The sequence below is a fragment of the Pedobacter riviphilus genome (assembly GCF_014692875.1).
In the GTDB taxonomy this organism is placed as follows: Bacteria; Bacteroidota; Bacteroidia; order Sphingobacteriales; family Sphingobacteriaceae; genus Pedobacter; species Pedobacter riviphilus.
In genome coordinates, this window is the sequence record NZ_CP061171.1 from 2,708,908 (window position 1) to 2,824,250 (window position 115,343).

Genomic DNA, 115,343 nt, shown 5'->3' on the forward strand with positions numbered 1-115,343 from the left:
TGTTTAGACAAAGAATTTTATTCGGGCAGTTTTATCTTTTCATCCCGCTGTTTATCCATTGTAGCCATCTTTTCTGTATCTTCGGTAAATTCAGTTTAGCATATGGCAAAGAAAAAATCGGCAAATATAAAATTGGTTCTGAATCAATTGGTTAGTGATGTTTTTGAAAAAAACAATAATCAGTTGCTTAATTACAAGCAGGTTTCGGCCAAATTAAATTTGAACGATCAAGAATCAAGAGAAACCATTCTCGAGATCTTAAAAGAAGGAAAAAGTGCAGGAATTTTCTTAGAACCAGAAAAAGGTAAATTTAAACTTAAAGAACTGCAGAACTTTATTATCGGTACGGTTGATATGACTGCCGATGGATCTGCATATATCGTTCCGGAAGATGAATTTGAGAAGGATATTTTTGTAGCTCCTCGAAAACTCAAAAATGCATTACACGGCGATACTGTAAAAGCTTATGTTTTCGCAAAAAAAAGCGGTCGTAAAAACGATGGTGAAGTTGTCGAAATCATTAAAAGAGCAAAATCAGATTTTACAGGTGTAATCAAGATATCAGATCGTTTTGCATTCGTTATTGCAGATGATAAAAAAATGATGCACGATATTTTTGTACCGCTGGCCGATACCCACGAGGCCAAAAACGGTCAGCGTGTATTGGTAACCCTATCAGATTGGCCGGAAAGTGCCAAAAATCCGATCGGTATTGTTAAACATGTGCTCGGCAATCAAGGTGAAAATAACACCGAAATGAATGCTATTTTAGCACAATATGGTTTTCCATTAGAATTTCCACCTCAGGTAGAGCGCGAAGCCAATGCCATTCCTGAAGAAATCTCCGCAGCAGAAATTGCCAAAAGAAAAGATTTTAGAAACGTATTAACCTTTACCATAGATCCGGCAGATGCGAAAGATTTCGATGATGCCATTTCTTATCAAAAACTCCCAAATGGAAACCACGAAATTGGTGTCCACATTGCCGATGTTTCACATTATGTAATCCAGGGAACTGAGCTCGATAAAGAAGCTTATAGCCGTGCAACTTCGGTTTATTTGGTAGACCGCGTAATTCCGATGTTACCAGAGCGTTTGAGTAATGGTGTATGTTCATTACGTCCTCATGAAGATAAATTGTGTTTTGCGGCAGTTTTTGAATTAGATGAACAAGCCAATATCCAATCTGAATGGTACGGCAGAACAGTAATCCACTCAGATAGAAGATTCAGCTATGAAGAAGCACAGGAAGTAATCGAGAATAAAGCCGGCGATTACGCTCAAGAAATATTGAAATTGAATGAGCTGGCCTATATCCTTCGCGACCGTAAATTTAAAAACGGTGCCATCAGTTTCGAAAGTACCGAAGTTAAATTCAAATTAGATGAAGCGGGCAAACCAATTGGTGTTTATGTAAAAGAGCGTAAAGACGCCCATAAACTGATTGAAGATTACATGCTTTTGGCTAATCGGAAAGTGGCAGAATTTGTGGCAAAGAAAAGCAAAGGCAAAAACAAACTCACCTTTGTTTACCGCGTGCACGATTCGCCAAATATGGAAACCTTAAATACCTTTGCTACATTCGCTTCCCGTTTTGGTTATAAAATCAACACCAAATCGGATAAAGAAATTGCGAAATCGCTAAATAACTTAATGAATGATGTAGAAGGCAAGAAAGAACAGAATATTTTAACCTCATTGGCCATCAGATCAATGGCGAAGGCCATTTATTCTACCAAGAAAACCAGTCATTATGGTCTGGCTTTCGAATACTATACCCACTTTACCTCTCCCATCCGCCGTTATCCTGATGTAATGGCGCACAGGCTTTTACAAAGCTACTTAGATGGTGGTAAATCAGCAGATATGGAAGCCTATGAAGTAGCCTGCGTACATTCTTCAGCCATGGAGAAAAGAGCAGCTGATGCCGAACGTGCCTCTATTAAGTACAAACAGGCCGAATACTTGGAAAATAATATCGGTACAGCGTACAAAGGTATTATTTCTGGTGTTACAGAATGGGGCATGTACGTAGAAATTGAAGAGAACAAATGCGAAGGCATGATTCGTTTAAGAGACATATCAGATGATTTTTATGTACTTGATGAGAAAAACTACTGCATTGTAGGCCAACGTAAAAAGAAAAAATATCAGCTTGGTGATGAAGTAATGATCAGGGTGAAAAAAGTAGATCTTTCTAAACGTCAGATCGATTTCACCTTAATTCCAGATTAAAAATTTAAAATTGTGCCTTAAACACAGTGTTTACGCAATAATTAGAATGCATACTACAGAAGAATTACAACAAATTTTAGATACTGCAATACAAAATTTAAAGTTTCCGGATCATCCTAAACAGCTCTACGATCCGATTACTTATATCATTAATCTGGGTGGAAAACGGGTAAGACCCCTATTGGTTTTAATGGCTACCGAATTATTTGGTGAAAATGCTAATGAATCGATCCATGCAGCTATGGCTATTGAGATTTTTCATAATTTCACGCTCGTTCATGATGATATTATGGACAATGCACCGCTCCGCAGAGGGAAAGCCACTGTACACGAAAAATGGAGTACCAATATTGCCATTTTAAGTGGCGATGTAATGATGGTAGAAGCAAATAAAAGCCTTGCAAAAGTTAACCCAGCCTTTCTCGACCCTGTATTAAATACCTTTAATGCAACAGCTCAAGGCGTTTGCGAAGGTCAGCAGTTAGATATGGAATTTGAAGGTCGTGATGATGTGAGTATTGAAGAATACATCAACATGATCAGATTAAAAACTGCCGTACTTTTGGGTGGCGCGCTAAAGCTCGGAGCCATTATTGCCGGTGCCTCAGAAAAAGATGCCGACTTAATCTATCAGTTTGGTGAAAATATAGGCATTGCCTTTCAATTGCATGATGATATATTAGATGTTTATGCTGATCCTGAAAAATTCGGAAAACAGGTTGGTGGCGACATTATAGCCAATAAAAAAACCTTTCTGCTGTTAAAAGCTTTTGAATTAGCTGAAGGTGAAATCCGTACTTCACTAACCACATGGACCTCATACAAAGAATTTAATGCGCAGGAAAAAATAGATACCGTACGCCAGGTATATGATACTTTGGATGTACAGGATATTGCTAAAGAGAGCATGAATTACTACCGTAACAAAGCTTTAGCTGTATTTGATCAGATTAATGTGAGCGATGAAAAGAAAGCAAATCTTTTAACCCTTACAGAGCAATTGATGGCAAGGGAGTATTAATTAAAAAGAGTTGTCAACTTTTTTAGCCAAACGGGCCTGAAAGTTAACAACTTTATATTTCTTTGCTGGTCAGTCTGAGTCTGTCGAAGCTCTTTTATCGTTAAATCAAAAAGATTGTCCTTCGACAAGCTATCAATTACAGCTTCCAAAAAAAGATCGTCATTGAGAGGAGGAACGACGAAGCAATCTTTCATGCTGGTGTTCTTTGCCATAAAGATTGCTTCCTCGGCTGAAAAAACCTTCTCGCAATGACGATTTCTTGCAGTCTATCAATGCAAAAACGCCTCCGTCATTTATAATGATTTTATATAATAAATTACCCTTCAGGATGAAATGTTTTCATTTAAACACTCAAAATTCCTGTATGTTAAGCTTTTACTAATTTATACTTGATCCAAAAATCAGAAGACTTAGCTGCCGATTCGCCGCTTTCTGATGGTCGTTGGCCTCCACCTCCCATTCTTCCACCACCTATACCGCCACGGCCGCCACCACCCATTCCTCCGCCTCCCATTCCACCTCTACCGCCCGATCTGCCTTTACCACCACTTGCACCTTCAGGTCTGGCTTCTCTTTTAAAACCAGATTTATTAGGCTCATTAATTTTAATATTGTAAACCAATGGTTTTTTAAGGTCTAATCCTACCTGTAATTGCGCTAATGGAATGCTTAATTCGTAAATAAGATCTCTATTGGGATGAATGCTCATTCCGGTTTCAATGCCATCCTGGTTTATTGCTGGTAACTCACCATCTGCAATATTTTTAAAGCCAGAAACCCGAATGCCTTTGTTCATCGCTACAGGACCTTGTGTTGCTCCATCTGGCAATAAAGGAGTACGATTATGGTACTCTTCTCCCTCTTTCGGCATTGGAGGTCGCTCCATTAAGGGAAAAGTTAGTTTCATACCATCTTTCTTCTTCCCTTCTGTATTGATATTTAAGGTAATGCCACCTCTTAATACACTAAATGTGGTTTGAGGATCTAACGATTCGATAATGATGTACAGGTTTTTATCATCATTGGCCAGGGCAAAGGCCAACTTGGTGGCATCGTTGTATTGGTTAAGTGGCTCATTCCATTCGTTCGATATACCATCGGCCTTAAATGGCTTTACCATGCGGATATTTTCTTCCACATCCTGTGCTTTTACCGAAAAGCTACCAAACATAACAGAAAAAACAGATAAGCTAAGTATTTTAAAATTCATCGTAAATAATTAAATAATGATTTACGAATGTATCGCGATGAATTGTTAAATTTTGTTATTTAACAGGCTTTAACATTAGCTGAGTTTGGAGTTAAGCGTTTTGCGGTTGGGGTTAATTAACCCATCCCCTCAATAGGTTCACCCTGAGCGGAGTCGAAGGGCTGGTAGATGTTCTAAAGTTGAATGCAATGCGTTTGGCGTCAATTAACCGATTAACCAATTTAAACAGTTAACCCATTTACAAATGACAAATGAACCAGTGAACGAATGAACCATATAAAAACAAAAAAAGTCCCGATTTACATCGGGACTTTCCTTTTATAACTTGTTACCAATTATTCTGCAGATGCAGCTTCTTCAGTAGTTTCGTCTTTTTTAGCTGCTTTTTTAGCTGGAGCTTTTTTTACAGGAGCAGCTTCTTCAGCTACAACTTCTTTTTTAGCAACCGCTTTTTTAGCAACTGGTGCTTTAGCTACTGCTGCTTCGATCTCTGCATCAGTGATAGGAAGAATAGAAACGTATGATTTGTTATCTTGTTTCTTTTTGAAAACAACCGTACCATCAACTAAAGCGAATAAAGTATGGTCTTTACCAATACCTACGCCTTTATCAGGATGGTGTTTTGTACCACGTTGACGTACTAAAATGTTTCCTGCGATAGCTAACTGACCACCGAAAACTTTAATACCTAAACGCTTACTATGCGATTCACGTCCGTTTTTCGAACTACCGGCTCCTTTTTTGTGTGCCATGATTTTATATTTTGTAACCCGCTAAAAAGCGGATTATTGGGTTAACAATTAATTATAACGTGATGTCAGAGATCTGAATCTTAGTGAAAAACTGGCGGTGACCGTTTTTCTTTTTGTAACCTTTTCTACGTTTTTTGTGGAAAACGATTACTTTATCACCTTTTAAATGAGATACGATCTTAGCTGAAACTTTAGCACCTTTAACTGCAGGAGCACCTACAGTAATTGCACCACCGTTATCAACCAACAATACATTATCAAATTCAATACTAGCGCCTTCATCTCCTTGTAATCTGTGTACAAAAAGGTGCTGGTCTTTAGCAACTTTAAATTGCTGCCCTGCTATATTTACTATTGCGTACATTGTTTAAATATTAGTTTTTTAATTTTTATTTAACGAGGTGCAAATATAGAACAAATTCAATTAACACACAAACACATATCGAAAATATTTTTAACTAAAATCGCACAAGATTAGGATTTGGAAGATTTTGGGATTTCAAGATCGATTTTAAATTATACTTTTCAGAAATTTCTTAAACTGACCTGCTGCTTAAATGCAGCTAAAACACTAACATTATTTGGAGCGCAATGCCAGTGCAAAACATTCAGTTCCGCTTCCCTTTTCCGCTTATACGCTCCGCTACCTCGTTGCTGCAGGGGGTAACAATTCAACCGCCTGCCTGCAGCGGGCAGAGGGCTAATTGGCCAAATCAGCTTTCCATTTTTAAGGTTGCAGGGCGCAAAAACCGCTGTTCCTAAACCCGATTGCAGCGAACATCCCGATTTTTTCATCGGGATAAAGCGCAAAGCGGGACTGAAGCCTGCCAAGAACCACTACCCGCTCCTTTCCAATAATAATTAAGTATTATAAGAACATACCACTGGGATCTGGTTAGTGAGACACCAACCGATAGATTTATCGCCATTCATTTCCAAATCATAAAACATTTGCCTCTGCGCTATTCAAGCTCCGAAGTAGATCTTTCGACGGCGTTCAGAATGACAAACTGAAAAGAACTTATGTGTTATGAATCTTCATGACTAAAATATGTCGCCCTTCATTGCCTATCATCCATTTTACATCTTCGCTTCGTTAAAAAATGTTAAAGCGTTTTTCTTATTACGAATATTTCGTAGATTTACGAAAATTAAATAGATAATTAAAAACAAAACTCATGAAACTAACCCTAACCATCTGTTTAGCAACAGCTTTAACCATTTCGGCAAAAGCCCAAAGTCCTGATAAGGCCCTGGCAAGAGTAAGATATACTTTTACCCACATTGCGGATACAATGCAAAGAGATAAACCCCGTAAGGAGAATATGTTGCTTGTAACCGGAAAAAATGCTTCTGTGTACACCAGTTATGATAAGCTGAACCAGGCATTAAATACCCAAAAGCAGATACAAGAGCAGATTAAAAACCAAACGGGCAACGGTAACATAAAAATTGAAGTAAAAAGCGAAATGAAAGCCCCGCTTAGCCAGGAAGACTATTTCTTTTTTGCCAATGAACATAAAATGATTACCAAAGAGCGTCTGTTTAACAATTACCTTGTTGAAGAAACCGCTCCACAAATTGACTGGAAGATTTTGAAAGATACGATGAGCTTTTCGGGGGTTGCCTGCCAGAAAGCAACTACTCATTTTAAAGGTCGCAATTGGACAGCCTGGTTTGCGACCGAAATTCCTTTTCAAAGCGGTCCGTGGAAATTGAATGGCCTACCCGGCTTAATTATAGAGGCTTATGACGATAAAAAGGAAGTGAAATTTGAATTTGCAGGGCTTGAAAATGTAAAAGATGCAGATGCTGCCGCCAATTCTGATGGCGACGTTAAAATAGCGGCTCCAAATGGCGGAGTGGGTTCGGTAAAAATTATGGGCATAGATGTAAGCACGAGCTACCTTGGAGCCGAAATTAAGTTACCTACGGACGCCATAAAAACTACCCGTAAAGAGTTGGATAAACTTAAAGCAGCGCGTGATAAGGACCCACAGGGCTTTATGCAGGCACAAATGGCAGCAAGTGGCATGCAGGGTTCGTTCAGGAGCAACCAGGCACCCCGCCCTGCAGGAACAACTGCAGTTAAAGCCGAAGTTAACAATCCGATAGAAATTAATGACAAAAAATGAAAAAGCTCGCTTTAACCCATTGGCTCTTACTAGCAGCTTTTTCAGTTTTTGCCCAAAAGCCACTTAAAGGTGTAGTAAAAGATACCGGTGGGAAAGGTGTAGAATCGGTTAATGTAACTTTAAAAGATACCGAAGGCAACATCATTAGCTTTACGCGCAGCAACAAAAACGGTGCTTTTAGCATGGAGCTCAAAAACGACCAGATTGGAGGTTACAAAATTGAAGCATCGAGCATTGGCTATAAAAAGCTGACTACCACGGTAACAGATGCCACTAAAAGTTACGAACTTACTTTACAACTCAGCGAAACCACGCTGGAAACAATTAACGTTAAAAACCGGCCATCGTTAACAGCCCGGGGCGATACTTTAAATTACCGCACATCTGACTTTGCAGACAAACAAGACAGAAGCATTGGCGATGTGCTGAAAAAAATGCCCGGCGTAGAGCTTGCTGAGGATGGCAAGATTAGCTACAACGGCAAATCGATTTCAAACCTGTATGTGGATGGCGATAATTTGCTAGACGATAAATACAATATTGGTACCAAAAGTATTCCCCATGGCGCGGTTGATAAGGTTCAGGTAATCCAAAACGATCAGCCCATTAAAATGATGCGCAAAAATAATACGAGTGATGATGTTGCCCTAAACCTGGTGATAAAAGATGAAGCCAAGCTTAAAGTAATGGGCGATGCTACGGTTGGCGCAGGTATGCCCAACCGCTTTGACGAAAACCTGACAGCTATGTTGTTTAATAAAAAACTAAAGTTTATTAACAACATTAAAGGCAATAACATTGGCAGCGATCCGGGTGGCGACCTTATTGCACACAATTTTTCTGATTATTTAAAAAAACTGGATAACGATAAACCCAGTGCACTCCTTTCAACAGGCGCTGCCGGGGTACCCTCGCTACCGCAAAGTAGGTATCTTTTTAATAAAGCTGGGTTGATTAATCTCAACAATTTATACAAATTTAACACCGACCTGCAACTAAGAGCCAATATTTCATATTTATATGATCAACGACATCAGGAATACAATAAGTTTTCGGAAACTTATCTCCCCGGTCAAACCATCCGCTACACGGAAACGCAGAACAATACCATTAACCCGCAAAAGCTGAGGGCGCAGTTTAACTTAAATGGGAATGCCGATAAATATTACCTGAACAACAACCTGATATTGGAATATGCGCCTTTTAAAACCACATCGGGTTTTGTAATTAACAATGTAGCAGCCAACCAGGTACTTAAACAGGAGACCTTCGATTTATCGAACGAATTTAATTACCGAAAAAAATTAAAATCGGAAGATGTCATTAACCTCTACTCCTTTTTAAACCGCACTACGCAACCAGAAACATTAAATATTACACCCGGACTAAATGCCGACATCCTAAACAACGGAAACAGTTATCTTGGTTTAACACAATACATTAAAATACCAACCTGGTACACCAACAACTATGCATCTTTCGCCTTTGTAAAAAACAATTTCGTTCAAACTTATAAAGCGGGGTTCAATATACAGCAGCAACAGCTTAATTCGGAACTTTATCGTACACAGAACAACCAGCAAACAGAGCTGGTTACCGGCAATATGATAAATGATCTTGACTGGCTAAAAACCAAACTCTATACCGAGGCCACCTACGAGTACACTACTGATAAGCTAAAGGCAAGTTTGAGCTTACCGTTAAGCTACAACCGGATCAACTACAGTGATGCGTTAAACCAGCTGGATAACAGCCTGAACAGGCTATTTATAAATCCCGCTTTTAATTTAAAATACCAAACCAGTACCGAAAATTATGTAACGGCTAATTATAATTTCAAAAATGACCTGGGGGGTATTAACGATATTTACCGTGGTACTATTTTAAAAAATTACCGCTCGCTGTTTTCGAACGATGCACCGATTGCTGAATCCAAATCGCATAATGTTGGGGGAGGCTTTAATTTTAGAAAAGCCATGCAAATGCTGTTTGCTAACCTAACGGCCAATTATAGTGATACAGAGTTGAGTACCATTTCGGCCTACAACCTAAGCAACAATATTCAGCAAAAGATTGTACTGCCACTTAATAACCATATCCGCAGCCTATCTTTAGCCGCAAATGCAAGCAAATACCTGTTTAGCTTAAAAAGTACAATAAACGCTGGTGTAAATTTTGCACAAAGCAAATACAGTCAGCTGCAGAATAATGCACTTCTACCATTTAACACGCAAACAGTGGCTTATAAAGTTGGCATTGAAGCAAAGCTAACCAACTTCATTAACTGGTCTTACGGAGCTAATTTTGCTATTACCGATAATAAAGCCCTAGTAGCAGATGGGGTAAAGACCAATTTTAAACAATTGAGACAACAGTCTGCTTTAGCCATTACTACAGTTAAAAATCTTTACATAAATCTATCTGCGGAACACCTTTTAACCCAGCAATCATCGCAGCCCGATTTGAAATACCTCTTTGCCGATGTGAACATGCGGTATAAATGGTTAAAAATGAAAACCGATATTGAATTTGGGATCACCAACCTTACCGATATTAAAAGCTTTGATGCAATTTATCTTTCGGCAAACTCACTTACAACTGGAACATATTATATTCCAGGAAGGGTGGCCATGTTAAAGGCTACGTTTAATTTCTAAGTATTTTGATCAGCGGGAGAAATGGCAATATGCTAACCATCTCCCGCTCATTTAATGCTAACACAAATAATTATGGAAACATTTATTGGATTAGCAAATTCTGTATGACCTGCAAAAAAAAGCAAGTGATTAAGGTTTAGTAGTAATCTGGATAAATTGCCTGTTTTGATCCATTTTGAGGCCCATAATCATATTCGGATTAAGCTTTTCCAACTCTGCTTTGCTTACCTTTTTTCCGTTTAAATAATAACCGGTATTGGTAACCGACGGTTCATTTACTTCTGGTTTGTCTTTTCCATCCCCACCAGTTCCTTTTGTATTGAAGGTAGATTGCATGACAAAAACAGCGGTTATCTTTTTCCCTTTGCCATCAGTCAAATTTCCAAAGTCCTTATTTACCTGATCGGCCAGGATAGCCTGTTCAATTTTCTCATTGGTAGGTACCGAATCAGTAAAGCTAAAATGTTTAACAAAGGTTCTTTTACTTAGCTTGCCATCTGTTTTAAAATCGAATTTAACATTGCCAACCATTTTTTTCATCACCTCACCAATCTGGTGCTGTGCCGAATCTCCTTCCTTTCCGATCATTTTAAAAACAAAAGTCAGCTTGTTGGCCGTATCTATTTTTTTAATCAATGGTAAAACGGCCCTTCTCTTATTCCTTATTTTTGTACTTGTTTTGGCCGGTACAATAGATTCGGCCTCCTTATGCGGCATAACATTAACCACCATTTTACTAAGGGGAACCAAACTTTTCTGCATTGCTTTTTTATCGATGGTAAAAGCGAGTGTGATGCAAAGCAATACAGGTAGCACAAATAAATACCGGGTTAGGTTTACTTTCGAAGAACGTTTCGCATTCATCATTTTAATCCGTTTTTTAAGATCAGAGAGATTAAAATTATTTACGATAGCAACAGATGGCTGCAATGTCCCTACATCTAACAAACTGTACTGATAAGCTTTTTTATCGATACCTTTCTTCAAAATTTTCGCATCGGTAATAAATTCAATGTTCTCCCTTACCGCTTTTTTCATTAACCAAACTCCTGGATTAAACCAGTAAAAGACCACACAGATCTCAGCCAAAATAATATCTAAAGTATGCCATTCTTCTACATGTACACGTTCATGCTCAAGAATATTATCCAAATCCTGTTTTTTATGTAAACGCGGATTGATATAAATGGTCTGCCAAAAGCTAAATGGACTTACTTCATCATTTAAAATCCGTACCTTATAATCATTTAGCTGATCCGGTGAAGATTTTTGATGCATCTTGTAAAGTGAAAAAAACTGTACCAACAACCTCATGGCCATTAGCACAACGCCAACATAAAAAAGTACAGTTAAGCCTTGCCAAAATATCGAAACGGCATCTTGTTGCACCAATTTACTTACCTGTTGATTAAACTGTGGTACGAAGGCAGGTACGGCTTTTTGAGCAGTAAAAAAATCGGTGAGATTAATAAATGGATAAGCTGAAGAAAAGACGATCCCAAACAACAGAAATACCCTGTTGATGGAGTAGAAAGTTAGCCTCCGCAATACCAGGTAATAGGCTGCCGAAAACAAGACCAGTACCAGATTAATTTTGAATAAGATGATAAAGAAATGTGGCATGGCATTTACTTTTCAGGGTTCTCTATTAAACTTATAATCTCTTTAAGTTCCTCCGCGCTGATTTTTTTATCCTTAGCAAAAAAAGCAACCAGTTCTTTATAAGAACTTTGGAAATAATTATTCACAAAACCACTCATAAAGCGCTTTTTATATTCTACCTCTTTCACTTTTGCACTATAGCGGTTGGCATTGGCAAAACGTTCGCTCATCAGGTAGCCCTTACGTTCTAAATTCTTGATGGTTGATGCCAGTGTAGTATATGGTGGTTTCGGATCGGGAAGTACATCCATAAAATCTTTGATAAAGCCCTTACCTATCTGCCAAACAGCCAGCATGGCTTCCTCTTCCTGTAATGTTAATTTTTCCATTATTACGAATATATCGTAAATATACGAAAATATCCTAAAATAAAACTATTACAAAAAAAGTCGTCATCTCCACTGAAATGCAGCGAAATGACGACCGTGTATATTGTATTTTCCTTCCTCGACTCAAGGCTACAGACCGAGGACTCAGGAATTCGGAATAACCTACTTCCCGCTTCTTTTTTCAGCTTGTAATAAAGTTTCCTGAATGATTTTTCTCATTTGTACCGCAGCATCCAGTAGTTTTGGATTGCCATCAAAGTCGCCATAAATGATTACATGTTTTGATTTTTTTTTATAATTGAAAGTAATATCGTAACGCGGTACTAACCTTGATTTATCACTTTTTTTACCAATGGTATCCGGAAAATTCCAAAGGCCAATTTCATTTGCTTTTCTGTGCATGTATAACACATCATTGCTCGTTAAAAAGAACTTTTTGTTAACCACTGAATCCTTATTATTTACATACCTGTAAACACCAGTTTTTGAATCATATGTGTTTTCCAAAGTATCTTTTAAGCCATAGCTATACTGCATTGACACAAAATCGTCCTTACGGAAAGGCGCATTCTGTATAATTGGCTTGTAATAGATATAACAATAAATGATCATCGGAACGATAATAGTAATGGCTAAGAATATTTTTTTTCCTCTACTTGACACTTTTTATATTAATTAATTTGAATGAATGAATTACTGAATTATTTAATGACCAGTATTTTGAATGATTGCATGTTTTTGACTCAAGACTCTAAACTTAAGCCTCCGAACTCTCTTTAAGCTCCCCTTCCCACTTACTTACTACTGCTGTAGCAATGCTATTTCCAACAACATTAGTTGCAGAACGGCCCATATCCAATAAAGGATCAATACCAATTAACAAAGCTAGCCCTGCTTCCGGAATATTAAAGCTCGCGATAGTGCCAGCAATTACCACTAATGATGCTCTCGGTACACCCGCAATTCCTTTGCTGGTTAACATGAGGATTAAAAGCATAGAAATTTGCTGTTCGAAACTTAAATGAATGCCATAGGCCTGTGCAATAAATAAGGAAGCAAAAGTCATGTACATCATCGAACCATCTAGGTTAAACGAGTAACCCAATGGCAGCACAAAGCTTACAATTTTATCTTTACAACCAAAACGTTCTAACAACAGCATGGTTTTAGGGTAAGCAGCTTCGCTACTGGCTGTACTAAAAGCCAATACTGCCGGCTCTTTCATATCGTTTACCAAACGGAAGATACGTTTTTTCAGTACCAGGAAGCCAAGGAATATCAATAATCCCAAAGAATGGCTAACCCAAAGTAAAACTCACCGATAAAAATGGCATAAGTATTTAACACACTTAAGCCTTGTTTGGCAATAATAGCTGTCATGGCGCCAAAAACAGCTAGCGGTGCAAAGTTCATTACATAGCCTGTCATTTTTAAGATGACGTGTGCAATGGCATCAAAAGCTTTAATCACAATCTGCCCTAAATCGCCGATTGCTGCTGTAGCCACCCCAAAGAATAATGAGAAAACTACAATTTGAAGAATTTCGTTATCCGCCATCGACTCTACAATACTCTTTGGGAATACGTGCGCAATAAAATCTTTTACACTCATGGCTGCCTTTTGTATCCCCGTATCAACCAAATGATCAGGCAGCGATAATTTCATGTGTTTTCCGGGCTCAAACAAATTCACCAAAATCATTCCCAATACAAGCGACATTAGCGACATGGTTAAAAACCAGCCCAGCGTTTTACCGCCAATACGGCCCACAGCTTTTATATCGCCTACTTTAGCAACACCAACAACCAGGGTAGTAAATACCAATGGTGCAACAATCATTTTAATCAGGCGTAGAAAAATATCACTCAACAAGGTAAAAAATTCCAGTTTTTTCTCTCTTATCCCCTCGTTTTCTTTTTTGATTTTAGCGGCAGCTTTTTTGTCAGCCTTGAGTTGTGCATAAACCGCACTGGTCGTATCGGTCGATTTTGCAATATTTACTTCTATACTTTTAACCTTTGCGTCAGCATTAAGGATATTCTGGTTGTAAACGTTAATGGAATTTACATTTAAAATATAGCCCAGCGCAATTCCTGCAATCAGCGCTATAAAAATAAAAAGCGTGAGTTTGTTTTTCTTCATGAATATAAAAAGTTTGTGGCAACTTAATTTGGTAAAACTACGATATTTACAGCGTGTAACAAATTTTGATAATAGGAGAGATCAAAAAATGCATCAATGCTGGCGAGTAGAACCACTCGGCAAAGAAGAAAAAAATTAACCAGAGATAGAAAGGATGCGCAGAGATATGAAAATCAGTGCTTATCTGTGCGCATCTGTGGTTAAGAACTTTTAACTCAATGGCATTAAAAAATATATTATTTTTGATTCCTGCTGTAACAAAAAACGTACATCACCATCTAAAACGCAACTATAAACCCCTAAATGGAACAAAAAGACAAGTTATTTAAAGAGATCTTCGATTCAAATTCCAAAAAGATATTCCATTTATGTTATGGTTATACTGGCGATACCGACGCTGCAAATGATCTTTTACAAGAAACTTTTTTAAAGGTTTGGCAAAATCTGGATAAGTTCAGGAACAAATCTTTAATTTCTACCTGGATTTATAGAATTGCAGTAAACACCTGTTTAACCTATTTGAGATCAGAAAAAAGACAGGCAAAAGATGAATTAACCGATAACATTATAGAAAATAAGGTAGAAGAGTTTTCAGAGAAAAATGAACAGGTTGCTCTACTCTATAAATGTATATCGAAGCTCGAAGAGAATGACCGTTTGATTATTACGATGGTACTTGATGAGTTACCATACCACGAAATTGCCGATATATCAGGAATAAGCGAGGGCAATTTAAGGGTAAAAATTCACCGAATTAAACAAAAATTAACAGAATTATATAGCCAGTATGCAAGCGTTTGATCAAATACAGGAGTTGTGGCAAAAGCACGAGGTAGAAGTTAAAGTTTCTGCTGATGAGATGTTGCAGCAAGCGAAGAAAGAAGTAAATGGATTAAAGCTAAAATCTGCTTTAAATATTTTTGGAATGCTGGCATCTTTTATTGCCATTGCCGCACTGTGGATATTTATGCATTTCGAATCATGGACAACCCATGTTGGTATCAGCATTACCATTGTTGCCATTGGTGTATATACGCTTATCCTATATCGCGATCACCGTTTGATTGCGAAAAATGATGCTACCGCTCATCCACACGAATACCTGAACAACTTAAAAACATATCAATTAAACCGCTTCAAACTATACAATTCTTTATATTGGTTTTACGCCATTGCACTATCACTCGGAATTATATTTTATTTCATCGAAATTTTAACCTATTTAAGTATGCCGCAAAAAGTAGCCGCAATTGTGTTAACTTTTTCATGGATACTATTCTGCTCAACAATATTGCGAAAGGCTGTAATGAGTAGAGAAAAAGAACGGATAGCTTTATTAATTGAGAAATTTGAGCGCATTAGCGGACAGATTTCTGTTACAGAGTAATTTTAGGCACGGTTTTTTCGTTGTAAAATTCAACACACAAAATCCTGATGATCGTGGTGCGACATCGTTGAAAAAAAATTACGACCTTGAAAAAACTGATTATACCGATATTATTACTATTGACCCTACCCTTTTCATTTGCCTTTAAACAAGATTTAACCCAACCGGTTCAGCTGAATTGGGAAATGCACTTTAAAGGTAAAGCTGATATGCGCTCGCCCTTTTTTGCTTTAACTGCCATGACCTGGAAGTATAGTTACGAAAGTACCGTTTACCGTAACCGTGTTGTTATTAAGCTTAAAAATGATGTGAGTATAGATAAAACCAGATCGTGGGTAAAGTGGGATAAAATTAAAGACCCCGAAATTAGGGCCAGTCTTTTACATCACGAACAGGGGCATGCCGATATTCAATATATTTTACTTTTAGAAGCCGAAAGGGTGTTGAAGAACAGAAACTACGCTGTAAATAACTATAAAGCTCAAATATCTGAGCTCGCCAATCAGATCAGTAGTTATTTTGATACTATGCAACGTAATTATGATGAAGAAACCGAGCATGGCAGTAATCATAAAATGCAGGCCCGATGGGATCAGATTATCCAGGATAAGATTGAAGAATCGAGGACTGCTATGGCCGAATTACAAAAATAGTTTTGGAATAAAGACAATTAAACCAACCGTTACCGCCAGGAACGCAGCCACCAAAACCGCAGCAGCAGCCAAATCTTTTACCACTTTAATTTTGGGATGATGTGCCGGTGAAACTACATCAGCCAGTTTTTCAATAGCAGAGTTTAATATTTCGGCTACAAAAACAGCAGAAATAACAGATAGAATAGCAATCCACTCCAAATCGGAGATCTTGAGGTAAAAAGATAGGCCAATGGCAACAATGGCTGCAAACAAATGAACTCTTCCATTATGATCGTTAACAAAAAACAGTTTTAGCCCGTTAAAAGCAAATTTAAAGCTTTTAATGCGATCGATAATTGAAAATTTTTGGTTGTTCATTGTTTATTAAATTTACCCTTTTGGCAATAAAGATGCTGAAACGGGTCAGCATGACGACCGTCGAAGTGGATATAACTAAAATATGTTATCCTGAATTCATTTCAGGATCTCTCGATATAGAAGAGATAGCTGCTGAAACAAGCTCAGCATGATGCTGCTTCGCATGCTGTACGTCCTACCCTTTTTATCCTAAACCTTTTACCCTACTCCTTACTTCTACCTTTCCCCTCCTCAGGCTTCACTTCAGTCGTAGAAAAACTATTTCCGCTTAATTTATATTGATAGGTCTTAGTAATCGTTTTAGTACTATCTGTGCTATCCTTTACCGGGAAAGAGCGGAATAGGTCTCCATTTTTAATAAAAAAATTATCGTTACCAGTATAACCTTTCTTTTGATTGGCGCTTAAAGAAGGAAAGCTGATTTTATTGAAATTGCCACCTGCATATTCAAAAACATTTAAATCTGAAACTGTTTTTTTGCTTAAGAGCTGAATATAAAATTCAGGATTTCCATCATTGTCTAAATCCATATTCCAGGCATCGATCAAAATACCTTTACGATCTATGGCAGCAGACCTGTAATTATTACGAACTGAATCAGACATTAAAATCTGATATCCCCCTATAGAATCTACCCCTTTTCCCCAGCTCACAATTTCGAAATTTAATCCTGGTTTTACTTCTATATCCTTATAAAAATGAAAAGGATTCTTTTGAACTTTTGTAGCTTCCGTCTTAACTTCTTTTGGTTTTTCTTCTGTGCATGCAAAACAAAACAGCATCCCTGTTATTAACAAAAGATGCTGTAATGTATATTTCGGTAGTTTCATTCTATTTGGGGACGTTTTGGTTGCCCCAAATTAAGTATTTTAGCTTTTTAAAGCAACAATTTATTTCTTTGCATCTGCTTTAACTTCGGGTGCTCCGTTATTTAAAACGGTTTCTGCGACTACGCTTCTTCTACCACTTGGTGCAATAACAACTGTTTTTAATACTCTTTTTTCGCCTTGCGGTACGGTAATTTTAAATGGCGAGGTGTACAAAAATGCATTTTCCGACGGACGTGACAAATCAATAGAATAATAAATTTTTGCTCCGGTAACAGGTGCTTTTAAATCAATTGTAAATTCTCCTCCAGTTAAAGGTTTATCGCTCTGCCCAATTGGTGTAGGTACCCAGAAATTAACATTCATTTTATCTAAACGGGCCAAATGTACAGGTAAACGTTGCTCAGAAAAGTTTTTCAAATCTTTACGCTCAACCGGCGACCATGCGATTTCGGCTAAGGCCAATAAACGTGGGAATGCGTGGTTTTCCGCTTTTGCTGTGGTTTTAATATATTCAGACCACATATTTGCCTGTACACCTTTAATGTATTTTCGCTCATCAGCGGTTAATACTTTCGGAATCGGATCGTAAGCATAAATCTTTTGATAAGGAGCGAATCCACCAATGGTTACCGGCTCATCAGGAGAATTAGACTGTTTATGGTCGATATATAAGCCCATAGAACCTGGCGTCATAATTACATCGTGTTTTTGTTGTGCAGCAGCGATTCCACCATCTTCACCCCTCCAACTCATTACTGTTGCATTTGGGGCCAAACCACCTTCCAAAATCTCATCCCAGCCTATAATCGATCGTCCTTTTGCATTAACATGTTTTTCTATGGTCTGGATGAAATAACTCTGCAATTCATGCTCATCTTTCAAACCTTTCTCTTTCATCAGGTTTTGGCAAAAGGTAGATTCCTTCCAATAGGTTTTAGGTGCTTCATCGCCACCAATATGAATGTATTTAGAAGGAAAAATAGCAATCACTTCATCTAACACATTTTCTAAGAAAGTAAAAGTATTTGCTGATGGTACAAAAATATCATCAAAAACACCCCAGGTTTGTTGTACCTGTTTACCTTTCCTGCTACCCGCCCATGGTGTTTTATCGCTGATAAAGGTATCACGGTCAGGGAAACAGCTTAACTCTGGATACGAGGCAATTGCTGCAGAAGCGTGGCCTGGCAATTCGATTTCGGGTATTACCGTAATGTATTTAGCAGCGGCATATTTAACAATGTCTTTGGCTTCTTCTTGTGTATAATAACCTTTAACCGGTGTAAGATAATTACCATTGCCTGGATAATTGCCAATAATTGTCCCATTACGGGAAGAACCGATTTCAATTAGTTTTGGATATTTTTTAATCTCCAATCTCCAGCCCTGATCATCAGTTAAATGCCAATGGAAAGTATTAATTTTATAATAAGCCAGCTGATCGATGTATTTTTTGATAAAAGAAATCGGGAAGAAATGACGGCCTACATCCAACATCGTTCCCCTGTAAGCAAAACGCGGATAATCGTTAATATCAACGGCCGGGATAGTAATTTTATCAGCAACTTTATCAGGCATCATTTGCATTGCCGATTGAACGGCATAAAACAGACCTGCACCTTTTCCGGTTAAAACAATTTGTTTCGGGGTAACTTTAATGGTATAACCTTCTGCAGGCAATTGATCTGCACCAACTGATGTTAAAACAATTGCTTTTTGGTTAGGTTGGGTAATTTTAGTTTCACGTAAGGCAAAACCTGCCTTGGTAACGATAAAAGCGTTTAATAAATCGGTCATCTTTGCGCCGTCGATGCTTTGATTTACTAAAACTGTGGTTTTATCTAAAATGAAATTTCCGTTTGCCCTGGTAATGGCTACAGGTGCAGGTATGATACCCAGATTAGGATCACCCTGCGCAAATGCACTCGTGCTGATTAATACTCCAATAAAAATCGATAATGCTTTGTTCATGTTGTGTTTTGGTTTTTATAGATTTATTTTGATTATTTGAACCAAGATAGAGATTATGGAGACATTACAAATCCCACATTTTTGTTACAATAGGGATCAAACGTTTGATTTCAGCGATTTTCATCATAAATCGATTTATTAACTAATGAATTATGCTATTCAACCCCTCAATAGTAGCAAAATTCTGCGTATGTAAACCTGATTGCAACGTAAAGCCCGGAGCGCAGCGAGGACTTGTAATGGAAAGCAGGACTGACAATAAAAAGAGCTGCTGCATTTGCTTTCCAAAAAACATCAATCACAAAAAAGAGTCCACTAGAACTCCTACTGACAGATCTCCCCGTTGCACTGCACTGAGATGACGATTTTGTTTTAGCCAACTAATTTTTTCTGGAAAATCGGGTACAGTAGCATTTGGATTACGATAGTCCCGCCATCCGTTATAGTCCAGATGAAAAATCGGGAGCTGCCACTACTGTCGCGTTTAGGTGGCACAGCCGGTGGTACTATTTGGGGTGGCAAGGTGCAGAAAGATTAAATTAACTCAGTACCATCCAACCCTTAATAGTAGCAAAATTCTGCGTATGTAAACCTGATTGCAATGCAAAGCCCGGAGCGCAGCGAGGACTTGTAATGGAAAGCAGGACTGACAATAAAAAGAGCTGCTGCATTTGCTTTCCAAAAAACATCAATCACAAAAAAGAGCCTCCTAGAACTTCTACTGACAGATCTCCCCATTGCACTGCATCAAGATGACGATTTTGTTTTAGCTAACTAACTTTTTCTGGAAAATCGGGTACAGTAGCATTTGGATTACGATAGTCCCGCCATCCGTTATAGTCCAGATGAAAAATCGGGAGCTGCCACTACTGTCGCGTTTAGGTGGCACAGCCGGTGGTACTATTTGGGGTGGCAAGGTGCAGAAAGATTAAATTAACTCAGTACCATCCAACCCTTAATAGTAGCAAAATTCTGCGTATGTAAACCTGATTGCAATGCAAAGCCCGGAGCGCAGCGAGGACTTGTAATGGAAAGCAGGACTGACAATAAAAAGAGCTGCTGCATTTGCTTTCCAAAAAACATCAATCACAAAAAAGAGAAATCATCTCTTAGAACTCCTACTGATAGCTATCGTATAGAGCGGACGGTTCTAACAAAAAAAGAGAAACCGTCGCTGATTTCTCTTCTTCAAAATATTTTAAAATTGTTTTTATGCCTCTACAGGATGTTCCTTAGCACCCAAATACCTTTCTGCATCAAGTGCGGCCATACATCCAGAACCTGCAGCAGTAACTGCCTGACGGTAATACATATCCTGCACATCGCCACAGGCAAAAACGCCTTCAATATTGGTTAAAGTAGAACCGGGTTTAGTAGCTAAATAACCTGTTTCATCCATATCTAACTGGCCTTTAAAGATATCAGTATTAGGCTTATGGCCGATAGCTACGAAGAAACCTTCTACCGCGATATCAGACTCAACACCAGTTTTGTTATTTAAAACTTTAACTGCGGTTACATTTTTACCGTTACCTAAAATTTCTTGTGTTTCGGTATTGTAATGAACCACAATATTTGGTGTCGCCAATACACGGCTCACCATCGCTTTAGAAGCTCTGAACTCGTCTCTACGTACCAATAAGTGCACCGTTTTACAAAGTTTGGCTAAATAAGTTGCTTCTTCAGCTGCAGTATCTCCAGCACCTACAATGGCTACATCCTGTCCTTTAAAGAAGAAACCATCACACACTGCACAGGCCGAAACACCAAAACCATTGTATTGTTGCTCACTTGGCAATCCTAGCCATTTAGCAGTAGCCCCAGTGGCAATAATTACGGTATCAGCTGTAATGGTCTTAATTTCGTCAACCACTACTTTATGTGGTGCTGAAGAGAAATCTACCGAACTTACATAACCAAAACGGATATCAGTACCAAAACGCTCTGCCTGCTTACGGAAATCTTCCATCATTTCTGGCCCCATAATTCCTTGTGGGTAACCTGGAAAATTTTCTACATCTGTAGTTTGCGTAAGCTGCCCTCCGGCTTGCATGCCGGTATACATAATTGGTTTTAAATCAGCTCTGGCTGCGTAAATTGCAGCAGTATAACCCGCAGGACCTGAACCTATAATTAAACACTGAACGTGTTCGTTTTCTTGTGACATTATATTGTGTGTTTGAAATTCATTAATCGTAACGCAAATTTAATGCTTTAAATATTTGCTGGCAAGTGCACATTGTCAACATAGTTTACTTATTAACATCATAAGCCAAGCGAAAAGCGCTGTTTTAAGTCAGATGTTTCCATCTGGTACTGCCTATTAAACATGCACAAAAAATTACTCCCCTTTATTTTCTCTAATCAACCGAATTACGTTACCTCCCAGAATTTTCCTGATATCTTGTTCGGAGTAACCATTCTTAATAAGTTCTTCTGTAATTTTAGGGTAATCGGCTACACTATTTATTCCCAGGGGGAAAGATTCGGCGCCATCAAAATCGGCACCCAAGCCTACATGATCAATGCCAATTAATTTTACTACATGATTGATGTGTTTAACCAGCAGCGATACTGGCGGACGTGTAGCATCAGCATCAACCTGGTGGTTATAAATTAATGTATCTATTGCATTGCTCCTACCATATTTGGCGCTCAATGTTTTAAACTCGCTATCATATTTTGCGAAGAAAGCTTTCTGTTTAGTATTAAAAGTAGAATCTAAGAAACCACTGTAGAAATTAATACAGACTACCCCGTCGTTTTTGCCAACAGCTTTAATCTGATCATCTTTTAAATTTCGCGGAACGAGGTTTATTGCATAAGCACAGCTATGAGAAACAATTACAGGCTTGGTTGAAACTTTGATGGCATCATAAAATGTTCTTTCACCCACGTGTGATAAATCGACCATTACACCTAGTTTATTCAACCGTTTTACAACCTCTTTTCCAAAATTATTTAAGCCTGCATTTCCAGATTTTACTTTACCCGAAGTTTCTTCGGCTGCCGAACTCGACCATGATGTACTATTGTTCCAGGTTAAAGTAAGATAGGCCATTCCCCGCTTTGCTAAGCTATCGATATAATCTAACCGGTTTTCGATCATATGTCCACCCTCTACGCCAATCAATGCAACCAGTTTTTGTTGCTTAACCACTTGTTCTAATTCTTTAGCGCTTGTTACCAATTTAATTTTATCGGGATAGCGTTTAATTAAACTATAAAGCGAATCTATTTCACGGTTAGCCACGGCATATCCACCAGTTTCATCGCACCAAATGGAGAAAAACTGAACATCCAAACCACCTTGTCTGGCCCTCACTAAATCGAAATTTCCTTTTGGCTGAAGCTTACCAATATCAACACCGGATTTAATCTGATTGAAGAGTATATCTCCATGGGTATCCACAACGATTGCATCTTGATGAATTTTAGAAATTTGGGCAAAAAGATTGATTTGTAAAACAACTAGGCCAAGAAAAAGGTAAATATTCTTCATAGTTAAAGATAATATTAATTGTTTTTCAACATTAAAAACAGGGCAACTTATGCTCAAAAACTAGGTGTACCGTATTATCGAAGGTGATAAAATGTATGTAGTTTTTAACTGTCAGGTGTTACCATCTAACAGCACATTATAACTAAGTCTGTATCACACCAACATTAAATTTCCTAGTAATCGGCGATTGATTTGCGGCCTCAATACCCATCGAAATCACCTTCCTGGTTTCCAACGGATCGATAACACCATCTACCCAAAGGCGCGATGCAGCATAATAAGGTGTGGTTTGGCTATTATATTTATCAGTAATTTCTTTTAACAATTCAGCTTCTTTTTCTGGTGTAATTACCTCGCCTTTGGCTTTTAAAGATGCCTCCTGAATTTGAAGCAGGGTTTTTGCAGCCTGCGAGCCACCCATTACCGCAATCTTTGCTGTTGGCCAGGCATAAATTAACCTGGGATCGTAGGCTTTACCGCACATTGCATAATTGCCTGCACCATAAGAATTCCCCAATACTATTGTAAATTTTGGCACCACCGAATTAGCAACAGCATTAACCATTTTAGCACCATCTTTAATAATACCGCCATGTTCTGATCGGCTGCCCACCATAAAACCGGTAACATCTTGTAAAAAAACCAATGGAATTTTCTTCTGGTTACAATTCATAATAAAACGGGCAGCTTTATCGGCACTATCAGAATAAATTACACCGCCAAACTGCATCTCCCCTTTTTTCGATTTCACCACTGTGCGCTGGTTGGCCACAATGCCAACTGCCCAACCATCAATACGTGCTAAACCACAAACAATACTTTGTCCGTAACCCTTTTTGTATTCTTCAAATTCAGATTGATCAACCAAACGGTTAATGACATCCATAATTTCGTAAGGTTTATCTCTGTTTTCGGGTAAAATACCATATAATTCTTCTTCTTTTTCTTTAGGTTTAGCAGGTTTAATCCTATCGAAACCTGCATTTTGAGGACTACCCAGCATACTCATGATATTCCTGATACTATCTAAACAAGCCTGATCATTGGGATGCTTATAATCGGTAACACCAGAAATTTCGCAATGTGTAGTGGCACCACCTAAAGTTTCATTATCAACATCTTCCCCTATAGCCGATTTTACCAAATAAGAACCTGCTAAAAATACAGACCCGGTTTTATCAACAATCATTGCTTCATCGCTCATAATCGGCAAATAAGCACCTCCTGCAACACAAGCACCCATTATGGCAGAAATTTGCACGATCCCTTCAGACGACATGATGGCATTATTACGGAACATTCTCCCAAAGTGTTCTTTATCTGGAAAAATCTCGTCCTGCATAGGCAGATATACGCCAGCACTATCAACCAGGTAAATTACCGGCAAGCGGTTTTCCATGGCAATTTCTTGTGCACGGAGGTTCTTTTTTGCGGTCATGGGGAACCAGGCTCCGGCTTTTACGGTGGCATCGTTCGCTACAATCATACATTGCCTCCCGCTTACATAACCTATACCGCACACCACTCCGGCCGAAGGACATCCGCCCTGCTCGGCGTACATTCCATCAGCAGTAAAGGCCCCAACCTCTAAAAAATTAGAATCTTTATCAATTAAATAAGCAATCCGCTCGCGGGCCAGCAGCTTGCCTTTTTCTTTTTGTTTTGCAGCGTTTTTTTCGCCACCACCCAAGTATATTTTTTTGAGTCTGGTTTTAAGTTCGTAAACCAGCTGTTTATTTACATCCTCGTTTTTGTTGAATTCGATATTCATAGTGGCAATTTAAATTTAATTTTAGAAAAACAATATTGACCAAAACGGTTTCTGGTCTATCGGTTGGTTTAACCGCAAAGTAAGCCAAGTTCTTTAATCTTAAAGTTCCTGAAAATAAATTCAGGATCACGATCGGTTATGTAATTTGTTGTGCACCCAACAGGCAAGATATCAACATAAAATGATATTTTTGGGTAAATCCTAAGAATGGAACTAACCATAAATATACCGGCATTATTATTTCCTGCCATTAGCTTAATTATGCTGGCTTATACCAACCGGTTTCTGGCACTGGCGAGTTTGGTGAGAAGTTTAAAGTCGAAATATGAAGATGGCGATAAAAATGCAGCACTTCATCAACAGATTGAAAACTTGCGTTACCGGTTAAGGTTAATTAAAAACATGCAGGCTTTTGGCGTAATCAGTTTCGCGAGCTGTCTTTTTTGTATGTTTTTTATTTACCTGGAATGGAATACGATTGCCGAAATTCTTTTCGCATTGAGTTTAATTTTCTTTATGATCTCCCTTATCCTCTCGTTGATTGAAATCCAGATCAGTACAAAAGCGCTGGAGCTGGAATTGAGCAGTTTAGAGGAACTCGATAATCCATCAATTGTAAGTAGGTTTAAAAAGAAATTTGATAAAAATTGATATGCAACTATCTGTTAATACACCAGAAGAATATTTAAGCAGCCTTCCCGAAGAAAGGAAAGCACCCGTTTCGAAATTGAGAGATACTATTTTAGAAAACCTGCCTGCTGGCTTCGAAGAACAGATTACCTATGGCATGCTGGGCTATATTATTCCTTTAACACTTTACCCTGCAGGTTATCACTGTAAACCAGAACAAGCTTTACCTTTTATCAATATTGGTTCGCAAAAGAATTTTATTGTTATGCACCATTTGGGTTTATATGCATTTACCGATTTATTGGAATGGTTTCAGGCTGAATATCCTAAACACTGTAAATACAAACTCGATATGGGAAAAGGTTGCGTCCGTTTTAAAAAGCCAGACGATATTCCGTATGCTTTAATTGCGGAGCTGTCCAGAAAAATTACACCTGCACAATGGATTGAACAATATGAAAAAGCATTAAAACGGCAAGGTTAATTTTGATAAACTACACCATCAATCTTCAGCTTTTTAAACTTTTCGGCCCAGCCTTTACCTTTTATGTATTTTACCTGCGATGGATGTCCTTTTAAATTTGGATGATAAATTGGATCAAACGAAAAAGTCATTTCAGTATCCGTTTTTTGAACCACAGTTACTTCATTATCATTTTCATCCTTTTCTCCTGTAGTGAAAAACTTATCGCCCATTTTTGCATTAAAATCAGCTCTTGTATAAGTTTTCAAAGGACTATCGGGATAGCCCTCAATCAATTTATTTTGCTCGTCGATCCTTAAATAAACTGTACTCACTGCATCGCCTCCTACCAATGAATAAAACTTATAAAAAAGCTTCTTATTAATCCGAACAGTATCCTGAATTTCGGTATAGGATTGGGCATTCATATACCATAAATTGCCAATCTGCATCGGCAAGAACGAATCAGCTGCTGCATGTTGCTCCTTATTGCTCTGGCAGTACAGTATAAACAGGCTCATTAAAACGATACTTAAGAATTTAAAGGTTTTTATCATGAGCGCATTTGCTTTTTTCTAATTTAAACGTTAAAAACAAACAATCCGCTACATGGTAATAATTAGTTGATAAAATGATACAAGAAAACAACCTCACCACTAAATGCAGGCTTTTTCTGGTCTTCAATTTCCATTTCTATACCCATATTCACTTTAGTTACGCCGCGAAGATTAATGATAGAAGCCAGTTTAGCTTTTAACCTTACCTTACTATTTACCGTAACAGCCTGTGCAAACCTTAAACTTTCAATCCCATAATTGATCTCCATTTTTAAATTCTGGATATCAACTATTTCTTTCCATAAATAAGGGATTAACGATAAAGTTAAATAACCATGTGCTATGGTTGCTTTAAAAGGACCTTCATTTTGGGCTCTTTCTTCATCAACATGAATCCATTGATGATCTAATGTAGCATCGGCGAATTTATTAATTTGTTCTTGTGTAATGGTGTGCCATGACGAAACACCTAATTCCTTGCCAAGGTATTGTTCAAACTCTGCGTGGGAGGTAATGATTTGCATTTGGTATATATATTTTTAGCGCCAAGCGTATGGCGGATTGATAATTTCTTAGTCTTACTTGGTGCTCGATACTTACTACTTGATACTTACTACTTGATACTTTTTCTAACTCAAATTTCTTTCTCTAAACCAAACCTCATCCGGAATAGCAGAAAAGTCATCCATTTTATCGATTAAAGTTTCAGCATTTGCTTCATTAAAAACTAAATCTCGATTGGCCGGTTTCAAAAATTTACTTTGCACCATCATATCCATTTGGGCAAACAAGGGATCGTAAAAACCATTAACATTTAATACACCGATTGGCTTGTTATGTAAACCGAGCTGCAACCAGGTTAATACTTCAAAAAATTCTTCAAGCGTACCGAAACCACCAGGCAAAATTACAAAACCATCACTTAAATCGGCCATTTTCTGTTTTCGCTGATGCATATTTTCGGTAACAAGCATTTCTGTTAAACCCCGATGACCTACTTCCTTATCCATTAAAAACTGAGGAATTACCCCCGTTACCAAACCACCCAAATCCAATACATCGTTAGCTAAAACGCCCATTACACCAACGCTTCCCCCTCCATAAACCAATCTGATCTGCTGTTTTACAAGCGTTTCTGCTAATTGCTTTATTGCATTGCGTAGCGCTACATCGCCATTAAAGTTTGAGCCGCAATACACGCAAACCGAATTAAGCTTATTCATTTAGTTAAAAATTTACCGAAGTTAAGATTTTATCGGCTTTCTATAAATTTTAATTCTGCACAAAGCTGTTACAGGTGTATTTTTTGAAGTTTAAACCACCAAAAACAATGGCTTATTTTAATTTTTCATTCCAGCCCCATACCTCCTGGTCACAGAGAAAATTAATTCCTAGTATTTTTGGTCCTTACAAGAACCACTGGCAAATGTAAAATAGACCTGATGGAAGTGGGCACGAAGCCAATTCTTCATTGGCGAAGTAAAACACACAGCAGGACTACATCACCGAAAAGCACAGAAGCCCGCTCTCCCTAAAACAAAAAAGGAGCAACATTAACGCCACTCCTTTTAACCAAATATAAGAGAAAAGATTTTTTTGTTAAATGATCTTAGAAAGCATAGCGGATTGTGGCCCCATAAGTTCTTGGATCGCCAAGTACACCTGCATATAAACCAGAGTTGCCTGCTGCAGCCTGTAATTGCTCATAGTAATTTTTGTTTGCAATATTTCTGCTCCAAACAAATAAAGAGAACTTATCCGATTTGAAACCTAACCTTGCATTAAATAAAGCATAACCTTTAACATTCAGTACGCTTGATGGTGTAGGATTTGAAGAGTACTCTGAACGATAACTGGCATCACCAGCGATGAAATACCTACCCGTTCTAGTTGCTAAATTACCTGCCGTACTAAGTTCCGAACCGCCAGAAATATTCCATTTCGAAATACCTGGTAATCTACCTCCCGAAGCATCTTTAAATGCCACTTGGGTAGCAACGCCATTTACCAATTCGGTATGCCCGGTTTCTTCTAAGGGAAGAGGAGCATTTGTAAATTTCACATATTTGCCATCTAGATAAGCCAAAGCAGCATTTAAAGTTAAAAATCTCTCCAGCTGGTAAGTACCGTCTATTTCTAATCCTTTTACCCTTACTTTTTCAGCATTTGCCAGATAACCTCTATTTACGCCTAGTTGTGGCGATTGCACATTGGTCTGGTAATCTTTAATATCAGTATTAAATGCACTAATATTTACAATAGCCCTTTAAACGGCTTTGTTTTAGCACCTAATTCATAGTGTTGCACATATTCCGGTTTAACAACAGCTACTGATAAATCGGCTGCTCCGGTTGAGGTAGTTGGCAAACCACCTACGTTAACACCCACCGGTTTGTAAGCGGTAGAAAAAGTTCCATAAACATTTAAGTTATGGGTTGGACGATAAGATAAGGTAAAGTTACCCGACAAATTGTTATTATCTACCTTTGTTGTAAACTGCTGATTTGCATATACTGCTGCTTTAAGTGCTAATAATGCTGCATCATTAGTTTGTAAACCACCGTAAGTAACCCTATCATAATCAACATCTTTTTTATCATATGTATACCTTAAACCTGGTAATACATGCAGGTTTTTTAAAACTTCCCAATCAACCTGCGCAAAAACAGCAGCACTTAACGATTTGATGGTAGAGTTGGTTTTAATGCCAAAACCATCCAATAAACCTGGTGTTGAATATAAGGCCTGATTTCCGGTATTACTGGTCTGTACAAATCTCCACTGATCTTTACCTACTTCTTCTGTTTGTGACAAACCTTTTAAATTCTGACCCAAGAAATAAACACCGATTACGCCACTTAATTTGTCGGTAATATTACCCGCGTATCTTACTTCCTGCGAGTATTGATCGTGACGTGAAGTACCCTGCGATTTGGTTAGCGCTGCTAATTCTGAGAAATCCCGATCGTTTGTAGGATCCCAGTTCCAGAATCTCCAGGCGGTGGTTGAAGTAAGTGTTCCATTGCCGATTTTATAATCTACATTTAATGATATACCACCGATTGATTGGTTGTGTCTCCAAGGGGTATTGGTATTGATTTCTCTTGAAAAAGGATCGATTTTAGGTTGTTGATAGCCTAAATCAGAAACAATTTTAGCATACTGGCGGTATGCACTTCTTTCGGTTGTGGTAACACCGGCAATTACCAATGGATAACCTGCCGGATGCTGAATGCTTACATCGCCACTTAACAATACCTGTAATTTCTCTGAAGGGGTATAATATAGCTGACCTTTAAAGCCCAGGTTGTTCTGTCCGCTGTATCTTCGTTCTTCTCTCGTATTCCAGATGGTACCATCGCGCTGTGTACCAGAAATTGAAATTTTTGCAGCAAGATCCTTAGCAAGTGCACCAGAAACTGAAGTTTTGGCCTGAATAAAATTATAATTCCCTGCGCTCAATTCTATTTTTGCACTAGGTGTTAAAGTTGGTTTACTTGTAGTGATGTTAAACGCACCTGCTGTTGTATTTTTACCAAATAAGGTACCTTGTGGACCACGTAAAATTTCGATCTGGTCGATATCAAGAAAATCGGTAGAGGTAGCAGCCGGACGGGCATGATAAACACCATCTACATAAAAACCCACCCCAGGATCAATACCATCATTGGTTAAACCAAAAGTAGAGCCCAAACCCCTGATATTTAAAGTGGTATTTCTGGCATTCGATGCATATAATTGTACTGAAGGCACTAATTCTTTCAAACGGTTAACGTTAAAAGCACCTGCATTTTCTGCTGCACGGCCACCAATAACCGTAATTGGAATCGGCACATCCTGTAAAACCTCCGAGCGCCTTCTAGATGTTACCACAATCTCATCCAATAGTGCATTTTCTACCAAAACCAATTCTATTGGAGTATCCTGAAGTTTTAGTATCTGAAAATCCTGTGGTTTATAGCCTACCGAACTTACCTGTAAGTAAAATGGTGTTTCTTGTTTTACATTAATACTGAAGACACCTTTTTCATCGGCCACTACGGCTTGGTTTGTTCCCTTACCTTTACGGTTGCATTAGGGATTGTAGTGCCATTGGTTGTTTTAATTACCCCAGTTACGGGACTTTGGGCAAAAGCAGAACCTGCCGCAAGTAAAAATGAAAAGAGAAAAAGTAAACTTTTGTTCATGATTAGTTATATAGTTTGTTTAAATGTAGTTGATTGATGACGCGTTCGAAAGTATCTGATTACTGTTTTAGAATGGCTACAACAACAATACAAGCGTGTTTTTTGGTTTGTTTTCATAATTATTATATAAATCCTATGGATTTAGTCGACAAATATATTAAAAAATTTTAGCTGCCAAATTTTATTTTGTGATTTTTATATTAATTAAAGACCTCGCAGGTTTTGAAATAAATTGAGCATAACGATTAATACAAAAAAACGGGGCTATCGTAAACCGATGCCCCGTTTTTTTGTTCTTAAATATCTGGATATTATATTTTACTTTATGCGGTCCACCTTATCTGGTGTAATTAGGTGCTTCTTTAGTAATGGTAATATCGTGCGGATGGCTTTCGCGCATACCGGCAGCCGTAATCTGTACAAACTGCGCTTCTTGTAAAGCTTCTATAGTTGCCGCTCCACAATAGCCCATACTCGCACGTAAACCACCTATATACTGGTACATTACTTCAGCTAAAGTACCTTTAAATGGCACACGACCAACAATACCTTCTGGAACTAGTTTTTTAATATCATCTTCCACATCCTGAAAATAGCGGTCTTTAGAACCTTGTTCCATCGCTTCAATTGAGCCCATTCCACGGTAAGATTTAAATTTACGTCCTTCGTAAATAATGGTTTCGCCTGGCGATTCTTCTACTCCTGCAAATAGGGAACCTGCCATCACTGTGCTTGCACCTGATGCAATCGCTTTGGCAATGTCGCCAGTGTGTTTAATACCACCGTCAGCAATAACAGGTACACCCGTACCTTTTAAAGCTTTGGCACATTCATAAACAGCATATAACTGAGGAACACCAACACCTGCAATAATTCTGGTGGTACAGATAGAACCCGGGCCAATACCTACTTTAACGGCATCAGCACCAGCATCTGCTAAAAATTTCGCAGCAGCACCAGTGGCAATATTACCAACAATCACTTGTAAATCAGGGTATTTAGCTTTAACTTCTTTTAATTTATCAACTACACCTTTGGTATGGCCATGAGCAGTATCGATGGTAATTACATCAACACCAGCATGAACTAAAGCATCAACACGCTGTAAAGTATCTGCTGTAACGCCTACCGCAGCTCCTACCCTTAAACGGCCACGTTCATCTTTACAGGCTACCGGGTAATTTTTAACTTTCGAAATATCTTTAAAAGTGATTAAACCACTTAAGTAACCATCTTTGCTAACCACTGGAAGTTTCTCGATTTTATGATTCTGAAGAATCTCTTCTGCTTGAACCAAAGTGGTTCCTTCTGGTGCAATGATTAAATTTTCTTTAGTCATTACCTCAGAAATTGGTCTCTTCATATCCTTTTGGAAGCGTAGATCTCTGTTTGTAATAATACCAACTAGTTTATTATCGCTACTAACAACCGGAATACCACCAATTTTATGCTCTTTCATGATCTTAAAAGCATCGGCCACTACAGCTGTTTCCAACAAGGTTACAGGATCTTGAATCATACCGCTTTCCGAACGCTTAACTTTACGCACTTCTGCAGCTTGTCTGTCTATGGTCATGTTTTTATGTAACATACCAATACCGCCGTTTTGCGCAATGGCAATGGCAAGTTCGGCTTCAGTTACAGTATCCATTGCTGCAGAAATCAATGGAACATTAAGTTTAATTTTTTTTGTTAAAAAAGTGGCTGTATTTACTTCACGGGGCAGAATTTCCGAATACGCGGGTACTAAAAGTACGTCGTCATACGTTAAACCTGTGGCAATAAACTTTGTGGAATCGAGTTGCATAGCAAATAAATTAGGATTTATTATTTGCCAGGCAAAGATACAAAAATTAAGGGAAAATAAAAGCATAAAGATAAAAATGCTTAAATATTGAGCTTGCCTGACAATTGCTATCATCATAAAACACAAACCAAGGTTTTAATGAATATATGGTAACAATAACCTATTATTTAGTGATTTAATTTGATTAAACTCTAGATTTATATAAATTCATCAAACCAAATATATAAACATGATTGATTTTCTTGAAGGCACAAAAGAATGGCTGATTGGCTTTTTTGGCTTATCGGCACTTTTACAGTTGTTGCAAACTAATGATTATAGCCAGTTTATGAGCTGGAAAGGAATTAGCGCACTTATTGGTCCCTTAATCCCTTTTTTATTGGTTTTTGAAATCATTAGAATGACATTTTACCGCCGTTTTAAGGTAGTAGATTACCGCATCTCTTTCTTCTCGCTGGTACTCAACTCCTTTATTGGCCGTATTATTTCAATCGGAATGGTTTCCATTTGTATTGGTTTATTTGGAAAATATGCCATTTTTAAAACCGAAATTACCTGGTACTGGCTCATTTATGGCTATGTAATATGGGAATTTGGTCATTTCATTTACCATTTTTTAGCACATAAAGTTAGACTGTTTTGGTGTTTGCATTCTACACACCATGCACCAGAAACCATGAATCTATCGGTAAATTTTGCTCACTTTTTTCTTGAAGCACCTTATGCAGATCTAATTAGAACAACAACATGTATTCTTTTAGGCGTAAGCCCATCACTCCTCTTTTTAATTATGTTTATTGATGGAGTTTGGGGCTCTTTTATCCATATTGGAGAAAATATTTCTAAAGATGGCCGTTTCGGTTTTTTAAATAAAATAATCCTTACCCCCTCTCATCATCGTGTACACCATGCCAAAAATGCATTGTATATGGATACCAACTTCTGCAACCTGTTGCCCATCTGGGACCATGTTTTTAAAACCTACCAGGAAGAGGATAAAACGATAAAAATTGAATATGGTATTACCAGGGAGATGAAAAAACACAGTTTTTTAGATGCTTATTTCGGCGAAATTGTTCTTTTGGCCAAAGATGTTTGGCACGCACCAGGTATTAAAAATAAGTTTCTATACATTTTTATGCCTCCGGGATGGAGCCACACCAAAGACCATAAAACAGCAAAAATAGTAAGAACAGCATATCTGAAAACCTACAAAACTGAAATGGCCGCGCCATAAAGAAGGGAACAGAGGCATTTTATAAAATTTTGTGATGGCCATATAGACTAATTTAAAAGTTTATGAAATATGTTGTCAATTAATTGATCATATTTCAATGAATCTTTTTAATATTGCACAACCAAAAAACTAATTTTATAAATGCAGAAAAATGCTCTCAAATTTCTGACTTTAATGCTATGCATTGGAGTTACTACCCTTTATGCCCAAACTATTCAACCTGTAAAAAGAGAATTCAAGTTTGGAAAAATTGTACCGACAGAATTCGAAGTGAAAGCCTCTGGGCAGGACTCGTCTGCCTCAGCAATTAAACTGTTTGATGTTGGTGACTGTTATTTCGAATACAATACCACTGGAGGATTTATTTATGTGTTTGAACGACATATACGCTACAAAATCTTAAACAAAAATGGTTACGATCTGGCCAATTTCCAAGTAGAACTTTACAGAAATGGTAACTCTGCAAAAGAGGATCTCAGTTTTATGGATGCTGCAACCTATAATATGGTTGATGGCAAAATGGTTACTAGTAAACTGAATAAGGATGCCAAGTTTACAGAAGAGTTTAACAAAAATTATGTAATCAAAAAATTTGCGTTACCTAATGTTAAAGAAGGATCGATTATCGAGTTTAAGTATAAAATCAGATCAGATTTTACATTTACACTTCGCGGGTGGAAATTCCAATCAAGTATTCCGACGCTATGGTCTGAGTACAACGTTAAAATTCCGGAATACTTCATATATAAAAACAATACGAGTGGGTACTATCAAATTGAGCATCCAGTTCATGAAACTGTAACTGCAGCCTATATCCCTGGCTTAAGTTCTAATGCAGCTTACGACAAATATTGTGCAGCAAATGTACCTGCCTTAAAAGAGGAGCCATATGTAACTACAATGGATGATTATACCCCTAAAATTGAATTTGAACTTAGGGGCACCCAATTTCCAGGCCAAATGTATCAAGATTTTAATGGTTCGTGGCCAAAAATCATCAATGGGCTGGCTGAAGATGAAAACTTTGGTGGTTTTATTAACAAAAACAGTTATGCCAAATCGGTACTGCCAGGCATCCTAAAAGGAGAGAAAGATACCCTTGCTGCAGTAAAACTCATTTTCAACTATGTTAAAAACAACCTAAAATGGAATAAGCAATATTCGAAGTATGCTAATGAAACCAATCCAAAGAGCATCTTCGAAAAGAAAACAGGTTCATCTGCAGATATTAACCTTGCTTTGTTGAGTTTATTAAAAGAAGCTAAAATTGAGGCCTTCCCTGTCCTGATCAGTACAAGAGAAAATGGCGAACACCCAGGTTATCCTGTAGTATCGGCATTCAATAATGTAATTGGTGTTACGCAGATCGGAAATACACTTTATTTTCTTGATGCCACAGATAAAGATCTTCCTGCAGGTATGTTAGATTATGAAAACCTGAGTCACCAGGGCTTTTACATGGATTTAAAAAGCTTTAATGGAAAGTGGCTTTCTACAGAACCAAGTGTATCGAGCGAAAAGATTTTTGTTTACAACATGACGCTCGATAAAGACCATAAACTAACCGGAAAGATTAACCAATATTCAAAAGGTTATGCGGCACTAAATCTTCGAAACAAGTATAGAAAAACAAATAACGAGACTGAGTTTATTAAAAACTTTAAAAAAGATAAAGCTGGTCTTGAAATCTCGACATACAAAATCGATAATTTGGACAATCTCGACGAGTTATTAACCGAAAATATGGACGTTGTGATTGAAGATAATGTAGAAGAAGCTGGAAACCTGGTGTATTTTACACCTCTCCTTTTCGAAAGAACCAAAGAAAATTTATTTAAACTGGAACAACGAAAATTCCCGGTCGATTTTGCTTATCCATTTAAAGAAAGCTACCGCATTACGGTGAACTTTCCAGATGATTATGAAATAGACAAACTTCCTAAAGGAGGTATTTACAAACTTCCTGAAAACAACGGAACCTTTACCATTAATTATGTAACAGAAGGTAAAACCCTAATGGTGAAAAGTATCATTAATGTAAGTAAATCGCTTTATACGCCTGAAGAATATTTTGATTTAAAAGAATTATTTAAAACGGTTGTAGAAAAACAGGCCGAACAGATCGTATTTAAAAAGAAAGTATAATGAAATACTATTTAAGTTTGGCGCTTGCGCTTGTAAGTATTAACAGTGCGTTAGCACAGATGGATTATGATGTAGCAAAGATCCCTGAAAACCTGAAAAAAGATGCTGTTGCTGTAATTAGAAACGAAGAATCTTTTTTTGATGTTAAGGGTTTAGGTGAGGCAAAAATGGATTATAAAGTGGCAATAACCATTTTGAACAAGGCTGGCGAAGAATATGGCGAAATGGCTAAAGTTTACGATAAATTTAGCAGTATATACAACATTAAGGCTACCCTTTACGATGCAGCAGGAAAAAAAATAAAAGATTATAAAAGTTCAGACATTAAAGACCAAAGCCTGATTTCGGATTTTTCGATCTTCGAAGACAATAGGCTTAAACTCTTGAAATTTGTAAGTATAACTTATCCCTACACTATAGAGTATAGTTATAGTCAGGATTATAAAGGATTACTTTCTTTTCCTTCTTGGCACGACCTGAAAGATTTTGGAGTGTCAGTAGAAAAATCGGCTTACACTATCCAGAAGGCAAAAAATTACAAAATGAGGTACATTACGAGTTCCAATTTACAAACCGACTCGGTAATTAATGGAGAAAAAGTACAGTACAAATGGAAAAGTGCCAATGTTGCAGCGGTTGCTGAAGAACCTTTAAGTACCGGTATTGATAACATTTCTGCATGGGTAAAGGCTTCTCCTAATCAGTTTGAATATGATGGTTCTACAGGTAATTTTGACAACTGGAAAAATTTCGGCTCATGGCTTTTCACCTTAAATCAGGGAGGAAATAAACTTCCTGAAACAACCAAATTAATGATACAGAATTTAATAAAAGATGCCAAGACGCCAAAAGAGAAGATCAGAATTTTGTATAACCATTTGCAACAAAACACCCGTTATGTAAGTGTTCAATTGGGAATTGGTGGTTTTAGACCTATTTTAGCAGAAAAGGTTGCACAGGTAAATTACGGCGATTGTAAAGCGCTTTCTAATTATATGAAAGCCCTACTAAACGAAGCGGGAATTGCTTCAAATTTAATTGTCATCGGAAATGATATGCCTAGTTTAAACCCGAATTATTCGAGTATGGGGCAGGCAAACCACATGATTTTATGTGTTCCATTAGAAAAAGATACTACATTTTTAGAGTGTACCAGTCAATATAAACCAATGGGGTTTATTGGCTATAGCAACTCTGACCGCAATGTATTGATGGTTACTGAAAGTGGAGGGGAAATAGTGCATACCCCTGCTTACAATGCCAAAGAAAATTATCAGATCAGAAAAACCAAAATTACGTTAGCTGAAGACGGTACAGCAAGTTCTGAAATAAAATCTACTTATGGCAGCGCCCAGTTTGAAGAGAATTTTTCGATGACATTGATGGAGCCTGTTGATCTCAGAAAAAAAATAATAGAAGAGAGCCCCATTCCAGTGGCTGAGCTCATTAGCTACAAGTATACACAACCAGATAAAACAGTACCTGTGCTTACCGAAGAGATTAACTTTAAAACCAACACATTGTTAACCAAAGGTGGAGATAAGTTGTTTTTGGTGGTAAACCAGGTTAACCGCCGTGAGAGCATTCCACTTAAAGTAGAAGCAAGAAAAACATACTTTGCTGTTCCCTTTAGTTATAATGACGATGATGAAATTAGTTATATCTTACCAAAGGGCTATAATGTAGAGTTTATTCCAAAAGATATTGCAATTAACTCTGAGTTTGGATCGTACACAGCGAAATTTAGTGTTAAGGATAATATGATTGTTTATAATAGAACACAAACCATGAACAATAAAAAGTATCCGCCAGAAAAGTATAGTGAATATGTAGATTTTTACAAAAAGATTTACCAGGCTGATAAACAAAAAGCTGTTTTAGCGAAAACTTTATAATTTAGCATATGATTACTGAAAACCAATATTTTGATGGCAACGTTAAATCGTTAGGCTATGAAACCGCTGAAGGAAAATCGACTATCGGCGTTATAAATCCAGGAGAATATACCTTTGGAACAGCTCAGAAAGAAATTATGCATGTTATAGAGGGTGAATTAGCAGCGCTTTTACCAGACACTACAGATTGGCAAAGCATTAAAGCGGGCAGCAATTTCGAAATTCCTGCAAATTCATCTTTTAAAGTAAAAGCTACTGTACAAACGGCATATTTATGCCAATATAGGTAGCTAAATTTATTACAAAAAAGTCGTCATCTTGACTGAAACTTAGTGAAATGGCGAGATCTATCTCGACAGATTTCTCGACTTCACTGCAATTCACTCGAAATGACGACCTTTTGCGACCTTACTTACTTCTTCCCGATCACTACTTCAGTGAAATTCTCTGTAGTAAGGTATTTATTAGCCAATGCCAACAACTCTTCGGCAGTAATGGTCTTCACTTTTTCAATGTATTTGGTATAATAATCGTAATCAAGTCCCGAAAAATAAATGTTCTTAAATTTATCGGCATGCGAAAAAACATTCTCCAAACTACCCAACATTGATCCGAGCATATAGTTCCTAACCAGGTTCAGTTCTTCTTCTCCTATTGGTTCATTTTTCAAGATCTCGATCTCTTTATAAATCTCAGTTAAAGCAGCCGAACACACATCAGCACCAACTTCGGTTGCGATAAAAAGATAACCTGCCTGTTGCAGCGAAGAAATTCCGGAACCAATTCCGTAAGTATAGCCTTTATCTTCGCGGATGTTGTTCATTAAACGTGAACCAAAATACCCACCTAAAACCGTATTTAGAATCTGAAGTCCGGAGAAATCCTCATGTTTACGGTTTATGGCCAATTGGCCCATACGGATAGCTGATTGTAATGCCTCTGGTTTTTCGATATACACAAGCTGTTTTGCCGTCGAAACAAAATCGAAACTATTCTTTATCGCATCGCTTTTTTTCCAGTCGCGGCCAAAAGCTTCGTTTAAAAGATTAAACCCAGCATCATCAAACTTACCAGATATCACAATGGTACAATTATTAGGAGCATAGGCAGCTTTGAAATAATCAACCAGATCTTCACGTTTCAAGGCATCATAATGTTCTGCTTTAATATTTACCCCATAGGCTGTATCGCCAAATAAAGCATGGGCAAATTCCTTTCTCGAAAGGATATCATTTTTCTTCAGGTTTACCTGTAGCTTTTGCTTTTGGTTTTGGATGTAAATATCAAGCTCATGCTGTGGAAACTGACTTTCTGATAAAACATCTTTCACAATGGGTAATACCGAATGTAAATGTTTATTTAAAGTATACAGCGTAACCGATGATTGATCCTGGGCATATTCTGTTTGGAAAAATGCACCATAAAAATCAATTTGTTCGGCTATCTCTTTTGCCGATAATTTATTTGTTCCATTATTGATTAATGCGCTTACCGCAATAGCCTGTAATGGTTTTTCGAGTTTCCAGTTTACGTTATCAAAAATAAATTCGATACGTACCAGATCTTGTTCTCCAGAGTAAATAGTAAAAACGGGTACACCATTATCTAGCACTTTTTTTTCGGGCTGGATAAAATTTATTGTAGATACCTGCTTAAAATCAGGCGCCTGTTGTCTGTTAAGCATTTTCTTCAGTTAGGTAATATAAAGTAGATGATGATTTATGGTTAAAAGTTTCGTTAGATATCCTTTTGATATCTGCTGCCCCTACTTTTAAAAATTCTTCGGTTTCCCGGTTCAATATAGCAGCATCGCCCAACAGTTCGTAATAAGCCAGATTCATTGCTTTATCAAGCAGGCTCATCTCAGAAAAAACAAGTACCGATTCTACCTTGTTTTTTACTTTGGTTAATTCAGTTTCAGAAACCAGTTCGGCCTTTAATTTTTCCAGTTCAACCCAGATTGCCTTTTCTGCCGTTTCGATTGTTACACCTTCTACCAATTTACCTTCAACAATAAACAAACCCGGATCTAAACTGCTCGAAATATAGGCGTTGATATCACTAAAAAGTTTTTGTTCTTTTAACAGGCTATTGTACAAACGCGAAGACTGTCCACGAGATAAAATATCCGATAATAAATCAAAGGCATAATAATCCTGATTTAATCGTCCCGGCATTTTAAAAGCCATATAAATCGCATTTAAAGGCACGTTTGCCCTCACAGTTTCTTGTCTGGCTTCTGTTTGCGGTTCTTCCTGAACTAAATCACGGTTGTACTTCTCTCCCGCCGGGATCGGTTCGAACCATTTTTCGGCCAGCTTTTTTACCTCTTCGGTTTTCACATTGCCACCTACTACCAAAATTGCATTTTGTGGGGTATAATGTTTTTTGAAGAATGCTTTTACATCATCCATTGTTGCATTTTCGATGTGCGAAAGTTCTTTCCCTATAGTTGCCCAGCGGTAAGAATGCTTTTTATATGCCAGTGGACGTAACTTTAACCAAACATCGCCATAAGGCTGGTTCAGATAACGTTGCTTAAATTCTTCACTCACTACGTTTCGCTGTGTTTCTAAACTCTTGTCAGAAAAAGCCAGGCTCAACATCCGGTCGCTCTCCAGCCAAAATGCCGTTTCTATATTTTCAGCAGGCAAAGTGATATAATAATTAGTAATATCGTTACTTGTAAAAGCATTATTCTCACCTCCTACGCGTTGCAAAGGTTCGTCATAATTGGGGATGTTTATCGATCCGCCGAACATCAGGTGCTCAAATAAGTGCGCAAAACCCGTTTTTTCAGGGTCCTCATCACGAGCACCCACATCATATAAAATATTTAAAACAGCCATTGGCGTCGTAGCATCTTCATGCACTAAAACTTTTAAGCCATTGGCCAGTGTAAAACGATTAAAATCTACCATAAGTGACAAAGATAAATGAATTGTTGAATTGCTAAATTGTTTAATTACTTAACAAACTGATTATTATTTTTTTTTATGTTTTATAAATAATACAGGTAGCTTTTGTAATTTCTTTATTACGTCTAATTATATACTTTTACAAAAAAATTAAACCAAAAAAATATGCTTACCTATACTGTAATATCACTTATTTTAGTGGCAACAAGTCTTTTTTTACTCAATTTCAGAAGAGATAGCCAATGGCGTAAAAACAACAATGATACGTTTAGTTTTATTATCTCTCTAATTTCCACTTTTACAGGATTATTTATTGCCCTATCTGTAAATACTTTTTTAGATAATATCAACAAAAAGAACAACTTAATTAAGCTACTAAATACAACCAATTTGGCTATAGAAAATTGCCAGATGAAAACTAAGGGAATGTATTTAAATACTTCAAATTCTGGATTGAACTTAACCGAAACTTTAAAGAAAACACCAGTTGAACTGCCTAAGTTATACCCACAACTTGCCACAAATAATTTGGTTAACGACTACTTTACACCAAATGCTTTTCAAGCCTACATTGTTTGCATAGATAACATGGAAACCTTTGTTAAAAACCTTGCCAATACAGAACAAAACAACAATGGAACGAAAATTGAGATTCTTAACCGGTATTTGAAATATTTAGAATTTGCTAAAAGCATTAATAATTTAGAGATTGAAAGACTCGGTGGAAACATCACGGAAGAACAAGAAACCAGTTCATTAAAGAAAATAGTTGACCAATTTACAACCTCAAAATAACATGAAAAATATAATTATAATCTGCCTGTTAACTTTCAGCTTAGCAGCCTGTAATACAGCGACAAAAAAGGAAGAAAAAATTGATTTTACTAAATCTTACGAAACTGCGGCCCTCGCGCTTACCGATGCCCAGTTAAATTATGATGCAGCTGTAGCAAGTAAGGATACCACACGAATAGCAGCTGCAAAAATCCAGTTAGAAACTGCCAAAACAAATTATTTAAACAGTAAAACCTATTATACTGCGAATGGGGGCATCGTAAAAGCAGAGGATGAGCAATTGCTTGCTAAAGCAAATACTGCTTTGGGTAAACCAGTTAATGATACTACTACTACGATGGCTGCAGCAGCCAGAAAGTTTATAGATAGTAGTAAAGTTAATGCCGATAAAAAAGTGAAACAAGTCTTGGGCGCCATCGCAACTGGTGAAAATAAGATTAAACAAGTTTCTGATGCGGCTACCACGGGTCAAAATACTGTTAAAAATAATGTAATAAAGGCCAATGAAAGTTTAAAAAAAGCTAACGACAGCACAAAAAAGCATTTAGAAGAAATAAAAAAGCAAGGGAATGATTTGCTAAACCTGTTTAAACGTAAAGCCGATACCACTAAAAATAATTAACGTTGTATTGTCTTTTTTATAAAACTGTGATTATAGTGATACTTATTTCGAGTATTTTTGCTTTATGAATACAGCCGATTTACTGCAACGGGCATTACATTTTGATTTTTTAAGCCTCGAAGAAGGTGTACATTTATATCACAATGCAGATACTGCATCTTTAATGTTTGTAGCCAATGAGCTAAGAAAAATTCAAGTACCCAGTGGAAAAGTAACCTGGCAGATCGACCGTAATGTAAACACCACTAATGTTTGTATTGCCAACTGTAAATTCTGTAATTTCTTTCGCAGGCCTGGGCATGATGAAAGTTATATTACTGATATCGAAACCTATAAGGTAAAGATTGAAGAGACTTTCCGCTTAGGAGGAGATCAATTATTATTGCAGGGTGGGCACCACCCCGATTTAGGTTTAGCGTTTTATGCTGACTTATTCAGAAAATTAAAAGAATTATATCCTGATTTAAAACTTCACGCCTTAGGACCGCCAGAAATTGCACACGTAGCAAAACTGGAGGGCATGACGCATACCGAGGTATTAAAAGCATTAAAAGAAGCAGGTATGGATTCTTTACCAGGTGCTGGTGCGGAAATTTTAAACGATCGTGTGAGGCGCTTAATCTCGAAAGGTAAATGTGGCGGACAAGAATGGCTTGATGTAATGCGCGCATGCCATCAATTAGACATCACTACTTCGGCTACGATGATGTTTGGCCATGTTGAAACTATAGAAGAACGTTTTGAACATCTGGTTTGGATCCGCCAGGTACAGAGTGAAAAACCTGCCGATGCAAACGGATTTTTAGCCTTTATCCCTTGGCCTTTCCAGGATGACGGTACTTTATTAAAGAGATTGCGTGGAATTAGCAACAATGTAACAGCTGATGAATATATCCGTATGATTGCGTTGAGCCGTATCATGTTGCCAAACATCAAAAATATCCAGGCCAGTTGGTTAACTGTTGGAAAAACTACGGCCCAATTGTGTTTACATGCTGGAGCAAATGATTTTGGATCGATTATGATTGAAGAAAATGTAGTTTCAGCTGCAGGTGCGCCACACCGTTTTACAGCAAACGGCATTCAGCAATCTATTAAAGCCGCAGGCTTTGAACCCCAGTTACGCGGACAAAAATATAACTATAGAGATTTGCCTGAACATTTAGAAGAGCAGGTGATCACCTATTAAATGATGTAACTAGGAGGATTTGAGATGGATGGAGGAAGGATCAATGACCAACTTACAATGATCAATAGCGATTGGTTTACTAGAAGTTAATTCTTTATTCCATAATGTAGGCAGAAGAAAAGACACGCTTATTTCTTTATCGATCCTAAAATCTCATAATCTTGAAAATCCTGATCAAATAAAAGGAAGTAGAATCAAAGCTCTACTTCCCTACCTCAAACTAAACATTACCTAATTAATAATGTCAATATTTCAGAGTGCTGTTATAGTTTTTTACCGTCTCTTAAAAATAAGTTTGCGATGGTAATTACGCTGGCTTTATCTAAAGGCTCATCAAAACTTTCTACCGCTACAGCTTTGGTAATACCTGCATTACCACCAATACCCACAATGTTTGCACCAGCTTGTACGGTTAAATCCTCACCGGCATAAACAGCATCAACAGCTGCAACACCTGAGTCGTTTGCCTGTCCAGAAGCACCAAGGCTAACCCATGGTTTATATACTGTTGTACCTGCAGCAGTCCGCATTTGACGAATATGAGATGCATGGCGTGCTTCTACCGAGTGGATCTGCAAAGCTGTTTGTAACACACCTGGGCTAACCAATAGGTTTCCTGCCTGCCCCTTATATGCCCTTACTCCTGTATCTTCAAAACCCTGGGCTACCGCTAAAAAGGTATTATAATCAGAATATACGGTAGCAAATGCCCCACCTGCTCTAAAATCTGTGTCGGCATAAGCAATTGGTGCGCGGGCAGAACTACCCAGAGCACCTACCAATAAATCAACGTGTGCTTTTTCGTGATCGCGAATGGTAGTAATGGCAGCTTGGCTGGCTGCATTTGGAAAATTAAAAGTCACATCAGTTACTGCTGATCCCGGAGTTTTGCCTACAATACAGTGATTATAAAAATGGTATTCCAAATACTCTAGCGATAAAGCAAAGTTTAATACATCAACAACTGCAGCAGGTAAAGCTGTTTGTCCGTACGCTTTTTGAAACATTGAACCTAGGGCTAGCGGCATAGCAGCCAAAGAGATTTTTTTGCCCATATTGAAAAAGCTTTTCATAGCGGCTCTTCTCGGATTTAATCTCTCATAGATTTCACCGTCAACTTTTTCAATTTCTTCTAATATATTTACGATATTCATGATTTTCTGATTTTAAAAATTAAAGATTGATTACATTAATTTTAGTTTTGATGTATTTCTGAGCAGCAGTCAAAACCTTATCTGGTGTTAAAGCAGCATCTAATCCAGCTGAGTTATTGGCTCCCAATGAAGCAAGACTATTAAGGTCTGCAAATGATCCGTTTGAAATTAAATCACGAACATAGGCAGCATGACGGGCTTCAACTGAAACAATTTTACCGGCTAATAATAAATAAGTTCCGTTTTTAATTCTTGGCCCTGCTCCGTTATAAGCAGAAACGCCTAAATCTTCAAAAGCCATAGCAGCACCTAATACACTACTTGCGCTGGTAAAATCAATTGATGAAAAATCTACCTCTAAACTTCCAATTGCAGCTGTACCTAAAGCAGCTTTAAAAAACTCCCTGTGGGCAATTTCATGAAACTGGATATCCTGAAAATATGCTTTTTGTGCTGTGGTGAAAGCTGCAGGAGGTGCTGAAGCAACCTTAACATAAAACGCTGCTTCTAACTGTTCTAAAGCATAAGCATAATTTAATACACCAAAATCATCTTTAAAATCTAAAGTTACTCCCCCATTCATTGTTGGGTTTTCGTAACCACGATCTTTTTTACAACCGGCGGCTACCAAGGCAATACCTGCAGCGCCTGCACCTGCATACTGAAGAAAAGATCTTCTGCCTACAGTTTTGTCAAATAAACTTTTTTCCTGAAGTTCATTTTTTGTTTCTAGTTCATTGTGTTTCATAGTAATCTATGTTTAGTGGTTTTGAATTCGTTTGATGATACATACGTGACAATCAGAACACTGGTTTTTTTGATTTGCATTTTTTTTTATAAGCGCATTTTAATACATTCACCAACCTATAGTTATGACAACATTAAAAGCCATTATTGTTGATGATGAGGAGTTTGCCCGGTCATCATTGTTTTTTTTACTGCAACAGAACTGTGCACAGGTAGAAATTACTGGTATTGCAAGATCTGTAGCGGAGGCAAAAGATATTCTGGCACACCATCCTATTGATTTAATCTTTCTGGACATAGCCATGCCCGGAGGCAATGGCTTTGAACTGATTCCTGATGCACAAAAACACAATGCAGCCGTTATATTTACCACTGCTTACGATCAATATGCATTAAAAGCGATTAAGGCAAATGCATTGGATTATTTGTTAAAGCCAATTGATATTGATGAACTTAAAATAGCTGTGGATAAGGTTTTTCAGCACATTAAACGCTTTAGAGGTCAGAATGAAAACGACGAAAGAATCAATAATCTGGCATCCAGTTTAAGCTCGAGATCAGAAATAAGGAAACTTACACTCCCTTATGGCCAGGGTTTTAAAATGATTGATATTGATGATATTATTTATATTGAAGCAGATAGCAATTATTCTATTGTACACTTAAACAACCATGATAAAATAACGGTTTCGAAAGTTTTACGGGAATTTGAAGAGCTTTTACCAGGCGATCAATTTGTTCGGATCCACAAGTCGAGCATTATCAACCTTAACCATTTAAAAGAATATAATTCTAAAAACGGACTTCAGGTTTTCTTAAAAAATGGAGAAAGCATTAATATTTCGAGAAGAAGAGCAAGCGATTTTTTTGAAAAAATAAAGTTATTTACAAAGGCAAACAGTGACCATTAAACGACGCATAAAAGCGCTTTTATTTGCCCAAAAAGCAATTCTGAGGTTAAACTTCGGCCGTGTTTTTATTGCTTTTTTATTCGGGATCATTGTACTTGGCATACCGGAAATACTGCTTGCCCAAACCACTTATCTCCCTCATTATAATACTAAAAGTGGGCTCGCCAGCAATAACTGTTATTACATTTTACAAGATAAAAAAGGTTTTATATGGATCGCCACCGATAATGGTTTGAGCCGTTTTGACGGGACAAATTTTCAGAATTTTACCATCGAAGACGGACTTCCAGATACCCAGATCCTTCAGATGAAAGAGGATAAAGAGGGCCGGTTGTGGTTTTTTGCCCTGAATGGTCAGCTGAGTTACTTAAAAGAAGGAAAGTTTTATAACCAGGATAATGATGAATTGCTTAAAAAACTAAACTTTAATACTGTAATTGTTTCCTTTTTAGTAGATAAATCGGGACGGATCTGGCTTGGAACAAACGCCAACCTGATTGTTTGCTGGGATGGTAAAACCATCAAAAAATACATTTCTCCAAATTTAAACGATAAGTTTATCAATGCCTTTATTCATGAGGATGAGCAAGGTAATATATTTGCATACAGCGACTTAAGCGTACAGAAATTTAATGGGAAAACTTTTTCCGTGATCAGTTCAAAAGTACAGCCCCTTTCTTACATGACTGCTGCGAACAGCAGCCACAGATCTATGTTTTACCTAGACAGTGGAGGATTAAAACAATATAGGCATGGAAGCATCAACGATCTCATCCCTATCCCTCAAAATCTGATCAAGAACATGTCGGGATATTTTTATTACGATGTTACAACCAAAGAAGTTTGGTTGTCTAATGCCAATGGAGCCTTTGCACTCGATAAAAGCGGAAAAACAGTGCAATATCTTCAGGATATTTCGGTTAATCAGGTCATCAAGGATAATAACCAGAATATGTGGTTTGCCACCAATCAGGGAATTTACATGCTCCCTAATGCGAATAACCGGTTATCGATTATTGATGCAGAATCTGGTCTGAGCAGCAATGTAATCAAAAGCATTACCAAAGATGGAAAAAATCGCCTGTGGCTGGGTACCGATGATGCAGTAATTGACGTATTAACCATCAACAATTATCAGGTTGATGAGATTGGGTTAGATGATTTTAAGAAATATAAAACCATTAAACAGATTACTTTCGACCCAAAAGACCAATCTATATATTTTGCATCCGATTATGGAATGGGTGTTTTCAAAAATATTTATAACAGCAGTAATGAAGCAAGTTATTTAAAGGAATCTAATAACTCGATGTTCGTAATTAAACACTTTAGCTTGAGTGAAAATAACAATCATCTTGCCTTAGCCTTATCGTCTGGCGTTGTTTTCTTATCAGACAGGAGAAAGAAATTTGAGTTTAACGCTGCAAAATACCGTGAAAAAGAAGATTTTTTTAAAGATAGATCTTACCATGTTTTTTATGACCGGGAAGGCAATTTGTGGTTTTCAAATATTAATGGACTTTCTCAATTTTCGAAAGGAAAATTAATTAAACACTACGAAAATCATCCTTTACTTACCAAAAGGATAAACGACATTCAGCAGCTTACCGATGGTACATTAATTTTAGCTACTGATGGCTATGGTTTAATTTTTTATAAGAACAATCAGATTACCCGGCAGATTACCCAAAAAGATGGCCTGACCAATAATATCTGTACCAAAATATTTGTAAAAAACAATGAAATATGGGTATTAACCAATAAAGGCGTTAATAAAATAGCCGATTATCCCAGTCAACCCACTGTAGCTAATTTCGACTATGGCAAAGATCTTTTAAGTGATGATATCAACAGTTTGTTCATTGATGATAGCACCGCTTATTTTGCAACAAATAAAGGCCTAATCTTATTTAAATACAATAATAAAAACATCGTTAGGAATCTTCCTAAAGTGTACGTTACTTCTATTATTAAAGACAACGAGCGCTTGCCTGTTGATCAAGACAATTTTACTTTCGAAACTGGTAACAACACCATTCTGTTTACCTTTAGTGCAGTCGATTTTACGACCAGCGATATTACCTATCGTTACCGTTTAAATGAAAATTCGGCCTGGGTAGAAACCCGTACGAGGCGATTGGATTTTTCTTCGCTACAATCAGGCGATTATGTCTTCGAAGTAAGCGCAAAAAGCCAAAATGGCAATTGGGGCGAATCTGCAAAAATCGCATTTACCATTAAAAAGCATTTTTGGCAAAGCCTATGGTTTTTATCTATTTTAATATTGTTAGTTGCCTATATCTTTTACAAGGTAGCCGTTTACATTACCCGCAAGCAAAAAGATAAGGAGCAAGCACAATTGTTATTAAAAAACAAAGTACTCATGCTGGAGCAGCAGGCTTTGCAGGCGATGATGAATCCACACTTTGTATTTAATGTGATGAACTCCATTCAGCATTACATAAATACACAGAATACGGCTTCTGCCAATAAAGTTTTAACGGGATTTGCCAGGTTGATCAGAAAAAACCTGGAAATCTGTACAAAGAGCTATATATCACTTGAAGAAGAACTAGAATACTTAAACCTGTATCTGAAACTGGAGAAGAACCGCTTTGGTAATAAATTAGCCTATATTTTTAATGTGGATGAAGATATCGACAAAGAAGAAACCTTTATCCCATCTATGTTGCTTCAACCCTATGTAGAAAATGCAATATGGCATGGCATTATGCCAAAAGAAACCGGTGGTGAAATTCAGATCAACATTAAACTGAAAGATAAATTCTATCTTAACATCGAAATTATTGATGATGGGATTGGAATAGACAACTCTTTAAAGGATAAAAAGGAAACACATATTAGTAAGGGGATGCAGCTAACCAAAGAAAGATTGCACCTTTTAGGTCAGATTGGAGCAAAACCTATACACTTAAATGTTAGGCAGAATGCCACAAATGGCACAACAGTATCCATTTCTATACCGTTAAAATAGAGAATTTACCGTTTACTCAATTATTAATACCACTCACTAAATAGAATCTTGATCGAGCCTTGTTTAGCCTTAAACTTGTGTTAGAAATAAACGATAGTGTTTATCAAAGACGTTCTTATAGAATTGATATAGATATTTAATAACCTAACCTAAAACTATATCTTAATTCAGGTTTCATTTGTGTGTTGAAAGCGGTCTTGTTTTTAAAAGCGAGACCGCTTTTTTTATGACCAAAAATTCTATTTTTGTATATGCCCAATCACAACATCACCAGGCACATCGAAGCCCTTGTATTTTCTTCCAGCCAAAGCATAGGTACGCAAGAAATTATACTTGCCTTAAATGCAGTTTTCAATGAAGAATTTACCGAAGCACAGGTGTTCGAAAGCATAGAACAGATTAAGGAAAAATATAGCCATGATGATTTGTCAATCGAATTGGTATTCTTAAACAATGGTTATCAGTTTCTCACCAAAAAAGATTACCATGAAACGGTTAACCAGCTTCAGTTACATCGCTCAAAGAAAAAATTAAGTCAGGCTGCTATGGAAACGCTGGCCATTATTGCCTACCGACAGCCCATTACTAAGTTAGAAATTGAACAGATAAGAGGTGTAAATTCAGACTATTCAGTGCAACGCCTGCTAGAAAAAGAGCTCATCAGTATCGATGGAAAAGCAGAAACGCCCGGTCGACCTATTCTGTACAGCACCAGTACACTATTTATGGATTATTTTGGCTTAAACAACCTAAACCAGCTTCCTCAGTTAAAAGATATCGTAAAAGAAGAAAATGCTGTAGGAGAAAATGTGGAATAAATAAATTAATTAATTTACTTCCAGGTTGTTATTAAAAAAAGTTTTTTGTATTTTTAAACTATAAAAGCAATTTTTATTTTTGTGTTATGAAAGCGCCAAAGAAACTCCCAACTAAGCCGACTACTAAGAAACAGGTAGACGAAGATGATGATCTTGAAGATGACGATATTCAAACAACAAAAAAGAAGCCTCAAGATGATGACGATGATGATTTTGATATCCCATTAGATGATCTTGATAATTTCGATAATTTCGACGATGACGACGACGATTATTAATATTTAAAAAGCATATATTTGAAAAAGCATCCGACCGCTTGGTAGGATGCTTTTTATTTTAAAATCTGCCCATGCAAGTTATATCTGTAAGCAATTCATCATTAAAAAAAGACTTTCTAAACACCCCAAAAATCCTGTATAAAAACGATAAAAACTGGATCTGTCCATTGGATAGTGAAGTAGAAAATGTTTTTAATCCTGAAAAAAACACCTTTTTTGCGCATGGAAAATGTACCCGCTGGGTTTTAAAAGATGATGCAGGAAAACTGATCGGCCGTGTAGCAGCTTTTATAAATGAGAAAAAAGCTTACCATTACGACCAGCCAACCGGCGGGATGGGTTTTTTTGAATGTATTGATGATGAAAAAGCTGCCTTTCTTTTATTCGATACAGCTAAAAACTGGTTAACCGAAAATGGCATGAAAGCAATGGACGGTCCCATTAATTTTGGCGAAAATGATAGCTTCTGGGGCCTACTGGTTGAGGGCTTCACTCCCCCATCGTTTGGTATGAACTATAACTTTCCATACTATCAGAAATTTTTCGAGAAATATGGTTTTGTTACTGAATATGAGCAATTAACCAATCACATAAACCTTACTATTCCTTTTCCAGAGCGCTTTACCAAAATTGCCAACTGGGTAAGAAATAAACCAGGTTATACTTTCGAATATTTCAGCAAAGCCAATTCCAGTAAATACATTAATGATTTAATGGAAATTTACAATGATGGCTGGCAAAGTTTTGAAAACTTTGTTCCTATTAAAAAAGAAACCCTCGAAGAGAGTTTTAAAAGCATGGAACCCATTATGGACGAACATTTGATCCAGTTTGCCTACTTTAACGGCGAACCAGCATCATTTGTAGTGTTGATTCCTGATGCAAACCAGATGATAAAAGGTTTTGATGGAAAACTGGGTTTAATCGAAAAAATAAAGTTTGCTTACCGTCGCTGGGTGGGGGTTACGCGCATGCGCGCCATTGTTATGGGTACTAAACCTAAATTCCAGAAACACGGCTTAGAATCAGTTCTTTTTATCCGTTTGGGAGAATATGTATTGCCTAAAAATCAGTACAAAGAACTCGAATTGAGTTGGGTAGGCGATTTTAATGAACAGATGATTGCCATACATAAAGCTACAGGTGCAACCTTTGGCAAAAAACATTTGACGATGCGCAAGATATTTTAGTTATTTATCGTCATTTCGGCTGAAACTTACTAATTTTTTCATCACCGGCGAAATGGATAAATCTTTAAACTGTACTTATAGATTTATCCATTTCGTTATACTTCAGCCGAAACGACGGTTTTGAGATATTCCATCATCCTCGTTAAAAACGAGAGTGCACGAGAACAGCGATTTTATCGCCATTTCCCTTTCCGCATTCTAGATCTCGCTGGCCCTCATTATAAATAACCTACGCGCTTTTATATTTCGGCAGATTAATCAACAGTACACTTCCCAAAATAATCACCAGCCCGATCACCTGGGTAAGGCCAATTACCTCATTGGTGAATGTTAAGCTTAATAACACTGCTACTACTGGGTTTACATAAGCATAAGTACTCACCTGTGTAGCCGGACGCACTTTTAACAACCACACATAGGCACTAAACGCTGCAATTGAACCAAACAGAATAAGATAAACGATAGATAACCAAGCATCAAGCGGTATGTTTCCCCAATCGAGTAATTTAAATTCTGATTTCAAAATACTACCTGGAAAGAAAGCCAAACTGGCCATCAACATCTGCCAGCCTGTGTTAACAGAAACCGAGCTACCGGTAGTGGGATGATATTTTGAATAAAGCGATCCTCCAGCCCAGGCAATCGGCCCAAAAACAAGCAGTACCATACCAATAATCTGTAGATTACTTTGAGGTTTATCAAGCGACTGCCTAATCTGATCGCCAAACAAGAGCACAACCCCTAGAAATCCGATGATCAAACCTGAAACGATATATTTATTACTCAGATTTTCTTTCCAGTGTGATTTATCTAAAATAACAAACCATATTGCTGCCGAGGCCACCATAATAGCCACTAAACCGCTCGGAATAAACTGCTCTACCCAAATTACGATACCATTCCCCAAGCCAAGCATTAAAATTCCACTTACCGCAGCAATTTTTATCGTTTTTTTATTAAAAATGTCCTCTCCTTTTATTTTGCACCAAGTTAACATCAAAACTCCCGCAATTGAAAAACGGACTGTTCCCAAGATAAATGGCGGAAACCCAGCCAAAGCTTTTTGGATAAAAAAATAGGTAGAACCCCATACGATATATACGATGGCAAATGCGAGGTAAACCATTACCGGAGATGCCTTTTTATTTAAATTTGTCATGATTTTTATTTTTCGGGAATAATCAATTGTTGCTGTTCTTTTACCGTTTCTAATACAATAGTTGTCTTCACCGATAAAATATTAGGAACCTTGCTAAACTCATCGCGTAACAAAGCCATTAACGATGCCGAATCAGTGGTTCTTACTTTCACCAAAAAACAATCATCACCAGCTATTACATGCACCTCCTGCACGTCAGGGATTTTCGCTAATTCGTTTGCGGTGTCATTACAACTGAAGCTTTGCGAAGATTTAATGGAGATAAAAGCCAACAACTTTAAGTTAACCGCAACAGGATTTACCTTGGCATTGTATCCGGTAATTACATTCTTTTTTTCCAGCTTTTTTACGCGCTCCAATACGGCTGAAGGAACAAGATCCAATGCCTTTGCTAAATCTACATTCGAGATCCGGGCATTATCTTGCATAAGTTTAAGTATAGCCAGATCGATATGATCCAAACTAAAATTGTTTTCGATTACCATTCTATAAAACTATAAATATTTAGAATAAAATTCAAAATATTTTAATAAAAAATGAATTTTATTCTTTAATATAATTTTATAATGACAATTAGTCGGAAAAACAATAAATAAGCCACATTTTATATTCCCAGCTTATCATACAGATCGATCACTTTTTTACGAAGTTTATTAATCTCCTCTTCTTTTTCTATTAGTTCCTTTTTAAGCGCGGTTAGTTCTTCAGATGAATTAGATCCTTCTGATTGTCCAGCAATCAGCTGCATTACCGGAACCTTAAAAGTTTTGGAAATCTGGAGTAAACGGGAAATATTGAGATCGGTCTGACCCGTCTCTATTTTGCAGAAAGCCGGAGTAGAAATATTAAGCTTTTTAGCGGCATCCGCCTGACTTAAACCTAAGGCCAACCTACTTTGCTTAATGTGATCTCCAATGCTTTTCATAGTTTTTTAGATATTGGATACTAGATGATATGAGAGACTGAAGCACTCTCAAATCTCATGTTTCATAGCTATTTCTTCAATGCAGCTGCCAGCTCGGGTAGATCGAAACCAGCATAATTGCCAGAGCTCATCATAAGCAGGTTAGCATCTTTATAGTTGAGGCTTAACAAATAGTCTTTTAATTTTGCTGCATCATTAAAAAACTTCAGTTTTGGATTAGCAAAAGCCTGCTGAACATCGTCCTCAGAAAAAGGCTCCATCCGCTTTTGTTCGAAAGATTTAATATCAATAAATACGATTGCCTCATCGGCTTTATCCATCGCGCCTGTATATTCTTTCAGGAAATCCTTGTTCAAACTGCTAAAAGTATGCAATTCGATACAGGCTACTAATTTACGGTTAGCAAACTGTGCTTTAACTGCATCGATAGTGGCTTTTAGTTTTGACGGTGAATGCGCAAAGTCTTTGTAAACGTTGGTCGATTCATCAGCTGATATGACCTCTAAACGCTTAGCTGCGCCAGTAAACGAAGAAATAGCCTCATCAAACTCGGCTTCACTAATTTCTAATTGTTTGCACACCAATTTAGCTGCATTTAGATTCATCAGGTTGTGATCACCAAATATTTTTAAAGCTGTTTCTTCGGGAAGCAGATAAGTTACCCCGTTTCTAATTTCATGTGCTGGAATGGCATAACCAATTTTTGAAACATTAGCTTTTGATTGCGTTACAATTTCATTTAAATCAGCGTCAGCCTTACAGTAAATCAAGGTACCATTAGGCTCAATGGTATCTATAAATTTATCAAACTGCAAAGTATAATCAGCATAAGTAGGAAAAACATTGATGTGATCCCATGCAATACCACTAATTACCGCAACATTTGCCTTGTAAAGATGAAATTTAGGTCTTCTATCAATCGGCGAAGACAAATATTCGTCACCCTCAATAACCATTATAGGCGCTTCTTCGGTAACTTTCACCATAGTTTCGAAACCAGCCAGCTGTGCGCCCACCAAATAATCGAAATCGCGTTTATAATAATTAAGCACATGTAAAATCATACTGGTAATAGTTGTTTTACCATGACTACCACCAATTACGACGCGTAATTTATTTTTACTTTGCTCGTATATATATTCAGGATAAGAATAAATTTTAACACCTAATTCTTGTGCCTTCAATAACTCTGGATTATCTATGCGGGCATGCATGCCTAAAATCACAGCATCTAAATCATTTGAAATGCGATTTTCATCCCAACCCATTTCAGTCGGTAATAAACCATATTTATCCAAGCGGGATTTTGCAGGCTCGAAAATCACATCATCAGATCCTGAAATTTGATATCCTTTTTTATGTAAGGCGATGGCCAGATTGTGCATCGCACTTCCACCAATCGCAATAAAATGTATGCGCATATAATTTAATTATTGAAAGAGAGAAAGATTGAATGAGAGAATGGGTATGGTGTTAAAAATCAATCATTTTCTCATTTAAAATTCAATCATTATTTTTTCTCGAACTGAGCCGCAACCCAATCGCCATTTTGTTTATGATCAACATATTTAATGCCATATTTAGCACATTCCGCGGTAATCATGCTCAAATCCGGATCGAGGTAAAAACCACTGAAGAAAATCTTACCCCCTCCTTTTAATACTTCAGCGTAGCGATGGATCTGATCCAGCAGGATATTTCTATTAATATTGGCAAAGATTACATCGTATTCATCATCAGGAATCACTTCTTTACTACCACAAAGTGCCTTTAAATTATCTACCTGGTTAAGCGCAGCATTTTCTACCGTACTCTCGTAACAGATATCATCATAATCGATAGCCAGTAAACTTTTAGTACCTAGTTTTGCAGCCAGAATAGCTAAAATTCCGGTTCCGCAGCCCATATCGAGGATGTTTTTATCCTTTAAATCGGCTGCCAAAATATACTGCATCACCATGGTGGTAGTTTGGTGGTGACCAGTACCGAAAGCCATTTTAGGATCGATCACAATCTCGTACGGATATGATGGCTGAGGCTCATGAAAGGTTGCCCTTACATAACATACATCATCAATAATCAACGGACTAAAATTTTTCTCCCATTCGGCATTCCAGTTTTCGTCCGCAACATCTTCTAAAGTATAATCCGTTACAAACTCTTCGCTATAATTACCCAGCAGGTCTTTTAATTCCTGCTCGTTAAAGTTGTCTTTGATTACGAAAGCCGTAAACCCACTCTCACTATCTTCAAAAGTATCGAAACCTAAATCGGCAAGATCACTAATAAGCAGATCCTGTTGATAGTCTTCGATACTTTTGAATGTAAATATTGCTTTTATGTATTGCATCTAGCTGTTTAATGCTTTAATAATATCTGTAAAATCGCGCGACTTTAATGATGCACCACCAATTAGACCGCCATCAATATCGTTTTGAGAAAATAAGCTCGCCGCATTGCTTGGGTTACAGCTTCCGCCATATAAAATGGTCGTATCATCAGCCACATTAAAACCATAATTAGCTTGGATTTCACTGCGGATAAAAGCATGAATATCTTGCGCCTGCTCTGGAGAAGCGGTTAAACCAGTGCCAATAGCCCAAACTGGCTCGTAAGCAATAACCAATTTTTTAAAGTCTTCTTCAGCTAAACTAAAAATACCTTCTACCAATTGTTTTTTTAATACTTCGTAATAACTGCCGTTGTTACGCTCGTCTAAAGTTTCGCCGATACAGAAAATCGGGGTTAAGCCATTGGCTAAAGCAACTTTAGTTTTTTCAGCTAATAAAGCATCGCTTTCAGCGAAATACTGCCTGCGTTCTGAGTGGCCTAAAATCACATATTCTGCACCAACAGATTTCACCATTTTAGCCGAAGTTTCGCCTGTATATGCACCACTTTCTTTATCGCTAATATTTTGAGCGCCAATTTTAACATCGTTACCACCCAATTTTGCCAAGCTGTTTAAATGAATAAACGGTGAGCAAATAATAGCCAGCTGATCGCCTTTGCGTTCATCTTTAACCATATTTACGATTTCGCTGAATAACGAAACACCTTCGTTATAATCTAAGTTCATTTTCCAGTTACCGGCAACAATCTTTTTTCTCATTTTGTATTAGTTTTATTTTAATTAAAAGGTCTTATTGGTCCTAAATTTTGTTCGGGATCTGTTATGTCAATTACAAGTGTTTTTGCAAATGCATCACCCGCCCGCTGATGTTTTTCTGAATTTTTAACAAGAAGAAATGCAATGAACCCAAAGCAAAAAAAGTCGATAGGATCAAAAAAACGTCGTTTAACTGCTTGGGTAAACCCAATTTTTTCGCCATGCAAGGTTACAACTTTTAAATTAAATGATTGATGCCCTAACGTAGCTCCATACATACCTTCTGCAACCACGAAATAAAGTAACCAAAAGATAAAAACAAGCAAAACGCCACTTCCTGATATGGCATATTTTCCTTCTTCAGTATGATCTCCAAAAAAAATAAGATAAGCAACAAAACAGACAAAAAAGAGTCCGTAATCTAAAATAGATGCATTAATTTTTTTTGTAATATTAGCTTTATATTTCCTCATGGTTAAAATCGCCTATACGATTCGGTTAATTCAAATACTTTGGTCAGGATGTTTTTTCAACCTCATTAAAGGCTACATCCTTTCTGGCAAACACCTTTTCGGTTGTTTCGAACATTTTATTCAGTTTATAGGTGTCGAAACCGCTAGCACCTCCCCAACTAAAATCGGGTATATGGTGTGGAGGAAAGCCCGCGCCAAAAACATTAGCCCCAATACCAACCACACTACCTGTGTTAAACATGGTATTTATGCCCGATTTAGCATGATCGGCCATAATTAAACCACAAAACTGCAGGTTAGTATTGCGCATTTTTTTGCCTTCGTAATCGTAAAGTTTTACTTCGGCATAGTTGTTTTTTAAATTAGAATTGTTGGTATCGGCACCTATATTGCACCACTCGCCCATTACCGAATTGCCCAGATACCCCTCATGGCCTTTGGCCGAATTGCCCCAAATTACCGAATTATTAATTTCGCCACCGGCACGACTGTTTGGACCAATGGTAGTGCCCGAGTATATTTTAGCCCCCATTTTTACAGATGAATTTTCGCAAAGGGCAAAAGAGCCTCTTATTAAACTACCTTCCCACACTTCAGCATTTTTACCAATGTAAATAGGTCCGTAGGCACTATTTAAAACACTGCATTCTACTTTGGCACCTTCTTCAAGAAAAATATCATCGCCGAGCAACTGATTGGTACTGCTTAACTTTGTCGAACTGCGTCCTTCGGTTAACAATTTAAAATCTTTTCTGATCTCGGTTGGATTATTTCCGAAAATATGTTCTGGATAAACAATATGTGTAAAATTACCTGTGTATTCTACCGGCTTTAGCGATTTAACCGATTCTAAGTCGTGCTGATCTGCGATATATGCGATTATGACATCTCTTTTGTAAAGCACTTCACCTGCTTTAAGCTTATCTACGGCGTTTAGCAAAGCTTCATCTGGACAAACAGAACCGCTTATAAACAAATCGGCATTGGATTTTGGTGCAAATTTTACAGAGAGGTAATCTTGGGTATGAAAGCCAAAATCGGCCTTTAAATATTTAGCCCATTTCTCGGCAATGGTTAAAATCCCTATGCGTAAGTCGGCAACAGGCCTGGTAAACGTAAGTGGACGTAGGGACATCCAAGAAGAATCATCAAATAGATTGATTGTCATAAGTAGCAAAAATAAAAAAAGTCCCGATGCTTTTGGCAAAGGGACTTCAAAAAATGCTTTTTGTTGCTAAAATTATTTCTTAGCGTAACGGTTTTTGAATTTATCGATACGTCCTGCTGTATCAACCAATTTCATTTTACCAGTATAAAAAGGGTGAGAAGTATGTGAAATCTCTAATTTGTAAAGAGGATACTCGTTACCATCTTCCCATTTAATTGTTTCTTTAGTATCTACGCAAGATTTTGTTAAGAAAGCATACTCGTTAGACATGTCTTTAAAAACAACTGGTCTGTAGCTTGTTGGGTGCAAATCTTTTTTCATTTGAATATTATTTTTAGTTATTTGTGTGAAAGCATCAAGAACATTCTTGCAATTTGCTGGCAACAACGCTTATGACATTTCCTATTAGTCTTTCTACCTCTATTTTAGAGGATGCAAATATCTTAATTTTATTTTTGATTTACAAGCCTAAATAAAGAATTTTAAATTATATGTTTTTTCTGCCTTTGGAAGAGCTAAAACACATCAGTGGCCCATTAAGGCAAATTAAACTTTTTAAGCTGAATATTGTTTTTCAGATATTTAAAAAATATATGTAAATTTGATATATGAGAAAACACGGCGAATTAGATGGCATCATCCATGCAGATAGCAGCGGAAAGCTCTACATTAAAAGTCCTGATTTTTTTGCACAGCCAAGGGTTATCCAAATGGTGGGTGCATTAATGCAATCGAGTATTTTTAAAAAGATAGAAAAGGATAAAAACAAGAAATAACCTTATAGATGCCTTTTAACCTACTTTTATTCCCTCTTGTAGGCGGCTACTATATATTAATCAGGTTCAGGTACCTGCGGTATGTACAATATCGGCTCGAAAGCCAGCGTATATTATTAAACTCCGCTTTTGCAGGTATCTTATTACTCGGCGCATGTTTTATACTAAGGGCGATTTTTATTGCCATCTGGCCAGAAACCATTGAATGCCTTAGCAAATTACTCCCAATCCATGCGCCTTATTTCGGCACTACCAGCCTATCGTTATTAGTTGCTGTAGCCGCCACAGAAATTGCCAATCTTTTCATTAACCGACTAAATGCCATTAGAAGGGCTATAGCAACATCAGGAAATGAATTTGAATTATTACTAAGTTCATCTTTTTTTGATGCCCACCTTTTACAGTTTACTATGGATAGTGGAAAATTCTATATTGGGTGGGTAAAAGAATTACCAAAGCCATTTACCACCAGTTATATCCGCATTACTCCTGCTTTTAGCGGTTACCGCAAGGCTGATGATAAGGAATTGGTTTTTACCACACAGTATTTAACGGTTTATGCCAGTTATATAGAAGATGGTTCTGTAGCAAATACCGATGAATTGAAAACAGATCTCGTACTGAAAGCGGATAAGATCAATTCTATTTCTTTTTTTGATATGGATATGTACAACCGCTTTAATCCATCACAGGAAGAAGCATCCTAATCCTTTTTCGGACTGTATTTGTTCCAGGTTTCTATTTTAGCCTTCTGACGGGCAATATAGGCATCGGCAATTACTTCAGCAGAACTCGAGCCTTCAACCGTTTCCAGCAGTTCCTTTAGCTTATACTGATCTACATCAGCCTTATACAAAATCTGGATGAGCTTCGGAAAATCGTTATCAATCAGGTAAGCAAAGGCATCAACCATCGCATCCCGCAACTGATCCTCAGAAAGATGATCTGGTATATCGAAATCTTTGTTGATGATACTAATTAACGACATAGAATAGGATTTTTATGATTATTGGATTTTAAGATCATGGTTATTAGAATATGATTGATTAATACTGGGTTTAGGCAATTTGCCCTCCTCCCAAGAACCACAGGCCAAAATTAACTAAACCTGATAATAGCGGCAGCTCCGATTCTTCATCGAAACTATAGCGGTTAGCAGGGCTACAGATACTATGGAATACGGAACCGTTCGTTTTCAAAAAAAGTAAATATATTTAAATTGACACCCCGTCTTGCAGGTACCCTCTAAAAGAGGGAAATAAAGCAATCGCATCTACATTCTTCTACACCCATTTAATTTCCTGGCAGATTTCAATCAGTACGCCATTGGTATCTTTTGGATGCACGAAACACACCATTTTATTATCAGCCCCTTTTTTTGGCGATTCGTTAAGCAGCACGAAGCCTTCTTTGTGCAAACGCTCCATTTCGGCAAGAATATCATCAACCAGAAAAGCAATGTGATGGATCCCCTCTCCTTTTTTCTCGATAAATTTGGCAATTGCACTATCAGGAGCTGTAGATTGGAGCAATTCTACCTTATTTTCGCCGGTTTTAAAGAAAGCCGTATTTACAAATTCGGATGCAACCTGCTCTGTTTTATAGCAATCGGTATTGAGCAGTTTCTGATAAATGTTTATAGAACTATTAAGGTCTTTTACCGCGATGCCGATGTGTTCTATCTTATTCATAGATTATAAGGTTATGTGAATGTAAAAATGCGGCTTTTCTCTATAAGGTCATAGCTATTATTTATAATTGTTAAATAAGTTTTTTCGTATCTTTGTGTTATAATTAACAGAATAGAGATGAAACAGCCGATATATTTAGATAATAATGCTACAACCCCGTTAGATCCGAGGGTGTTGGAAGCAATGCTACCTTACTTTACTGAGAAATTTGGAAATGCTGCGAGCCGCAACCATGCGTTTGGCTGGGTAGCAGAAGAAGGAGTAGATTATGCTCGTGAACAGGTAGCCAAACTAATCGGCTGTACTGAAAAAGAAATTATTTTTACATCAGGTGCTACTGAAGCCGATAACCTGGCTATTAAAGGTGTATTTGAAATGTACAAAGAAAAAGGTAACCACATCATTACTGCGGTTACTGAACATAAAGCGGTTTTAGATACTTGCAAGCACCTAGAGAAAAACGGTGCACGTGTAACTTATTTAGGCGTTAAAGAAGACGGTTTAATTGATTTAGCTGAATTAGAAGCTGCCATGACTCCTGAAACTATTTTGGTTTCGATTATGTATGGTAACAACGAAATTGGTGTAATTCAACCGGTAAAAGAAATTGCAGCAATTGCACACAAACACGGTGCTTTATTTATGACTGACGCAACACAGGCGGTTGGTAAAATCCCTGTTGATGTTAATGCGGACGGTATTGACTTAATGGCTTTCTCGGCACATAAAATGTACGGACCGAAAGGTGTTGGCGTACTTTACGTTCGCCGTAAAAACCCAAGGGTTAAAGTTACTGCACAAATGGACGGTGGCGGCCATGAGCGCGGAATGCGTTCTGGGACTTTAAACGTTCCTGGTATTGTTGGTTTAGGTAAAGCCTGCGAACTTTGCCGCTTAGAAATGGAAACTGAATCAGTTCGTTTGGCTGCTTTACGTGACAAATTAGAGTCTACTTTAAGCAAAATGGAAGAGAGTTATGTTAATGGTAATACACAACACCGTTTACCACACGTAGCCAATATCTCTTTCAAATATGTTGAGGGTGAAGGTTTAATGATGGCAATGAGTGATTTAGCGGTATCTTCAGGATCAGCTTGTACTTCAGCATCTTTAGAACCATCTTATGTATTGAAAAGTTTAGGTTTATCTGATGATTTAGCACACTCTTCTATCCGTTACGGTTTAGGAAGGTTTACTACAGAAGCAGAAATTGATCAGGCAATTGAAGTGACTCAAAAAGCAGTTAATCACTTAAGAGAACTTTCTCCACTTTGGGAAATGTTTAAAGAGGGAATCGATTTGAGTAAAATTGAATGGGCAGAACACTAGTTCAGTTTGAAGTTAGCAGTTTGCAATTTTGAGTAGGCAAACTGATAATTGAAAATTGATAATTGATAACTAAAAATAAAATTGCTCCGTAAGGAGATAAAAAAATAAAATCATGGCATATTCAGAAAAAGTAATTGACCATTACAATAACCCACGTAACGTAGGTACATTAAATAAAGACAGCAAATTTGTAGGAACAGGATTAGTTGGTGCACCAGAGTGTGGCGACGTAATGCGTTTACAGATTGAAGTTGGAGAAGATAACGTAATCACTGATGCTAAATTTAAAACATTTGGTTGTGGTTCGGCTATTGCTTCTTCTTCTTTAGCTACCGAATGGTTAAAAGGAAAAACAATTGATGAGGCTTTATCTATTGATAATATGGATATTGTTGAAGAATTGGCTCTACCTCCAGTAAAAATTCACTGCTCAGTTTTAGCAGAAGATGCAATTAAATCGGCCATTAACGATTATCGCGTTAAAAATGGTTTAGAAGCAATTGTATTAGAAAAATCGCACCATTAAGACTAGTATAAAGTATTATAGTATCAAGTATCAAGACTGTAGTAGTTCAATCTTGATACTTGATACTAACAACTCGATACTAAATACTTGATACTAAATACTCGATACCATGATAACGATAACAGATAAAGCAAAAGATAAAATAGACCATTTAATGCAGGATTCGGAGATGGGTTCTGATTACTTTTTACGTGTTTCAGTAAAAGGTGGTGGCTGTTCGGGCTTATCATACAATCTGGATTTTGATAACGAAGAGCAAAAAGGCGATCAGTTTTTTGAAGACAAAGGAATTAAAATTGCTTTAGATATGAAATCTTTCCTTTACCTAGCTGGAACGGAATTAGATTTTACAGATGGTTTAAACGGAAAAGGTTTCAACTTTATAAATCCAAATGCCAGCCGTAGCTGTGGCTGTGGCGAAAGCTTCTCTGTTTAAAATCTTATAAAACATATTATTTAAGGGCCCCGAAATTTTCGGGGCCCTTTTGTATTTTTAATCCAAAAAGCCTTATTATTGTTAATTATAATTAGCGGACAAAATTACGAGCATGCCATTAATAAACGAGTTTTCAACTGTTCCTACCTTATTGCGGAATGTTGTCAAAAATATTCACAAACCTCAGGAAACCTTTTTAATCCATAAACAGGGTGCGGAATGGGCTGAAATTTCTTATGAAGACACCTTAAAAAGAGCTGATGCTGTTTCTGCATTTTTCTTGGAAAAAGGAATAAAAAAAGGCGATCGTTTAGGCTTAATGATCGAGAATTCGCCTGAATATGTATACTATGATCAGGGAATCCAGCAAATTGGTGTAATTAATGTATCTATTTACCCTACGCTTTCTGAGCAAGAGGTGGCCTATATTATTAACGACTCGGGCATAAAAGCTATTCTTGTTGGGAACAACTTTCTATACCGTAAAGTATTAAAGGTAGCGGCCAATTGTAAACAGTTAAAATATATTATTCCTGCTTTTAAAGATTTTGAAAAAGTTGTTATTCCCGAGGATGTACACGTAGAAGTTATTGCTTTTTCTGATATCCTGGCACTTAAACACCAAATTACTGCTGCCGAAAGGGCTGATATTGACCAATGCAGAAGCTTGGTTTTACCTGAAGATGTTTCCTCTTTAATTTATACTTCGGGAACAACAGGCACCCCAAAAGGTGTAATGCTTACCCATCATAACTTTGTTAAAAATGTGGAGGTTTGTTTACAACAGATCCCTGTGATTGACCAAACTGAAACTTTCCTTTCCTTTCTGCCGCTGTCGCACGTATTCGAGCGTACAGCCACTTACCATGTTTGCTGTGCACAAGGCTGTAAAATTGCTTTTGCACAAAGTTTAGAGTTATTGGCTAAAAATATGGGAGAAGTTCGTCCTACGGTGATGAGCTGCGTTCCGCGTCTTTTAGAACGCATTCATGATAAAGCCATAAAAGGAGGAACTGCGGGAGGTGGTACAAAAGCAAAAATATTTACCTGGGCGCTGGAAATAGGCAACAAATACCGTGTAGCAAAAGAGGCGGGCAAAAATCCGGGTCTTATTTTATCCGCAAAAAAAGGGATTGCAGAGAAATTGGTTTTTAGTAAAATCAAAGAAAAAACAGGTGGCCGCTTAAAATTTATGATTTCGGGTGGAGCTGCACTCCCTAAAAATGTGGGTGAGTTTTTTGGCGATCTGGGTATTAAAATATTAGAAGGTTTTGGTTTAACAGAAACCTCGCCAGTAATGTCTGTTACCGAATATCACAGGCAGGTATATGGTACGGTTGGGCGTGTAATTCCGGGTATTGAAGTAGGCATACAAGAGGTAGAAAGCAAAGAAATGCTGAGCATCCAAACACACAATACCTTTAACGAAGAATTTGAATGCGCCGAAGGTGAAGTAATTGTTAGAGGCCATTGCGTAATGAAAGGTTACTTTAACAAACCTGCAGAAACTGCCGAAGCCATAGACAAAGACATGTGGTTCCATACCGGAGACATTGGCCGCTTTTATAAAGGTAATCTTCAGATCACCGATCGTTTAAAAAACATGATCGTAAATGCGTACGGCAAAAATGTTTACCCTACCCGGTAGAAAATATTTATTTGAAAAGCCCAAAAATTGATCAACTTTTTTTAATTGGAGATAAACGTGAGTTTATTACGGCAATTATTATCCCGAACAGGGAAACTTTAGAAGAAACCTTTAAACTCAAACCATCGTTTTTTGAAGAGGCTGATCCTTTTATCCGCAACCCTGAAATTATTGAATGGATGGAGCAGGACATCAAAAAAATATCTAACGAACTGGCCAAATTTGAGCGCATTAAAAATTTTAAGATCAAGCGTAATCCTTTCAATATAGATGAAGGAGAAATTACCCCTACCATGAAAGTTAAACGACGTATTGTAGAAAAGAAATATGCCGAAGCCATTAACGAAATGTATGAGGAAGGTATAGAAGCTGAATCATAATTAAAAAAGGGTCATCATTACAAAAAATTAGTATGATGACCCTTTATTTTTTTGCAGCAATCGTAAAAATCAATTACAGATCCATTCCATTTGCATCGGTTGTCAATATTTCGCTCATATAATCAAAGAAAGGACGCATATTTTTAAATTCCTGATTGCAGTGCCCTATGAATTCTTTACTTAAAACTTCCTGATCTGTAAATCGATGAACTAACAAAAATTGTTTATAACGTAATAGATCGATATCCGGATGATCTCCATCAAAGCCCTTTGGAGCTGTTTTCAATTGCTCGCCTTTCAAAGTCTCGAAAGAAGCAATAAAAGTTTTATCATTTAATATTGCTCTCAAAGGCTGGGCATCAAAACTTATATTTTCCCTTATCAATTTTAAATCTTGTGGGGAGGGCCGAAAAAGCCACCAGCTACAAAACTATTACCTGGTTCGATGTGAAAATAGTAGCCACCCCTTCTTTGTTTACCTGCCCGTTTAAAACTTCCACTCCAATGTGTTTTATAAGGTGTTTTATCGTTTGAAAAACGGGTATCCCGATAAATCCGGTATAAACTTTTCTTTCCCGATGGTGTTTCAATTACATCATGGGTATTCATAAGATCTAATAAATCCTGTGCAAAAGATGCTATATAGGTATGTTCTTTCTGGTAGGCTATTTTATGATCATTAAACCACTCACGTTCGTTGTTATTTTTTAATAAACTTAAAAACTCAAAACAAGAAGGTGGTATTTGCTTAATATTGGGCATATTTTTTAAATGGCTATTCACATCCAAACAAATATAACATCTGTGAAACACTAAATTCATATCGCAGAAAAATTTACTCGATGAAATACTTAAAAACTTCAGAAAGGTTAACCACGGAGTAGCTATTAGACCAATGAAACTATATAAAGCCCTTAATAAAATAAATTCCCAATGACGAATTATGAAATAGATATAATAGATATATTTAATAGCTTTATATATCATTTTTCAAAACAATGAAACACGATTTATTTTTTGAACAGGTTTGGGATTTAACCAGGGAAATACCCAAGGGAAGGGTAACATCGTACGGAGCAATTGCAAAAGCCATTGGCACGCCTAATCTATCGAGAATGGTTGCTAGAGCCATTGGTGCTTGTGGAGCAGCACAATCTCCTGTGCCTTATTATAGGGTAATCAGCAGTAACGGCTTGCTCAGCGGCGATCCATCATCTACAGCTAAAAGACAGGAACTCCTCGAACGCGAAGGCGTTGAAATTAAAAACCTGAAAGTTCAAAACCTTAAAAAGGTATTCTGGGATCCGTTGATTGATATGGAATAAAGTATCATAGGTTAAGCTTCCGATCATCCATTTTTTATCTCATTGGCTTTAACATGCTAAAATCCATTTTTATATCAAACAAAGCATTTAGTAATTACAATAGCTTTCTTATCTTTGCAACCATCTGTTTTAAGTGGATAGCTAATTGGTACTGAAAATTGAATTTTTTCCAATATTAATTCAAAATTTAATCAGCTAATTATTTCTTTTTCATTAGAGCATCAAAATTTAACAATAACAAAAAATGCAAGAGCATTACTTTTGCAAAAAATACCTGAAATGAGTATAGGATTATCAGAACAAGAAGTATTACGACGTGAGTCGCTAAAACAATTACGCGCATTAGGCATTGAGCCTTATCCTGCAGAAGCGTATGAAGTAAATGCATATGCCGCAGATATATTAGCTAATTATGAAGTAGATAAGACAGCATACAAAACCGTAGTATTAGCAGGTAGAATTATGAGCCGTAATATTATGGGCGCTGCTTCTTTTACAGAGTTACAGGATTCTACCGGCAGAATTCAGATCTACCTAAAGCGTGATGAACTTTGCCCTGGTGATGATAAAACCTTATACAACACGGTATTTAAAAAACTTTTAGATATCGGCGATTTCATTGGGGTTAAAGGATACGTATTTACGACACAAACAGGAGAAATTTCGGTACATGTTACAGAATTTAAGGTACTTTCTAAGTCGCTACGTCCACTACCAATTGTTAAACGTGATGATGAAGGAAACGTATACGATGGATTTACTAATCCAGAGCTGCGTTATCGTATGCGTTATGTAGATTTAACAGTAAACCCTGATTTTAAACAGATTTTCATCAAACGCAGCAAGGTGATTAACACCATGCGTAATTACTTTGATAACCAGGGCTGGATGGAAGTTGAAACCCCTATCCTGCAGCCTATTCACGGTGGTGCTGCTGCACGTCCATTTGCCACGCATCACAATACTTTAGATATGCCGCTTTATTTGCGTATTGCAAATGAGTTATATTTAAAAAGATTAATCGTTGCAGGTTTTGATGGCGTATATGAGTTTGGTAAAATGTTCCGAAATGAAGGGATGGACCGTACGCATAACCCTGAATTTACCTCAATGGAAATTTACGTTGCCTATAAAGATTATATCTGGATGATGGCCATGGTTGAAGAATGTTTAGAAAAAGTAGCTATTGCAACAACTGGTTCAGCTATAGTTAAAGTTGGTGCCAACGAAATTAACTTTGAAGGACCGTACGAAAAACTAACTATGTACGAATCGATCCAAAAATATACCGGAATTGATGTTTCAGCAATGACCGAGGAAGAAATTGCGCAAACTTGTAAGGATTTAGGTATAGAAATCGATGATACCATGGGTCGAGGTAAATTAATTGATGAAATTTTCGGTGCTAAAGTTGAAGCGAATTTAATTCAGCCAACCTACATTACCGACTACCCTATCGAAATGACACCGCTTGCTAAAAAGCACCGTACCGCTGAAGGTTTGGTAGAGCGTTTTGAGCTATTTGTTAATGGTAAAGAGATTGCAAATGCTTATTCAGAATTAAACGATCCTATTGACCAAAAAGAGCGCTTAGAAGATCAGTTAAAGTTAGCTGCACGTGGAGATGATGAAGCTATGGCCATGGATGATGATTTCGTACGTGCACTAGAATATGGTATGCCACCTACTTCGGGTTTAGGCATTGGTATTGATCGTTTGGTAATGTTAATGACCAACCAAAGTACCATTCAGGAAGTTTTATTCTTCCCGCAAATGCGCCCTGAGAAAAAGAAAATAGAAATGACTCCGGAAGAAACAGAATTATATGCACTGGTTTCGGAAGGTGAGCAACACCTGTTAACTGAAGTAAAAGGGAAACTGACCGATTGGAGCAACAAGAAATGGGATACAACCTTAAAAGCTTTAACAGCAAAAGGAATCTTAAAAGTTGCTAAAACGGATGATGGCTTATTCCTATCGCATAAATAGTTAAATCAGAGTCCTGAAAAAGAGGATTAGGAATTTGATTTTAACACAAACATAACATAAACTTAAAAGGCTTGCTAACAATTGTTTAGCAAGCCTTTTCTATATTTACGGCAATCGATAAATAAAATCATTGCGATATGAATACGTCAAGTTTAGAAATCAACGAAAGAGAATACTGCATTAAATTGAGCAAAGATGCTTTTGATTTAACGCTCGTACGTCAATTAATTAAAAGAATCCAGGCCGAAGCTTTGTTCTTCTCAAGGGTACAAGCCGAAGAAGAAGATATCTTAAGCAAAAGGGCTCAAAGAGAAGAATTTGAGGGTTTTGATTATTTAGGAGATAAATAATCAGTTTGCAGTTGGGAATTCTCAGTTGACAGTTAATTGCAACAATTAACCAGTTAACCGATTCCAGTAGTTGCCCCTTTTAATCAACCTCCAAATTTCCCTCCACCGAGTCGTCCATGGTTTTCCCTGTAATTACAGATGCTGCCATTTTTAAAAAGGCTACAGCTGTACCATGTTTCGTATCCCAATAATATCCTTCTGATGGAATTACCTTGATTAAGGTAATGTTTGGGTCGTCTTTTCCACCCTGAAACCAGGTTTTGATAAAGGGACTCCAGAGCTCGTCAATCTTAGCCTGATCTCTACTGATTTCCGAAATTCCATAAATATTTACAAAACCTGCGTGCGCCCCGGCCTGAAACAACAGATGCGTAAAAGGATCAGTAGAAATCTCGTCATTTTTATGACTGTCTTTCATGCTCATAAACCAAATATTTCCCTCGTCATCAACCTGCTGAATGGCCATTGGCCTTACCGATAAAGGTACACCAGTTTTAATATTGGTACAGAAAAAACAGCTTTCAGACTTTTCTGCCAGTGTTCTCAGTTTTTCGATAGCTGCTTTACCACCTAAATCTTTAATGTTATTTTCTTCCTGAGTATTGTTTGTACTCCCTTCTTGTGATGTTGCCATAGTATTAAGTTTTATATAAACTACAATGAAAAATGGAGTTTGGTTTTGAGTTTTTGTAGCGCGCGGCTGGCGCAAAGCGAAAAGCGTTGGACGAAGCGCAAAGAGAGAAATTATGGTGTTTGATTTATTGGCCAAAATTATGGAGTTTTAATCAAAGACGATATCTTTAATTAATGGATAACAAGAAACCTGTATCATTTACTGCTGAAATTAAGATTATTGGGATCAATCCTTTTGTATTTGTTCCGGAAGAAGCATTAACCTATGTTTTTCACCAGGCAGGGAAAGACAAAGGGCAGCTTCCAATTACAATGAAAATTGATGGACATGAGTTCAAGCAAACTTTGGTAAAATATGCGGGTGATTGGCGTTTGTACCTGAATACGCCTATGCGAAAAGCGGCAGGCAAAGATGTTGGAGATACCGCAAGCTTCGAAATTGAATTTGATACTGAAGAACGAACAATAAGGATAAATCCTAAGTTGGAAGAGGCTTTAATAGAAAATAAACAAGCTAAGGATATATTTGACGGCCTTGCCCCCCATTTACAGAAGGAAATTATACGTTATATTGCCAACCTTAAAACGGAAGAATCGGTAAACCGTAATATAAAAAAGGCTATTCAGTTTCTTTTGGGTAAAGAACGGTTCATCGGCAGAGATGGAATTTAAAGAAAATAGTACCATAACTACAACGTCACTATCTATACCCCGTTATTAATCATAGAACAAAGGACAATTATTAACTGTCCTTTGTTCTATGATGTTGTTTTATAACAATCCGCGTTTTTTAAGCATCGGTTTAATATCAGGATTATGTCCCTGAAATTAAAGAACATTTTGCCAAGATCTTCGGTATTTCCTTTGGACAGAATCATATCTCTAAAACGCTGGCCATTTGCCCTGGTTAACCCTCCATTTTCCTGAAACCATGAAAAGGCATCATTTTCAAGCATAGATGTCCAACTGTAGGCATAGTAACCTGCAGCATAGCCATTGCTCCAGATATGCAGAAAATAGCTAGAGCGGTAACGTGGTGGCACGTACGATAAATTTAAATTGGTTTTCTTTAAAGCCTCGGCTTCAAATTTGTCTACATCCTGTAAAGGTGAACCCGGTGAAATCGTATGCCACTGCATATCCAGATCGGCGGCTGCCAAAGCTTCTGTAAAGATATAGCCCTGATTAAACGAACTCGCCTTTTTAATCTTATCCAATAAAGCTTGTGGCATTTGTGCTCCTGTTTGATAATGAAGCGCATAATTCTTTAATATTTTTGGATCAGAAGCCCAATGTTCATTAAACTGCGAAGGAAATTCCACATAATCGCGGGCTACACTTGTACCCGAAAGACTGGGATATTGCTGATTGGCAAACAGACCATGTAAACCATGCCCAAACTCATGGAACATGGTTGTAACATCATCAAAACTAATTAACGCTGGTTTTCCTGCTTCAGGTTTCGCAAAATTGCAGACATTATAAATTACCGGTATCGTACCGAATAGCTTAGATTGGGGAACAAGGTTATCCATCCAAGCACCACCATCTTTATTATCACGTTTATAATAATCACAATAAAACAAGCCTAACTGTTTTCCATCTTTGTCTATCACATCAAAAACACGAACATCTTTCTGGTAAACGGGTAAATCTTTACGCTCCTTAAAAGTAATGCCGTAAAGTTGTGTTGCAGCATAAAAAACACCGTTAATGAGTACTTTATTTAACTCAAAATAGGGTTTAACCTCGTTTTCATCCAGATCGAATTTTGCCTTACGAACTTGTTCGGCATAAAAGTCCCAATCCCAAGGTTCCAGTTTAAAGCCACCTTTTTGCTGATCAATTACGGCTTGTATATCTGCCGCTTCACTTTTTGCTTTAGCGGTAGCAGCTGGAATAACTTTACTAAAAAAGTCTTCTACTGCTTCGGGCGTTTTAGCCATCTGATTTTGTAATTTCCAGGCTGCGTAATTTTTAAAGCCCAGCAATGCCGCCTGAGCAGAACGGATCTGCGCAATTCTTGAAATTATTTTACGGGTATCATTTGCATCACCCTTTTCTGCCCTGTTCCATGATTTGTTAAAAAGTTCTTCTCTTTTAGCACGATCGGTCATTGACTGCAATTCGGGTTGCTGAGTAGTATTTTTTAGACCTTTACCTGCTGCCTGTAACTGCGAGGTAAATTTTGCGCTCAAGGTAGCTTCTTCTTTATTCAGCTCTTTAAGTTTGTCTTTGTCAGCATCAGATAGCTTTGCTCCTGCCAATTCAAATTTTTGGTAATAATACTCCAGTAAACGTAACGATTCGGCATCCAGTTTCAGCTGATCCTTTTGTTTATAAAGGATTTGCACCCGATTAAAAAGTTTGGTATTTAGATAAATGGCATCTGAATTTGCCGTTAATTTAGGTGCTTCCTCTTCCTTAACCTTTTGCAATTCGGGGTTTGTATTGGCTCCAGTAAGCAGATTAAAGACCATAGCTGTACGGCTCAATAATTGTCCGCTTTTTTCAATGGCCAAAATGGTGTTTTCAAAACTTGGTACCTCAGTCTGGTCAGCAATTTTCTGGATTTCATCCATTTGCTGTTTCATCCCTTCTTCCAATGCGGGTTTAAAATCGCTGTTTTTAATTTTGTCGAAGGCAGGAGCCTGAAAGGCAAGTTTACTTGCTTTAAAAAAAGGATTTGCCGATGAAAAGCTTTCGCTTTCTTCAACATCTTTTTTGTTATTGCAAGCACCTAGAATAGCTAAAAAAGCCAGCATGGGTAAATAAGATACTTTTTTCATGAATATTTAAAAGTTAGTTATCCATAAAAATAGTAATTTATAAGCTGCAATTCACAATAAACAAACTGAGCTGAAACAAAAAAGCCATCTCAATTCTGAAATGGCTCTATATATGATGCGATTAATGTTATCTATAACGAACTTGCTGCTGTTTGTCCATCATGCCCATCTGATCTTTCATTTGTTTAATCTGATCGGCCAATAATTTATTTTTATCTGCTTTTTTCGCTTCAGCAAGATACATGGTAGCTTCGCGTTTGTTTCGCTTAGCCATTGCAATACCCGCTAAACTTAGCTTGGCCAAAGCAATATTATGGTCCATCTGCATGCCCAATGCAAGCGATTTTTTAAAATACTTCTCACTCTGCATCGGTGCTGTTCTGCTTTCAATTAACCCGATCAATAAGTTATAATAACCATGTTGAACTTTAATCAACTGCGTTTCATAATTGGTAATCCGGTCTAAAAACATTTTGGCTTTAGGCATGTTATCTTTTCTAAGAAACCATTGTGCTAAAAGCATGTTCTCATTAAAGAAATAAGTTACCAGTACAATTATCCCCAATAAAATGGCAATAATACCCCACGGCCAGAAACCGAAAATAAATAAAGCTACTGCGCCACCCAGTAAAGCAAACCCCGCAATTAATCTGATGATATTTGGCATAAATTTTATCCTAATTATTTTTTTTTGCAAATATCGTGTTTAAATGGCAGAAATTAGATTTTAAAACAATAATTTCATTAAAAATTTAAAAGCGCAAAAAAAACATCTCGTAAATATGAAAATCCTCTTATCTATAACCCTAATCGTACTTGCAATGAACGTTTCTGCACAAGAAGTGAATAAAAAAATACATGATCAAGTTCACAATAAAGATATATTAATTAATGCCTGTACACGCGAGGGTATTACCACTTTTCCTGAATTTAAAGAAATGTACAATCCACTTTACGCGGCATATGTTCCGGATGCAGCAACCATGATCGAACTGAAAACACTGGTTAAAAACGAAAAAATAAAAATTGTTTTAGGCACCTGGTGCGGCGACAGTAAAGCAAACGTACCGAACTTCTTTAAAATTTTAGATGCCTTACACTTTAAAGGGAAAAACGTAGAAATTATTGCGGTTGACGGCAACAAAAAGGCTGAAAACGGCATACTGGACGGCTTGGAAATTTTAAGAGTACCTACCTTTATTGTTTACGATAAAAAAGGGAAAGAACTCGGAAGAATTATCGAAGGGCCTAAAACAAGCCTTGAAGGGGATTTACTATCAATATACAAGAAGAAGTCTTAAACTTTTTGAGCGGTTTTTTGGTTTTAGTTTAATGGTTCATAGTTGATAGCCTATTGGTTTATGCAAAACCATACAAGCCATTAAGCATGATCTATCAAACCATTGACTAAAAATTCATTTACTAGACATACTCGAAATCCATTTTACATTATACATCTTACATCAATATTATGTCTGCAGCATTAGAACCAGGTTGGTTAGCCGTTTTAGAAGAAGAATTTGAAAAAGACTACATGAAAAGCCTTAAGTCTTTTTTACAGGAGGAAAAAAACAATGGAGCCACGGTTTACCCAAAAGGCAGTGATATTTTCAATGCATTAAACACCACGCCATTTAACCAGGTAAAGGTTGTGATTTTAGGTCAAGACCCCTATCACGGTGTTGGCCAGGCGCATGGCCTATCCTTTTCAGTACAACGAGGTATAGCCGTTCCGCCATCGTTAAAAAATATATACAAAGAGCTGGAAACTGATATTGAAGGTTTTAAAACACCAAATCATGGCCACTTAACGCACTGGGCAGAACAAGGCGTTTTGTTGTTAAATGCCACGCTAACCGTTCGTGCTTCAGAAGCAGGCTCGCATCAAAACCGTGGCTGGGAAATTTTTACAGATGAAATTATTAAGGCTTTATCTCAAAAACGCGAACATATTGTATTTCTGTTGTGGGGTAAATATGCACAGCAAAAGGCTGCATTAATAGATCAAAAGAAACATTATGTGCTTACGGCCGCCCACCCTTCGCCATTTTCAGCCTATAATGGCTTCTTCGGATCGAAACATTTTTCCAAAGCAAATCAGCTTTTAACACAAAATAACTTAACACCTATCGACTGGAGCTTGCCTGCCTAATGAATACTTATTTTATTAGCGGTTTGGGTGCCGATAAAAGAATTTTTTCTAAGCTGAAGCTGGACAAGAAGATCAATATCATTCATGTAGATTGGATTACTCCAAACAAAAATGAATCATTAGCATCATACGCTAAACGATTAAGTAGTGTAATAGACTTACCCCAACCTTTTGCCTTGGTAGGCGTTTCTTTCGGAGGAATGATCGCAGTAGAAATTGCTAAAATATTAAAACCTGTAACAACGATTATCATTTCGAGCACCATGTTAAGTACTCATCTGCCAGCATTATACCGCTTTGCAGGGACACTTGGCTTGCTAAAATTTATTCCTGCCGGACTTTTAAAAGCATCAAACAAACTTACACAGAATTATTATTTCGGCACACGCTCGAGCAGCGAAAAAGCATTACTAAGCAGGATTATAAAAGACACTGATCCTCATTTTCTAAAATGGGCAATCGGGAGTATTTTAAGCTGGAGAAATAAAACCAAACCGAAAAACACCTACCATATCCATGGTACCAACGATAAAATTTTATATTCAAAAATTGCTCAACCAGATTTTGTGATCCAAAATGGCACCCATTTTATGGTTTATCAAAATGCTCAGGAAATTTCGGGAATTATTAATAAATTGCTCTTGTAATTCTACCAACTAACGAATTACTTAAAAATCATCCCAAAAACATTATTAACTAATTAATGGTTTTTATGGTGATCAATAAAGTTTTTCTCGACCAATTAGAATACAAGGTTACAGGTGCTTGTATAGAAATAAATAGAATTCTCGGCCCTGGCCTTCTCGAAAGTGTTTACAAGAAGTGCTTAATGAGAGAACTACAGCTACAAAACATAAATTTTACCGCTGAACATCCTATTGTACTTTCTTATAAAGATGTGCTACTAAATACAGAGCTCAAGGTAGATTTGGTGATTGAAAACTGCCTGGTAATAGAACTAAAAGCAGTTGAGCGTATATTACCCATTCATGAAGCACAGATTTTAACCTATATGAAATTATTAAAAATACCAAAAGGATTGTTGATCAATTTCAATTCAACCAATATAGTGCATAACGGAAAAAAGAGTTTTGTTAATGAATTTATGTATGATATAAACCCTTAAACATAAAAGCATGAACTTCCAACTTAGATGATCTCAGGTGGCTTAGGTGGTAAAAATTATGGACCACCTTAGTCACCTTAGGACACCTTAGCATTTTAGGTTGCTATAATTACTTAGTGTTAATACTCTAAAGGCACAATCGGTTCTTTCTTCGTGGTCGACATGATCATCATCGTCTGGAAAGTTTTAACCACAGAAATCTTACTGATTTTATCCATAATTAAACGTTCGTATGCTTTAATGTCTTTCACATAAACCTTTAACAGAAAATCGGCTTGACCAGTAACGTGGTGACACTCTGTGATTTCTTTGATTTGATTTACTTCATCCAAAAAGATCTGGATGGTATTATTTTTATGAAAATCAAGTTGAATCTGAATAAAGGTTTTTATACCTAAACCTAGTTTTTCTTCATCTACCAATGCATGATAACTTTTAATATATCCTGCCATTTCAAGCTTGCGCACACGTTCTAAAGTTGGTGCAGGTGATAGCCCAATTTCTTGGGATAAAAGCAAGTTGGTAATTCTTCCGTTCTCTTGAAGAATTCTTAAAATTTTAAAGTCAATTTTATCTAATTCAGATGCCATATGGTGTTAAAGGTATTTGAGAATACAAACATAACCAAATTATATTCTAAATTTTAACATAATTTATCATATATATTTTAAATAAAAATTTTTAGATTTACCTAAAAATAAAATTAGATAAATATAAATGCAAAGTTACACGGAAGAGAACTATCTAAAGACTATTTATCATCTGGCAGAAAAAACAATAAACGTTCAAACCAATGCTATTGCAGAGCAAATGCAAACTAAACCAGCATCGGTTACTGACATGATCAAGAAATTAGCCGATAAAGGTTTGGTTGATTATATTAAATACCAGGGCGTTACTTTAACCGAAATAGGCAAAAATACAGCGATAGATATTGTGCGTAAACATCGCTTATGGGAAGTTTTTTTGGTTGATAAATTAAACTTTAAATGGGACGAGGTACATGATGTGGCAGAAGAGTTAGAGCATATTAAATCAATTGAGCTGATTGAAAGGCTTGATGAGTTTTTAGGCTTTCCTAAAGCCGATCCTCATGGCGACCCCATTCCCGATAAAAACGGAAGATTTGCCAAAACCCAGTTTATCAAATTAATCGAACTAAAAATAGGCGATCAGGGCACCATTACAGGTGTTACCCAGCATAGCTCGGCATTTTTAAAACATTTAGAAAAACTAGGCTTAACCTTAGGTAAAAAAATCCAGATCAGCGATGTGACCGATTTCGATGGTTCAGTAGAAATCCTGTTAGCCGATAAACAAGTTAATATTAGTAGAGAAGTTGCAAAACATATTTTAATCAGCAGTAATGGCAAAAACTGAATCGCTAAGTGAAGTACATCAAAGTGTAAATACAGATAAAAGAAAGGGCTGGAGAAGAATTTTAGCCTTCATTGGTCCTGCATATTTAATTAGTGTTGGCTACATGGATCCGGGTAACTGGGCTACCGATTTAGCGGGTGGCAGTAAATTCGGTTACCAATTAATTTGGGTTTTACTAATGTCGAACCTCATAGCGTTGCTGTTACAATCGTTAAGCGCCCGCTTGGGCATAGTAAGAGGGCTGGATTTAGCACAGGCCTCAAAACAAGCCTACCCCGTTGGGCCAACATTCCATTATTTGCCTTAGCGCAAACAGCAATTATTGCATGCGATCTTGCCGAAATTATCGGGATGGCCATTGGTTTACAGTTACTTTTTGGGTTACCACTAATCTGGGGCATTTCAATTACTATTTTCGATACCATTTTATTACTCTTTTTACTTAATAAAGGCATGCGGGCCATGGAAGGCTTTATCGTTTCGATGGTTTTTATTGTCGGAATTTCCTTTCTGGTTGAAATGTTTATTGTAGAGCCCTCACTTAAAGAAGTAGCCAAAGGTTTTGAGCCTTCTATATTAAATGGCGATGCACTTTATATTGCCATCGGGATTATTGGTGCCACGGTGATGCCACATAACCTCTATCTGCATTCATCTTTAGTACAAACCAGGAAGATTGAGCGTAGCAACAAAGGAATTAAAGAGGCCTTAAAATTTAACCTCATTGATACCACAGTTGCATTAAACCTTGCTTTTTTTGTTAATGCTGCCATATTAATCCTTGCAGCTGCTGCTTTTTATAAAAATGGATTGCACGAGGTGGCCGAAATTCAGGATGCACATAAACTACTTTCGAACATTTTTGGCAATATTGCCCCAACCCTATTTGCCATAGCGCTAATTGCCGCCGGGCAAAGCTCTACTGTTACCGGAACTTTAGCAGGACAGATTATTATGGAAGGCCACATTAACCTAAGAATACAACCTTGGTTAAGACGCTTGATTACGCGCCTTTTAGCTATTATTCCTGCATTTTTCACTATATTACACTATGGCGAAAACGCACTTGGCGGCTTGTTGGTATTGAGTCAGGTGGTATTAAGCTTGCAATTGGGTTTTGCCATTATTCCATTAATTCATTTTACATCAGATAAAAAACTGATGAAAGATTTTGCAATTAAACCCTGGGTTAAGGTATTGGCTTGGGCAAGTGCTTTAGCTATTATCGCATTAAATGTGAAACTGGTAATTGAAGAAATAAGCGGCTGGGCAAAAGAAGCCAACAACTGGTGGATTTATGTGATTGTAATACCAGCATTAATCCTCATCGTTTTACTCCTGCTTTATGTTTTCTTCCATCCGTTAATAGAAAAGAAAAGGAATGCTTCAAAACAGCTTGTACCCCATGGGAATGCTTTGGATATTGGAAAAATAGACAAAATCAGTTACAAAAGGATTGGAATTGCTGTAGATTTCTCTAAAAACGACAGAAACACTATCCGACATGCTTTAATTCAAGGTGGTAAAGGTGCACACTATTACCTGATCCATGTTGTAGAAACTGCTGCTGCCCGTTATCTTGGTAATGACGTAATGGACCATGAAACGCAGAGCGACGCTGCTAACCTGGAGAAATACCGGGCCAATCTCGAAGATCTTGGTTACGATTCTACACCTTTTATCGGTTTTGGAAGTACTGGTAAGGCTATAGCGGATATCAGCAACAAAAATGAAATGGAACTATTGGTAATGGGTGCCCATGGCCATAAAGGCTTAAAAGACCTTATTTTTGGCACCACGGTTGATTCGGTACGCCATAAGGTAAATATTCCGGTATTGATTATCAGATAGGTTATTTAGCTTAAACATTACGCTTAGCTAATAAATTATATCCACACAGCTAAAGGAATCCGTGTTGACCTGGCGAATATTAGATTATTTATTTACTACAGTTATAAGTTTTTTAATGCCACCATCTCCAGATTGATACATCAACAATTTACCGGTTGAAGAATATAAGTACATGGATGGGTATTGCTTTGGCAAAAAGGTTGGAATAAACAGGCGTTTTTTATCCTGTAATACCATTACATTAGGCTTGGTATTTAATCCTTTGGCATACGAATTGAAAAACTGTGGAATGATATAAGCTTCATCCATAGTAATCATGTAGATATTAACATCCTTAAACTTGGCGTAATTGGTATTCAGGATTTTACTTTCCCGCTGGCAATGCTCACAGGTACAATCAAATAAGATAAATAGGTTCTTTTTTCCCTGTTTAATATCATTATTTGAAAATGGTTTTCCATCTAGCTTGTAAAAGGTGAATTGTGGCAATAAAGTAGGTTGCTGTGCTTCTACCTGAAAAGTAACGGCTAACAATAAGATTAAAAGTAGGTTCCTGAGTTTCATTTTTAAGATTTAAAGCCCAAACTTAAACGAATAAATACGAACATAATAATATATCCTTAGCTTTTACAAACGGATGAACATTTTCAGGCAGGAGAAATCAAGTTTAAATATGCAAATTGCCCAGAAACTTAACTTCTATCCAATGCAAGCATTATAATTTGAAAACGAAAGTCAGCTTTTCATGGCAGCTGTAGCCCCGCCATCCGCTTTACTCCGTTACACTGCGTGTTCGCTACTGTCGGGTTTAGGTGTTACGGTCTCTTCTCAGGGTACTAAACATTGTTCTTAAACCCGATTGACGCGGAAACCAAAAGCTTTTTCTGCTTTTGTTGCAGCAAAAAGCGGGACTGAGGCTGCCAAATGCTCCTTCCGTACATTTCCAAACATAAAAGAAATCAATTTTTATAGCGATTTAACCATTCAAACTTGGCTTCTTTATCTGTACAATTAAAAATTAAAAAAAATTATCACATCAATTTTTAAGATATTTGCAATCGTTTGACCACAAAATCGCATAAACGGCCGTCATCCTGAATTTATTTCAGGATCTTTACAGTTACCAAGATGCTGAAACGACTTCAGCATAACTTGGCGGTGTTTTATCTGCATTTGTGATCTTACACTATACTTTATATACAATTGTATATATTACAATAACATATTTTATTACAATTTTGAAAAACGACATCAACATAAAGAATAAAAGAGCATATTTCGACTACAATCTTTTAGATAAATACGTAGCAGGTATTGCACTTTTAGGAACTGAAATAAAAGCAATCAGACAAGGTAAAGCCAACATGACCGATGCATTTTGCATGTTTATTGGTGGCAATCTTTTCGTACGTAACCTTCATATTTCTGAATATAGCCACAGTTCTTTTTATCACCACGATATTAAACGCGACCGGGCCCTATTACTGCAGAAAAAAGAAATTAGAAAATTAAAGCTTAAAGGCGAAGAAAAAGGTTATACTATAGTTCCATTACGCATTTTCATCAATGAAAGAGGTTTCGCTAAAATAGAAATCGCACTGGCCCAGGGTAAAAAAGAATTCGATAAACGCGACAGCATTAAGGATAGAGATACCAAACGTGAGCTGGATAGAGCGATGAAGCGGTAGTTTAGTCAGCAGTCGTGGGTCCGAATGACTAGGGACTGAAGACTTTAGACTAAAGACTAGTAACTACCACGCTTGGTCGCCAACTAAGGGCACAAACCTAAATGTGTCTAAGACAATTTTTTCGTAGTCTGTTTCGCTTACGCGGATAACGGTAACCATTTTCTGGGTTTTCTCATCTCCCACCGGGATAACCAGAATGCCACCTATTTTTAATTGTTTTAATAATATCTCTGGAACCAAAGGAGCGCCAGCAGTAACGATTATTTTGTCGTATGGTGCATGGGCAGCAATTCCTTTCGAACCATCGCCACAATAAAAGGTAGGCCGGTAGCCCATCCCTGGCAAAACCTGAATCGTTCTGTTGTAAATGTTTTCTTGTCTTTCTATGGTAAATACTGTTGCACCAAGTTCCATTAAAATACAGGTTTGATAGCCTGAGCCCGTTCCAATCTCGAGTACCTTGTCTCCTTTTTTAATGTGCAGCAGTTCACTTTGATAAGCAACGGTGTAAGGTTGAGATATCGTTTGCCCATCACCTATTGGAAAAGCAATATCTTTGTAGGCTTGGTTCCAAAAAGTTTCATCAAAAAAGAAATGACGTGGAACTTTACCTATGGCCGTTAACACATTTTTATCTTCAATTCCGCGAGATTTTAACAACTCAACCAGTTTTTTTCTCGCTCCACGTTCTCGGTAATTATCAACAAATTTATACGCCATGAGCCTCAAAATTAGCTTTTTTTAACGGTGATACAAGATAAAGAAATCCACATTACCGTAAGTAACACTAAATCAAAACTTAAATTAGTAATTAATACGGATCTACATCTATTTGCGTAAAAACACCTTTAAATTCTTTGGTAGCATTAAATTGGGTCAGGGTTTCTCTCAATGCATCTTTAACTTTTTGAATGGCAGTATGCTTATCGGCTTTGATAATGATCTGTTTGATATAAAGATTCCGTACGCGACTTACCAGAGGTTGTTCGGGACCTAAAACGCGTTTACCAAATTTTGCTTTAAGGATATTTGCGAGTGTAAATGCCGCGTGATCTAGTACATGAGAATCTTTATGTTTTACATATAGAAATATCATCCTGGAAAAGGGAGGATACAAGAATTTCTCCCGTTCTACAATTTCGTCGTTGTACATGCCCTCATAATCGTTGTTCACCACTTGCTTGATAATACGGTTTTCAGCATCGTAAGTCTGGATACAAACATTACCCTGATCGGCCCTTCTGCCTGCCCTACCTGCAACCTGCGCCAGCAGCTGGAAACTCCTTTCGTAAGCACGAAAATCAGGGTAACCTAAAAGCGTATCGGCATTAATTACACCAATAAGATTCAGGTTATCGAAATCCAATCCTTTAGCCACCATTTGTGTGCCGATTAAAATATCGGTTTTCTTCTCTTGAAAGTCGTTTAAGATCTGTTGAAGTCCATTTTTTGTCCTTGTACTGTCCATATCCAACCGGGCAATGGTCACTTCTGGATAAAGTAACCTGAGTTCTTCTTCAATACGCTCTGTACCAAATCCTTTTTGCTCTACATGGACCGAACCACAAGCCGGACAGATATTTACACTGCTCTGCTGATAACCGCAGTAGTGGCAATGTAATTTACCACTGCTTTTATGATAGGTTAAACTTACATCGCAGTTTACACATTTTGGTGTATAACCACAAGTTGCACAGATTAGAATAGTGGCATAACCCCTCCTGTTTTGAAATAACACAATCTGCTCCTTTTTAGAAAGTGCCAGATCGATATCTTTGATCAACACGCTCGAAAAATACGAACTCATTGTTTTTTTCTTCGTTTCTTCCGAAATACTTACCACCTGCTGATTAGGAAGCTGAACCCCGCCAAAACGCTCTTTCATCTCTACAAGACCGTATTTACCTTGTAAAGCATTATAATAACTCTCTAAAGATGGTGTAGCTGATCCCAAAACAACCTTAGCTTGGTGCAGATAACCAAGATAAATGGCAGCATCCCTCGCCTGATAGCGTGGTGCCGGATCATATTGTTTGTAAGAAGGTTCGTGTTCTTCATCAACCACAATCAGTTTTAAGTGTTCGAAAGGAAGAAAAACTGCTGAGCGGGCACCAAGAATTACTTTATAAGTACCTGTACGCACTTTATTCCAGATTTCTACCCGTTCGCTATTGTTAAATTTGGAGTGGTATACCCCTATTGCATTACCGAAATAGCGTTTGATACGTTCTACAATCTGGGTTGTTAATGCAATTTCTGGCAACAGGAACAATACCTGGCCATCTGTATTTTGAATAATTTTTTCAATCAGTTTGATATAAACCTGTGTTTTTCCAGATGCGGTAACACCATGCAACAAAACCACCTCTTTCTCCTCAAAATGCCGGTTAATCTGGTTTAATGCTTTCTGCTGACCTTCGTTCAGCTCGAAATTCACACTGAACTCTTCATCATGGGCAGCTAAACGGCTAACCGGCCTTTTCATCACCACAAAAATATCTTTGTCGGTTAAGGCTTTGAGCGCTGCTGGTCCACAATTACTTTCTTCTAAAAGCTGTTCTTTGGAAATTGGCAGATTTGATTTTTGCAATTTTAGGTAAGCCAGTAAAGCGTCTAATTGTTTAGGCGCCCGATCTAAAACATTAAAAAGCTGTTTCAGATTTTCCTCATCGCTATAAAAATCATTTAAAATAATGAACGACTTAAGCAAAGGTTTATATTTCTGCACCACCTCTTCTGCCACCAGCACCAGTTCTTTATCCAGCAAATGATTGATGATCGGGTATACTGTTTTCTGCCCAAGGAGCTTAGAAACATCATTAACAGTAAGTTTCTGCTGCTGTTTCAGTGCATTGATAATGATTTCTTCCTTATCGGTAAGTTCGGTATCTTCATTATAATCATCGCGAAGAATTAAGATCGTTTCGCTGGCCAGTTTTAAACTTGCAGGCAAAGCCGCCGCCATTACATCACCTTCATTACACATGTAATAATTGGTCATCCATGTCCAGAATTTAAGTTGCATGGGTGTAATTACAGGCTCATTATCAACTACATCAATAATGTATTTTGCCTCATAAACTGTTGGCGGCACCGTACTAATTCCACTAATTAAAGCAGTATAAATTTTATGCTTTCCAAATTGCACCACCACACGTTTCCCAACGGCAATCTGGTCGTTTAAATCAAAAGGTACCCGATAAGTATAGTTTTTCGCCAAAGATAATGGCAAAATAACTTCAACAAAAAGTGTTTCTCTTTCTGCAAAAATATCACTTTCGAAAGTATTCATTATTTATCTTTAAATGCCGCAAAAAAGAGCATTATCCATCCCAATACAAATAAAAGCCCACCAATTGGCGTTACTGGGCCAATAAATTCAGTAAATCCTAAGTGTGATATGTTTCGTGTAGCCAATAAATATAGCGAACCTGAAAAAAGAATAATACCAAATGTAAAACAGAAATAGGCAATATTGATCAGCTTGTTCCGGTAGCGGGCAAAAGTAGAAAGGTATAATAATGCAAAGGTATGATAGAACTGATAATCAACACCTTTTTGCCAGATTTCCAATGATGGCCCGTCAATTAAGGCCTTTAAACCATGAGCGCCAAATGCACCCAGCAAAACAGCAACAGCACCAAAAAAAGAAGCAGTAAGAATTATTCGTTTATTCATAATGATTTGCTAGTAGCAATCGCTAAATTAATAAATTGACAAAGAACTTCTCACTAATCAATGTAATAAATTAAATTTGTTGCAAAGCAGATGAAAAAAATCGTAATTCTAACAAGTGCATTATTTTTGGGTGTAGCCTTTATGGCTTATCTCTATTTTTCAAAATTGGGTACAGATAATGATGCGAAAGATCTGGCGCTGCAATCGGCAACTAATAATGCAGCTTTAGTGTTTTCTTTCCAGAACGATAAAAGTTTTTACGATATCATTGAAGGGCAGCAACTTATCCAGCAGGTTTTAGGGAAAGATAAAATGAGCCTTTTAAAACAGCTGAAAGCAAGCATTATCGACGATAATCTGATCAACAGGTATTTGAAGGATCAGCAGGTTTATATTAGTGTATTACCTGATTCGAATAAAACCCTCAACTTCCTGATCACCTTACAAATTCAGCCTGATAACGACATCAAAAAATTCTACGAACAGCTAAAACTAAAAAAAGTAATTACCGAAAATTCGAAAGAGCTTTATACTGTGAGGATAAACGACAGTTTACGGATTTATTTAGGCATCCATAACCAGGTATTAACGGTTTCAACTTCATTGAAACTGATTAATGACGCTAATATTCGTTTAACGGAGAATCCTTTTACGGAGTACATTAAGGAGAACAAGCACCAGATCAAAAATGTACTGGCCAATATCTACATCAATTTTAACCAGGCCCCATTACTACTTAAAAATATTATTGCAGGTAACATTAATGGCGAAATTGCCCTATTTAACCAACAAAACAGTTTCGCTGTACTCAATTACAATTTCAGTAAAGAGAAAATTCTTTTCAGCGGAAGTACCGAATTAAAAGATCAGCACAATTACCTTAAATTATTCGAAAACACCGCTGCACAAAATACATCAATACAAAATATCCTGCCCGATAATACAGCAAACTATGCGCTTTATGCTTATGATGATTACGGTAAATGGCTTAAAAAATTAAATAATTGGCAGGAACAAACGAAAATACTTTCAAAAACCAATGCCGTGATAAAAAAAATAAAGGATGATTACAGAACAGATTTAGATTTGATATTTACCACTTATACCAAGAATCAGTTTATTCTTTTTCAGTTAAGCACCAGCGAAAAACTAGGCGCAATTTCATTATCAGATGGCGAAAAAACAAAACAGTTGCTGCTTGATGTAAGTGCAGATTATAGCGAAGACATTAAGCTCTTTAAATCGGCCGATATCCTGTACAGTTATTTTGGGGAGCCTTTTAAAAAATTTGCACGGCCATATTATACCATTGTAGATAATAATTTAATTGTAGCCAATAATGCGAGCACAGTGCAATCATTTTTAAACGATTATAAAAACAACAGGCTGTTAATACAAACACCACAATATTTAGATGCGGTGAACCAGATTTCGACCACTTCGAACATAAGTTATTACATCAATACCAAAAATTCTGCAGATATTTTCAGGCACAATGTTCAACTGAATTTCTATAAACATTTGCGGGCAGACAGTGGTTTAAAAAGTTTCGATACTTTTTGTTACCAAATGAGTGCAGACAAAAACAAATTCATCACTAACTTGCTTTTAAACAAATATTTACAACCAGAAATACCAGATTCATTAAGTAACCGTTAATAAAGAAACCATCCCAAGAAACTATTTTACATGAAGAAACTTTTACTTGCGTTACTGGCAATAGCTAGCTTCGGGGTTGCAAATGCACAACAATATGCGCTTTTTGGTACTAAAACCATGTTTGATGCATTCGAAAATCCATCTCAAAAATCTTTCACCTTAGATTCATCACGAAGATTTTCCTCCAATTTCTTCCTACCTTATCTTGGAACAAACGCCATTAATAAAGGAAGCTCTAAGTTTGCCATAAGAAGATTAACACAGGAAGGTGTTTTTGATACAAGAAGTTTACCTATCGGTACTGGAGAAGTGAATCATTTTTTCGAAAACAGTAATATCTATGTAGCAGCATTCAGGCTTTTCAAATCTTATAAGTATCAAAAAGAAATGGGGTTTTCGTGGCAGATCAGATCCGATGCACATATCGATTACACCAACGAAACAATGGCTATTTTTGATTCGTTCGAAAGGTTTAATACTAATCAGCAATATACCGGGATTTTTGATACCAAAGGCTACGAACAAAGTTACCATCAATTTAGCTTTACCTATCGCGAAAACTGGAATAAAAGACTCGCATTTGGTTTAAAAGCAAGTTTACTGAGTGGAATACTTTACAACAAATTAAATGTTTCCGACTCTTATTTATATATCGATCCTGAGTCTGATGCCCTGTTAATTGGCCTGAAAGGAACCTATTCCAGCAATTTTTCTGATTTTGATGAGGTAAATAAGAAAAATTTTATTCCAAACTTTAAAAACCCAGGACTATCATTAAGCTTTGGAAGCAATTACACCACTAAAAAAGGTTTGTTCTTAATGGCCAATATAAAAGATTTAGGTTTTATCTGGTGGCGAAGTAATTCGCAACGCACTACGGTAGATCAATCAAAAATTATTGAGAATATAGAAAATAACCAATCTAATACCAATCAGGAAATAAAAGACATTTTCCTCCTTTCGGAGCAAAGCAAAAAGTTTTTAGCGCCTACCAATGCTAAACTTGATGTTTACCTATCTAAACGATATGGCTTTTACAAACCAGGCCTAGCTGTTTCGAAAAACTTGTTTTATAAAGGCGGAGATATTGCTTTGGTAAACACTTTTATTGCCAACGATTTTTCGGGAAGTGTTACTCCCTTATACAACTTAAATGGTGTTTTTATGGTTGGATTGCAAGGAAAATACCAGACACCAAATTTTGAATTGTTTATGGGTACAGATAATTTAGTGGCTACCAGTTTTCAAACTTATGGAATGATTAAAAATGATGCTACTGTAGGCAGCGGGCCTAATGGTGCTTCTTTTTACATGGGTGTAGGCATTAAATTCGGTAATGTGGTTAACCATCCGCAATTTGCCGATGTAATACCAGGCATAAATGACAATGAAGGTGGGAGTTTCTTTAAAAGTTTGTTTTCAATCTTTAAAAGAAGATAACCGGTCTAACCCTACGCTTGTTGCTTTTTAGATTGGGTAACTACAAAATCTTTCAGGTAAAAAGGTTCGAAATAGGCTACATCTTCAAATTTATTGTTGCTGAAAGCTTCGTTTGCCAATTGCGACATATATGTTGCAGCATTGAAATTGGTCGTATCGAATTTTGCATTTAGATGTGTTAAAACTTCGGCACACTTAGCCGCTCCATCGCCTAAAAAAGCAACAGCTTGTTGTGTGAGATAATCTGTAAAACTTGTCTCATCAATAATTTTTGCTTCGGTTGGCATGATTACGTTTAACGAGCGATCGAAAATTGCAGTATAAACTTCCATTCGGCGGGCATCGATCATTGGGCAGATTAAACCTGAATAACCAGGATTTTCTGTCAAATAACCAGCAGCCATCATTTCTAAGGTTTCAATGGCAATTAAAGGTTTATCTAATGCATAACATAACCCCTTCGCTGTAGAAACACCAATCCTTAATCCGGTATAAGACCCTGGCCCTTTACTTACCGCAATGGCATCTAACTCTTGGTAATTCAGTCCTGCAGTTTTAAGCACTTCATCTATAAACAAAGTTAAATTTGCTGCATGCAGGTTCTGCCCCTTCTCTTCTTTAAATGAAAATGTTTTGCCGTTTATGGATAGTGCTACAGAACAAATTGCAGTAGCTGTTTCTATTTGAAGTATCTTAGCCATTGCGCAAAGATATAGTTTTTAGCCTTAAATTAATTCAGTTTAGCGTTTGGGCTTCGGCGTTTGGAGTCAAATTTTCCCTGGTAGTGTATCATCTCGTAGTATCATCCTGAACGCAGTCGAAGGATTTTTACTTCAATCTTTCAAATGAATTAGCTAGAAGTTTGGAGTCGATTAACCAATTAATAAATAAAAAATGGCTAGTGAACCAATGAACCCTTCTACGGAACCGGATCATGCCCATGTTTGCCCCAGGGATGGCAACGGCCTATGCGTTTCAGCGCCAGCAAGCCGCCTTTAAATGGTCCGTGCTTTTTAATGGCCTCTATCCCATATTGCGAGCAGGTTGGCGTAAACCTACAATTTGCCCCCAACATTGGAGAAATGGCGTATTGATAAACTTTAATTAAGCCTAAAAAAAACCAACCGAAAATTTTATTGATGAATTTCATTGGGCTGGATTAAATTTTGGAAACGCTTAAAGCTAGCGATCAGTTTTTTCTCGATAAAACCAAATTCATACTTATCCTTACCTACAAACTGGATGGAAAACAAAAGCAATCCCTATCAGTAGGTAAAGGCATGTATAATTTATCTTGCTTATTTAGGCGATAAGCTTCGCGTATGCGGCGCTTGAGCAGATTGCGATCTACTGCCCGCTTATATCTTTTTTTAGGAACATTGATGACCACCTGCGCTTGTACATGAGCTGGTACATCAACAAAAAGATAAGAAATGCGAAAAGGGTATAATAAAAAAGAAGAACCGTTCTTAAACAACAGGTCTAAATGTTTCCTGCTGCATAACCGTTCTTCTTTCCTGAATGTGTACATATATTTTTGATTGATAACTGCAGATTTTGATCTGCCGATCCCGAATGAACGGAAAAGCAATCAAAAATTATGCTTTATGCTTGCGTTCGTCAGAAACTGTTAATCTTTTTCTTCCTTTAGCACGACGTGATGCTAATACTCGTCTGCCGTTAGCTGTTGCCATTCTTTCGCGGAAGCCGTGTTTGTTTCTTCTCTTTCTTTGCGAAGGTTGGTATGTTCTTTTCATGACTGTATATTATCTATTGTAAAATTAAGAGGTGCAAATATAAAGCGATTTCTCTACAAATGCAAGAGTGATTAATTATTATTTTTTCTATTCAAATGCAAATGTAATAATTCTTTTGAAAAAGAGACCCTGTGGCCATTTATAAATATCTGTTTGTATGTTTTATTGTTTCACCAAACGTTCCTGTCCATGATCCTTTGCGATGGAACTAGATAGAATTATTTTGGTATAAGACGCTAGAAAAGAACCAAGCCGTCAATAGCAGCACCTACAGCCGTAAAACAAACCTGATTGAAGTGGTAATCTTTACAGGTATGACACCGACCGATAGACTCAAAAAGCCTAATGAATACCTAGTGGTTAACATTTTTCAACAATAAAGACCCTGAAATAAATTCAGGGTGACGCCACTCTGAGAATCTATCTTTATAAACCTAATGCCGCCTTCAATTTCACATAACCCGTTTTACTCACCGGCAACCAGATATCAGACTTCAACAACACCACGTAGCTATCTTTCTCTTTTAGCTCTATTTTGGTTACCTGGGCCAGATTAATGATGTAAGACCTATGTATGCGGATAAACTGACTCACATCCAATGTTTGTTCGAAATAAGCCATGGTTTTGTTCTTATAGAAAACACCATCAACGGTACTTAATTTTACATAATCATCATCCGCCTCTAAATAGTTGATATCGGCAACAGGGATAATCTTAATTACACCGTCTTTTTTAACTACTACCCTATTATTTTGTGCCGGACTTAAAGCTGCTGCATCCAAAACAGCCTCCGTATTTTCCACATGATTTAATTTGCCGGGTAACTTTTTAATAGCAGCATCGAAGCGCGATTTATCAATCGGCTTGAGCAGATAATCTACTGCATTAACCTCAAAAGCTTTAATAGCATATTCATCAAAAGCAGTGGTAAAAATTACTGCAGGTTTATCTTCCACCAGCTCGAGCATTTCGAAACCACTAATTTTAGGCATCTGTATATCAAGAAAAATTAAATCAGGCTTATGCAAGGTAATGGCTTTCAAACCTTCGAACCCATCACCACATTCTGCTACAATCTCTATTTCTGCATGATCTGAAAGGTAATATTTTACAATATCTCTCGCTAAAGGCTCATCATCAATTAGTATTGTTCTGATCATTTTTTTGTGGAATTTTTAGGGTGGTAATATATAAATTATTTGCCTCAATATCGGTTTGTAACAGATGTGTATTCGCAAATAATAAATATAACCTGCGTTTAATGGCACTTAAACCAAACCCAGTTCCTCCAGCAGCCTTCATTTCCGGATCGAAAGGGTTTTGTACTCGCAATTGTAAAATATTATATTCAACAGTAACATCTATCTTGATTGTAATGCCTGCTGAAGTATTATAAAGTCCGAATTTAATGGCATTTTCTACAATGGGCTGCAATAATGTACCTGGCAAACAAAGATTTAAGGTATCTTCAGCAACATTAACCTCAATGTTTAACCTATGGCTAAACCTTACCTTTTCAATATCGAGGTACAATTGGATGTACTCCATTTCTTCCTCAACCGAAACCCATAATTCATCATCGCGTTTTAGGGTGCCACGAAGAAAAGAAGCTAATTTTGTAATCATTACGCCTGCCTCTTTTGGGTTAACCATGGTAAGGGCAAATACCGAATTTAAACTATTGAAAAGAAAATGCGGTTGTAATTGGTGCCTTAACTTATTCAACTCAGCCTCTTTCGCTAAACTTTTAGCTGCCGATAATCTTTCGTGTGTTTCTGATTGTTCTTCTAACCTATACCATAAAATATTAGCAAGTGCACACCATGCCAAGCACATAAAAGAAATGAGGCCTCTGAAGGCGAAAGAAAAATTGTAAAAATCCTTGTACTCTTTGTAATCAGAAAAAATATAGAGCACCACATATTTTGAAGCAAAAATAATCACAAATGTAAGCGCAAGGCTAATGATCAGCATATACAGTATCCGTTCATTCTTCGGCTGGTAATACCCAAGCATATTACTGATCCCAATGCAAGCCAACGCCAGCAAAAAGTTATTGGTTAAGCTATCAGTTATCGATACCCACCAAGAAAAATTAACTACGTAATGCAATCCAGCAGCACACAATACAGTCCACACTATTGCAATGGTAAGCGATATTTTCTGTATCTGCGGAACGGATAAAGGTCTAGTTGTCAAAATGGTTTTGATTAGTTAATGATTTATTGCGGTGCGCTAGCTTTTCCAGGTATTGTGTAACCGATTTGGGTTCAACAATCCTGGAACTTACCTCTACACCATCGGCGAGTTCTTCTATTGCCGATATTCCACCTACACCTATAAACTTCCATACTACTTTGTCGCCGTTACAATTATTAAAAGAAGGGTTAAAATGTATGGCATTCAATTTAGCTTTGCCTAAAGCCTGCGCAATCCCATCTGCTTGGATTAAACGCGTTTGTTCGTTAAACTGGGGTGTATGTTTTCCTTCACCACAAATTACCTGATAGATACAATTTACTGCAAACCATTTCATAGGCGATGTTTTATAATAAATGTTTAGAAACTTTTAATTTCGATCCCTCCAAATAAAGCCGTTCCATCTAAAATCAATGTTTTTTTCATCTCTGCCACTGGCATTACATGCGATCTTTTATCTTCAACGCTACCAAATAATGCCGTTACGTTCGATTTTATTGCCCAGTTTTGTGGCACAATTAGTTTAATTCCTCCAAAAACGGCTGTTACATCAAGCGATACCGTTTCAGGGAAATCGGCCTGGGTCATTACAATATCTGCTCCACCGAATACAGCCGTAATATCGCCCCCCTGAAAGTTTTTAGAGTAAACGGTTTGGTTACTTCCTCCAAAAACGGCCATTACTTCAATAACATCATTATTATTTACAGTCTTTTTATCGGTAGCTTCGTCAAAATCAAAATCAGCCTTGTTCTTATCCTTATATCTTTTTCTAAAAGTCGGAGTGCCCTTCGGTCTGAAGATTAAAAAGCCGCCTACTATAACCAAGCCAACACCTAAAGCGTATTTAGATAAATCAAGATCTAACCCAGGTATATTTTCTAAGGTATTATAAGCGCCAATCAAAATCAGTATCAGCCAGGCTATTCCTTTAAAGTTACGACGAAGACCGATAAATACACCCAGTACAATTAAAAAATTAGACCAACTGAATATCCATCCCGGAATATTTAATCCCATGTTGTTCAATAGAAATGCAAATCCGATGATGGCTATGATGAAACCGCTCCACACCCTTCCTGAGTTTTTAAGCTGGTTGTTATCGTTATTATTAATATTTTCCATTTGTGTTCATATTTAATACCCAAAAGTATTGATAAGCATCCGATCGTAATAGATGAGACTTGCTAAAGCTCGGCAAAAGGCGGTAAGCACCCTTATTTTATCGGTGAAAATTATTTTGTTATTTTCATGCCATGAAATTTCCCCTATTAATGTTTGTTCTTACTATTTCTACTGGTTTGTTTGCACAGGGAATAAGTAGCCATTACAAGATTTATGATGTTAAAAAACAGAAATCCATATCGATAGACGACATTGTTGCCGATATGGACCAGGCAGATGTTTTATTCTTTGGCGAAGACCATAACGATTCTATAGGACACTACCTGGAAGCGGAGCTTTTTAAAAAACTCCATTCAAAATATCCGTTAAAAACCGCATTATCGTTAGAAATGTTCCATACCGATGTACAACCTGAAGTAGATGAATATCTAGCAGGATTAATATCAGAAAAGAACTTTGTTAAAGAAGGCAGAGCCTGGGGTAATTACAAAGATTACAAAGCTTTAATAGAATACGCAAAACAAAACAAGTTAAAAGTTATTGCTGCAAATGCGGCTACGCGTTACAGCAATGCCGTTACTATGGGCGGGCTAAAAGTTTTAGAAAACTTTCCAAAAACGTCATTTAATTTTTTACCACCCCTACCAATTGATACGGCCCAGGGTAGGTATTATGAAAAATTTACTGAAACTTTGGGTGGCCACAGTATGGGCGCAATGAAGATTTACCAGACGCAAAATTTATGGGATGCTACCATGTCATGGTCTATAAATAAGTTTCTTAAGGCAAACAGGGGCTTTAAGGTTTTTCAGCTTAATGGACGTTTCCATAGCGATGAAAAGCTGGGAACTTTAGCAAAACTGGCTCATGCCAATCCAAAATTAAAAATCCTCAACATTTCTTCATTTTCGGATGAAAGCTTTGCGAATCCCAATTGGGAGAAATTTAAAAATCTTGGCGATTATATTATAATAACAGATCCTACAGTAAAAAGAAGTTATTAAAACGAAAATCCGTCCTGATTTACATCAGGACGGATATGGTTATTATGCCTTTGTTTTTAACAAATCTCTGATTTCTGTTAAAAGCGTTTCTTCCGCTGTTGGCACTACTGGTGCAGCAACTGCTACTTCTTCTTCTTTCTTTTTCATTCTATTAATTGCTTTAACCATTATAAAAACAATCAAAGCCAACAATAAAAAATTAATGGCTACTGTAATAAAATTACCATAAGCAAATATAGATGCATCTGGTGCCGCTTTTTTAGCATCTGCCAGTGAAGCGCCCTTCGGAATCAGTTCTGCGCCTTTCCCCATTGCGAAATAAATGCTGCTAAAATCTGGTTTACCTACCATTGCGGCTACAATCGGCATCACTAAATCGTCAATTACACTGGTAACAATTTTACCAAAAGCGCCACCTATAATTACTCCGACTGCCAAATCGAAAGCATTACCTTTAATGGCAAATTCTTTAAATTCTTTTACAAAGCCCATGTTTTCTTTAAGTTTTAGTTTATTTATTTACTAAAGTAGCAAACATTAAACTTAATACAAATGTTTATGAAATAATTTTAAAACCAAACATATCGATAGCATTTAGAGCAAATCAGCAGAATATCTGAAATCTATTGTTTATTTTTGCCCTATTCTTTTATATTTACTATGCTAAAGCAACACTTACAACAAAAATTATTACAAAAGTTATCACCACAACAAATACAGTTTATTAAACTGTTGCAGGTGCCAACCGTTGCTTTAGATACCCGTGTAAAAGAAGAGCTCGAAGAAAACCCTGCTCTTGAAGATCCAAGTTTAATGACTCAGGATGAGCCAAAAAGCGAATATGATGATTTAAATGACAGGCCTGAAGATTACGAACAGTCATCAGAAGATACCAGCATGGATGAATTTAATGTAGATGATTATTTACAGGATGATTCTGCCAATGATTACAGCACCAACTACAATAATGGCGACGATGATGAGGAGAAGAAAGAAACCCCAATTGCCATTGAAAGTACTTTTTTTGAAAGCTTGCAAGAGCAATTAGACCTTATTCCGCTGTCCGATCAGGATTTTATTATTGGCAAACAGATTATTGGCAGTTTAGATGATGATGGTTATTTACGCCGTCCGTTAGGCTCCATGATCGATGATCTTGCTTTTTCTCAGAATGTTATGGTGGAGGAAGATGATGTATTGGAAATGTTAAAACTGATCCAAGGCTTCGATCCTCCTGGTATTGGTGCAAGAGACCTGAAAGAATGTTTGTTGATCCAGTTAAAAAGAAAAGACCCAAACAACCCGATTATAGTTAAAGCAATGAATGTTGTAGAAAACTATTTGGATGAGTTTACACGGAAACATTACGATAAATTAGAAAAAAGTTTAGGCTTAGATAGTGAAGAACTTAAAGAGGTAGTAAACGAAATTTTGCGTTTAAACCCCAAACCAGGTGATGCCAATCAGGTTACAACCAAACAAATGCAGATTATTCCTGATTTCCACATCAGCAATAATGATGGCGTATTGATTTTGACGTTAAATTCGAAAAATGCCCCCGAGCTAAAGGTAAGCAGATCTTACCAGGAGATGTTCGAGCATTACGATAAAGCATCATCCAAAGATAAAAAGCTGAAAGAGGCTGTTCAGTTTGTTAAACAAAAATTAGATTCTGCCAGATGGTTTATAGATGCGATTAAACAAAGACAACAAACTTTGTTAAAAACCATGAATGCCATTATGCATTATCAATATGAATATTTTTTAACGGCCGACGAGCGCAAAATGCGTCCGATGATATTGAAAGATATTGCTGATAAAATCGACATGGATATCTCAACCGTATCGAGGGTTGCGAACTCTAAATATGTACAAACCGAATTTGGCACCTTCCTGTTAAAATCTTTCTTCTCAGAAGCAATACAGACCGAAAACGGTGAAGAAGTTTCGAATAAAGAGGTAAAAAAAATATTGGAAGACTGTATCGGAAATGAAGATAAACGCAAACCCTTAGCGGATGAAAAATTAACCGAAATTTTAAAAGAAAGAGGTTATAACATTGCCAGAAGGACTGTCGCGAAATATCGCGAGCAAATGAATATTCCGGTAGCAAGGCTAAGAAAAGAACTTTAGAACAGTTGGCAGTTACCAATTGCCAGTTTACAATTCGAAATTTACAGTTACTTATCTAAAACATAGAATTGTAAATTGTCAACTGAAAGTATTGCGTTCCAAATATAAATGGTGTATTTATTTTGATTCGGAAATGAGCAGTCCTGTGTACTTGACAGCTTCAGTCCCGCTTTCCATTCCAAGTCCGCACTCGTTCCTCGCTTACGGGCTTTGCATTGCAATCGGGTTTAAGAACATAGTTTCTGCACCCTGCAATCTCAAAAATAAAAAACTGCTGTAGCCATCTAGCCCCGGCTGAAGCATTACCCTGCAGCAACGAGGTACGAGGAAGCGAAGCGTAAAAGCGAAAGACGAGAGGAGACTTCCTATCCTATACAGGTTTTGTGCTCTGATCCATAAGCGACACACCTATATAAATCTGAATACCAACAGATTACCACATCTTAATGTACGATGGCACATTATAAATATTATTTAGCAATAGGCCCAATACAATTTCATGACTACCATTACTTACCTGATTCAGTTGTGAAGTGGTAAAATCGTAAGAGTAAGTTAAATTAACCATCTTTCCGATATTGAAACCTGCCATCGCAGCAAAAGAATCATCTTTACGATAGCTTCCACCCAACCAGATTTTATCTTTAAAAGCCAGTTTCATGTTTATGTCAACCGAAACAGGTGCCGGCGATACATACTTTACCATTACCGATGGTACAGCAGCAATCTCATCATCTAAGAAAAATTTATATCCTGCGGTTGCAAAATAATGTGGTGCTTCTTTACCTAAATTATAATTATTATCGCCTGTAAAGCTTAATTTTTGGGGTAAAATCTGCTGTACAGATAAACCTGCAAATAACCTTGCACCGTATAACCATAAACCGATATTTAAATCGGGTTTAACCTGGTTAATCAGCGCCCTGTTCATAATCGGATCTATTGGTGTATCAAAGGTTAGTGCATTTAAATCTAAAGAAATGCTCGAAACCCCTGCTGCAATGCCCGCTGATAAATTAAAATCATTGCTCAATTGCAGATGATAAGCATAAGTCACATTCGCATCCAATCTTTTTATCGGACCAGTTTTATCTAAAACAGCAGTTACCCCATTCCATGGTGGGATGGCGACGACATATAGTTTTGCATATAATTACGGTCCATCGGATTACCTGTTTGCTCCGGGAAAGCAGTTAGCGCATTACTCCATAACTGGTTATCGCCCAGCGCCCAATGTGCCGATACAAATGAAGTTTGAGGCGCATCGGTAATACCCGACCATTGTTTACGGTAACCAGCTTTAAAATCGAGGTAATTTTCAATTCCGGAGAGCGCCGGATTTAGCAGGTACTGATTAAAAATATATTGGGTATACTGCGGCTTTTGTTGCGCAAAAACCTTAAATGTTGCAAAAAGTGCAAATATGATGATGAGCTTCTTCAATTTATCTGATTATGGTGAGCGGTCCTGTTATTGTTTTTCGTCCGTTACGTGGGTTAATGATATAATAATAAACACCTACCGGAAGTGGTTCATTTTGGTAATTCCCATCAAAAGGAATTTTATAGCCATTGCTAAAAAATACCCTATTCCCGTTTCTGTTAAAAATTTCGACAGTAGCATTTGGATAAGATTCTAAATATTTAATGATCCAGGTATCGTTTACATTATCGCCATTTGGCGTAAAGGTATTGGGTGGATTTATAGCTTGCAATACCTTAACCAATACTTTTGAAGTTGTTACGCAACCTTCTGGCTGTGTAGTGGCCGTTAAGGTATATTCTGTGTCCTCATTTGGTGAGGCAATCGGATTTAAGACATTGGTTTTGTTCAGGCCAACTGCTGGCGACCATTCGTATTTTAAATTGGTTCCTTCGGCAGTTGCCGGAATTTCGATCTGCCCGCCTGCTAAAATGTAAATTAGCGTGCCTGCATCTGCCACAGGGGATTTATACACTGTAATGGTATTGGAAATGGAATTAGGACAACCATTATCTCCAGTAAATGTATAAGTGATGGTATGCGGCCCCAGCCCGGCAATTTTAGGATTAAAGGTACCATCTGCCCTCATACCATCGCCACTATATACACCTGGCGGCCCATTCATTTCTTCTCCAACCTTTTGTTTGGCCTGTGTAATTAAAACTGTTCCATCTGCGTCGCAAACTGGAGCCATATCATCAAACACCAATTGCGGAACTGGTTTTAAGGTAAGTGTTTGCGATTCTGAATATTTAAAACAATTTTCTCCAGAATAGGCAACAAGCTTGATGTTAAAGGTTCGGTCGGTAGTGCCTCCAAAAGTATTGTAGTTAAGTATAAAAACTTCGTTATTATCTGGATAAGGAATTGTTTTATAAATAGAACTTTCATTACCAAAATCTCTATAAATCTCAATCTTAGTGATTTTGCCCGTAAATACGGTAGATGTATTTTTAATCATGATATTTTCACTCACACAACTATGGTCATTTATAATCTCAAAATCAGCTGTTTTAACATCACCATTAACTGTAAATGATTTTAATGTAAACGCCTCACAACCATCTTGATTCTTTACAGTTAGAGTCACATTATAACTACCTGTGGCAGCAGGCATAAAAGCACCATCGACACCTGTTGTGGTAGCAATTACATTATTGTTATTATCCGCATATTTCCATTCAAAAGTTAAACCCGTTGTACTTCCATCTGCATTTTTGGATGTATTTTTAAATCTGGCCACGCCATCCGCTAAACAAAAATCAGGAAGCATGAAATCCACTTCTTTCGGTGGATCGTATATATTTATATCTATAGGCTTAATATTTAAACATTTAAGATCACTCTCAACTGTTAAAGTGATGGTATAACGACCTGCAACAGCGTATTGATGTGGAGGAGGAACATTATCTTCCAACGTTACGGGAGTACTTCCATCTCCAAAATCCCACGTCCACTTTACTATCGTTCCAATACCTTCAATGCTCGATTTATCAGTTAAAACGGTTGGTTTATTGGTACAGAACCCAGTAACATCAAAATCTGCTAATGGTGTAGGATTTATTGTAATTTCAACAGGTTCTGAGGTATTAGCACAATTAGAACCCGTGGTAGCAGTTAACCTCACCAAATATTTACCAGGTCTTGCATAAGTATGTTCTGGATTTTGTTCTGTGGAAGGCGTACTTTCATCTCCAAAATCCCATAACCATTTGGTAATTGCAAAATCGTCATTATTAGATATACTTCCATCTGTAAATTTTGCAGTAGTATTTGAACAACCAATAATAGGATTAAATTTTGCTATAGGGAGATCGTAGATATTAAAAGTGTAATTGGTTACTAAATCGCCCGATACACATGATGATGTATTGGGCACATGGGCTACAATTTCTAAACTGTGTTTACCTTTTTCTGCATAGGTTTTGGTATAGGGCGATTCATAAGTAAATATGTTGGTACCATCTGGCAAAGTTTTAGTTTCCATAAGAACAGGTGGATTTTGATTAATTACATTTTCATTATCCAGCGACCAGTTGATGTAATCAGGCTTGTATGGAAGCGATATTTTGATATTATAAGTTTCTCCAACGCATCCATTTTGCCCCTCTTCATTTTTGGCGGTATTAAACACAGTAAGATAGTTATTTGATGATAAATTTGTACCGGCAGAATATGCATAAGACTCGTGATCACCAAATCCGTAAGCAATTGCATTAAAACCATCATCTGCGGTAAGCGTTATACTTTCTTCGTTAACCGGAATCTGTGTATAGGAGTAAATAGAATTGCCATTTAAAATGGTCCATGCAGTATTTGGTGCCACACCATTATACCTAAATCCTGAGATGCTAGCTGTTTTAATTAAAACATTTACATACTTTTCTGTAATATCCTGCAATCTAGAAGAAAAAACGGTCACACCCTTTATATTAAATTCAATCGGATTTAATATAACCATTTCTGGATCACCTATAATAGCGCCTCCATTAGCAGAAGAACAATCTTGCGTTAGGGAATACTCGGCTACGCTAATTAATTTATCAGCCGTGATAAAAGTAGAGCCGGTTAATTGTTCGCTTTCAATAGGTAAACCTTTATTAATAATATATGTAGCACCATTATAAGTTACACTTGTATTATCTTCTTGTGCAAGAATCCTTAAAATATACTTTCTATTGATAAAGGGTACAACCCCATAATTTTTACCCCAGCTATTTGTAGGATAAAGCTGTTGAAACAATGGATCTTGAGAAGAATTACAAACAATTGAAAGTACTGAAGAACCGGAAAAAGCAGCAAAACGTTTACAAGACGATGTTAACGGGTCTGTTTCTACGTAAGTACCAGTAAGATCTTGCGTTCCAGATGCTAAATATTCATAAACATCGCCCGTCTTGTTTAAGGTTATTGGAATTTTATTGCCATTTTTTTCATGCAAAATAATATCAGTATTATCTTCTACAGCAACTAGTGTTAAAAAATTATTACCGCCATTGCTCTGCGAAAAATTCATGGAATAATATGTCTGGCCCAAAGTTTCAAATGGTAAGATCAAGGAAGCAGCAGATCTTGCTGCACCATAAATGTGGGTATAAACAGATACTTTGGGCTGACCATCGGTAACTTTAACATGTATTCCCTTATTTGTTAAAACCCGGTTGGCTTCTAATACCCCATCAATATAAGCATCGACTCTTGGAACATCAAATCTTACAGCGGTATTCGCAGGAATAGTCTTTGTAACAGGAGCAGCATTTCCGCAAGTTATGGTAACTTCAGAATTAGATTTTGATGTTACAAAAACAGCAATATTTCCATATGGGATTACGCCGTTAACAGCTCTTGATGGAACATGGGTTGGGAAGACTGTCCAGAAATCAGTTCCTTCATTAGAAATATTTTGTCCAGATGCTTTAAAGAAAAACAAAGACACTAACAAAACCAATAACCAATGCCTGCTCATCACCTATCGGTTTAGTTTGAAAACGTTATACATGTTTGTTTGATTAGATATGCAATATACTATTAATCAAATCACAAGAAAAAACAATTATTAGAATTTTAACAATTTTTAAGCAGAAAAACCACCTTTCGTGTAATAAAATAAAAGGGTTGTGTAAAAAAGTTTCAGATAAACATGTAATTCCTATGAAAAGAATTAAGGAGATAAAAAAGTGATTGTATCATAAGTGGTGATTTCCATTCGAACTTGTCACATTGAGCTCGGCCTGTACGGAGCTTGACGAAGTATCGAAGCGCTTTGCGGGAAACTTAAACAGGTCCTTCGACAAGCTCAGGATGACAAATCTATATTTATGATACAGACGCTATATGATAAATATTCAATCATTACCTTGGTCGGACTGATCGCCACTACCGTATTTTGCAGAGAAATTTTTGGCTTTTTCATCTGCAGCACTATCGTTATGATCTTCAGGCTCCAGATTTTCGTCTAAGCGTTTGTTCCAATTGTCCAGTCCCTGATTAGGGTGTTTTGCATTTTCTGCTGTGAAATCAGATTTTGATTTGGACAGATCTTCTTTTTTATTTTCCATTATTGGCGTTTATTTTAATTAAAACAGCACCATTAACAGAAAGTTTTATTTACCGCAATTATTTAACAGGCGGTTCATCCTTGGCGTCTTTAAATTCTTTTACACTCTTCCCTATCCCCTTCATTAATTCTGGCAACTTTTTACCACCAAAAATAAGCAGGATAACCACGCCGATTAAAATAATTTCTATTGCAGACATATCTTTATATTTTTCACAATATACGTTAATTCCTCTGAAATGGTTTGTTAGGGAATGGTTAATTGGTTCGCTGACAACAAATGCTCAATTCCGAACCTCAAAGGTTCTATTGTATTCAGAATGCCTAATATCTCCCTCTATTCTTGCTAGCATTAACACTATTTTACAAGTCATTACTAATCAGCTTCTTAACAACTTTCGCATTTCCATCCAGCTAGGCCATAGACGATACTTGTTTCTGTGTCTCCATGGAAAACTAGTTCATTGGTACAATCACAAGAAAGATCCTGAAACAGGCTCAGAAGGACGAAAAGAAGGAGCTAATCGCCTCTAAACACGTACCACCTAGGCGCTAAACCAACAAAGCATTTAAAGTTCTTGTTTTGATTTTAGGCACCGCGCCATGGCGCATAAATTCGGCAAAACCTTTTAACTGTTTGATCGACTTAATGGCTTCATAGCCTTCAAATGATGTTCTAATTTTGTTTAGCAGCATGGTATCTGTTTTAAACAGATCACTTTCAACCAATATCCCTTTATTCAGAAATTTTTTAATTAGTTCGGCCATTTTGCCATTGGCATATAAATGAAGCGGTAATTTAAACACATCATTGTTCAGCTTCTCGAAAGCTTCATTAATCCAAGCTACCTCAGTTTCTGCACTCACCGCTATTTTTCCATCTTTCAAAACAATGTAAGTCAAAAATTCGCGGGCACGCTGACGGGAAATTACCCCGCCATGAATACCATCACGCAAAGTATAATCCAAACGATCGGCACAGAGCGACGGCAAAGGTTGCTCTAAAATATCAAAAGTACCATACAGAATCTGGTTAACATTATATCCATAATTTAACAGCACATCAGGTACTTCCGATTTATATAAAACTTCGGCAAAAACTTTTTCATGATAATCTTCATCTGTATTATCGAAAACATAATCGCCCACATGAGAAAAAGCGGTATGCGAAATATCGTGCAGCAAGCCTGCAATTTGCTCCAGTTCTGAACCACCAAGCATCCTAATCAACATGGTAACCCCAATGGCATGCTCCAATCGTGAATGGCAGATATCTGGGTTGACCAAAAATATAGCACCGCTTTGATGTATCCCGCCTAGCCTTTTTAAAGCATCAGTATTTAACAGATCAGAAAATACCATTGGCAGTTCCATTTTGCCGTATAAAAAATCGTTTACCTGGATCATATTGCTGTGCTTTAATTAAAAGGAATAATCAGAAACAAAAATACTAATAATTTTAGTTTTATCATAAAAAATTATCAACATTAAAACCCCTTAAAACTAATATAATTAGTCATAAAACCACTTTCAAATATTTTGAAAGCTATTATTACAATTTCATGATCAACAAAAAACCTGCAATAAAAACAAGCCAATAAATTAAACGTTATACTTGTAAAAAACAGGTATATGGCAACTGCTCAGCAAATTAGAAAAGCATATTTAGATTATGTTCTAACAAACAATGAAAAACCAAAATCGGTTTACATTTTCGTAAAGAAGCTTAAAATTACAGAGACCGATTTTTATCAGTTTTTCTCTTCTTTTGAAAGCATAGAAAAAACAATCTGGTTCGAACTTACTTTCGAAACCATAAACAAAATCAAAGAGCAGGAAGTTTGGCCCCAGTATACGGCCAGAGAAAAAATACTTTCTTTCTTTTACAGTTATCTGGAAAACCTGAAGAACGAACGCAGTTTTGTGATTTACAGCTTAAAGAATCACCGGGGTAAATTTTCTACTCCTGATGTACTGGCTGGCGTAAAACCTATTTTCGAGAACTTTGCACAAGAAATTATTGAAGAAGGTTTAGATAGTGGCGAACTTGCCGAGCGCCGTTTTCTAAGCAAAAGATATAAAGATGCCTTATGGATCCAGTTTGCCTTTATTGTTAATTTCTGGATCAATGATGATAGTGAAGGTTTCGAAAAAAGCGACGAAGCCATAGAAAAAGGCATCAATGTAACCTTCGATCTTTTCCAGCATTCGCCAATCGACAATTTATTGGAATATGGGAAATTTTTATCCAGAAATGGAAAATTTGCAGAAAAGATGAGGTTTTAAACACCAGATGAAAACACAAAAAAGTATTCCAACTACCAAAGTAGAGCGTTCGGCTAAGTTTGTCAAAACAGGTATTCAGATCGGGGGCAACTATATTAAACATTACTCAAAAAAGCTGTTCAACCCTGAAATGGACCGAGAACAGCTTAACGAGGATAATGCAACCGATATTTATAAATCGCTAAGCGAATTAAAGGGCAGTGCCTTAAAAATCGCACAGATGTTAAGTATGGATAAGAATATCCTGCCGAAATCTTATGTCGATAAATTTACCCAATCTCAATACAATGCTCCTCCCCTTTCAGGTCCGTTAATTGTCAGAACTTTCACCAAAAATTTCGGTAAAACACCTGAAAATATTTTCGATAGTTTTAACTTAAGCTCCAGCAATGCTGCTTCTATTGGCCAGGTGCACCAAGCGATGCTTAATGGTAAAAAACTCGCCATTAAAATTCAATACCCTGGTGTGGGCGACAGTATTTCCTCTGACCTGAAGCTGGTAAAACCTTTCGCTTTCCGTTTACTGGGCATGTCGGAAAGGGAATTGAATATCTATATTAAAGAAGTTGAAGAACGTTTGCTAGAAGAAACAGATTACGAACTGGAAGTTAAACGTTCTATCGAATTTTCAGAAGCCTGTAAAAACCTCGATCATGTTGTATTTCCAAAATACTATCCAGCATTATCCGGAAAGCGCATCATTACCATGGACTGGATTGATGGTTTGCATTTAAAAGAATTTTTACAAACGAATCCTTCTCAGGAAGTACGCAATAAAATCGGGCAGGCGCTGTGGGATTTCTATAATTTTCAGCAACACGAACTCAGAGCTGTACATGCTGATCCGCATCCCGGGAATTTTATGATTACACCAGATGAAAACCTTGGAGTAATTGATTTTGGCTGTATTAAAGAGATGCCGGATGATTTCTACTACCCGTTTTTCGCCTTAATTTCTACTGATGTAATTAATGATAAAAATAAAACGATAGATGCATTTAGAAAACTGGATATGATCCATACTGACGATTCTCCTGAGCAGATTGAGTTTTATTATAAATCGTACAGGGAGATGATCAGCCTCTTTGCCAAACCCTATACCAGTAAAACTTTTGATTTTAGTAAACCTGATTTTTTTGAGCAGCTATACGCCTATGGTGAAAAGATTTCGAAAATGCCAGAATTTAAACAGGCCCGTGGGGTAAAACATTTTATTTACGTTAACCGAACTAATTTTGGTCTGTATACGATATTACATGAATTAAAAGCAACGGTTAAAACAGATACTTTCAAACCCAATGTAACTGCCTAGAGAAATTCATTTCGATAAATCGTTATTTCCAACCAGATCGGGAATCTTAATTACAATAAGATTTAATATTAGCTTCGCCGAGCACTTTGTGGTTCCTGCTTGCACGGGAATGACGACTGCCCTAATAGAATCTATAACAGATCGCGTAAACGGGAAATGCTTTGGTTATATCAATAAAAGTATTCTTGTAGATTTCTCTCCCGAAAGTTCGGGATTGCACTCCATCCGATAGCTATCGAATCGAAATGACAACCTTTCGATAAAAATCTAGCTGTTTTTCTTTACCACTTCAACCATATGATCAATATCAAATGGTTTTTCGATATAATCATCAGCTTTGCATTCTTCTGCCTGTTGTGGCAAGTTATTTGAAGTTGAGGTTAATACAGCCGATACATCCTCTGTTTCGGGGTCGGACTTAAGCTCTTTAATTATTTCTGAGCCCTTCTTTTTTCCCTTAATGTGATCATCCACAATCACAACATCGGGTTCAATTTCATCTATTTTATCTATAGGTTCGGTTGTTAATGATGCCGTAACATCAAATCCCTCTTCTTCCAATACATGGTCCATTATATCGAGGATATCTTTATCATCCTGAACAAGCACAACCTTTTTCTTCATAAACAAACAGACTAAATTCTCATTAAATATAAAAAAAAAGACCAGATCAATAAAAGATCTTAAAATATTTTACAAATGCTTGGTAAAAGTTTCAAGTTTTCGTCTTGAATTAATGCCTGTTCGTCGAGTATTACCTATCGGTTGTATAAAAACGCAATACTGTCTGCAACGTTTTTCATTTCACTGCGTCTTATCATCAAAACTACAACAAAAAGACTTAAACATTTAAATAACAATTAATTAACATTTAATTATTAAATAAAAATATTATGAAAACCTCAATCAAAACCCTAATTGCAACTTCATTAACAGCAATCGTTTTATCATCAGCTTTATTTACTACAAACGTTTCTGCAATGGAAAAAGAGCCTGATGCAATTTTAAAAATATCGGCTTTTAAAAGAATTTCTGTTAAAGGAAATGTAGAAGTAACCATTATCCAGCGAAGTAATTCTGGTATTTCTTATGCTGATGATAACACAGGAACGGCAAAAGTTATGCAAGATGGCGATAATTTAAAAATCACTTCAACCAGCACCGAAAAAACAAAATTGACTGTTTATGTAAACGATTTTTACAGAATTGAGGCTTCAGAAAACGCAATTGTTAAAACTGAAGGAAAACTAAGAACTAAATATCTTCAGATCTTTTTAAAAGGAAATGCACATGCTGAGATCAATACCAGTTCAGAAGGTTTATATACTGTAATTTCAGATCAGGCAGATTTAAAATTAAGCGGTTCTACTGATAGCCATACTTTGGTAATGGGTAAATCGCAAAAGTTAACCATCGATAGATTTGCAGCTTTAAAAACCAACATCAGTTCTATAGAAACTGTTGCTGTTGAAAAAGAAATTGCCGCAATCAAATAATTATAAAACACACCAATGAAATAAGGCTTTCTGATTCGGATCAGAAAGCCTTTTTGTTGTATGGAAAATGTAAGATGGACTTCGCTGAGCAATAGTGGTTCTCGACTACGTTGCAATCCGCTCGAAATGACGAACTCTTACGGATTATTAGTGCTGAAGCACCTTAGCGATTTCCTTCTCGATGGATTTGATCTCCTTAGGTTTAAGTTTTTTAGCAGCATCTGTTTTACCTGCTGCTACTTTACTTTCCAGATATTTTACGCCTACCCTTAAAGCTTTTAAGCCAGAAACACCTTGAAGTTCATCTAGCTCCAATTGCTCTAAATCGTCATTTAAATATCCTTGAACCTGCATATATTTAATATACTCCATATATTCTTTGGCTTCTTCAGGATTGAAATAAACCATTGCAATTTTATGGGGCTGCGTTAAACGTTCGGTTGTACCTTTAACCAATACTTTATCAATACGTTTTTTAACTACTTCATAACGGATATTATAAGCACCTTCTACATCAAAACGGCGTTCGTCGTTCCTAAAGCTAATATCAATTGCATTAGAATGGATAAAGATCAGCTGTGTGGTTTCTAATGCACGGGGCATTTCACCAATTAATCCTTTCGATAAACGCGCAATATCGACCATTGAGGTTAACTGCCATAAACGGATATTTTTAAGGTACAACAAATCAAATGGGCGGTCTGGTGCAATTTCCTGTCCGATGTAAATATCATACTCCACTCCATCAGTTCTGAATTTGGCAAAATAACAAGGGTATGAAGCCTGTAAATTAGCCTGCGATTTCTCCAGGTACTGACTCACTTCGGTATTGATCAGCTGCATCGAAATTTCCAACTGCCTGCGATTTGCAAATGCAGCACCAGTTTCTGGAACAATAACTTCGAAATAATGATCTACAAACTCAGCTGTTATCGGGTAGTTTCCTTTTATAATTGATAAGAAAGGATAAACTTCTATTTCTAAAAACTCGTTCAGTTTGTTTTCTTCGTTTGATGAAGCAAAATCGCCGATGCGTTTAATCCAGTCTTTACAATTGAATAATAGTTTATCGGTAAGTTCTAAAGAAACATGCTTACGGATGGCTTTTAAAGTATCAATTAAGCTGTTTAATTGTACTTCCATATCATCTTTTAAAGCTTTATTCCGCTCTATGGTAGAATTACGGATATCAATTGCCCCAAATAGCGGATACATGTGTTTAAAGGTGATCGTTTCGATTTCCTTTAACTTATGGTAACTGTTATTCTGCTGAAGAAAGTGCCAAACAGCCTCGTTAAACTTCCATTGTACCGATGGCTGTAAAGCGGTAAACTTATCCATCAGCACTTCATCCATTTTAGCATCAAATTCTTCGATACTGTATTGGAAAAGCTGACCGATTAAAGGCATTGCCGGACGTAACCTCGATAAAAGTTTATCGTCAACCAATACTTCCTCGCTCGAATAAACCTCTAAAACGCCTGCCAACTGCGTATTATAATATACAGGCAGTACTGAATAAGAACAAACACCAGCAGCTTTTAAAACCCTTAAAAAAGGATCTTTATCGATCTGATCGTCATTGATTGAGCTTACAAAAATTGATCGTGGGTTTTCTTTATATTTATCAACCAGCGAATAAAAAACCTCTTCTTCGAGATTGGATGATTTTGCTGAATTAATCAGCATACTCTGCGAAAATTCCCGATTATCAAAAACCAACTTATTGTTAACCGTTAAAAATGGCATTAGGCCAAATTCAAGTTTTCCGTTTCCGCTAAGCGTTTTTAAGGCATGGATGACATGCGTATAGGCTTCCGTTTGATAATTGTGGTTAACCAATGCATCGCGGATACCATCAATGGCATGTTGTAAGGTTACATCTGTTATAGAGATAATACTGAATCCTTCGAAATGAAAATTTTGTAATGGCAAATGCTCTACCAGGTACTCCAATTCAGTTTCCTCTTGAAAATGCTTGCCCAGTTCTTCAAAGTTAAGTTCAGGCAAATCGCCTTTATGTACAATATCTACAAACTTCGTATCTGTTTGGATATTATAGTACTGCGTCAGTTTTGTTTCCTGATTAATATGCGCATAAATGATCTCATTCTTTAGTACCGAGGTAAAATTATAAAAACGGCCTAAAATAACATTATAGATAAACTTAAGTTGTTTTTTCTCAACAGGCTCGTTGTCTTTGGTTACCTTATTTTTAGGATCATGATCCTTAAAAAATTTATAGAATGCGTTGGTACTAAAGAAAATCTGATCTGGAATTGGGGTACTTAGGGCCCAAAATAAATCGTCTTCATTATCCATTAAAGGGGTTAGAATAGTAAAAATCAATTCTAAAGTATCTTTATATTGGGATAATTCTTCGGCACTGATGTTGCCAAGCAGCACATCGTCTTTTTCAATTTTTTGAAGTAAAAACCTGTAAAATTCAGATTTTACCGATTTTTCTGTTTTCAATCTGCCTTTCAAATACTCCACAAGGGGCGGAAAGACAGAGATGATTCTACCTGGCAATGTATACATTCGTTTTTATGTATCTGTATTACATTGGTATTCATTGTATAAGTTTGCTATAGTGTAAAAATTATAGTTATCTATTTAATTACTAATTCTTTGCAAAGATACATACTCATTAAAGCAATGTTCGTCTGCTGAACGTAATACTTGGATATTACATCTATTAATTTGTTACACAAATTTAGTACCTAAAATTAAGCGATACGTATGGATACCAGCCATCAGACGAGTGCCCCATTACAAATCGCACAACTGTAAGTGATGCCGGAGCGAAGTAAACGCCCCCTCCTATGCCATGGTGCCATAACGTAGAGGCTTCGTCTCTTTTCCATACCCTGCCTACATCATAAAAACCCAGCAAGCCAACTTGTCCGGGTAAAACATAACTTACTAAATCGCCAAGTTTAGCACGCAATTCTAAATTATTATAAAACATATGTTCGCCGGCAAACCTAAACTGACGATAGCCCAAAAGGTTCCCTTGTCCACCTAAAAATAAAGCCTGGTAAAATGCAGGTTTACCAATGGTTACTCCCCCGCCGAAACGATCGGCCAAAATGAAGTTTTTTCTACCATCGAGGTTTTTATACAATGCTATACTCGCTGTAAATTGTCCGTAAGAGTTAGAATATTTATTAACACCTTTATATCCCAGCAGTTTGAAATCTACAAAACTACCCAAGGTTGGTAATAAATCATTATCACGCGTGTTGTTGGTAAAATTTACAAATGCCCCTGCAAACATCTTTTCGTTCCGAAAGGTAAGCGAATCAGAAGAATGTAATTGTGAAGGGTTTTCGATAAAACGGCCTATGTTATCTTCCTGGTTAAATTTATAATATTGATAGGAAGGGCCTACACTAAAAGTAGATTTAGGGCGGCGCCATCTGATTGAGGCATCCATCTGGTATAAATTAAAACGTGCACGATAATAACTGATGTTGTCGTTATCATCAAAAGGTGTTTCATTTCCCATACCAAAGAAATTCTGTGTATTATTTGGTGCAAAAGCATCAGCTTTCAACACAAAATCGCCCTTACCTAAAGCTTTTAACCATTCACCTTTATAGTTAAACCTAAAAGCTTTGGTCGAAAATGAATGCAAAAAGGAAATAGTCTGCGAATTGCCATAAGGCTGTTTTCTGAAACCAGGATTAGTCTGCTTGTAGATCAGGCCCAATAAAACACCATCATCATTATTGTAACCTGCGTTTAACAACCACATATTCCGGCGGTACATATCTTTTGGGATATAGCTGAAATTAGAAGTATCGTTAGAGATTATTTTTCTGATTTTATTGGCATCCGCTCCATTATAAGTTGCCTTATCGGTTCTACCGTATAACTTTACAGATCCGTTACTGTTTGCAAAATCGTAAACTTTAGTACCCTTGCCACCAATAATCCGCAATTTAATATTCGAGTTTTTATTGTTCAGAATCAGGCTGTCGTTACCATTGTGCATGTACACCCTAATCTCTTTGGTTACTTTCGGATCAAATTTCCGGTCGAAAAGCTCGTCTTTGATATTACCCTCTTTTGAAATTTTATTGATTTTCACGCGTAATCCATTATTATCTGCATCAGAGATCCGGATCAGCTCATTTTTATTGGTCACCTCGATATCTACAATGCGGTTAAAGAAATGATAATACTGGTTCATTAATTTTGGCAAAGTGGCTATCCGGTTGCGCAACTGTGCTAAAAAGGCATCGTGATGTAATGAGTAACTTGGTTCAGGGAGTTTTTTCAGTGCTTTTTCGAAAACAGCATCATTATAATTTGCGCAGAAATCTTTCACAATTTTATCAAATTCCTCCTCGTCTATATTGGCGGTCCAGCGGCTACTGATTTCCCTTCCCTCCCATAAAAACCAATTGATATCTTTTATACCGCGCTCATAACCCTGCATCATCGGTAATAATGATGAAGTTTGGGTGTAGCGCTGTAAAAGGCCATCTGATCTAAAAAATACCTGGTCACGATCTCTTGGCACCGGCGAATAAATGGAGCCATCTTTGGTTTTGGTTTCTTTCCAACGCCATTGGTCTTCATGCCTGTCCCAATCGCCCAACAACACATCAAATGCCCTGGCCTTTACCCAGGCAGGACCATCTAATCTATTATCATTATCGTCGGTTAGTTTTTTATCCATTTTCGGAGAACTGCTCGATTCTCCCGTTGGTTCTCTTTCTTCGAACAAACACAGGGTATTGGCAAAAACTGGTTCAAATTCTCCAAGATTATCATCAGGCGAAACCCAGCCAATAATTGGGTTGCTATGCGGGATACCGCTAGCTTTAGCGAGTTCGGGCACAACCAGCGCCGAAAATGGATGTTGTGCCGACATATTATCTTTTATAACATCCTTAGCAAAGGTTTCGCGCAATGCTGCAGGTAGCAGCACTTCTGGATATTTCTCTACACTACGCAGCACATATTCCTTGCCGTTTTTATCTTCTAACCGTAGAGAACGCGATTGATTGCCCCCACCGCGTTGTGTTGCTTTTAAACCACCCATCATCTGAGAAATCCTTAACACCGGAACCTTTGTTCTTGCGGCATATTCTTTACGGTAATTCTCGCCAAAAATAGTGCGGTGAAAATGGCCAACGCTGTCATACTCGGGTTTAATGCGTACAAAAATGCTATCAGCGGTAATTGGTTTATCTCTATTTCTTACTTTTTGAGGAATGGTTTCGAACTTTTTAATGTAACTGTAAACTCTTTTAACACTGGTATCCGAATAAATATAATATTCGTAGCGCATATCGTTGTTTTTCAATTGATCGGCCACCACATACCCCTGCTGCATTTCGTGAAACAACGAAGTTTTACCTTCTTTATTTGGCGATACTTTTGATCCCGAACCACTGATAATCTGCAATTGTTTTCCTTTAATTAACTGAAGACCATGTTCATGTCCCGCAACATAAGTTACATTAGGATAATCGCCAAATACACCGGTTACCGATTTAATCATATCCTTATACGCCGGGTGATTTAAATCCTCGGGGCTCAACAAAGTGGAACGGAGTAAAGGATATACGGAGCCTAAAACAGGTAAAGGGATGTATAAATTTCTATCCAGCGATGTTAGCGGAAAAATATGGCTCCTTAAGTTGAAATAACCGCCATGTGGGCCATAACTCTGAAATGGATGGTGCGAAGCCAAGAGAATAACCTTGTCTTTGTTCTCTTCAAGCAATTGTTCCATTTTTACCAAAACCTCATCTTTAGTCCTGCATTCGCATTCGCCATTTGGATTTGATTTATTATATGGAAAAAGCCACCATTCACTATCGTAGGCAATAATGGTTAATTTATCGGTTAATTTAATCGCTACCGGATCGGGGCATCCGTTTTCCGGTATTAATCTTAATAGTGGGTCATTCTGCGCCTTAAGAAAATCATCTTGTGCTTTGATTTTGGCCAAACCCTTAGGACCTGATTTATCCCAATCGTGATTACCGGGAACAAAATAAACCGCAGCGCCCATTTTACGCATAGGTTCGCACTGCGAACGCAGAATCTTTTTGGTTGTATCCTCTTCTACACTACCCGGCAGGCCCATTCCTGTTGGATAGATATTATCGCCCAGGTACACGACGGTTGTTTTTTTTGGAAGAATTTGCTTGGCAGCATTTTTTAAATCATGCATTTGCGCAGGATTCATTTCGCCTGCATCGCCAAAAAGAATTACACGATATTTTACATCATCCTGAGCAAAGGCAATGAAGTTGAATAAAAATAAGATGGTAAAAAAGGTAAATCTTTTAATCATAGACTCAGCGTTTGTATAAAGATAGTTATTTTAAAATTTATTTTATTTCTTGGGGAATTTTCCCATCCGCCCCGCCATGCTGAATTTACTTCAGCATCTATAACAGGAAAGATCCTGAAATAAATTCAGGGTGACGACTGCATTAGGACACCACTACCAAAATCTACTTTTTCAATTTAAACATTAAAATATTTCCGGCAGCTAAAGTTCCGCCTTCATTAGAAATGTAAAGGTTATTATCACGGTCAAAAGCAATACCTTCTGGCTGATTAAACAAGCCTGGGTTTAATGGGTATGTAGCTTTAACCTTGAAATCGGTATCGGTAACCACAAGTAATTTGTTTACAGAAGAAAGCACATACCACTCATTGGTTTTTGGATTTTTAGCCAATGCTGATGGACGGAACCTTGATTTTGAACTTCCAGACAATTTTTCAATGTCTTTGTGCGACAGGCTAAACTCTCCGCCAGGTGTTAACGAAGCGTCAGCACCAAACTTAAAGGCATAAATGCTTGATGCTTTTGCTTTCGAATCAGGTTTGCTATCCTTAGTCAAAACATAAACCATGCTGTTTTTTTCATCCGCAGCCAGTCCTTCATATTCTGCCTTTGGTACCAAATCTTTGGTTTTAATCACATTGGCAACTTCTGGCTTGTTTATTTCCGAAATCGGGAAAGTGTGCAGTTCGCCATTGCTTTTTAACACAATGAAATAATTTTTAATGATGGTTAAGTCTTCATAATCGCCTTTACCTCCAAATTTGGTAAATTTCGATTCTTTATCATTTAAACCTAAATGAAAGAGGTCTCCATCTTCATCCTGAATTGCAAATACTTCTTTCGGATCGCCATTATGAAATACAATTCCAGAAATTTCGAAAAGATTTTGCGGCATATTATATTTTACCGGATTTGCCAAATCATAAGGAAGCGTTGATTTTTCTGCTCCGTTATTGGAAACAGTTTCTGTTGAATCGTTCTTTTTATCATCGCGGTTAGCATTTACGCACGAAATGCCCAAAAAGGCAACTGAAATTAGCAAGCTAGAGGCGAGGAAAGTTTTATTGTATTTCATAAGGGTAAATTTAATGTCCATGGTCTGTGTCCCCACAGACCATCAATAAGTAAAATCATGTGGTCTGTGAGGACACAGACCACGGCATTATTTATTTTTTAATAGCTCATAAATATCGTGTTGAGACGCAACAAGGGGTTCACTTCTTTTAACAGGAATATTATTCATGTTTTCATCTATACAAACCGCCTGTACGTTATCTTGTCTTTGGATTTCGATAATATTTATCATTTCTTGTTTAATCTGCTCATTATAAATCGGAAAGCAAACTTCAATTCTTCTATAAATATTCCGGTTCATCCAATCGGCCGAGCCCAGGTATACATCATTCTTTCCTAAATTATGGAAAATAAAAACACGTCCATGCTCCAGATAACGATCAACAATGCGGATAACCTTAATATTTTCGCTCATTCCTGTTACGCCTGGAATTAAGCGGCAAATGCTTCGTACAATCATTTCGATCTTTACACCTGCCGATGATGCCTCGTAAAGTTTGTTAATTAAAACTTTCTCTTCGAGATTGTTCATTTTAATGGTAATACCCGATGGTTTACCTTGTTTGGCATGTTCAATTTCTCTATCTATCAAATGAAGAAAAACTTGTTGTAAATTAAACTGAGCCACCAATAAATGATTAAATTTAACCTGGTCAGGAGCGGTAGGTTTAACCCTTTTGGCCAGAAAAATAAAAAGTAGCTCTACCTCACGCAGCATTTCTTTATTGGCCGTCATTAAAATATGATCGGTATAAAAGGCAGCTGTACTTTCGTTAAAATTTCCGGTTGCAAACAAACCAGAATAATGCATCCGATCACCTGTCTGGCGTTTTACCAGGGCTACTTTGGCATGTACTTTTAAAGCGGTAACACTGTAAATAATATCAACGCCAACCTCCTTCATTTTCTTGGCCCATTTGATGTTGTTGGCCTCATCAAAACGGGCTTTAAGCTCAACCAAAACCGTAACTTTTTTACCATTTTTTGCAGCGCTGATTAATGCATTTACAATTTTCGAATCGCTGGCTACACGATAGAGTGTAACGTAGATTTCCTTAACTTCGGCATCAATAGCAGCTTCATTAAAAAAGCGCAACACGCTATCATAACTCTGGTAAGGTGTATGTACAATGATATCGTTTTTATAAATAGCCTCGGTTAACGATCCATCTATCAAATCTGTATTACATAGTTTTGGCCAGTTTTGGTTAGATAGTTTTGGGGAATTAACCGGAAAACCCATAAAATCTTTCAGGTTATGGTACTGGCCGCCTTCTATCCTATTTGCTTTTTTAAGGTTGAAAAGCTTTTTGAGTAATTCGAAAACGTTGGCCGGTATGCCTGGTTGATGGAGAAAACGTGTGGCTAAACCAGAGTCGCGTTTTAACAATTGTTTTTCCAGCTGTTCTGATAAACTGCCTGAATATTCATCTTTCAGATCTATTTCGGCATCCCTGGTAATTTTAAAACTATAACATCCGGTAACTTCGCCTTCCGGAAAAACGCGGTCTAAATGAAACCGCACTATATCATCCAAAAAAACGATGAAGGTTTCATCAGCTGTTTCTACCTTGTAAAAACGGGCTAACTGGTTGGAAGGGATATTTAAAATAACCACTTCTGCATCTTCTTTCTTTTTTAGCGTAATCAGAAAATACAGCTCATTATTTGAAGGAAAGAAATTGGAATTGGCATTAATATAAACAGGCTGCAAAAAGGCCATTACCTGGCTCAAAAAATACCGGGTTATACTTTTCTGAATTTCGGAGGGGAATGGCTGTCCATAAATTAAGTTAATCTTATTCTCTTTGAGCAACGGAATAAGATCTGATTTAAGTACCTTGCCATAACGTTGTTGCTGTTCAGAAATAAGCTGATTGGCCGTGTTGAGCAGATTATCATCAATACGAATATCATTATCTTCCTTATTGCTCAATTTCTCTAAAGCGAGTAACACTGGCATCCTTACGCGATAAAACTCATCAAGATTGGAAGAGAATATAGATAAAAATTTAATGCGTTCTAAAAGCGGAACAGTGTTTCGCTCTGCTTCCATTAAAATGCGCTCGTTAAACTTTAACCAACTTAAATCTCTGTTAAAAAAAGAGGTTTCTACTATCTGTTCCATTAAAGTTTACCGTAAGCTGCGTAAGCAATCACAAATGCAAATACTGCTGCAATTAAACCAAACATGAAAATATTATAGGCCAGGCGGATCAGTTTATACTTTCTACCCAAAACTACGCCTTGCGAGTACACATCG

108 protein-coding genes and 4 pseudogenes (2 of these 112 only partly in view) are annotated in these 115,343 nt (G+C 37.1%); 47 read left to right on the forward strand and 65 right to left on the reverse strand.

What is annotated here, in order from left to right; translation table 11 throughout:
• The 3 genes from H9N25_RS11065 to H9N25_RS11075 form a co-directional block, all read left to right on the forward strand.
• On the forward strand, positions 1-7 hold the 3' end of the coding sequence (locus H9N25_RS11065; protein WP_167294832.1) for a winged helix-turn-helix transcriptional regulator. Its footprint begins 380 nt before the window's first position; 7 of the gene's 387 nt are visible here — the last part of the coding sequence; its start codon lies off the left edge, out of view; its stop codon occupies positions 5-7.
• A 95-nt stretch (positions 8-102) separates the two neighbouring features.
• Positions 103-2,235 carry a ribonuclease R gene (rnr, locus tag H9N25_RS11070; protein WP_190328938.1) on the forward strand — a complete coding sequence of 711 codons (2,133 nt, stop codon included), beginning with the start codon at positions 103-105 and terminating at the stop codon, positions 2,233-2,235.
• Positions 2,236-2,281: 46 nt separating this feature from the next.
• Positions 2,282-3,256, forward strand: a complete 975-nt coding sequence (locus H9N25_RS11075; protein ID WP_190328939.1) for a polyprenyl synthetase family protein — start codon at positions 2,282-2,284, stop codon at positions 3,254-3,256.
• Between the two features lie 367 nt (positions 3,257-3,623).
• Here the strand turns inward: H9N25_RS11075 and H9N25_RS11080 are convergent, their stop codons facing one another.
• From H9N25_RS11080 to rplU, 3 genes are all read right to left on the reverse strand, one after another.
• Positions 3,624-4,466 (reverse strand): hypothetical protein, encoded by an 843-nt coding sequence (locus H9N25_RS11080; protein ID WP_190328940.1) that lies wholly within the window; start codon positions 4,464-4,466, stop codon positions 3,624-3,626.
• A gap of 335 nt (positions 4,467-4,801) precedes the next feature.
• On the reverse strand, positions 4,802-5,218 hold the full coding sequence (rpmA, locus tag H9N25_RS11085) for a 50S ribosomal protein L27 (RefSeq protein WP_167294835.1): 417 nt from the start codon (positions 5,216-5,218) through the stop codon (positions 4,802-4,804).
• A 52-nt stretch (positions 5,219-5,270) separates the two neighbouring features.
• The gene (gene rplU, locus H9N25_RS11090) at positions 5,271-5,582 is read right to left on the reverse strand and encodes a 50S ribosomal protein L21 (protein WP_039476071.1); all 312 of its coding nucleotides are present in this window, start codon (positions 5,580-5,582) and stop codon (positions 5,271-5,273) included.
• Positions 5,583-6,396: 814 nt separating this feature from the next.
• On the opposite strand from rplU, the gene H9N25_RS11095 reads away from it, so the two are divergent.
• Both H9N25_RS11095 and H9N25_RS11100 read left to right on the forward strand, forming a co-directional pair.
• A complete protein-coding gene (locus tag H9N25_RS11095; protein WP_190328941.1) occupies positions 6,397-7,353 on the forward strand; it encodes a GLPGLI family protein in 957 nt (318 codons plus the stop codon).
• Positions 7,350-10,010 (forward strand): TonB-dependent receptor, encoded by a 2,661-nt coding sequence (locus H9N25_RS11100; RefSeq protein ID WP_190328942.1) that lies wholly within the window; start codon positions 7,350-7,352, stop codon positions 10,008-10,010. The genes H9N25_RS11095 and H9N25_RS11100 overlap by 4 nt, the downstream gene beginning before the upstream one ends.
• 129 nt (positions 10,011-10,139) lie before the next feature.
• Here H9N25_RS11100 and H9N25_RS11105 read toward each other — a convergent pair whose 3' ends face one another.
• From H9N25_RS11105 to H9N25_RS25440, 4 genes and pseudogenes are all read right to left on the reverse strand, one after another.
• The gene (locus H9N25_RS11105) at positions 10,140-11,633 is read right to left on the reverse strand and encodes a M56 family metallopeptidase (RefSeq protein WP_190328943.1); all 1,494 of its coding nucleotides are present in this window, start codon (positions 11,631-11,633) and stop codon (positions 10,140-10,142) included.
• Positions 11,634-11,638: 5 nt separating this feature from the next.
• Positions 11,639-12,001, reverse strand: coding sequence for a BlaI/MecI/CopY family transcriptional regulator (locus H9N25_RS11110; protein WP_167294840.1), 363 nt, complete (start codon positions 11,999-12,001; stop codon positions 11,639-11,641).
• A 162-nt stretch (positions 12,002-12,163) separates the two neighbouring features.
• A complete protein-coding gene (locus H9N25_RS11115) occupies positions 12,164-12,664 on the reverse strand; it encodes a hypothetical protein (protein WP_167294841.1) in 501 nt (166 codons plus the stop codon).
• Positions 12,665-12,758: 94 nt separating this feature from the next.
• Positions 12,759-14,143 (reverse strand): annotated as a pseudogene (locus H9N25_RS25440) (dicarboxylate/amino acid:cation symporter).
• 303 nt (positions 14,144-14,446) lie between these two features.
• Here H9N25_RS25440 and H9N25_RS11125 point away from each other — a divergent pair.
• From H9N25_RS11125 to H9N25_RS11135, 3 genes are all read left to right on the forward strand, one after another.
• The gene (locus H9N25_RS11125) at positions 14,447-14,944 is read left to right on the forward strand and encodes an RNA polymerase sigma factor (RefSeq protein WP_086546642.1); all 498 of its coding nucleotides are present in this window, start codon (positions 14,447-14,449) and stop codon (positions 14,942-14,944) included.
• A complete protein-coding gene (locus H9N25_RS11130) occupies positions 14,931-15,530 on the forward strand; it encodes a hypothetical protein (RefSeq protein WP_167294843.1) in 600 nt (199 codons plus the stop codon). The genes H9N25_RS11125 and H9N25_RS11130 overlap by 14 nt, the downstream gene beginning before the upstream one ends.
• Positions 15,531-15,616: 86 nt before the next feature.
• Entirely contained in the window at positions 15,617-16,183 is a 567-nt protein-coding gene (locus H9N25_RS11135) for a DUF922 domain-containing protein (protein ID WP_190328944.1), read from the forward strand.
• Here H9N25_RS11135 and H9N25_RS11140 read toward each other — a convergent pair.
• The 6 genes from H9N25_RS11140 to H9N25_RS11165 all read right to left on the reverse strand — a co-directional run bounded on the left by H9N25_RS11140 (position 16,172) and on the right by H9N25_RS11165 (position 24,617).
• On the reverse strand, positions 16,172-16,543 hold the full coding sequence (locus tag H9N25_RS11140; protein WP_190328945.1) for a diacylglycerol kinase family protein: 372 nt from the start codon (positions 16,541-16,543) through the stop codon (positions 16,172-16,174). The two genes, H9N25_RS11135 and H9N25_RS11140, sit on opposite strands and share 12 nt — an antisense overlap.
• Positions 16,544-16,746: 203 nt before the next feature.
• Positions 16,747-17,373: a hypothetical protein gene (locus tag H9N25_RS11145; RefSeq protein ID WP_190328946.1), complete on the reverse strand. Its 627-nt coding sequence runs from the start codon at positions 17,371-17,373 to the stop codon at positions 16,747-16,749.
• A 60-nt stretch (positions 17,374-17,433) separates the two neighbouring features.
• Entirely contained in the window at positions 17,434-19,344 is a 1,911-nt protein-coding gene (locus H9N25_RS11150; RefSeq protein ID WP_190328947.1) for a beta-N-acetylhexosaminidase, read from the reverse strand.
• A gap of 1,210 nt (positions 19,345-20,554) precedes the next feature.
• Positions 20,555-21,511 (reverse strand): thioredoxin-disulfide reductase, encoded by a 957-nt coding sequence (trxB, locus tag H9N25_RS11155; RefSeq protein WP_190328948.1) that lies wholly within the window; start codon positions 21,509-21,511, stop codon positions 20,555-20,557.
• A 174-nt stretch (positions 21,512-21,685) separates the two neighbouring features.
• A complete protein-coding gene (locus H9N25_RS11160; protein WP_190328949.1) occupies positions 21,686-22,846 on the reverse strand; it encodes a dipeptidase in 1,161 nt (386 codons plus the stop codon).
• Between the two features lie 142 nt (positions 22,847-22,988).
• Positions 22,989-24,617: an acyl-CoA carboxylase subunit beta gene (locus tag H9N25_RS11165; protein ID WP_190328950.1), complete on the reverse strand. Its 1,629-nt coding sequence runs from the start codon at positions 24,615-24,617 to the stop codon at positions 22,989-22,991.
• A gap of 207 nt (positions 24,618-24,824) precedes the next feature.
• Here H9N25_RS11165 and H9N25_RS11170 point away from each other — a divergent pair, with 207 nt between their 5' ends.
• Together H9N25_RS11170 and H9N25_RS11175 are read left to right on the forward strand one after the other, a co-directional pair.
• Positions 24,825-25,268, forward strand: coding sequence for a DUF2721 domain-containing protein (locus H9N25_RS11170; protein ID WP_190328951.1), 444 nt, complete (start codon positions 24,825-24,827; stop codon positions 25,266-25,268).
• A gap of 1 nt (position 25,269) precedes the next feature.
• On the forward strand, positions 25,270-25,731 hold the full coding sequence (locus tag H9N25_RS11175) for a DUF1801 domain-containing protein (RefSeq protein WP_190328952.1): 462 nt from the start codon (positions 25,270-25,272) through the stop codon (positions 25,729-25,731).
• Here the strand turns inward: H9N25_RS11175 and H9N25_RS11180 are convergent.
• From H9N25_RS11180 to guaB, 7 genes are all read right to left on the reverse strand, one after another.
• On the reverse strand, positions 25,728-26,267 hold the full coding sequence (locus tag H9N25_RS11180) for a hypothetical protein (protein WP_190328953.1): 540 nt from the start codon (positions 26,265-26,267) through the stop codon (positions 25,728-25,730). The two genes, H9N25_RS11175 and H9N25_RS11180, sit on opposite strands and share 4 nt — an antisense overlap.
• 62 nt (positions 26,268-26,329) lie before the next feature.
• On the reverse strand, positions 26,330-26,791 hold the full coding sequence (locus H9N25_RS11185; protein WP_167294853.1) for a MaoC family dehydratase: 462 nt from the start codon (positions 26,789-26,791) through the stop codon (positions 26,330-26,332).
• 105 nt (positions 26,792-26,896) lie between these two features.
• Positions 26,897-27,490, reverse strand: coding sequence for an LOG family protein (locus tag H9N25_RS11190; RefSeq protein WP_190328954.1), 594 nt, complete (start codon positions 27,488-27,490; stop codon positions 26,897-26,899).
• Between the two features lie 386 nt (positions 27,491-27,876).
• Positions 27,877-28,476, reverse strand: a complete 600-nt coding sequence (locus H9N25_RS25005; protein WP_255524628.1) for a TonB-dependent receptor domain-containing protein — start codon at positions 28,474-28,476, stop codon at positions 27,877-27,879.
• Between the two features lie 44 nt (positions 28,477-28,520).
• Positions 28,521-30,305 (reverse strand): TonB-dependent receptor, encoded by a 1,785-nt coding sequence (locus H9N25_RS11195; protein ID WP_255524629.1) that lies wholly within the window; start codon positions 30,303-30,305, stop codon positions 28,521-28,523.
• Positions 30,305-30,454, reverse strand: a complete 150-nt coding sequence (locus H9N25_RS24600) for a peptidase associated/transthyretin-like domain-containing protein (RefSeq protein WP_223833718.1) — start codon at positions 30,452-30,454, stop codon at positions 30,305-30,307. The genes H9N25_RS11195 and H9N25_RS24600 overlap by 1 nt, the downstream gene beginning before the upstream one ends.
• Before the next feature lie 337 nt (positions 30,455-30,791).
• On the reverse strand, positions 30,792-32,261 hold the full coding sequence (gene guaB, locus H9N25_RS11200; protein WP_086546656.1) for an IMP dehydrogenase: 1,470 nt from the start codon (positions 32,259-32,261) through the stop codon (positions 30,792-30,794).
• 229 nt (positions 32,262-32,490) lie between these two features.
• Between guaB and H9N25_RS11205 the strand changes: the two genes are divergently transcribed.
• The 4 genes from H9N25_RS11205 (at position 32,491) to ppnP (ending at position 37,828) form a co-directional block, all read left to right on the forward strand.
• Positions 32,491-33,498 carry a sterol desaturase family protein gene (locus tag H9N25_RS11205; protein ID WP_167294856.1) on the forward strand — a complete coding sequence of 336 codons (1,008 nt, stop codon included), beginning with the start codon at positions 32,491-32,493 and terminating at the stop codon, positions 33,496-33,498.
• 141 nt (positions 33,499-33,639) lie between these two features.
• On the forward strand, positions 33,640-35,643 hold the full coding sequence (locus H9N25_RS11210) for a DUF3857 domain-containing protein (RefSeq protein ID WP_190328955.1): 2,004 nt from the start codon (positions 33,640-33,642) through the stop codon (positions 35,641-35,643).
• The gene (locus H9N25_RS11215) at positions 35,643-37,538 is read left to right on the forward strand and encodes a DUF3857 domain-containing protein (RefSeq protein WP_190328956.1); all 1,896 of its coding nucleotides are present in this window, start codon (positions 35,643-35,645) and stop codon (positions 37,536-37,538) included. Before H9N25_RS11210 ends, H9N25_RS11215 begins: the two co-directional genes overlap by 1 nt.
• Positions 37,539-37,546: 8 nt before the next feature.
• A complete protein-coding gene (ppnP, locus tag H9N25_RS11220; protein ID WP_190328957.1) occupies positions 37,547-37,828 on the forward strand; it encodes a pyrimidine/purine nucleoside phosphorylase in 282 nt (93 codons plus the stop codon).
• A gap of 122 nt (positions 37,829-37,950) precedes the next feature.
• On the opposite strand, the gene H9N25_RS11225 is transcribed toward ppnP, so the two are convergent.
• Complete coding sequence (locus tag H9N25_RS11225) at positions 37,951-39,222, reverse strand: M16 family metallopeptidase (RefSeq protein ID WP_190328958.1); 1,272 nt, start codon at positions 39,220-39,222, stop codon at positions 37,951-37,953.
• Positions 39,215-40,459, reverse strand: coding sequence for a M16 family metallopeptidase (locus H9N25_RS11230; RefSeq protein WP_190328959.1), 1,245 nt, complete (start codon positions 40,457-40,459; stop codon positions 39,215-39,217). Before H9N25_RS11230 ends, H9N25_RS11225 begins: the two co-directional genes overlap by 8 nt.
• Positions 40,460-40,621: 162 nt before the next feature.
• Here H9N25_RS11230 and H9N25_RS11235 point away from each other — a divergent pair, with 162 nt between their 5' ends.
• The 3 genes from H9N25_RS11235 (at position 40,622) to H9N25_RS11245 (ending at position 43,062) form a co-directional block, all read left to right on the forward strand.
• Positions 40,622-41,251, forward strand: coding sequence for a hypothetical protein (locus H9N25_RS11235; RefSeq protein ID WP_190328960.1), 630 nt, complete (start codon positions 40,622-40,624; stop codon positions 41,249-41,251).
• A gap of 1 nt (position 41,252) precedes the next feature.
• Positions 41,253-41,873 (forward strand): hypothetical protein, encoded by a 621-nt coding sequence (locus tag H9N25_RS11240; RefSeq protein ID WP_190328961.1) that lies wholly within the window; start codon positions 41,253-41,255, stop codon positions 41,871-41,873.
• A 64-nt stretch (positions 41,874-41,937) separates the two neighbouring features.
• Complete coding sequence (locus H9N25_RS11245; protein ID WP_167294862.1) at positions 41,938-43,062, forward strand: CofH family radical SAM protein; 1,125 nt, start codon at positions 41,938-41,940, stop codon at positions 43,060-43,062.
• Positions 43,063-43,325: 263 nt separating this feature from the next.
• Here the strand turns inward: H9N25_RS11245 and H9N25_RS11250 are convergent, their stop codons facing one another.
• Positions 43,326-44,216, reverse strand: coding sequence for a ferritin-like domain-containing protein (locus H9N25_RS11250; RefSeq protein WP_190328962.1), 891 nt, complete (start codon positions 44,214-44,216; stop codon positions 43,326-43,328).
• 19 nt (positions 44,217-44,235) lie between these two features.
• Positions 44,236-44,964, reverse strand: a complete 729-nt coding sequence (locus H9N25_RS11255; RefSeq protein WP_190328963.1) for a ferritin-like domain-containing protein — start codon at positions 44,962-44,964, stop codon at positions 44,236-44,238.
• A gap of 124 nt (positions 44,965-45,088) precedes the next feature.
• On the opposite strand from H9N25_RS11255, the gene H9N25_RS11260 reads away from it, so the two are divergent.
• The 5 genes from H9N25_RS11260 to H9N25_RS11280 all read left to right on the forward strand — a co-directional run bounded on the left by H9N25_RS11260 (position 45,089) and on the right by H9N25_RS11280 (position 51,155).
• Positions 45,089-45,874, forward strand: a complete 786-nt coding sequence (locus H9N25_RS11260) for a LytR/AlgR family response regulator transcription factor (protein WP_167294865.1) — start codon at positions 45,089-45,091, stop codon at positions 45,872-45,874.
• Entirely contained in the window at positions 45,864-48,869 is a 3,006-nt protein-coding gene (locus H9N25_RS11265; RefSeq protein ID WP_167294866.1) for a ligand-binding sensor domain-containing protein, read from the forward strand. Before H9N25_RS11260 ends, H9N25_RS11265 begins: the two co-directional genes overlap by 11 nt.
• Before the next feature lie 251 nt (positions 48,870-49,120).
• Positions 49,121-49,687, forward strand: a complete 567-nt coding sequence (gene scpB / locus H9N25_RS11270; protein WP_167294867.1) for an SMC-Scp complex subunit ScpB — start codon at positions 49,121-49,123, stop codon at positions 49,685-49,687.
• A gap of 86 nt (positions 49,688-49,773) precedes the next feature.
• Complete coding sequence (locus H9N25_RS11275) at positions 49,774-49,965, forward strand: hypothetical protein (RefSeq protein WP_167294868.1); 192 nt, start codon at positions 49,774-49,776, stop codon at positions 49,963-49,965.
• 71 nt (positions 49,966-50,036) lie between these two features.
• Complete coding sequence (locus H9N25_RS11280; RefSeq protein WP_167294869.1) at positions 50,037-51,155, forward strand: GNAT family N-acetyltransferase; 1,119 nt, start codon at positions 50,037-50,039, stop codon at positions 51,153-51,155.
• Positions 51,156-51,384: 229 nt separating this feature from the next.
• On the opposite strand, the gene H9N25_RS11285 is transcribed toward H9N25_RS11280, so the two are convergent.
• The 9 genes from H9N25_RS11285 to H9N25_RS11325 all read right to left on the reverse strand — a co-directional run bounded on the left by H9N25_RS11285 (position 51,385) and on the right by H9N25_RS11325 (position 58,310).
• Positions 51,385-52,314, reverse strand: a complete 930-nt coding sequence (locus tag H9N25_RS11285) for an EamA family transporter (protein ID WP_223833719.1) — start codon at positions 52,312-52,314, stop codon at positions 51,385-51,387.
• A 5-nt stretch (positions 52,315-52,319) separates the two neighbouring features.
• Positions 52,320-52,799: an Lrp/AsnC family transcriptional regulator gene (locus H9N25_RS11290; protein ID WP_190328964.1), complete on the reverse strand. Its 480-nt coding sequence runs from the start codon at positions 52,797-52,799 to the stop codon at positions 52,320-52,322.
• A gap of 119 nt (positions 52,800-52,918) precedes the next feature.
• Positions 52,919-53,239: a helix-turn-helix domain-containing protein gene (locus H9N25_RS11295; RefSeq protein ID WP_190328965.1), complete on the reverse strand. Its 321-nt coding sequence runs from the start codon at positions 53,237-53,239 to the stop codon at positions 52,919-52,921.
• A gap of 68 nt (positions 53,240-53,307) precedes the next feature.
• Positions 53,308-54,660: a UDP-N-acetylmuramate--L-alanine ligase gene (locus H9N25_RS11300; RefSeq protein WP_190328966.1), complete on the reverse strand. Its 1,353-nt coding sequence runs from the start codon at positions 54,658-54,660 to the stop codon at positions 53,308-53,310.
• Positions 54,661-54,749: 89 nt separating this feature from the next.
• Positions 54,750-55,589 (reverse strand): 50S ribosomal protein L11 methyltransferase, encoded by an 840-nt coding sequence (prmA, locus tag H9N25_RS11305; protein WP_190328967.1) that lies wholly within the window; start codon positions 55,587-55,589, stop codon positions 54,750-54,752.
• On the reverse strand, positions 55,590-56,351 hold the full coding sequence (tpiA, locus tag H9N25_RS11310; protein WP_167294874.1) for a triose-phosphate isomerase: 762 nt from the start codon (positions 56,349-56,351) through the stop codon (positions 55,590-55,592).
• Positions 56,352-56,368: 17 nt separating this feature from the next.
• Positions 56,369-56,821: an RDD family protein gene (locus H9N25_RS11315; RefSeq protein ID WP_190328968.1), complete on the reverse strand. Its 453-nt coding sequence runs from the start codon at positions 56,819-56,821 to the stop codon at positions 56,369-56,371.
• 43 nt (positions 56,822-56,864) lie between these two features.
• Complete coding sequence (locus H9N25_RS11320) at positions 56,865-57,989, reverse strand: putative sugar nucleotidyl transferase (RefSeq protein ID WP_330221103.1); 1,125 nt, start codon at positions 57,987-57,989, stop codon at positions 56,865-56,867.
• Positions 57,990-58,061: 72 nt separating this feature from the next.
• Positions 58,062-58,310, reverse strand: a complete 249-nt coding sequence (locus H9N25_RS11325) for a type B 50S ribosomal protein L31 (protein ID WP_025142617.1) — start codon at positions 58,308-58,310, stop codon at positions 58,062-58,064.
• Positions 58,311-58,597: 287 nt separating this feature from the next.
• On the opposite strand from H9N25_RS11325, the gene H9N25_RS11330 reads away from it, so the two are divergent.
• A complete protein-coding gene (locus H9N25_RS11330) occupies positions 58,598-58,765 on the forward strand; it encodes a hypothetical protein (protein ID WP_167294876.1) in 168 nt (55 codons plus the stop codon).
• Between the two features lie 8 nt (positions 58,766-58,773).
• Positions 58,774-59,472, forward strand: coding sequence for a hypothetical protein (locus H9N25_RS11335; protein ID WP_190328969.1), 699 nt, complete (start codon positions 58,774-58,776; stop codon positions 59,470-59,472).
• Here H9N25_RS11335 and H9N25_RS11340 read toward each other — a convergent pair.
• Together H9N25_RS11340 and mce are read right to left on the reverse strand one after the other, a co-directional pair.
• A complete protein-coding gene (locus H9N25_RS11340; protein ID WP_190328970.1) occupies positions 59,469-59,753 on the reverse strand; it encodes a hypothetical protein in 285 nt (94 codons plus the stop codon). The genes H9N25_RS11335 and H9N25_RS11340 overlap by 4 nt on opposite strands.
• Positions 59,754-60,048: 295 nt before the next feature.
• Positions 60,049-60,456, reverse strand: a complete 408-nt coding sequence (mce, locus tag H9N25_RS11345; protein ID WP_167294879.1) for a methylmalonyl-CoA epimerase — start codon at positions 60,454-60,456, stop codon at positions 60,049-60,051.
• Between the two features lie 117 nt (positions 60,457-60,573).
• Here mce and H9N25_RS11350 point away from each other — a divergent pair, with 117 nt between their 5' ends.
• The 4 genes and pseudogenes from H9N25_RS11350 to H9N25_RS11365 all read left to right on the forward strand — a co-directional run bounded on the left by H9N25_RS11350 (position 60,574) and on the right by H9N25_RS11365 (position 64,775).
• On the forward strand, positions 60,574-61,785 hold the full coding sequence (locus tag H9N25_RS11350; RefSeq protein ID WP_167294880.1) for an IscS subfamily cysteine desulfurase: 1,212 nt from the start codon (positions 60,574-60,576) through the stop codon (positions 61,783-61,785).
• Between the two features lie 112 nt (positions 61,786-61,897).
• Positions 61,898-62,311 carry a Fe-S cluster assembly scaffold IscU gene (gene iscU, locus H9N25_RS11355; RefSeq protein WP_025142622.1) on the forward strand — a complete coding sequence of 138 codons (414 nt, stop codon included), beginning with the start codon at positions 61,898-61,900 and terminating at the stop codon, positions 62,309-62,311.
• Positions 62,312-62,420: 109 nt separating this feature from the next.
• Positions 62,421-62,747 (forward strand): HesB/IscA family protein, encoded by a 327-nt coding sequence (locus tag H9N25_RS11360; protein ID WP_121284726.1) that lies wholly within the window; start codon positions 62,421-62,423, stop codon positions 62,745-62,747.
• Between the two features lie 112 nt (positions 62,748-62,859).
• Positions 62,860-64,775, forward strand: a pseudogene (locus H9N25_RS11365) (AMP-dependent synthetase/ligase).
• A 73-nt stretch (positions 64,776-64,848) separates the two neighbouring features.
• On the opposite strand, the pseudogene H9N25_RS25445 reads toward H9N25_RS11365, so the two are convergent.
• Positions 64,849-65,762 (reverse strand): annotated as a pseudogene (locus H9N25_RS25445) (DUF2461 domain-containing protein).
• An 11-nt stretch (positions 65,763-65,773) separates the two neighbouring features.
• Here H9N25_RS25445 and H9N25_RS11375 point away from each other — a divergent pair.
• From H9N25_RS11375 to H9N25_RS11385, 3 genes are all read left to right on the forward strand, one after another.
• Positions 65,774-66,100, forward strand: coding sequence for an MGMT family protein (locus H9N25_RS11375; RefSeq protein ID WP_167294883.1), 327 nt, complete (start codon positions 65,774-65,776; stop codon positions 66,098-66,100).
• Positions 66,101-66,379: 279 nt separating this feature from the next.
• A complete protein-coding gene (lysS, locus tag H9N25_RS11380; protein ID WP_190328971.1) occupies positions 66,380-68,089 on the forward strand; it encodes a lysine--tRNA ligase in 1,710 nt (569 codons plus the stop codon).
• Between the two features lie 137 nt (positions 68,090-68,226).
• Positions 68,227-68,439: a hypothetical protein gene (locus H9N25_RS11385; protein ID WP_029275714.1), complete on the forward strand. Its 213-nt coding sequence runs from the start codon at positions 68,227-68,229 to the stop codon at positions 68,437-68,439.
• A gap of 79 nt (positions 68,440-68,518) precedes the next feature.
• Here the strand turns inward: H9N25_RS11385 and H9N25_RS11390 are convergent, their stop codons facing one another.
• Positions 68,519-69,073 carry a pyridoxamine 5'-phosphate oxidase family protein gene (locus H9N25_RS11390; protein ID WP_167294885.1) on the reverse strand — a complete coding sequence of 185 codons (555 nt, stop codon included), beginning with the start codon at positions 69,071-69,073 and terminating at the stop codon, positions 68,519-68,521.
• Positions 69,074-69,246: 173 nt separating this feature from the next.
• Here H9N25_RS11390 and H9N25_RS11395 point away from each other — a divergent pair, with 173 nt between their 5' ends.
• Entirely contained in the window at positions 69,247-69,744 is a 498-nt protein-coding gene (locus tag H9N25_RS11395; RefSeq protein WP_190328972.1) for a YdeI/OmpD-associated family protein, read from the forward strand.
• Between the two features lie 86 nt (positions 69,745-69,830).
• Here the strand turns inward: H9N25_RS11395 and H9N25_RS11400 are convergent, their stop codons facing one another.
• Together H9N25_RS11400 and H9N25_RS11405 are read right to left on the reverse strand one after the other, a co-directional pair.
• Positions 69,831-71,861: a M3 family metallopeptidase gene (locus H9N25_RS11400; protein ID WP_223833720.1), complete on the reverse strand. Its 2,031-nt coding sequence runs from the start codon at positions 71,859-71,861 to the stop codon at positions 69,831-69,833.
• 127 nt (positions 71,862-71,988) lie between these two features.
• A complete protein-coding gene (locus H9N25_RS11405; protein ID WP_090496042.1) occupies positions 71,989-72,528 on the reverse strand; it encodes a hypothetical protein in 540 nt (179 codons plus the stop codon).
• Between the two features lie 115 nt (positions 72,529-72,643).
• Here H9N25_RS11405 and H9N25_RS11410 point away from each other — a divergent pair, with 115 nt between their 5' ends.
• The 4 genes from H9N25_RS11410 to H9N25_RS11425 all read left to right on the forward strand — a co-directional run bounded on the left by H9N25_RS11410 (position 72,644) and on the right by H9N25_RS11425 (position 75,139).
• The gene (locus H9N25_RS11410; protein ID WP_190328973.1) at positions 72,644-73,162 is read left to right on the forward strand and encodes a thioredoxin family protein; all 519 of its coding nucleotides are present in this window, start codon (positions 72,644-72,646) and stop codon (positions 73,160-73,162) included.
• Positions 73,163-73,332: 170 nt separating this feature from the next.
• On the forward strand, positions 73,333-74,013 hold the full coding sequence (gene ung, locus H9N25_RS11415; protein ID WP_190328974.1) for a uracil-DNA glycosylase: 681 nt from the start codon (positions 73,333-73,335) through the stop codon (positions 74,011-74,013).
• Positions 74,013-74,660 carry an alpha/beta hydrolase gene (locus H9N25_RS11420; protein WP_190328975.1) on the forward strand — a complete coding sequence of 216 codons (648 nt, stop codon included), beginning with the start codon at positions 74,013-74,015 and terminating at the stop codon, positions 74,658-74,660. Before ung ends, H9N25_RS11420 begins: the two co-directional genes overlap by 1 nt.
• Before the next feature lie 65 nt (positions 74,661-74,725).
• On the forward strand, positions 74,726-75,139 hold the full coding sequence (locus tag H9N25_RS11425) for a GxxExxY protein (RefSeq protein WP_190328976.1): 414 nt from the start codon (positions 74,726-74,728) through the stop codon (positions 75,137-75,139).
• 119 nt (positions 75,140-75,258) lie between these two features.
• On the opposite strand, the gene H9N25_RS11430 is transcribed toward H9N25_RS11425, so the two are convergent.
• A complete protein-coding gene (locus H9N25_RS11430) occupies positions 75,259-75,729 on the reverse strand; it encodes an Lrp/AsnC family transcriptional regulator (RefSeq protein ID WP_025142637.1) in 471 nt (156 codons plus the stop codon).
• Between the two features lie 127 nt (positions 75,730-75,856).
• Between H9N25_RS11430 and H9N25_RS11435 the strand changes: the two genes are divergently transcribed.
• From H9N25_RS11435 to H9N25_RS25025, 3 genes and pseudogenes are all read left to right on the forward strand, one after another.
• A complete protein-coding gene (locus H9N25_RS11435; RefSeq protein ID WP_167294892.1) occupies positions 75,857-76,519 on the forward strand; it encodes a metal-dependent transcriptional regulator in 663 nt (220 codons plus the stop codon).
• Positions 76,520-76,697: 178 nt separating this feature from the next.
• Positions 76,698-77,722 (forward strand): annotated as a pseudogene (locus tag H9N25_RS25020) (Nramp family divalent metal transporter); the annotation flags it as partial.
• Positions 77,723-77,818: 96 nt separating this feature from the next.
• Positions 77,819-78,370 carry a universal stress protein gene (locus H9N25_RS25025; protein ID WP_255524654.1) on the forward strand — a complete coding sequence of 184 codons (552 nt, stop codon included), beginning with the start codon at positions 77,819-77,821 and terminating at the stop codon, positions 78,368-78,370.
• A gap of 84 nt (positions 78,371-78,454) precedes the next feature.
• Here the strand turns inward: H9N25_RS25025 and H9N25_RS11445 are convergent, their stop codons facing one another.
• A complete protein-coding gene (locus H9N25_RS11445; RefSeq protein ID WP_190328977.1) occupies positions 78,455-78,934 on the reverse strand; it encodes a TlpA family protein disulfide reductase in 480 nt (159 codons plus the stop codon).
• Positions 78,935-79,608: 674 nt separating this feature from the next.
• Here H9N25_RS11445 and smpB point away from each other — a divergent pair.
• Positions 79,609-80,058: an SsrA-binding protein SmpB gene (gene smpB / locus H9N25_RS11450; RefSeq protein WP_190328978.1), complete on the forward strand. Its 450-nt coding sequence runs from the start codon at positions 79,609-79,611 to the stop codon at positions 80,056-80,058.
• A gap of 63 nt (positions 80,059-80,121) precedes the next feature.
• On the opposite strand, the gene H9N25_RS11455 is transcribed toward smpB, so the two are convergent.
• The 3 genes from H9N25_RS11455 to H9N25_RS11465 form a co-directional block, all read right to left on the reverse strand.
• On the reverse strand, positions 80,122-80,778 hold the full coding sequence (locus H9N25_RS11455; RefSeq protein WP_190328979.1) for a protein-L-isoaspartate(D-aspartate) O-methyltransferase: 657 nt from the start codon (positions 80,776-80,778) through the stop codon (positions 80,122-80,124).
• Positions 80,779-80,869: 91 nt separating this feature from the next.
• Positions 80,870-83,350 (reverse strand): replication restart helicase PriA, encoded by a 2,481-nt coding sequence (gene priA / locus H9N25_RS11460; RefSeq protein ID WP_190328980.1) that lies wholly within the window; start codon positions 83,348-83,350, stop codon positions 80,870-80,872.
• Positions 83,350-83,736: a DUF423 domain-containing protein gene (locus H9N25_RS11465; RefSeq protein WP_167294897.1), complete on the reverse strand. Its 387-nt coding sequence runs from the start codon at positions 83,734-83,736 to the stop codon at positions 83,350-83,352. The genes priA and H9N25_RS11465 overlap by 1 nt, the downstream gene beginning before the upstream one ends.
• A 90-nt stretch (positions 83,737-83,826) precedes the next feature.
• Here H9N25_RS11465 and H9N25_RS11470 point away from each other — a divergent pair, with 90 nt between their 5' ends.
• Complete coding sequence (locus H9N25_RS11470) at positions 83,827-85,395, forward strand: hypothetical protein (RefSeq protein WP_190328981.1); 1,569 nt, start codon at positions 83,827-83,829, stop codon at positions 85,393-85,395.
• Positions 85,396-85,425: 30 nt separating this feature from the next.
• On the forward strand, positions 85,426-86,835 hold the full coding sequence (locus H9N25_RS11475; protein ID WP_190328982.1) for a DUF5723 family protein: 1,410 nt from the start codon (positions 85,426-85,428) through the stop codon (positions 86,833-86,835).
• Positions 86,836-86,846: 11 nt separating this feature from the next.
• Here the strand turns inward: H9N25_RS11475 and tsaB are convergent, their stop codons facing one another.
• From tsaB to H9N25_RS11515, 8 genes are all read right to left on the reverse strand, one after another.
• Positions 86,847-87,536: a tRNA (adenosine(37)-N6)-threonylcarbamoyltransferase complex dimerization subunit type 1 TsaB gene (gene tsaB / locus H9N25_RS11480; protein WP_190328983.1), complete on the reverse strand. Its 690-nt coding sequence runs from the start codon at positions 87,534-87,536 to the stop codon at positions 86,847-86,849.
• A 218-nt stretch (positions 87,537-87,754) separates the two neighbouring features.
• Positions 87,755-87,985: a membrane protein insertion efficiency factor YidD gene (gene yidD / locus H9N25_RS11485; protein WP_167294901.1), complete on the reverse strand. Its 231-nt coding sequence runs from the start codon at positions 87,983-87,985 to the stop codon at positions 87,755-87,757.
• 81 nt (positions 87,986-88,066) lie between these two features.
• Positions 88,067-88,366 (reverse strand): ribonuclease P protein component, encoded by a 300-nt coding sequence (locus H9N25_RS11490; protein ID WP_223833721.1) that lies wholly within the window; start codon positions 88,364-88,366, stop codon positions 88,067-88,069.
• Between the two features lie 67 nt (positions 88,367-88,433).
• Entirely contained in the window at positions 88,434-88,592 is a 159-nt protein-coding gene (rpmH, locus tag H9N25_RS11495; protein ID WP_010601723.1) for a 50S ribosomal protein L34, read from the reverse strand.
• A gap of 426 nt (positions 88,593-89,018) precedes the next feature.
• A complete protein-coding gene (locus tag H9N25_RS11500) occupies positions 89,019-89,753 on the reverse strand; it encodes a LytR/AlgR family response regulator transcription factor (RefSeq protein ID WP_190328984.1) in 735 nt (244 codons plus the stop codon).
• Positions 89,731-90,792: a sensor histidine kinase gene (locus tag H9N25_RS11505; protein ID WP_223833722.1), complete on the reverse strand. Its 1,062-nt coding sequence runs from the start codon at positions 90,790-90,792 to the stop codon at positions 89,731-89,733. Before H9N25_RS11505 ends, H9N25_RS11500 begins: the two co-directional genes overlap by 23 nt.
• Positions 90,782-91,129, reverse strand: coding sequence for a DUF4288 domain-containing protein (locus tag H9N25_RS11510; RefSeq protein ID WP_167294904.1), 348 nt, complete (start codon positions 91,127-91,129; stop codon positions 90,782-90,784). Before H9N25_RS11510 ends, H9N25_RS11505 begins: the two co-directional genes overlap by 11 nt.
• Before the next feature lie 23 nt (positions 91,130-91,152).
• Positions 91,153-91,917 (reverse strand): LiaF transmembrane domain-containing protein, encoded by a 765-nt coding sequence (locus H9N25_RS11515; RefSeq protein ID WP_167294905.1) that lies wholly within the window; start codon positions 91,915-91,917, stop codon positions 91,153-91,155.
• Between the two features lie 131 nt (positions 91,918-92,048).
• On the opposite strand from H9N25_RS11515, the gene H9N25_RS11520 reads away from it, so the two are divergent.
• Positions 92,049-92,921, forward strand: coding sequence for a ChaN family lipoprotein (locus H9N25_RS11520; RefSeq protein ID WP_190328985.1), 873 nt, complete (start codon positions 92,049-92,051; stop codon positions 92,919-92,921).
• Positions 92,922-92,963: 42 nt separating this feature from the next.
• On the opposite strand, the gene mscL is transcribed toward H9N25_RS11520, so the two are convergent.
• On the reverse strand, positions 92,964-93,413 hold the full coding sequence (gene mscL, locus H9N25_RS11525; RefSeq protein WP_167294907.1) for a large conductance mechanosensitive channel protein MscL: 450 nt from the start codon (positions 93,411-93,413) through the stop codon (positions 92,964-92,966).
• A 168-nt stretch (positions 93,414-93,581) separates the two neighbouring features.
• Between mscL and rpoN the strand changes: the two genes are divergently transcribed.
• Positions 93,582-95,054 (forward strand): RNA polymerase factor sigma-54, encoded by a 1,473-nt coding sequence (gene rpoN, locus H9N25_RS11530; protein ID WP_167294908.1) that lies wholly within the window; start codon positions 93,582-93,584, stop codon positions 95,052-95,054.
• Between the two features lie 433 nt (positions 95,055-95,487).
• Here rpoN and H9N25_RS25030 read toward each other — a convergent pair whose 3' ends face one another.
• The 6 genes from H9N25_RS25030 to H9N25_RS11555 form a co-directional block, all read right to left on the reverse strand.
• A complete protein-coding gene (locus H9N25_RS25030) occupies positions 95,488-96,123 on the reverse strand; it encodes a PorP/SprF family type IX secretion system membrane protein (RefSeq protein ID WP_255524634.1) in 636 nt (211 codons plus the stop codon).
• 35 nt (positions 96,124-96,158) lie between these two features.
• Complete coding sequence (locus H9N25_RS25035; protein WP_255524635.1) at positions 96,159-96,497, reverse strand: type IX secretion system membrane protein PorP/SprF; 339 nt, start codon at positions 96,495-96,497, stop codon at positions 96,159-96,161.
• 1 nt (position 96,498) lies between these two features.
• Complete coding sequence (locus H9N25_RS11540; RefSeq protein ID WP_190328986.1) at positions 96,499-100,002, reverse strand: PKD domain-containing protein; 3,504 nt, start codon at positions 100,000-100,002, stop codon at positions 96,499-96,501.
• Positions 100,003-100,381: 379 nt separating this feature from the next.
• Positions 100,382-100,594 carry a hypothetical protein gene (locus H9N25_RS11545; RefSeq protein ID WP_167294911.1) on the reverse strand — a complete coding sequence of 71 codons (213 nt, stop codon included), beginning with the start codon at positions 100,592-100,594 and terminating at the stop codon, positions 100,382-100,384.
• A gap of 58 nt (positions 100,595-100,652) precedes the next feature.
• Positions 100,653-100,793 carry a Sec-independent protein translocase subunit TatA/TatB gene (locus H9N25_RS11550; protein ID WP_190328987.1) on the reverse strand — a complete coding sequence of 47 codons (141 nt, stop codon included), beginning with the start codon at positions 100,791-100,793 and terminating at the stop codon, positions 100,653-100,655.
• 352 nt (positions 100,794-101,145) lie between these two features.
• Positions 101,146-102,000: an HD domain-containing protein gene (locus tag H9N25_RS11555; protein ID WP_190328988.1), complete on the reverse strand. Its 855-nt coding sequence runs from the start codon at positions 101,998-102,000 to the stop codon at positions 101,146-101,148.
• Between the two features lie 225 nt (positions 102,001-102,225).
• Here H9N25_RS11555 and H9N25_RS11560 point away from each other — a divergent pair, with 225 nt between their 5' ends.
• Together H9N25_RS11560 and H9N25_RS11565 are read left to right on the forward strand one after the other, a co-directional pair.
• Positions 102,226-102,879 carry a TetR family transcriptional regulator C-terminal domain-containing protein gene (locus tag H9N25_RS11560; RefSeq protein ID WP_167294913.1) on the forward strand — a complete coding sequence of 218 codons (654 nt, stop codon included), beginning with the start codon at positions 102,226-102,228 and terminating at the stop codon, positions 102,877-102,879.
• A 7-nt stretch (positions 102,880-102,886) separates the two neighbouring features.
• Positions 102,887-104,191, forward strand: coding sequence for an ABC1 kinase family protein (locus tag H9N25_RS11565; RefSeq protein WP_169502312.1), 1,305 nt, complete (start codon positions 102,887-102,889; stop codon positions 104,189-104,191).
• Positions 104,192-104,458: 267 nt separating this feature from the next.
• Here H9N25_RS11565 and H9N25_RS11570 read toward each other — a convergent pair whose 3' ends face one another.
• Positions 104,459-104,815: a response regulator gene (locus H9N25_RS11570; RefSeq protein WP_190328989.1), complete on the reverse strand. Its 357-nt coding sequence runs from the start codon at positions 104,813-104,815 to the stop codon at positions 104,459-104,461.
• Positions 104,816-105,084: 269 nt separating this feature from the next.
• On the opposite strand from H9N25_RS11570, the gene H9N25_RS11575 reads away from it, so the two are divergent.
• Positions 105,085-105,687 carry a GIN domain-containing protein gene (locus tag H9N25_RS11575; RefSeq protein WP_169502313.1) on the forward strand — a complete coding sequence of 201 codons (603 nt, stop codon included), beginning with the start codon at positions 105,085-105,087 and terminating at the stop codon, positions 105,685-105,687.
• A 147-nt stretch (positions 105,688-105,834) separates the two neighbouring features.
• On the opposite strand, the gene H9N25_RS11580 is transcribed toward H9N25_RS11575, so the two are convergent.
• From H9N25_RS11580 to H9N25_RS11600, 5 genes are all read right to left on the reverse strand, one after another.
• Positions 105,835-108,228, reverse strand: a complete 2,394-nt coding sequence (locus tag H9N25_RS11580) for a GAF domain-containing protein (protein ID WP_190328990.1) — start codon at positions 108,226-108,228, stop codon at positions 105,835-105,837.
• A 175-nt stretch (positions 108,229-108,403) separates the two neighbouring features.
• Positions 108,404-112,006: a BamA/TamA family outer membrane protein gene (locus H9N25_RS11585; protein WP_190328991.1), complete on the reverse strand. Its 3,603-nt coding sequence runs from the start codon at positions 112,004-112,006 to the stop codon at positions 108,404-108,406.
• A gap of 163 nt (positions 112,007-112,169) precedes the next feature.
• The gene (locus tag H9N25_RS11590) at positions 112,170-113,081 is read right to left on the reverse strand and encodes an SdiA-regulated domain-containing protein (RefSeq protein WP_190328992.1); all 912 of its coding nucleotides are present in this window, start codon (positions 113,079-113,081) and stop codon (positions 112,170-112,172) included.
• Positions 113,082-113,168: 87 nt separating this feature from the next.
• Positions 113,169-115,208, reverse strand: coding sequence for a polyphosphate kinase 1 (gene ppk1 / locus H9N25_RS11595; protein WP_190328993.1), 2,040 nt, complete (start codon positions 115,206-115,208; stop codon positions 113,169-113,171).
• Positions 115,208-115,343, reverse strand: partial view of a Pycsar system effector family protein gene (locus H9N25_RS11600; protein WP_190328994.1) — the final stretch only. It continues 1,091 nt past the right edge of the window; the window shows 136 of its 1,227 coding nt (coding positions 1,092-1,227); its start codon lies off the right edge, out of view — the gene reads right to left on this strand; its stop codon occupies positions 115,208-115,210. The genes ppk1 and H9N25_RS11600 overlap by 1 nt, the downstream gene beginning before the upstream one ends.

What these genes read in the sequence shown, in the direction of transcription:
- rnr (WP_190328938.1), top strand. Translation starts at nt 103, where the DNA reads ATGGCAAAGAAAAAATCGGCAAATATAAAATTGGTTCTGAATCAATTG.
- H9N25_RS11075 (WP_190328939.1), top strand. Translation starts at nt 2,282, where the DNA reads ATGCATACTACAGAAGAATTACAACAAATTTTAGATACTGCAATACAA.
- H9N25_RS11080 (WP_190328940.1), bottom strand. Translation starts at nt 4,466, where the DNA reads ATGAATTTTAAAATACTTAGCTTATCTGTTTTTTCTGTTATGTTTGGT.
- rpmA (WP_167294835.1), bottom strand. Translation starts at nt 5,218, where the DNA reads ATGGCACACAAAAAAGGAGCCGGTAGTTCGAAAAACGGACGTGAATCG.
- rplU (WP_039476071.1), bottom strand. Translation starts at nt 5,582, where the DNA reads ATGTACGCAATAGTAAATATAGCAGGGCAGCAATTTAAAGTTGCTAAA.
- H9N25_RS11095 (WP_190328941.1), top strand. Translation starts at nt 6,397, where the DNA reads ATGAAACTAACCCTAACCATCTGTTTAGCAACAGCTTTAACCATTTCG.
- H9N25_RS11100 (WP_190328942.1), top strand. Translation starts at nt 7,350, where the DNA reads ATGAAAAAGCTCGCTTTAACCCATTGGCTCTTACTAGCAGCTTTTTCA.
- H9N25_RS11105 (WP_190328943.1), bottom strand. Translation starts at nt 11,633, where the DNA reads ATGCCACATTTCTTTATCATCTTATTCAAAATTAATCTGGTACTGGTC.
- H9N25_RS11110 (WP_167294840.1), bottom strand. Translation starts at nt 12,001, where the DNA reads ATGGAAAAATTAACATTACAGGAAGAGGAAGCCATGCTGGCTGTTTGG.
- H9N25_RS11125 (WP_086546642.1), top strand. Translation starts at nt 14,447, where the DNA reads ATGGAACAAAAAGACAAGTTATTTAAAGAGATCTTCGATTCAAATTCC.
- H9N25_RS11130 (WP_167294843.1), top strand. Translation starts at nt 14,931, where the DNA reads ATGCAAGCGTTTGATCAAATACAGGAGTTGTGGCAAAAGCACGAGGTA.
- H9N25_RS11140 (WP_190328945.1), bottom strand. Translation starts at nt 16,543, where the DNA reads ATGAACAACCAAAAATTTTCAATTATCGATCGCATTAAAAGCTTTAAA.
- H9N25_RS11145 (WP_190328946.1), bottom strand. Translation starts at nt 17,373, where the DNA reads ATGAAACTACCGAAATATACATTACAGCATCTTTTGTTAATAACAGGG.
- H9N25_RS11150 (WP_190328947.1), bottom strand. Translation starts at nt 19,344, where the DNA reads ATGAACAAAGCATTATCGATTTTTATTGGAGTATTAATCAGCACGAGT.
- trxB (WP_190328948.1), bottom strand. Translation starts at nt 21,511, where the DNA reads ATGTCACAAGAAAACGAACACGTTCAGTGTTTAATTATAGGTTCAGGT.
- H9N25_RS11160 (WP_190328949.1), bottom strand. Translation starts at nt 22,846, where the DNA reads ATGAAGAATATTTACCTTTTTCTTGGCCTAGTTGTTTTACAAATCAAT.
- H9N25_RS11165 (WP_190328950.1), bottom strand. Translation starts at nt 24,617, where the DNA reads ATGAATATCGAATTCAACAAAAACGAGGATGTAAATAAACAGCTGGTT.
- H9N25_RS11170 (WP_190328951.1), top strand. Translation starts at nt 24,825, where the DNA reads ATGGAACTAACCATAAATATACCGGCATTATTATTTCCTGCCATTAGC.
- H9N25_RS11175 (WP_190328952.1), top strand. Translation starts at nt 25,270, where the DNA reads ATGCAACTATCTGTTAATACACCAGAAGAATATTTAAGCAGCCTTCCC.
- H9N25_RS11180 (WP_190328953.1), bottom strand. Translation starts at nt 26,267, where the DNA reads ATGATAAAAACCTTTAAATTCTTAAGTATCGTTTTAATGAGCCTGTTT.
- H9N25_RS11185 (WP_167294853.1), bottom strand. Translation starts at nt 26,791, where the DNA reads ATGCAAATCATTACCTCCCACGCAGAGTTTGAACAATACCTTGGCAAG.
- H9N25_RS11190 (WP_190328954.1), bottom strand. Translation starts at nt 27,490, where the DNA reads ATGAATAAGCTTAATTCGGTTTGCGTGTATTGCGGCTCAAACTTTAAT.
- H9N25_RS24600 (WP_223833718.1), bottom strand. Translation starts at nt 30,454, where the DNA reads ATGAACAAAAGTTTACTTTTTCTCTTTTCATTTTTACTTGCGGCAGGT.
- guaB (WP_086546656.1), bottom strand. Translation starts at nt 32,261, where the DNA reads ATGCAACTCGATTCCACAAAGTTTATTGCCACAGGTTTAACGTATGAC.
- H9N25_RS11205 (WP_167294856.1), top strand. Translation starts at nt 32,491, where the DNA reads ATGATTGATTTTCTTGAAGGCACAAAAGAATGGCTGATTGGCTTTTTT.
- H9N25_RS11210 (WP_190328955.1), top strand. Translation starts at nt 33,640, where the DNA reads ATGCAGAAAAATGCTCTCAAATTTCTGACTTTAATGCTATGCATTGGA.
- H9N25_RS11215 (WP_190328956.1), top strand. Translation starts at nt 35,643, where the DNA reads ATGAAATACTATTTAAGTTTGGCGCTTGCGCTTGTAAGTATTAACAGT.
- ppnP (WP_190328957.1), top strand. Translation starts at nt 37,547, where the DNA reads ATGATTACTGAAAACCAATATTTTGATGGCAACGTTAAATCGTTAGGC.
- H9N25_RS11225 (WP_190328958.1), bottom strand. Translation starts at nt 39,222, where the DNA reads ATGCTTAACAGACAACAGGCGCCTGATTTTAAGCAGGTATCTACAATA.
- H9N25_RS11230 (WP_190328959.1), bottom strand. Translation starts at nt 40,459, where the DNA reads ATGGTAGATTTTAATCGTTTTACACTGGCCAATGGCTTAAAAGTTTTA.
- H9N25_RS11235 (WP_190328960.1), top strand. Translation starts at nt 40,622, where the DNA reads ATGCTTACCTATACTGTAATATCACTTATTTTAGTGGCAACAAGTCTT.
- H9N25_RS11240 (WP_190328961.1), top strand. Translation starts at nt 41,253, where the DNA reads ATGAAAAATATAATTATAATCTGCCTGTTAACTTTCAGCTTAGCAGCC.
- H9N25_RS11245 (WP_167294862.1), top strand. Translation starts at nt 41,938, where the DNA reads ATGAATACAGCCGATTTACTGCAACGGGCATTACATTTTGATTTTTTA.
- H9N25_RS11250 (WP_190328962.1), bottom strand. Translation starts at nt 44,216, where the DNA reads ATGAATATCGTAAATATATTAGAAGAAATTGAAAAAGTTGACGGTGAA.
- H9N25_RS11255 (WP_190328963.1), bottom strand. Translation starts at nt 44,964, where the DNA reads ATGAAACACAATGAACTAGAAACAAAAAATGAACTTCAGGAAAAAAGT.
- H9N25_RS11260 (WP_167294865.1), top strand. Translation starts at nt 45,089, where the DNA reads ATGACAACATTAAAAGCCATTATTGTTGATGATGAGGAGTTTGCCCGG.
- scpB (WP_167294867.1), top strand. Translation starts at nt 49,121, where the DNA reads ATGCCCAATCACAACATCACCAGGCACATCGAAGCCCTTGTATTTTCT.
- H9N25_RS11275 (WP_167294868.1), top strand. Translation starts at nt 49,774, where the DNA reads ATGAAAGCGCCAAAGAAACTCCCAACTAAGCCGACTACTAAGAAACAG.
- H9N25_RS11280 (WP_167294869.1), top strand. Translation starts at nt 50,037, where the DNA reads ATGCAAGTTATATCTGTAAGCAATTCATCATTAAAAAAAGACTTTCTA.
- H9N25_RS11285 (WP_223833719.1), bottom strand. Translation starts at nt 52,314, where the DNA reads ATGACAAATTTAAATAAAAAGGCATCTCCGGTAATGGTTTACCTCGCA.
- H9N25_RS11290 (WP_190328964.1), bottom strand. Translation starts at nt 52,799, where the DNA reads ATGGTAATCGAAAACAATTTTAGTTTGGATCATATCGATCTGGCTATA.
- H9N25_RS11295 (WP_190328965.1), bottom strand. Translation starts at nt 53,239, where the DNA reads ATGAAAAGCATTGGAGATCACATTAAGCAAAGTAGGTTGGCCTTAGGT.
- H9N25_RS11300 (WP_190328966.1), bottom strand. Translation starts at nt 54,660, where the DNA reads ATGCGCATACATTTTATTGCGATTGGTGGAAGTGCGATGCACAATCTG.
- prmA (WP_190328967.1), bottom strand. Translation starts at nt 55,589, where the DNA reads ATGCAATACATAAAAGCAATATTTACATTCAAAAGTATCGAAGACTAT.
- tpiA (WP_167294874.1), bottom strand. Translation starts at nt 56,351, where the DNA reads ATGAGAAAAAAGATTGTTGCCGGTAACTGGAAAATGAACTTAGATTAT.
- H9N25_RS11315 (WP_190328968.1), bottom strand. Translation starts at nt 56,821, where the DNA reads ATGAGGAAATATAAAGCTAATATTACAAAAAAAATTAATGCATCTATT.
- H9N25_RS11320 (WP_330221103.1), bottom strand. Translation starts at nt 57,989, where the DNA reads ATGACAATCAATCTATTTGATGATTCTTCTTGGATGTCCCTACGTCCA.
- H9N25_RS11325 (WP_025142617.1), bottom strand. Translation starts at nt 58,310, where the DNA reads ATGAAAAAAGATTTGCACCCAACAAGCTACAGACCAGTTGTTTTTAAA.
- H9N25_RS11330 (WP_167294876.1), top strand. Translation starts at nt 58,598, where the DNA reads ATGAGAAAACACGGCGAATTAGATGGCATCATCCATGCAGATAGCAGC.
- H9N25_RS11335 (WP_190328969.1), top strand. Translation starts at nt 58,774, where the DNA reads ATGCCTTTTAACCTACTTTTATTCCCTCTTGTAGGCGGCTACTATATA.
- H9N25_RS11340 (WP_190328970.1), bottom strand. Translation starts at nt 59,753, where the DNA reads ATGTCGTTAATTAGTATCATCAACAAAGATTTCGATATACCAGATCAT.
- mce (WP_167294879.1), bottom strand. Translation starts at nt 60,456, where the DNA reads ATGAATAAGATAGAACACATCGGCATCGCGGTAAAAGACCTTAATAGT.
- H9N25_RS11350 (WP_167294880.1), top strand. Translation starts at nt 60,574, where the DNA reads ATGAAACAGCCGATATATTTAGATAATAATGCTACAACCCCGTTAGAT.
- iscU (WP_025142622.1), top strand. Translation starts at nt 61,898, where the DNA reads ATGGCATATTCAGAAAAAGTAATTGACCATTACAATAACCCACGTAAC.
- H9N25_RS11360 (WP_121284726.1), top strand. Translation starts at nt 62,421, where the DNA reads ATGATAACGATAACAGATAAAGCAAAAGATAAAATAGACCATTTAATG.
- H9N25_RS11375 (WP_167294883.1), top strand. Translation starts at nt 65,774, where the DNA reads ATGAAACACGATTTATTTTTTGAACAGGTTTGGGATTTAACCAGGGAA.
- lysS (WP_190328971.1), top strand. Translation starts at nt 66,380, where the DNA reads ATGAGTATAGGATTATCAGAACAAGAAGTATTACGACGTGAGTCGCTA.
- H9N25_RS11385 (WP_029275714.1), top strand. Translation starts at nt 68,227, where the DNA reads ATGAATACGTCAAGTTTAGAAATCAACGAAAGAGAATACTGCATTAAA.
- H9N25_RS11390 (WP_167294885.1), bottom strand. Translation starts at nt 69,073, where the DNA reads ATGGCAACATCACAAGAAGGGAGTACAAACAATACTCAGGAAGAAAAT.
- H9N25_RS11395 (WP_190328972.1), top strand. Translation starts at nt 69,247, where the DNA reads ATGGATAACAAGAAACCTGTATCATTTACTGCTGAAATTAAGATTATT.
- H9N25_RS11400 (WP_223833720.1), bottom strand. Translation starts at nt 71,861, where the DNA reads ATGAAAAAAGTATCTTATTTACCCATGCTGGCTTTTTTAGCTATTCTA.
- H9N25_RS11405 (WP_090496042.1), bottom strand. Translation starts at nt 72,528, where the DNA reads ATGCCAAATATCATCAGATTAATTGCGGGGTTTGCTTTACTGGGTGGC.
- H9N25_RS11410 (WP_190328973.1), top strand. Translation starts at nt 72,644, where the DNA reads ATGAAAATCCTCTTATCTATAACCCTAATCGTACTTGCAATGAACGTT.
- ung (WP_190328974.1), top strand. Translation starts at nt 73,333, where the DNA reads ATGTCTGCAGCATTAGAACCAGGTTGGTTAGCCGTTTTAGAAGAAGAA.
- H9N25_RS11420 (WP_190328975.1), top strand. Translation starts at nt 74,013, where the DNA reads ATGAATACTTATTTTATTAGCGGTTTGGGTGCCGATAAAAGAATTTTT.
- H9N25_RS11425 (WP_190328976.1), top strand. Translation starts at nt 74,726, where the DNA reads ATGGTGATCAATAAAGTTTTTCTCGACCAATTAGAATACAAGGTTACA.
- H9N25_RS11430 (WP_025142637.1), bottom strand. Translation starts at nt 75,729, where the DNA reads ATGGCATCTGAATTAGATAAAATTGACTTTAAAATTTTAAGAATTCTT.
- H9N25_RS11435 (WP_167294892.1), top strand. Translation starts at nt 75,857, where the DNA reads ATGCAAAGTTACACGGAAGAGAACTATCTAAAGACTATTTATCATCTG.
- H9N25_RS11445 (WP_190328977.1), bottom strand. Translation starts at nt 78,934, where the DNA reads ATGAAACTCAGGAACCTACTTTTAATCTTATTGTTAGCCGTTACTTTT.
- H9N25_RS11455 (WP_190328979.1), bottom strand. Translation starts at nt 80,778, where the DNA reads ATGGCGTATAAATTTGTTGATAATTACCGAGAACGTGGAGCGAGAAAA.
- priA (WP_190328980.1), bottom strand. Translation starts at nt 83,350, where the DNA reads ATGAATACTTTCGAAAGTGATATTTTTGCAGAAAGAGAAACACTTTTT.
- H9N25_RS11465 (WP_167294897.1), bottom strand. Translation starts at nt 83,736, where the DNA reads ATGAATAAACGAATAATTCTTACTGCTTCTTTTTTTGGTGCTGTTGCT.
- H9N25_RS11470 (WP_190328981.1), top strand. Translation starts at nt 83,827, where the DNA reads ATGAAAAAAATCGTAATTCTAACAAGTGCATTATTTTTGGGTGTAGCC.
- H9N25_RS11475 (WP_190328982.1), top strand. Translation starts at nt 85,426, where the DNA reads ATGAAGAAACTTTTACTTGCGTTACTGGCAATAGCTAGCTTCGGGGTT.
- tsaB (WP_190328983.1), bottom strand. Translation starts at nt 87,536, where the DNA reads ATGGCTAAGATACTTCAAATAGAAACAGCTACTGCAATTTGTTCTGTA.
- yidD (WP_167294901.1), bottom strand. Translation starts at nt 87,985, where the DNA reads ATGAAATTCATCAATAAAATTTTCGGTTGGTTTTTTTTAGGCTTAATT.
- H9N25_RS11490 (WP_223833721.1), bottom strand. Translation starts at nt 88,366, where the DNA reads ATGTACACATTCAGGAAAGAAGAACGGTTATGCAGCAGGAAACATTTA.
- rpmH (WP_010601723.1), bottom strand. Translation starts at nt 88,592, where the DNA reads ATGAAAAGAACATACCAACCTTCGCAAAGAAAGAGAAGAAACAAACAC.
- H9N25_RS11500 (WP_190328984.1), bottom strand. Translation starts at nt 89,753, where the DNA reads ATGATCAGAACAATACTAATTGATGATGAGCCTTTAGCGAGAGATATT.
- H9N25_RS11510 (WP_167294904.1), bottom strand. Translation starts at nt 91,129, where the DNA reads ATGAAATGGTTTGCAGTAAATTGTATCTATCAGGTAATTTGTGGTGAA.
- H9N25_RS11515 (WP_167294905.1), bottom strand. Translation starts at nt 91,917, where the DNA reads ATGGAAAATATTAATAATAACGATAACAACCAGCTTAAAAACTCAGGA.
- H9N25_RS11520 (WP_190328985.1), top strand. Translation starts at nt 92,049, where the DNA reads ATGAAATTTCCCCTATTAATGTTTGTTCTTACTATTTCTACTGGTTTG.
- mscL (WP_167294907.1), bottom strand. Translation starts at nt 93,413, where the DNA reads ATGGGCTTTGTAAAAGAATTTAAAGAATTTGCCATTAAAGGTAATGCT.
- rpoN (WP_167294908.1), top strand. Translation starts at nt 93,582, where the DNA reads ATGCTAAAGCAACACTTACAACAAAAATTATTACAAAAGTTATCACCA.
- H9N25_RS11540 (WP_190328986.1), bottom strand. Translation starts at nt 100,002, where the DNA reads ATGAGCAGGCATTGGTTATTGGTTTTGTTAGTGTCTTTGTTTTTCTTT.
- H9N25_RS11545 (WP_167294911.1), bottom strand. Translation starts at nt 100,594, where the DNA reads ATGGAAAATAAAAAAGAAGATCTGTCCAAATCAAAATCTGATTTCACA.
- H9N25_RS11550 (WP_190328987.1), bottom strand. Translation starts at nt 100,793, where the DNA reads ATGTCTGCAATAGAAATTATTTTAATCGGCGTGGTTATCCTGCTTATT.
- H9N25_RS11555 (WP_190328988.1), bottom strand. Translation starts at nt 102,000, where the DNA reads ATGATCCAGGTAAACGATTTTTTATACGGCAAAATGGAACTGCCAATG.
- H9N25_RS11560 (WP_167294913.1), top strand. Translation starts at nt 102,226, where the DNA reads ATGGCAACTGCTCAGCAAATTAGAAAAGCATATTTAGATTATGTTCTA.
- H9N25_RS11565 (WP_169502312.1), top strand. Translation starts at nt 102,887, where the DNA reads ATGAAAACACAAAAAAGTATTCCAACTACCAAAGTAGAGCGTTCGGCT.
- H9N25_RS11570 (WP_190328989.1), bottom strand. Translation starts at nt 104,815, where the DNA reads ATGAAGAAAAAGGTTGTGCTTGTTCAGGATGATAAAGATATCCTCGAT.
- H9N25_RS11575 (WP_169502313.1), top strand. Translation starts at nt 105,085, where the DNA reads ATGAAAACCTCAATCAAAACCCTAATTGCAACTTCATTAACAGCAATC.
- H9N25_RS11580 (WP_190328990.1), bottom strand. Translation starts at nt 108,228, where the DNA reads ATGTATACATTGCCAGGTAGAATCATCTCTGTCTTTCCGCCCCTTGTG.
- H9N25_RS11585 (WP_190328991.1), bottom strand. Translation starts at nt 112,006, where the DNA reads ATGATTAAAAGATTTACCTTTTTTACCATCTTATTTTTATTCAACTTC.
- H9N25_RS11590 (WP_190328992.1), bottom strand. Translation starts at nt 113,081, where the DNA reads ATGAAATACAATAAAACTTTCCTCGCCTCTAGCTTGCTAATTTCAGTT.
- ppk1 (WP_190328993.1), bottom strand. Translation starts at nt 115,208, where the DNA reads ATGGAACAGATAGTAGAAACCTCTTTTTTTAACAGAGATTTAAGTTGG.